General features: G+C 66.1%; 120 protein-coding genes and 1 tRNA gene (1 of these 121 cut by a window edge). 43 read left to right on the top strand and 78 right to left on the bottom strand.

Annotated elements, in window-relative coordinates; all coding sequences use genetic code 11:
• Positions 1-77 precede the first annotated feature (77 nt).
• Positions 78-530: a peptidylprolyl isomerase gene (locus tag TZ53_RS11900; RefSeq protein ID WP_044661399.1), complete on the top strand. Its 453-nt coding sequence runs from the start codon at positions 78-80 to the stop codon at positions 528-530.
• On the opposite strand, the gene TZ53_RS11895 is transcribed toward TZ53_RS11900, so the two are convergent.
• The 3 genes from TZ53_RS11895 to TZ53_RS11885 form a co-directional block, all read right to left on the bottom strand.
• A complete protein-coding gene (locus TZ53_RS11895; protein WP_044661398.1) occupies positions 520-1,191 on the bottom strand; it encodes a hypothetical protein in 672 nt (223 codons plus the stop codon). The two genes, TZ53_RS11900 and TZ53_RS11895, sit on opposite strands and share 11 nt — an antisense overlap.
• Positions 1,191-1,796: a hypothetical protein gene (locus TZ53_RS11890; protein ID WP_044661397.1), complete on the bottom strand. Its 606-nt coding sequence runs from the start codon at positions 1,794-1,796 to the stop codon at positions 1,191-1,193. Before TZ53_RS11890 ends, TZ53_RS11895 begins: the two co-directional genes overlap by 1 nt.
• A gap of 124 nt (positions 1,797-1,920) precedes the next feature.
• Positions 1,921-2,385, bottom strand: a complete 465-nt coding sequence (locus tag TZ53_RS11885) for a DUF6456 domain-containing protein (RefSeq protein ID WP_025549859.1) — start codon at positions 2,383-2,385, stop codon at positions 1,921-1,923.
• Positions 2,386-2,482: 97 nt separating this feature from the next.
• Here TZ53_RS11885 and TZ53_RS11880 point away from each other — a divergent pair, with 97 nt between their 5' ends.
• Entirely contained in the window at positions 2,483-3,046 is a 564-nt protein-coding gene (locus tag TZ53_RS11880) for a helix-turn-helix domain-containing protein (RefSeq protein ID WP_044661396.1), read from the top strand.
• A gap of 130 nt (positions 3,047-3,176) precedes the next feature.
• Entirely contained in the window at positions 3,177-4,352 is a 1,176-nt protein-coding gene (locus TZ53_RS11875; RefSeq protein ID WP_044663001.1) for a glycosyltransferase, read from the top strand.
• A 185-nt stretch (positions 4,353-4,537) separates the two neighbouring features.
• Here TZ53_RS11875 and TZ53_RS11870 read toward each other — a convergent pair whose 3' ends face one another.
• Positions 4,538-6,217, bottom strand: a complete 1,680-nt coding sequence (locus TZ53_RS11870; protein WP_044661395.1) for a molybdopterin oxidoreductase family protein — start codon at positions 6,215-6,217, stop codon at positions 4,538-4,540.
• A 106-nt stretch (positions 6,218-6,323) separates the two neighbouring features.
• Between TZ53_RS11870 and modA the strand changes: the two genes are divergently transcribed.
• Complete coding sequence (gene modA, locus TZ53_RS11865; protein WP_044661394.1) at positions 6,324-7,097, top strand: molybdate ABC transporter substrate-binding protein; 774 nt, start codon at positions 6,324-6,326, stop codon at positions 7,095-7,097.
• Between the two features lie 33 nt (positions 7,098-7,130).
• Here the strand turns inward: modA and TZ53_RS11860 are convergent, their stop codons facing one another.
• Complete coding sequence (locus tag TZ53_RS11860; RefSeq protein ID WP_044661393.1) at positions 7,131-7,877, bottom strand: HAD-IIB family hydrolase; 747 nt, start codon at positions 7,875-7,877, stop codon at positions 7,131-7,133.
• Positions 7,878-7,999: 122 nt separating this feature from the next.
• Between TZ53_RS11860 and modB the strand changes: the two genes are divergently transcribed.
• Both modB and TZ53_RS11850 read left to right on the top strand, forming a co-directional pair.
• A complete protein-coding gene (modB, locus tag TZ53_RS11855; RefSeq protein WP_044661392.1) occupies positions 8,000-8,698 on the top strand; it encodes a molybdate ABC transporter permease subunit in 699 nt (232 codons plus the stop codon).
• A complete protein-coding gene (locus TZ53_RS11850; RefSeq protein ID WP_025549854.1) occupies positions 8,688-9,296 on the top strand; it encodes an ATP-binding cassette domain-containing protein in 609 nt (202 codons plus the stop codon). Before modB ends, TZ53_RS11850 begins: the two co-directional genes overlap by 11 nt.
• Here TZ53_RS11850 and TZ53_RS11845 read toward each other — a convergent pair.
• The 9 genes from TZ53_RS11845 to thiS form a co-directional block, all read right to left on the bottom strand.
• On the bottom strand, positions 9,278-10,105 hold the full coding sequence (locus TZ53_RS11845) for a phosphotransferase (RefSeq protein WP_044661391.1): 828 nt from the start codon (positions 10,103-10,105) through the stop codon (positions 9,278-9,280). The genes TZ53_RS11850 and TZ53_RS11845 overlap by 19 nt on opposite strands.
• Before the next feature lie 6 nt (positions 10,106-10,111).
• On the bottom strand, positions 10,112-11,386 hold the full coding sequence (locus tag TZ53_RS11840) for a capsule biosynthesis protein (RefSeq protein ID WP_025549852.1): 1,275 nt from the start codon (positions 11,384-11,386) through the stop codon (positions 10,112-10,114).
• Positions 11,379-13,016 (bottom strand): capsular polysaccharide export protein, LipB/KpsS family, encoded by a 1,638-nt coding sequence (locus TZ53_RS11835; RefSeq protein WP_044661390.1) that lies wholly within the window; start codon positions 13,014-13,016, stop codon positions 11,379-11,381. Before TZ53_RS11835 ends, TZ53_RS11840 begins: the two co-directional genes overlap by 8 nt.
• Positions 13,017-13,127: 111 nt before the next feature.
• On the bottom strand, positions 13,128-14,426 hold the full coding sequence (locus TZ53_RS11830) for a glycosyltransferase family 4 protein (protein ID WP_044661389.1): 1,299 nt from the start codon (positions 14,424-14,426) through the stop codon (positions 13,128-13,130).
• Positions 14,427-14,456: 30 nt separating this feature from the next.
• A complete protein-coding gene (locus TZ53_RS11825) occupies positions 14,457-14,897 on the bottom strand; it encodes an HIT family protein (protein WP_044661388.1) in 441 nt (146 codons plus the stop codon).
• A gap of 108 nt (positions 14,898-15,005) precedes the next feature.
• Complete coding sequence (locus TZ53_RS11820) at positions 15,006-15,641, bottom strand: CoA transferase subunit B (protein ID WP_044661387.1); 636 nt, start codon at positions 15,639-15,641, stop codon at positions 15,006-15,008.
• A 1-nt stretch (position 15,642) separates the two neighbouring features.
• Positions 15,643-16,476: a 5'-nucleotidase, lipoprotein e(P4) family gene (locus TZ53_RS11815; protein ID WP_044661386.1), complete on the bottom strand. Its 834-nt coding sequence runs from the start codon at positions 16,474-16,476 to the stop codon at positions 15,643-15,645.
• A 64-nt stretch (positions 16,477-16,540) separates the two neighbouring features.
• A complete protein-coding gene (locus tag TZ53_RS11810) occupies positions 16,541-17,251 on the bottom strand; it encodes a CoA transferase subunit A (RefSeq protein WP_044661385.1) in 711 nt (236 codons plus the stop codon).
• Between the two features lie 225 nt (positions 17,252-17,476).
• Complete coding sequence (thiS, locus tag TZ53_RS11805; protein ID WP_082166098.1) at positions 17,477-18,502, bottom strand: sulfur carrier protein ThiS; 1,026 nt, start codon at positions 18,500-18,502, stop codon at positions 17,477-17,479.
• A 110-nt stretch (positions 18,503-18,612) separates the two neighbouring features.
• On the opposite strand from thiS, the gene aroQ reads away from it, so the two are divergent.
• From aroQ to arsC, 4 genes are all read left to right on the top strand, one after another.
• Entirely contained in the window at positions 18,613-19,053 is a 441-nt protein-coding gene (gene aroQ, locus TZ53_RS11800; protein ID WP_044661384.1) for a type II 3-dehydroquinate dehydratase, read from the top strand.
• 84 nt (positions 19,054-19,137) lie between these two features.
• Positions 19,138-19,623, top strand: coding sequence for an acetyl-CoA carboxylase biotin carboxyl carrier protein (gene accB, locus TZ53_RS11795; RefSeq protein ID WP_025772776.1), 486 nt, complete (start codon positions 19,138-19,140; stop codon positions 19,621-19,623).
• Between the two features lie 14 nt (positions 19,624-19,637).
• Positions 19,638-20,984, top strand: a complete 1,347-nt coding sequence (accC, locus tag TZ53_RS11790; protein WP_044661383.1) for an acetyl-CoA carboxylase biotin carboxylase subunit — start codon at positions 19,638-19,640, stop codon at positions 20,982-20,984.
• Positions 20,985-20,990: 6 nt separating this feature from the next.
• Positions 20,991-21,335 carry an arsenate reductase (glutaredoxin) gene (gene arsC / locus TZ53_RS11785; RefSeq protein WP_044661382.1) on the top strand — a complete coding sequence of 115 codons (345 nt, stop codon included), beginning with the start codon at positions 20,991-20,993 and terminating at the stop codon, positions 21,333-21,335.
• A 522-nt stretch (positions 21,336-21,857) separates the two neighbouring features.
• On the opposite strand, the gene TZ53_RS11780 is transcribed toward arsC, so the two are convergent.
• From TZ53_RS11780 to TZ53_RS11750, 7 genes are all read right to left on the bottom strand, one after another.
• A complete protein-coding gene (locus tag TZ53_RS11780; protein ID WP_044661381.1) occupies positions 21,858-23,213 on the bottom strand; it encodes a sensor histidine kinase in 1,356 nt (451 codons plus the stop codon).
• Positions 23,210-23,929, bottom strand: a complete 720-nt coding sequence (locus TZ53_RS11775) for a response regulator (RefSeq protein ID WP_025551099.1) — start codon at positions 23,927-23,929, stop codon at positions 23,210-23,212. Before TZ53_RS11775 ends, TZ53_RS11780 begins: the two co-directional genes overlap by 4 nt.
• A 73-nt stretch (positions 23,930-24,002) precedes the next feature.
• Positions 24,003-24,653, bottom strand: coding sequence for an EF-hand domain-containing protein (locus TZ53_RS11770; protein WP_044661380.1), 651 nt, complete (start codon positions 24,651-24,653; stop codon positions 24,003-24,005).
• Positions 24,654-24,827: 174 nt separating this feature from the next.
• Complete coding sequence (locus tag TZ53_RS11765) at positions 24,828-26,045, bottom strand: argininosuccinate synthase (RefSeq protein ID WP_025551103.1); 1,218 nt, start codon at positions 26,043-26,045, stop codon at positions 24,828-24,830.
• A gap of 160 nt (positions 26,046-26,205) precedes the next feature.
• Entirely contained in the window at positions 26,206-27,144 is a 939-nt protein-coding gene (locus tag TZ53_RS11760) for a hypothetical protein (RefSeq protein WP_157009847.1), read from the bottom strand.
• A gap of 179 nt (positions 27,145-27,323) precedes the next feature.
• A complete protein-coding gene (locus TZ53_RS11755) occupies positions 27,324-27,518 on the bottom strand; it encodes a DUF4169 family protein (RefSeq protein WP_044661379.1) in 195 nt (64 codons plus the stop codon).
• A 27-nt stretch (positions 27,519-27,545) separates the two neighbouring features.
• Positions 27,546-27,619 (bottom strand) — tRNA-Gly (locus tag TZ53_RS11750).
• A 110-nt stretch (positions 27,620-27,729) separates the two neighbouring features.
• Here TZ53_RS11750 and TZ53_RS11745 point away from each other — a divergent pair.
• The 4 genes from TZ53_RS11745 (at position 27,730) to TZ53_RS11730 (ending at position 33,128) form a co-directional block, all read left to right on the top strand.
• Positions 27,730-28,644, top strand: a complete 915-nt coding sequence (locus TZ53_RS11745) for a LysR family transcriptional regulator (RefSeq protein ID WP_044661378.1) — start codon at positions 27,730-27,732, stop codon at positions 28,642-28,644.
• A gap of 127 nt (positions 28,645-28,771) precedes the next feature.
• Entirely contained in the window at positions 28,772-30,886 is a 2,115-nt protein-coding gene (locus tag TZ53_RS11740) for a TonB-dependent receptor domain-containing protein (protein WP_044661377.1), read from the top strand.
• 106 nt (positions 30,887-30,992) lie between these two features.
• The gene (locus TZ53_RS11735; RefSeq protein WP_044661376.1) at positions 30,993-32,108 is read left to right on the top strand and encodes a DUF47 family protein; all 1,116 of its coding nucleotides are present in this window, start codon (positions 30,993-30,995) and stop codon (positions 32,106-32,108) included.
• Between the two features lie 18 nt (positions 32,109-32,126).
• Positions 32,127-33,128: an inorganic phosphate transporter gene (locus TZ53_RS11730; protein ID WP_044661375.1), complete on the top strand. Its 1,002-nt coding sequence runs from the start codon at positions 32,127-32,129 to the stop codon at positions 33,126-33,128.
• A gap of 61 nt (positions 33,129-33,189) precedes the next feature.
• On the opposite strand, the gene TZ53_RS27145 is transcribed toward TZ53_RS11730, so the two are convergent.
• A complete protein-coding gene (locus TZ53_RS27145; protein ID WP_007682549.1) occupies positions 33,190-33,357 on the bottom strand; it encodes a hypothetical protein in 168 nt (55 codons plus the stop codon).
• A gap of 123 nt (positions 33,358-33,480) precedes the next feature.
• On the opposite strand from TZ53_RS27145, the gene TZ53_RS11725 reads away from it, so the two are divergent.
• Positions 33,481-34,896: a helix-turn-helix domain-containing protein gene (locus TZ53_RS11725; RefSeq protein ID WP_044661374.1), complete on the top strand. Its 1,416-nt coding sequence runs from the start codon at positions 33,481-33,483 to the stop codon at positions 34,894-34,896.
• Between the two features lie 76 nt (positions 34,897-34,972).
• Here TZ53_RS11725 and TZ53_RS11720 read toward each other — a convergent pair whose 3' ends face one another.
• Positions 34,973-36,811 carry an AAA family ATPase gene (locus tag TZ53_RS11720; RefSeq protein ID WP_044661373.1) on the bottom strand — a complete coding sequence of 613 codons (1,839 nt, stop codon included), beginning with the start codon at positions 36,809-36,811 and terminating at the stop codon, positions 34,973-34,975.
• A 238-nt stretch (positions 36,812-37,049) separates the two neighbouring features.
• Entirely contained in the window at positions 37,050-37,883 is an 834-nt protein-coding gene (locus TZ53_RS27765) for a cold-shock protein (RefSeq protein WP_044661372.1), read from the bottom strand.
• Positions 37,884-38,130: 247 nt separating this feature from the next.
• On the opposite strand from TZ53_RS27765, the gene TZ53_RS11710 reads away from it, so the two are divergent.
• The 3 genes from TZ53_RS11710 to TZ53_RS11700 are packed head-to-tail and all read left to right on the top strand — an operon-like array spanning position 38,131 to position 39,970.
• Positions 38,131-38,748: a ribonuclease D gene (locus tag TZ53_RS11710; RefSeq protein ID WP_025552208.1), complete on the top strand. Its 618-nt coding sequence runs from the start codon at positions 38,131-38,133 to the stop codon at positions 38,746-38,748.
• A gap of 11 nt (positions 38,749-38,759) precedes the next feature.
• A complete protein-coding gene (locus TZ53_RS11705; protein ID WP_044661371.1) occupies positions 38,760-39,407 on the top strand; it encodes an LPS export ABC transporter periplasmic protein LptC in 648 nt (215 codons plus the stop codon).
• On the top strand, positions 39,407-39,970 hold the full coding sequence (locus tag TZ53_RS11700) for an LptA/OstA family protein (protein ID WP_044661370.1): 564 nt from the start codon (positions 39,407-39,409) through the stop codon (positions 39,968-39,970). The genes TZ53_RS11705 and TZ53_RS11700 overlap by 1 nt, the downstream gene beginning before the upstream one ends.
• Positions 39,971-40,209: 239 nt before the next feature.
• On the opposite strand, the gene TZ53_RS11695 is transcribed toward TZ53_RS11700, so the two are convergent.
• The 4 genes from TZ53_RS11695 to TZ53_RS11680 all read right to left on the bottom strand — a co-directional run bounded on the left by TZ53_RS11695 (position 40,210) and on the right by TZ53_RS11680 (position 44,421).
• The gene (locus tag TZ53_RS11695; RefSeq protein WP_025552212.1) at positions 40,210-40,800 is read right to left on the bottom strand and encodes a histidine phosphatase family protein; all 591 of its coding nucleotides are present in this window, start codon (positions 40,798-40,800) and stop codon (positions 40,210-40,212) included.
• Between the two features lie 52 nt (positions 40,801-40,852).
• Positions 40,853-41,662, bottom strand: a complete 810-nt coding sequence (locus TZ53_RS11690; RefSeq protein ID WP_044661369.1) for a 3-deoxy-manno-octulosonate cytidylyltransferase — start codon at positions 41,660-41,662, stop codon at positions 40,853-40,855.
• 397 nt (positions 41,663-42,059) lie between these two features.
• Positions 42,060-43,067, bottom strand: coding sequence for a KpsF/GutQ family sugar-phosphate isomerase (locus TZ53_RS11685; protein ID WP_044661368.1), 1,008 nt, complete (start codon positions 43,065-43,067; stop codon positions 42,060-42,062).
• 343 nt (positions 43,068-43,410) lie between these two features.
• Positions 43,411-44,421: an NAD-dependent epimerase/dehydratase family protein gene (locus tag TZ53_RS11680; RefSeq protein WP_044661367.1), complete on the bottom strand. Its 1,011-nt coding sequence runs from the start codon at positions 44,419-44,421 to the stop codon at positions 43,411-43,413.
• A gap of 475 nt (positions 44,422-44,896) precedes the next feature.
• On the opposite strand from TZ53_RS11680, the gene TZ53_RS11675 reads away from it, so the two are divergent.
• Together TZ53_RS11675 and TZ53_RS11670 are read left to right on the top strand one after the other, a co-directional pair.
• On the top strand, positions 44,897-45,136 hold the full coding sequence (locus TZ53_RS11675; RefSeq protein ID WP_044661366.1) for a CBU_0592 family membrane protein: 240 nt from the start codon (positions 44,897-44,899) through the stop codon (positions 45,134-45,136).
• A 71-nt stretch (positions 45,137-45,207) separates the two neighbouring features.
• On the top strand, positions 45,208-45,933 hold the full coding sequence (locus tag TZ53_RS11670) for a glutamine amidotransferase (RefSeq protein ID WP_044662998.1): 726 nt from the start codon (positions 45,208-45,210) through the stop codon (positions 45,931-45,933).
• Between the two features lie 149 nt (positions 45,934-46,082).
• On the opposite strand, the gene TZ53_RS11665 is transcribed toward TZ53_RS11670, so the two are convergent.
• On the bottom strand, positions 46,083-46,739 hold the full coding sequence (locus tag TZ53_RS11665; RefSeq protein WP_044661365.1) for a glutathione S-transferase: 657 nt from the start codon (positions 46,737-46,739) through the stop codon (positions 46,083-46,085).
• Positions 46,740-46,864: 125 nt separating this feature from the next.
• Here TZ53_RS11665 and TZ53_RS11660 point away from each other — a divergent pair, with 125 nt between their 5' ends.
• From TZ53_RS11660 to TZ53_RS11650, 3 genes are read left to right on the top strand one after another with little or no spacing between them, the layout of a single operon-like run.
• Positions 46,865-48,094: a polyhydroxyalkanoate depolymerase gene (locus TZ53_RS11660; RefSeq protein WP_044662997.1), complete on the top strand. Its 1,230-nt coding sequence runs from the start codon at positions 46,865-46,867 to the stop codon at positions 48,092-48,094.
• A 35-nt stretch (positions 48,095-48,129) separates the two neighbouring features.
• Complete coding sequence (locus TZ53_RS11655) at positions 48,130-49,245, top strand: GNAT family N-acetyltransferase (protein WP_044662996.1); 1,116 nt, start codon at positions 48,130-48,132, stop codon at positions 49,243-49,245.
• The gene (locus TZ53_RS11650) at positions 49,242-50,102 is read left to right on the top strand and encodes a cupin-like domain-containing protein (protein ID WP_044661364.1); all 861 of its coding nucleotides are present in this window, start codon (positions 49,242-49,244) and stop codon (positions 50,100-50,102) included. Before TZ53_RS11655 ends, TZ53_RS11650 begins: the two co-directional genes overlap by 4 nt.
• On the opposite strand, the gene TZ53_RS11645 is transcribed toward TZ53_RS11650, so the two are convergent.
• The 3 genes from TZ53_RS11645 to TZ53_RS11635 all read right to left on the bottom strand — a co-directional run bounded on the left by TZ53_RS11645 (position 50,080) and on the right by TZ53_RS11635 (position 52,804).
• On the bottom strand, positions 50,080-51,135 hold the full coding sequence (locus TZ53_RS11645; RefSeq protein ID WP_044661363.1) for a GNAT family N-acetyltransferase: 1,056 nt from the start codon (positions 51,133-51,135) through the stop codon (positions 50,080-50,082). The two genes, TZ53_RS11650 and TZ53_RS11645, sit on opposite strands and share 23 nt — an antisense overlap.
• A 263-nt stretch (positions 51,136-51,398) precedes the next feature.
• Complete coding sequence (locus TZ53_RS11640) at positions 51,399-51,767, bottom strand: DUF962 domain-containing protein (RefSeq protein ID WP_044661362.1); 369 nt, start codon at positions 51,765-51,767, stop codon at positions 51,399-51,401.
• 65 nt (positions 51,768-51,832) lie between these two features.
• Positions 51,833-52,804 (bottom strand): serine hydrolase, encoded by a 972-nt coding sequence (locus TZ53_RS11635; RefSeq protein ID WP_044662995.1) that lies wholly within the window; start codon positions 52,802-52,804, stop codon positions 51,833-51,835.
• A gap of 79 nt (positions 52,805-52,883) precedes the next feature.
• On the opposite strand from TZ53_RS11635, the gene ung reads away from it, so the two are divergent.
• The 6 genes from ung to TZ53_RS11605 all read left to right on the top strand — a co-directional run bounded on the left by ung (position 52,884) and on the right by TZ53_RS11605 (position 61,193).
• The gene (gene ung, locus TZ53_RS11630) at positions 52,884-53,579 is read left to right on the top strand and encodes a uracil-DNA glycosylase (RefSeq protein WP_044661361.1); all 696 of its coding nucleotides are present in this window, start codon (positions 52,884-52,886) and stop codon (positions 53,577-53,579) included.
• Positions 53,576-53,839, top strand: coding sequence for a hypothetical protein (locus TZ53_RS11625; RefSeq protein WP_025552251.1), 264 nt, complete (start codon positions 53,576-53,578; stop codon positions 53,837-53,839). The genes ung and TZ53_RS11625 overlap by 4 nt, the downstream gene beginning before the upstream one ends.
• A gap of 39 nt (positions 53,840-53,878) precedes the next feature.
• On the top strand, positions 53,879-54,310 hold the full coding sequence (locus TZ53_RS11620) for a DUF488 domain-containing protein (RefSeq protein WP_025552249.1): 432 nt from the start codon (positions 53,879-53,881) through the stop codon (positions 54,308-54,310).
• Positions 54,311-54,508: 198 nt separating this feature from the next.
• Entirely contained in the window at positions 54,509-57,838 is a 3,330-nt protein-coding gene (locus TZ53_RS11615) for a transglutaminase family protein (RefSeq protein ID WP_044661360.1), read from the top strand.
• The gene (locus TZ53_RS11610; RefSeq protein WP_044661359.1) at positions 57,835-60,306 is read left to right on the top strand and encodes a circularly permuted type 2 ATP-grasp protein; all 2,472 of its coding nucleotides are present in this window, start codon (positions 57,835-57,837) and stop codon (positions 60,304-60,306) included. The genes TZ53_RS11615 and TZ53_RS11610 overlap by 4 nt, the downstream gene beginning before the upstream one ends.
• Complete coding sequence (locus tag TZ53_RS11605; RefSeq protein ID WP_044661358.1) at positions 60,303-61,193, top strand: transglutaminase family protein; 891 nt, start codon at positions 60,303-60,305, stop codon at positions 61,191-61,193. The genes TZ53_RS11610 and TZ53_RS11605 overlap by 4 nt, the downstream gene beginning before the upstream one ends.
• A gap of 146 nt (positions 61,194-61,339) precedes the next feature.
• Here TZ53_RS11605 and TZ53_RS11600 read toward each other — a convergent pair whose 3' ends face one another.
• The 4 genes from TZ53_RS11600 to TZ53_RS11585 all read right to left on the bottom strand — a co-directional run bounded on the left by TZ53_RS11600 (position 61,340) and on the right by TZ53_RS11585 (position 65,870).
• Positions 61,340-61,705, bottom strand: a complete 366-nt coding sequence (locus tag TZ53_RS11600) for a hypothetical protein (RefSeq protein WP_025547345.1) — start codon at positions 61,703-61,705, stop codon at positions 61,340-61,342.
• 209 nt (positions 61,706-61,914) lie between these two features.
• The gene (locus tag TZ53_RS11595) at positions 61,915-62,745 is read right to left on the bottom strand and encodes a sulfite exporter TauE/SafE family protein (protein ID WP_025547343.1); all 831 of its coding nucleotides are present in this window, start codon (positions 62,743-62,745) and stop codon (positions 61,915-61,917) included.
• Between the two features lie 329 nt (positions 62,746-63,074).
• A complete protein-coding gene (locus TZ53_RS11590) occupies positions 63,075-63,977 on the bottom strand; it encodes a phasin family protein (RefSeq protein ID WP_044661357.1) in 903 nt (300 codons plus the stop codon).
• A 153-nt stretch (positions 63,978-64,130) separates the two neighbouring features.
• Entirely contained in the window at positions 64,131-65,870 is a 1,740-nt protein-coding gene (locus TZ53_RS11585; protein WP_044661356.1) for a PHA/PHB synthase family protein, read from the bottom strand.
• Between the two features lie 139 nt (positions 65,871-66,009).
• On the opposite strand from TZ53_RS11585, the gene TZ53_RS11580 reads away from it, so the two are divergent.
• The 4 genes from TZ53_RS11580 to TZ53_RS11570 all read left to right on the top strand — a co-directional run bounded on the left by TZ53_RS11580 (position 66,010) and on the right by TZ53_RS11570 (position 68,510).
• Positions 66,010-67,218, top strand: coding sequence for an LL-diaminopimelate aminotransferase (locus TZ53_RS11580; RefSeq protein ID WP_025547340.1), 1,209 nt, complete (start codon positions 66,010-66,012; stop codon positions 67,216-67,218).
• Complete coding sequence (locus TZ53_RS27920) at positions 67,215-67,370, top strand: hypothetical protein (RefSeq protein ID WP_084694405.1); 156 nt, start codon at positions 67,215-67,217, stop codon at positions 67,368-67,370. The genes TZ53_RS11580 and TZ53_RS27920 overlap by 4 nt, the downstream gene beginning before the upstream one ends.
• A gap of 130 nt (positions 67,371-67,500) precedes the next feature.
• A complete protein-coding gene (locus tag TZ53_RS11575) occupies positions 67,501-67,977 on the top strand; it encodes a DUF2721 domain-containing protein (RefSeq protein ID WP_025547338.1) in 477 nt (158 codons plus the stop codon).
• A complete protein-coding gene (locus TZ53_RS11570) occupies positions 67,974-68,510 on the top strand; it encodes a (2Fe-2S)-binding protein (RefSeq protein WP_044661355.1) in 537 nt (178 codons plus the stop codon). Before TZ53_RS11575 ends, TZ53_RS11570 begins: the two co-directional genes overlap by 4 nt.
• A 21-nt stretch (positions 68,511-68,531) precedes the next feature.
• On the opposite strand, the gene TZ53_RS11565 is transcribed toward TZ53_RS11570, so the two are convergent.
• From TZ53_RS11565 to TZ53_RS11555, 3 genes are all read right to left on the bottom strand, one after another.
• Positions 68,532-69,341 carry a DODA-type extradiol aromatic ring-opening family dioxygenase gene (locus TZ53_RS11565; protein ID WP_044661354.1) on the bottom strand — a complete coding sequence of 270 codons (810 nt, stop codon included), beginning with the start codon at positions 69,339-69,341 and terminating at the stop codon, positions 68,532-68,534.
• 94 nt (positions 69,342-69,435) lie between these two features.
• The gene (locus TZ53_RS11560; protein ID WP_044661353.1) at positions 69,436-72,003 is read right to left on the bottom strand and encodes an HWE histidine kinase domain-containing protein; all 2,568 of its coding nucleotides are present in this window, start codon (positions 72,001-72,003) and stop codon (positions 69,436-69,438) included.
• A complete protein-coding gene (locus tag TZ53_RS11555) occupies positions 71,996-72,529 on the bottom strand; it encodes a biliverdin-producing heme oxygenase (RefSeq protein WP_037481584.1) in 534 nt (177 codons plus the stop codon). The genes TZ53_RS11560 and TZ53_RS11555 overlap by 8 nt, the downstream gene beginning before the upstream one ends.
• A 226-nt stretch (positions 72,530-72,755) precedes the next feature.
• Here TZ53_RS11555 and TZ53_RS11550 point away from each other — a divergent pair, with 226 nt between their 5' ends.
• The 3 genes from TZ53_RS11550 (at position 72,756) to TZ53_RS11540 (ending at position 75,144) form a co-directional block, all read left to right on the top strand.
• Positions 72,756-73,688 carry an RcnB family protein gene (locus TZ53_RS11550; RefSeq protein ID WP_037481581.1) on the top strand — a complete coding sequence of 311 codons (933 nt, stop codon included), beginning with the start codon at positions 72,756-72,758 and terminating at the stop codon, positions 73,686-73,688.
• Positions 73,689-73,802: 114 nt separating this feature from the next.
• Positions 73,803-74,480, top strand: coding sequence for a prolyl hydroxylase family protein (locus TZ53_RS11545; protein WP_044661351.1), 678 nt, complete (start codon positions 73,803-73,805; stop codon positions 74,478-74,480).
• A gap of 193 nt (positions 74,481-74,673) precedes the next feature.
• Positions 74,674-75,144: an RcnB family protein gene (locus tag TZ53_RS11540; protein ID WP_025547327.1), complete on the top strand. Its 471-nt coding sequence runs from the start codon at positions 74,674-74,676 to the stop codon at positions 75,142-75,144.
• Between the two features lie 218 nt (positions 75,145-75,362).
• Here TZ53_RS11540 and TZ53_RS11535 read toward each other — a convergent pair whose 3' ends face one another.
• Entirely contained in the window at positions 75,363-76,943 is a 1,581-nt protein-coding gene (locus TZ53_RS11535; protein WP_044661350.1) for a lysine--tRNA ligase, read from the bottom strand.
• Between the two features lie 241 nt (positions 76,944-77,184).
• Between TZ53_RS11535 and TZ53_RS11530 the strand changes: the two genes are divergently transcribed.
• The 3 genes from TZ53_RS11530 to TZ53_RS11520 all read left to right on the top strand — a co-directional run bounded on the left by TZ53_RS11530 (position 77,185) and on the right by TZ53_RS11520 (position 80,945).
• Complete coding sequence (locus TZ53_RS11530; protein ID WP_044661349.1) at positions 77,185-77,541, top strand: PilZ domain-containing protein; 357 nt, start codon at positions 77,185-77,187, stop codon at positions 77,539-77,541.
• Between the two features lie 53 nt (positions 77,542-77,594).
• Positions 77,595-80,330 carry an ATP-dependent DNA helicase gene (locus TZ53_RS11525; protein WP_044661348.1) on the top strand — a complete coding sequence of 912 codons (2,736 nt, stop codon included), beginning with the start codon at positions 77,595-77,597 and terminating at the stop codon, positions 80,328-80,330.
• Between the two features lie 72 nt (positions 80,331-80,402).
• Positions 80,403-80,945: a SixA phosphatase family protein gene (locus TZ53_RS11520; RefSeq protein WP_044661347.1), complete on the top strand. Its 543-nt coding sequence runs from the start codon at positions 80,403-80,405 to the stop codon at positions 80,943-80,945.
• A 121-nt stretch (positions 80,946-81,066) separates the two neighbouring features.
• On the opposite strand, the gene TZ53_RS11515 is transcribed toward TZ53_RS11520, so the two are convergent.
• The 5 genes from TZ53_RS11515 to rpmF form a co-directional block, all read right to left on the bottom strand.
• The gene (locus TZ53_RS11515; RefSeq protein ID WP_044661346.1) at positions 81,067-81,420 is read right to left on the bottom strand and encodes a MerR family transcriptional regulator; all 354 of its coding nucleotides are present in this window, start codon (positions 81,418-81,420) and stop codon (positions 81,067-81,069) included.
• 72 nt (positions 81,421-81,492) lie between these two features.
• On the bottom strand, positions 81,493-81,789 hold the full coding sequence (gene ihfA / locus TZ53_RS11510) for an integration host factor subunit alpha (protein ID WP_007687990.1): 297 nt from the start codon (positions 81,787-81,789) through the stop codon (positions 81,493-81,495).
• A 568-nt stretch (positions 81,790-82,357) separates the two neighbouring features.
• The gene (locus tag TZ53_RS11505; protein ID WP_044661345.1) at positions 82,358-83,326 is read right to left on the bottom strand and encodes a beta-ketoacyl-ACP synthase III; all 969 of its coding nucleotides are present in this window, start codon (positions 83,324-83,326) and stop codon (positions 82,358-82,360) included.
• Positions 83,323-84,348, bottom strand: coding sequence for a phosphate acyltransferase PlsX (plsX, locus tag TZ53_RS11500; protein WP_037481578.1), 1,026 nt, complete (start codon positions 84,346-84,348; stop codon positions 83,323-83,325). Before plsX ends, TZ53_RS11505 begins: the two co-directional genes overlap by 4 nt.
• A 68-nt stretch (positions 84,349-84,416) precedes the next feature.
• Positions 84,417-84,596: a 50S ribosomal protein L32 gene (rpmF, locus tag TZ53_RS11495; protein ID WP_013848214.1), complete on the bottom strand. Its 180-nt coding sequence runs from the start codon at positions 84,594-84,596 to the stop codon at positions 84,417-84,419.
• Between the two features lie 207 nt (positions 84,597-84,803).
• Here rpmF and TZ53_RS11490 point away from each other — a divergent pair, with 207 nt between their 5' ends.
• On the top strand, positions 84,804-85,235 hold the full coding sequence (locus TZ53_RS11490) for an MAPEG family protein (protein WP_025547313.1): 432 nt from the start codon (positions 84,804-84,806) through the stop codon (positions 85,233-85,235).
• Positions 85,236-85,237: 2 nt separating this feature from the next.
• Here the strand turns inward: TZ53_RS11490 and TZ53_RS11485 are convergent, their stop codons facing one another.
• The 5 genes from TZ53_RS11485 to TZ53_RS11465 all read right to left on the bottom strand — a co-directional run bounded on the left by TZ53_RS11485 (position 85,238) and on the right by TZ53_RS11465 (position 88,315).
• Positions 85,238-85,894, bottom strand: coding sequence for an MBL fold metallo-hydrolase (locus tag TZ53_RS11485; RefSeq protein WP_025547311.1), 657 nt, complete (start codon positions 85,892-85,894; stop codon positions 85,238-85,240).
• A gap of 164 nt (positions 85,895-86,058) precedes the next feature.
• Positions 86,059-86,484, bottom strand: a complete 426-nt coding sequence (locus TZ53_RS11480; RefSeq protein ID WP_013848211.1) for an RrF2 family transcriptional regulator — start codon at positions 86,482-86,484, stop codon at positions 86,059-86,061.
• A gap of 39 nt (positions 86,485-86,523) precedes the next feature.
• Positions 86,524-87,561 (bottom strand): glycerophosphodiester phosphodiesterase, encoded by a 1,038-nt coding sequence (locus TZ53_RS11475; RefSeq protein WP_165363350.1) that lies wholly within the window; start codon positions 87,559-87,561, stop codon positions 86,524-86,526.
• Between the two features lie 11 nt (positions 87,562-87,572).
• Positions 87,573-87,929 (bottom strand): ArsC family reductase, encoded by a 357-nt coding sequence (locus TZ53_RS11470; RefSeq protein ID WP_025547306.1) that lies wholly within the window; start codon positions 87,927-87,929, stop codon positions 87,573-87,575.
• Between the two features lie 5 nt (positions 87,930-87,934).
• The gene (locus tag TZ53_RS11465; RefSeq protein ID WP_025547304.1) at positions 87,935-88,315 is read right to left on the bottom strand and encodes a RidA family protein; all 381 of its coding nucleotides are present in this window, start codon (positions 88,313-88,315) and stop codon (positions 87,935-87,937) included.
• 135 nt (positions 88,316-88,450) lie between these two features.
• Here TZ53_RS11465 and TZ53_RS11460 point away from each other — a divergent pair, with 135 nt between their 5' ends.
• Positions 88,451-88,756, top strand: coding sequence for a hypothetical protein (locus TZ53_RS11460; RefSeq protein ID WP_044661343.1), 306 nt, complete (start codon positions 88,451-88,453; stop codon positions 88,754-88,756).
• Positions 88,757-88,783: 27 nt separating this feature from the next.
• Here TZ53_RS11460 and TZ53_RS11455 read toward each other — a convergent pair whose 3' ends face one another.
• Positions 88,784-89,176: a globin domain-containing protein gene (locus TZ53_RS11455; RefSeq protein ID WP_044661342.1), complete on the bottom strand. Its 393-nt coding sequence runs from the start codon at positions 89,174-89,176 to the stop codon at positions 88,784-88,786.
• Positions 89,177-89,292: 116 nt separating this feature from the next.
• On the opposite strand from TZ53_RS11455, the gene TZ53_RS11450 reads away from it, so the two are divergent.
• Entirely contained in the window at positions 89,293-89,868 is a 576-nt protein-coding gene (locus tag TZ53_RS11450) for a thermonuclease family protein (protein WP_044661341.1), read from the top strand.
• Between the two features lie 68 nt (positions 89,869-89,936).
• Here TZ53_RS11450 and TZ53_RS11445 read toward each other — a convergent pair whose 3' ends face one another.
• The 4 genes from TZ53_RS11445 to TZ53_RS11430 form a co-directional block, all read right to left on the bottom strand.
• Positions 89,937-90,437: a glycine zipper 2TM domain-containing protein gene (locus tag TZ53_RS11445; protein WP_044661340.1), complete on the bottom strand. Its 501-nt coding sequence runs from the start codon at positions 90,435-90,437 to the stop codon at positions 89,937-89,939.
• A 189-nt stretch (positions 90,438-90,626) separates the two neighbouring features.
• Positions 90,627-91,682 carry a ribonucleotide-diphosphate reductase subunit beta gene (locus TZ53_RS11440; protein ID WP_044661339.1) on the bottom strand — a complete coding sequence of 352 codons (1,056 nt, stop codon included), beginning with the start codon at positions 91,680-91,682 and terminating at the stop codon, positions 90,627-90,629.
• Positions 91,683-91,688: 6 nt separating this feature from the next.
• Positions 91,689-92,075: an endonuclease domain-containing protein gene (locus TZ53_RS11435; RefSeq protein ID WP_044661338.1), complete on the bottom strand. Its 387-nt coding sequence runs from the start codon at positions 92,073-92,075 to the stop codon at positions 91,689-91,691.
• A gap of 90 nt (positions 92,076-92,165) precedes the next feature.
• Complete coding sequence (locus TZ53_RS11430) at positions 92,166-94,121, bottom strand: ribonucleoside-diphosphate reductase subunit alpha (RefSeq protein WP_025547294.1); 1,956 nt, start codon at positions 94,119-94,121, stop codon at positions 92,166-92,168.
• Between the two features lie 498 nt (positions 94,122-94,619).
• Between TZ53_RS11430 and TZ53_RS11425 the strand changes: the two genes are divergently transcribed.
• Complete coding sequence (locus TZ53_RS11425; RefSeq protein WP_025547292.1) at positions 94,620-95,264, top strand: glutathione S-transferase family protein; 645 nt, start codon at positions 94,620-94,622, stop codon at positions 95,262-95,264.
• Positions 95,265-95,297: 33 nt separating this feature from the next.
• On the opposite strand, the gene TZ53_RS11420 is transcribed toward TZ53_RS11425, so the two are convergent.
• The 23 genes from TZ53_RS11420 to rplD form a co-directional block, all read right to left on the bottom strand.
• Positions 95,298-96,338, bottom strand: a complete 1,041-nt coding sequence (locus TZ53_RS11420; protein WP_044661337.1) for an acyltransferase family protein — start codon at positions 96,336-96,338, stop codon at positions 95,298-95,300.
• A gap of 171 nt (positions 96,339-96,509) precedes the next feature.
• Positions 96,510-97,049: an SRPBCC family protein gene (locus tag TZ53_RS11415; protein ID WP_044661336.1), complete on the bottom strand. Its 540-nt coding sequence runs from the start codon at positions 97,047-97,049 to the stop codon at positions 96,510-96,512.
• A 96-nt stretch (positions 97,050-97,145) separates the two neighbouring features.
• Positions 97,146-97,802 carry an adenylate kinase gene (locus TZ53_RS11410; RefSeq protein ID WP_025547288.1) on the bottom strand — a complete coding sequence of 219 codons (657 nt, stop codon included), beginning with the start codon at positions 97,800-97,802 and terminating at the stop codon, positions 97,146-97,148.
• A gap of 48 nt (positions 97,803-97,850) precedes the next feature.
• A complete protein-coding gene (secY, locus tag TZ53_RS11405; protein WP_013847751.1) occupies positions 97,851-99,215 on the bottom strand; it encodes a preprotein translocase subunit SecY in 1,365 nt (454 codons plus the stop codon).
• Positions 99,216-99,465: 250 nt separating this feature from the next.
• Positions 99,466-99,990 (bottom strand): 50S ribosomal protein L15, encoded by a 525-nt coding sequence (gene rplO / locus TZ53_RS11400; RefSeq protein ID WP_025547286.1) that lies wholly within the window; start codon positions 99,988-99,990, stop codon positions 99,466-99,468.
• 155 nt (positions 99,991-100,145) lie between these two features.
• Complete coding sequence (rpmD, locus tag TZ53_RS11395; protein ID WP_013847753.1) at positions 100,146-100,322, bottom strand: 50S ribosomal protein L30; 177 nt, start codon at positions 100,320-100,322, stop codon at positions 100,146-100,148.
• A gap of 6 nt (positions 100,323-100,328) precedes the next feature.
• Positions 100,329-101,045, bottom strand: coding sequence for a 30S ribosomal protein S5 (rpsE, locus tag TZ53_RS11390; RefSeq protein WP_044661335.1), 717 nt, complete (start codon positions 101,043-101,045; stop codon positions 100,329-100,331).
• A 2-nt stretch (positions 101,046-101,047) separates the two neighbouring features.
• Positions 101,048-101,401 (bottom strand): 50S ribosomal protein L18, encoded by a 354-nt coding sequence (rplR, locus tag TZ53_RS11385; protein WP_025547282.1) that lies wholly within the window; start codon positions 101,399-101,401, stop codon positions 101,048-101,050.
• A 1-nt stretch (position 101,402) separates the two neighbouring features.
• Positions 101,403-101,936 (bottom strand): 50S ribosomal protein L6, encoded by a 534-nt coding sequence (gene rplF, locus TZ53_RS11380; RefSeq protein ID WP_025547280.1) that lies wholly within the window; start codon positions 101,934-101,936, stop codon positions 101,403-101,405.
• Positions 101,936-102,331 (bottom strand): 30S ribosomal protein S8, encoded by a 396-nt coding sequence (rpsH, locus tag TZ53_RS11375; RefSeq protein WP_025547278.1) that lies wholly within the window; start codon positions 102,329-102,331, stop codon positions 101,936-101,938. Before rpsH ends, rplF begins: the two co-directional genes overlap by 1 nt.
• A gap of 12 nt (positions 102,332-102,343) precedes the next feature.
• Positions 102,344-102,649 carry a 30S ribosomal protein S14 gene (gene rpsN / locus TZ53_RS11370; RefSeq protein ID WP_025547277.1) on the bottom strand — a complete coding sequence of 102 codons (306 nt, stop codon included), beginning with the start codon at positions 102,647-102,649 and terminating at the stop codon, positions 102,344-102,346.
• Between the two features lie 52 nt (positions 102,650-102,701).
• Complete coding sequence (rplE, locus tag TZ53_RS11365) at positions 102,702-103,274, bottom strand: 50S ribosomal protein L5 (protein WP_037481563.1); 573 nt, start codon at positions 103,272-103,274, stop codon at positions 102,702-102,704.
• Positions 103,274-103,585 carry a 50S ribosomal protein L24 gene (gene rplX / locus TZ53_RS11360; protein ID WP_025547274.1) on the bottom strand — a complete coding sequence of 104 codons (312 nt, stop codon included), beginning with the start codon at positions 103,583-103,585 and terminating at the stop codon, positions 103,274-103,276. The genes rplE and rplX overlap by 1 nt, the downstream gene beginning before the upstream one ends.
• A complete protein-coding gene (rplN, locus tag TZ53_RS11355; RefSeq protein ID WP_007686569.1) occupies positions 103,585-103,953 on the bottom strand; it encodes a 50S ribosomal protein L14 in 369 nt (122 codons plus the stop codon). The genes rplX and rplN overlap by 1 nt, the downstream gene beginning before the upstream one ends.
• A 200-nt stretch (positions 103,954-104,153) precedes the next feature.
• On the bottom strand, positions 104,154-104,417 hold the full coding sequence (rpsQ, locus tag TZ53_RS11350) for a 30S ribosomal protein S17 (RefSeq protein ID WP_006960320.1): 264 nt from the start codon (positions 104,415-104,417) through the stop codon (positions 104,154-104,156).
• Between the two features lie 15 nt (positions 104,418-104,432).
• Complete coding sequence (gene rpmC / locus TZ53_RS11345; protein ID WP_013847759.1) at positions 104,433-104,636, bottom strand: 50S ribosomal protein L29; 204 nt, start codon at positions 104,634-104,636, stop codon at positions 104,433-104,435.
• Positions 104,637-104,639: 3 nt separating this feature from the next.
• The gene (rplP, locus tag TZ53_RS11340) at positions 104,640-105,071 is read right to left on the bottom strand and encodes a 50S ribosomal protein L16 (RefSeq protein ID WP_007686573.1); all 432 of its coding nucleotides are present in this window, start codon (positions 105,069-105,071) and stop codon (positions 104,640-104,642) included.
• Positions 105,072-105,092: 21 nt separating this feature from the next.
• Positions 105,093-105,788, bottom strand: coding sequence for a 30S ribosomal protein S3 (gene rpsC / locus TZ53_RS11335; protein WP_021239758.1), 696 nt, complete (start codon positions 105,786-105,788; stop codon positions 105,093-105,095).
• A gap of 5 nt (positions 105,789-105,793) precedes the next feature.
• On the bottom strand, positions 105,794-106,180 hold the full coding sequence (rplV, locus tag TZ53_RS11330) for a 50S ribosomal protein L22 (RefSeq protein ID WP_025547267.1): 387 nt from the start codon (positions 106,178-106,180) through the stop codon (positions 105,794-105,796).
• Positions 106,180-106,458: a 30S ribosomal protein S19 gene (gene rpsS / locus TZ53_RS11325; protein WP_007686576.1), complete on the bottom strand. Its 279-nt coding sequence runs from the start codon at positions 106,456-106,458 to the stop codon at positions 106,180-106,182. The genes rplV and rpsS overlap by 1 nt, the downstream gene beginning before the upstream one ends.
• A gap of 5 nt (positions 106,459-106,463) precedes the next feature.
• Entirely contained in the window at positions 106,464-107,300 is an 837-nt protein-coding gene (gene rplB, locus TZ53_RS11320) for a 50S ribosomal protein L2 (RefSeq protein ID WP_007686579.1), read from the bottom strand.
• A gap of 2 nt (positions 107,301-107,302) precedes the next feature.
• On the bottom strand, positions 107,303-107,620 hold the full coding sequence (locus TZ53_RS11315) for a 50S ribosomal protein L23 (protein ID WP_007686581.1): 318 nt from the start codon (positions 107,618-107,620) through the stop codon (positions 107,303-107,305).
• Positions 107,613-107,957, bottom strand: partial view of a 50S ribosomal protein L4 gene (gene rplD, locus TZ53_RS11310; protein WP_025547264.1) — the 3' portion only. The gene runs 279 nt beyond the window's last position; only the last 345 of its 624 coding nucleotides appear in the window; its start codon lies off the right edge, out of view — the gene reads right to left on this strand; its stop codon occupies positions 107,613-107,615. Before rplD ends, TZ53_RS11315 begins: the two co-directional genes overlap by 8 nt.

The following is a 107,957-nucleotide window of genomic DNA, read 5'->3' as shown; positions in this document are numbered from 1 at the left end:
ATTGCAATGGCTTCCATCCCCGTCTTAACGCTCTATATGGTCCATCTCCCCAATTTTCCCCGAAGAGAGGATTTTTCATGGCCGACGACACCCTGACCCTCACCCTCGACAGCGGCGGCGACGTCGTCATCAAGCTGCGTCCTGACCTCGCCCCCGGCCATGTGGAGCGCATCACGCAGCTCGCCCAGGACGGCTTCTACGACGGCGTGGTCTTCCACCGCGTCATCCCCGGCTTCATGGCGCAGGGCGGCGATCCGACCGGCACCGGCATGGGCGGGTCGAAGCTGCCCGACCTCAAGGCCGAATTCAGCCGCGAACCGCATGTCCGGGGCGTCTGCTCCATGGCCCGCGCGATGAACCCGAACAGCGCCAACAGCCAGTTCTTCATCTGCTTCGACGACGCCACCTTCCTCGACGGCCAGTACACCGTCTGGGGCGAAGTCACTTCCGGCATGGAGCATGTCGACGCCCTGCCCAAGGGCGAGCCGCCCAAGACCCCCGGCAAGATCCTGAAGGCGACTATTTCCTGATCGGATTGTCCGTGGCGGAGATGGCGTTGCCCGCCGTCTCCGTCGCTTCGCCGGCAGGCGGTTCATAGGGGCCGATGCTCTCTATATGCCAGCGGCGGTCCGCCTCGCTGGAGCCGGGCACGTCATTGGCCCGCCGCAGCGTCACCTGCCGCAGCCGATACCAGGGCTTGCCGTTCGCGGCCAGACGGCCATAGACCTGCACCGGCACCGTCACGAACAGCGATCCCGCCGCCCCCTCGATCGCGCCGGGCGCGCCCACCTGGGCATGGATTTCGCTGAACCCGCGAAAACGGGCGGCGAAGCGCGCATCGTCTGCCGCCCCCATGGCGCTGTTGTCGTTCCACAGGTCCTGCGCGTCATTATAGCGCTTTTCCTCCAGCAGGCCGTAATAGCCCTGCACCACCTGGGCGGCGCCCTGCGCACCCTTGGGATCGATGGAGTCTTCCTCCACCACCGGCCGCGGGTCGACCGGCAGGCCGCCGGGCATGCCCGGCGCGGGAGGATTCAGCGGCTCCAGAACCGCCTGCGCCTCCGCCCGGACATTATTTTCGACCTGCGCCGCATTGGCGCCATTGGCCAGATTGTCGATCGCGCTCTCCTCCCGGCCATCGCAGGCCGCGAGCAGGAGCAGGGCGATAACCGCGCCGGACCCAGGCCGCATCAGTCGCGCCGACCCCGCCAGCCCTCACGGCCGGAGCGGCCGCCGCCACCGGAACGCGCGCCGCCGTCGGACCGCGTGCGCGGCGTCCCCCAATTGCGTTCGGTCCGTGGCGTCGTCATATCCCCTTGTCCCCTTCCTGGCCCGGGCGCCTGCGCGCCCGCAGCGGGATTGCCCTGTCGGGCGTTCCGCCAATTTCCATTCCACCGCCCATTTCCATTCCACCGATTGCCATCGCCGCCGGAACGCTCCCGCCAGCCCTGACGCGGTGCGCCATTGTTCCAGTTGCCGCGCCGGCCGTCATCGCGGCGGGCCTCCCGGCGTCCTTCCCAATAGCGGCGCTGGCCGTCGTTCCAACGCTGGCGATGGCCGCTGCGGTTGTACACATAATAGCCGCTGCCCGGATAGTAATAGCCGTCATACCAGCCCCCATAATAGCCCGGGCGATAATAGCCCGGACCCCAATAGTCATCATAATAGCCGCCGCCATAATAGCCGCTGCCCACGCTCACGCCGCCATAATAGCCATCGTCATAAGCACAGCCGCCCAGGGCCAGCGCACCGGCAAGGCCGATCGCCGCGAGGAACCTCCGTCCGGTCCAGGCCATTGCCTTTCTCCTTCATCCTGCATCCATGCCATGCATAACGCCGGCTGCTTGAATTGGTTGTGAATGGCCGGGATCGAAGAGAGGATCGGGCCGGCGGCGGGAAAGCGCGCGGCGGTCCCGGCCGTCACCCCGCCTCCCCCACCCGATACCAGGCGGCGACGCGGTCCAGCGCCAGCGTCAGCACCAGCTTGCCCGCCCGGGTCGGCCAGCCCAGCGCCTTTTCCGCCGCGCTCAACCCCTCGCCCGCGCAGGCCACCCGCCACAGCACATCGGCCAAGCCCGGCCCTGCGGCGCGGATCGCGCCGTCGAACCGCTCCCGCGCGGACAGTTGCGCCAGGCCCGGCTCCGCTCCCGCCGCGCCGCCAGCCCGCTGCCGCCCCGGCGCCGCATCCCAGCGCATCGTGATCCGCGGGCCCAGACCCGCCTTCTCCCAATCGGCGCGCAGCCTGTCGCCGGCAAGATAATGCCGCTCGCTCAAATGCCCCCGCGCATGCAGCCAGGCGAGGGGCGATTCGTGCAGGTTGACCGCGACCTTCTGCGCCCGGCCGAAGGGGTCCTCTATGATCTGTTCGACATATTGCGTGGCCATGGCGCTTCTCCTTGCAGCAATCCGATGCAGGGGGACTTGCCATGCCGGCCTGTTTGTAGGAAAGCGTTAAAACCAAATAGGTGAAACAGGACAAGATATGATCACCCGCATCCGGGAGGTACGCAAGGCCAAGGGGCTCACATTGGAACAGGTCGGCGCCTTATGCGTCCCGCCCACCACGGCCCAGACGATCGGCCGCCTGGAAACGGGCACCCGAACCGTATCGGTCAACTGGCTGAACCGCATCGCAAAGGCATTGGGCGTCGCCTCTTCCGAACTGGTCGCGCTGCCGGGCCAGAATGTCGTGCCCGTGGCCGCCCTGCTGGGGCCGGAGGGCGCCCGCGCGCCCACCCGCCCGCTCTCGCTCGCCCCGCCGGCCCCCGCGGACGCGATGGTGGGGGTGCAGGTATCGGGCAGCATCGGCGATTACCGCAGCGGTGACGAGATATGGTGCCGCCGCATCATGCCGGAGGAGTTTTCCAGCGTGCTCAACCGCGACCTGCTCTTGCCGCGCCACGCCGGGCGCTTCCTGTTCGGGCGGCTGATCGGGCGCGAGGACGACCGGCTGCACATCCTTCCCCTGGGCAGCGGCACGCGCCAGCAGGTGATAAGTGACCCACCCTGGGGCGCCGTGGCGGTCCAACTGGTCAGACGACTGTAGACAAAGGCGCTTTCATCCTTAACCCTGTCCTGACCATGTCTGCCGGAAAGAGACCCGCCCCAGCATTGTCCCGTCGGACGGCATCGCCGGACGCCCGGGGCAATGCGGGAACAAGAGATAGTTGGATGCGATGACGCTGAACGTCCTGATGCTCTCGACCCTGTTCCCGGACATGAGCCGCCCCAATTTCGGCGTCTTCGTGGAACGGCAGGCGCGCGAGCTGGCCAGCCGGGACGGCGTCAGGGTCACGGTGGTCGCGCCGCTCGGCATTCCGCCCTGGCCGCTGTCCAGCGCCGGGCGCTACGCCGCCCTGCGCGCCCTGCCCGCCAAGGAACGGTGGAAGGACCTGACCGTCCACCGCCCGGTCTTCCCCATCATTCCCAAATTCGGCGGCCGCTTCAACGTCCACAGCATGACCCGCGCCATCCTGCCGCTGGTCAGGCGCCTCCATGCGCAGCAGCCTTTCGACGTCATCGACGCCAGCTTCTTCTTCCCCGACGGCCCGGTGGCGCAGCGCCTTTCCCGCGCGCTCGGCATTCCCTATTCGGTGAAGGCGCGCGGCGCCGACATCCATTATTGGGGCACGCGCAAGGGCACGCGGAAGATGGTGAAGCGCGCCGCCGACGATGCCGCCGGCCTGCTTGCCGTGTCGGACGCGATGCGCCGGTCGATGGCGCGCATGGGCATCGACGGGGACAAGATCCGCGTCCATTATACCGGCGTCGACCTCGACCGTTTCGAAATAAGCGACCGCGCCGCCGCGAAGGAAAGCCTGGGTTTCGAAGGCCCGGTGGTGCTGTGCGTCGGCGCGCTCATCCCGCGCAAGGGGCAGGAACTGCTGGTCCAGGCGCTGCCGCAACTGCCCGGCGTCACGCTGCTGTTCGCCGGACAGGGGCAATATCGCCGCGCCCTGGAAAAACAGGCCGAGGAACTGGGCGTCGACCGGCGCATCGGCTTCCTGGGCTCGGTGCCGCACGATCGCCTGCCGCGCATCTATGCCGCCGCCGACGTCATGGCGCTCCCCTCCTCGTCCGAGGGTCTGGCCAATGCCTGGGTGGAGGCGCTGGCCTGCGGCACGCCGGTCGTGATCAGTGATGTCGGGGGAGCACGCGAACTGCTCGACCGGCCGGAGGCGGGCCGGATCGTCGCCCGCGAACCCGAAGCGCTGGCCGCCGCCATCAGCGATATATTGGTGAACCCGCCCGAACGGGAAGCCGTCCGCGAAGCGGCGCTACGCTTCACCTGGGCCGCCAATGGCGACGCGCTGCTGGAGCATCTCCGCGCCATCGCAGCTCAGCCGGCCTAAAGCGCTTCCCAGGCAGATGGAATCATCCACCGACCCGGAAAACGCAGTAAAACAAGCAGTAAAACAAAAGGCCTGGGACAGATCCCGGGATCGCCGGATCGATTGGTCGGGACGGCTCGAACTGGCCAAATCCTGCCGCTCCGGACGCACCCACATCCGGAATCCGAAGTTCGCCACCTTGCCGGTCAGCGGGCCCGAAAGGCGGCCTGATCCCAAAAGGCGATCAACCGCGCCTTGCCATCCGCCGTCGGGAAAAGCCCCTCGTCGAACGGCACCTCCCCCCAGCGCCACGGCGTCAGCTCATCATAAGCCGGGTTGGAGATCGGCGCATGCCGCTTGAGATTGAGCAACCGCCTGCCCTCGTTGCGATAGGCGGTCAGCCGCACATGCTCGCGATAGATTTCCGCGGGGCGCTCATAATGGAAGGCGTCGCGCCAACCCATGGCCTGCGCGATCCGGGTGAGTATCCACCAGTCGGGCTTGGTCTCTCCGGGCAGCGGGAACAACCAGCGCTGGCGGCTGATCAGCCGGTCGGCGCCGGTCAGCGTCCCATCCTTCTCGATCCATAGCGGGGACGGCAAGGCGACCATGCGCAGCGCGTCCATTTCCGGCTCGCTCCACGGCGTCATCAACAGGACCAGCGGCACCTGCTCCAGCAAGCTGCGGATCGGATGGGATGCCGTAGGCAGGCCGCCGGGCATCAGCAGCGCCTTGATGCGCCCCGCCTCTATCGCCCGGGCCAGCGCCTCGCCGGCCAGCCCCGGCCGGTCAGCCAGCCTCGTCGCGCCCCAGAAACGGCCGACCTGCGCCAGGGCATCCTCCGAAAAATCCCGGTGCGCGGCCAGTTCCCCGGCCCGGCAGCCGACTTCCCGCACGCCCATGCCGTTGGCGGCGTCCGTGACGGCGAAGGGCGCGGCGCCCGCCTTGCCGATGCGTCCGGTCGCCAGATGGAAATTGAGGATGGCGGCCGACAGGCGATGCGCTTCCTCGCCCTGCCCATGCGGGCTGAACAGCGTCACCAGCCGGGGCGCCGCCGCGACCTGCTCGTAGAAGGCACGCACCTCGCCCGGCGCCAGGCCGCAGGCGCGCGCCACCGACCAAAGGTCATGACCCCGGCTCAATCCCGCCCAGAAACCGGCCGGCACCGACAGCCTCCGTTCCAGAAATTCCCGGTCCAGCAAGCCATTGTCATGGCAATGCAGCAGCAGCCCGCTCAACAGCGCCGCCTCGCTGCCCGGCGCGACGGTCAGGCGCTCATCCGCCTCGACCTCCGGCCCGTCGCCCGCATGCGCGATCAGGATCAGGCGCGCGCCCTGCTCCGCCCGCGCCTCGGCCATCCTCTCGTGCAGCACCGGATGGCGGCGGGCCGTCGGCATGCCCACCAGCAGCAGCATGTCCGCCTGCGCCAGATCCTCATAGGCGGCGGGCATCACATCCTCGCCAAAGGCCGCGCGCTGCGCCGCCGCCATGCCGCCCGCCTCGCTGCAGGGCGCCTCGACATGCGCGGAGCCGATGAACCCCTTCATCAGCTTGTTGGCGACATAATAGTCTTCGGTCAGCAGGCCACCCGGCACATGCATCGCCACGCTGCCCGGACCATGACGGTCGATGACGGCGGACAGGCGGCGCGCGGCCTGGTCGATGGCGCGGTCCCAGCCGACGGCGCGGCCATCCACCACCGGCCGCAACAGCCGCCCCTCCAGCGCGAACATGTCCTTCAGCGCTTCGCTGCGGGTGCAGAGCAGGCCGCCATTGGCAGGATGCACGGGATCGCCCTCGATCGACGCCTCGCGCCCCTCGCCGGTGACGGCGCGGATGCCGCATCCCACGCCGCATTGACCGCAAAGCGAACGAACGACCGCCACGGTGCGATCAGGCCGGGACCGGCGGGGTCGGAAACATGGTCATACGCTCCCGCTTAACCGATGCAGGACGAAGACAAAAGGGTGCGCAACTGGCAGGACAAGGGTCATGCCGAAACCGATTCTCCGCGCGCTCGCGTCCATCGCCCTGTTCCTCCATATGGTGCCGGTTCCGGCCATGGCGCAGCAGCGCGGCCCGCTGGTGCTCGCCGCCGCCAGCATGCAGGAGGCGATGGGCGCCGCCGCCGATGCCTGGGCGGCGCAGCGCCATGCTCGGCCGGTCTTGTCCTTCGCCGCCTCCTCCGCCCTCGCCCGGCAGATCAGGGGCGGCGCCCCGGCCGACCTGTTCGTGTCGGCCGACGAAGACTGGATGGACGATGTCGAAAGGGCGGGCTTCGTGCAGCGCGGCAGCAGGGCCGACATGGCGGGCAACCGGCTGGTGCTGATCGCCCCGGCGCGCGCCCCGCTGAAGCTCCGCATCGCACGCGGCATGCCGATCGCTAGGGCGCTGGGCGACTCCCGGCTGGCCATGGCCAATCCGGACAGCGTGCCCGCGGGCAAATATGGCAAGGCGGCGCTGGGCGCGCTGGGCGTCTGGCCCGGCGTCGCCAACCGGCTGGCGCTGGGCGACAATGTGCGATCCGCCCTGACCCTGGTGGAACGGGGCGAGGCGCGGCTGGGCATCGTCTATGCGACCGACGCCCGCGCATCGAAGGCTGTCCTGGTGGTCGGCGCCTTCCCGGCGGGAAGCCATGCGCCGATCCGCTATCCCCTCGCCCGCCTGCGCGCGAGCCGGAACCCGGACGCGGAAGGCTTTCGTCGTTTCCTGCTGTCGCGGGCCGGCCAGAACATCCTCGCCCGCTACGGCTTCAGCCGCCCGTGACCCTGTTCCTCCCCTCCCGCAGGAAGGGGAAAGTCACCTCTGACAGGCCACGATCGCGTCGATCACCGCCAGCGTCTCCTGCGGATCGCGCACCCGCACCGTGTCCAGCCCCAGTTGCTTGGCCGGATAGTCGTTGCCGCCGGGGAAGATCGCATCGCCGATGAACATCATCGCCTCCAGCGCGATCCCGCTCGCGTCGCGCAGCTTCTTCAGGCCATAGGCCTTGTCCACCCCCTCCCGCGTGATGTCGATGGAGGTCGCCCCGCCCATGTTGATCGACAGCCCCGGCAGGCGCTGGCGCAGGTCCGCCTGGATCACCTTGCGCTTGGCGAAGTCGGGGTCCCACCCATCCTTGGCATGGATCGGCGCCTGCTGGCCCAGCGCGGAAAAGGTGATCTGGCTGCCCCGATCCTCGATCCGCTCGCCCCACACCTCTTCCGGCACGAAGCCCGTCGCCTCCAGCGAGGCGTCGAACGCCGCCAGGATCGCCTGCTTCTGCGCCTCCTCGAACAGTTCGGCATAGACCGGCGTCCACTGCCCGTCGCGATGGGTGTAGAGCTTGGTCCCCGTCGTCGGCATCAGCCACAGGCGCGAGCGGTCGGCGCGTTCCGGCAGGCGGCTCGCCACCTGCTTGTCGAATTGCGGCCAATCCCCGCCGGAGATCACCGCGACATGCGCCACCTGCAACAGCCGGGCCAGGGCGTCGCCCATCGCCTCGCGCAGCGGCTGCTTGCTCTCCGCCAGCGTTCCGTCGAGGTCGAAGGCAATCAGGTCTTTCATGCACATGCTCCAGTTTGAAGGGCTGTCCGGCTTTGCCCCCTGGCCTCGACCGATGCAATGCCGATGAGCGGGACATGACGGGGGGCTGGTGTTTTCCCCTATCCTGACCGAAAGAGGGCGGCATGATCCTCTCTGCCGATGAATGGGGCATCGTTGCGCTGTCGCTCCGGGTCAGTCTGGTGGCGGTCGGGCTGATGCTGCCGGTCGCCTTCACCTTCGCCTGGCTGCTCGCCCGCTCGCGCTTCCCCGGCAAGCTGCTCGTGGATGCGCTGATCCACCTGCCGCTGGTGGTGCCGCCGGTCGTCACCGGATGGCTGCTTCTGCTCCTGTTCGGCGCGAACGGCCCGCTCGGCAGGCTGTTCGAACAGATGCTGGGCGTCAGCTTCATGTTCCGCTGGACCGGCGCGGCGCTTGCCTCCGCGATCATGGCGATGCCCCTCATGGTGCGCGCGATGCGGCTGTCGATCGAGGGCATCGACCACCGGCTGGAACAGGCCGCGCAGACGCTGGGCGCGGGCCGGTGGCGCGTCTTCCTCACCATTTCGCTGCCGCTGTCGCTGCCGGGCATAGTGGCGGGACTGGTGCTCGGCTTCGCCCGCTCCATCGGGGAGTTCGGCGCGACCATCACCTTCGTTTCCGACGTTCCGGGCGAAACCCGCACCCTGCCCATCGCCATCTATTCCGCGCTGCAGATGCCGGGCGCCGAATCGGCGGTGACCCGGCTCGCCATCATCTCGATCCTGCTGTCGCTGGCCGCGCTGGTCGCATCGGAGGCATTGGCCCGCCGGGCGAGCGGCGGAAGGACCAACCATGTCCTTTGACATCGCCGTCGACCATCGCATCGGCGACCGCCTCATCCACCTGCGGGCGCAGGCAGGCGCCGGCCTTGTCGCCCTTTTCGGCCCCTCCGGCGCGGGCAAGACCAGCATCCTCAACATGGTCGCCGGCATATTGACGCCGGACAGCGGCCGGATCGCCGTGGCCGGCGAGACGCTGTTCGACAGCGGCGCGGGCATCGACATTCCCGCCGCCCGGCGGCGCGCCGGCTATGTCTTCCAGGACGGGCGGCTGTTCCCGCAGATGCGCGTGCGCGCCAATCTGCTCTACGGCCGCCATGGCGACGCGCCGCTGCCGTTCGACGCGGTCATGGACTTTCTGGGCATCGGCCATCTGCTCGACCGCTGGCCCGCCACCCTGTCCGGCGGCGAAGCGCAGCGCGTCGCGATCGGACGGGCGCTGCTGTCCGGCCCCCGATTCCTGCTGCTGGACGAGCCGCTGTCCTCGCTCGACCCCGCCCGGCGCGAGGAAATCCTGACCGTGATAGAACGGATGAAGCGCGATCTCGCCATGCCGATGCTCTATGTCAGCCACGACCGGGCGGAGGTCGAACGGCTGGCCGATCAGGTCATCGCGCTGTAGGGGGGCAGGCCCGCCCTAGCCAGGGCCCGGTTCAAATAGGCCAGGAAAGCCGCCTGCCTGACCGGCGCCCGCGCCCGCAACCAGGCCAGCGCAACGACGGCCCGCCATTCCGCGCCATGCTCCAGCGCCGGGGCGAGCCGCCTGTAGCTGGCGACATAATGGCGCGCCGCCCAGTCCCGCGCCATGTTGGTCAACCGATCCTGCGGCCCCTCGCCGAAGCGCAGCAGCATCTCCGTCCGCAACAGGTCGGGCACGAAGTCGCCACGCGCCGCCTTCGACCAGTCGATCGCCACCATGCCCGAAGGCGACAGCAAAATATTGCCGATGTGGAAATCGCCGTGCAGCAGCCGGTCGCCGTCCGGCAGTCCGTCCAGCAGCGCCACCGCCCCCTCCTGCAAGCCGCGATCCGCCGGGCCGTAAAGGATGTCCGTGCGCAACACCTGCCGCAGGGAGCGCAGGCCCGGCGCCGCCTCCCCGTGAATCCGCCGGTGCAGCGCCGCCATGTCGCGCAGGCACGATCCCGATTGCAAAGGCCGCAGCCGCATGCGCCGCATCAGCGTCGGCCCGGTCACTTCGGGATAGAGGATCGCCCGCCCCTCCGCCATGTCCAGCCGTCGCAGGGGCCGGGCGACCGGCAGGCCCGCCTCCGCCGCCAGCGTCGCCGCATCAACCTCGCGGGCGATCATCTCCTCCGACACGGCGGCGTGGAATATCTTGGCCACGCGCCCCTCGCCCACGCGGCAGACGCGCGAACTCGCGCCAGCGGCCAACGGCACCAGCGGGCCGGGCGGATCGTCCTGCTGCGGCACGCGCCCCTATCGCAAGGCCGCCCGGGCAGGCTGGCGGTCATGCACCAGCCGCGGCTCGGCCCGCGAAGGGGCGGGACGGGTCAGCCGCTCCACGGCATTGTCCACCAGCATCCGCAGCCCTTCCTCGCTCAGCAGGCCGCCCCGGATCAGGCAACGGTCGATCAGCACCCGGCGGAAAGCCGAATAGAGCGCCATGTCGGGCGCCCCCGGCGCGGACCAGAATTCGTCGAGCGAACGCCTGTGCACCACGCCCGGCACCTTGTAGACCGCATGGCCCAGCACGACCACCGGCTTGCCGGCGTTAAGCGCCAGCGTGCCCACCGTGCTGTTGACCGTCACCACGCCCAGCGACCTGTCGACCACTTCGGCAATGTCCCAGTCCGCCAGGTAGAAGACCCTGTCCCCGACGCCATATTGCGCCGCCAGCCGCCGCGTCAGCCGTCCCCAGGCGACCAGTCCCGGATCGAGCGGATGGCGCTTCACCACCAGGGCGGTGTTGGCGGGCGCATGGGCGGCGAAGCTCTTGATGACGAAGCGCAAGGCCGCGCGCATCGTGCCGAAGGGCGAATGGACGCGGATCTGATAGTCGGAATCGAGCTGGAGCGGCAAAGTGAAATAGGGCCGGTCGCACACCGCCCCCCATTGCTCGCGCGACCTGCGGCGCTCCGCCTTGCGCAGGTTCAGCTTCTTGAACCAGCCCGCCGTCTCCCACAGGAAGCTGTTGGGCCGGTGCGTGCGATAGAAGGGAAAGGCGGGCCGCATCAGCGCCGACGCCATGCCGTTGCGCCCGGTGTTGAAGGCGCGCTGCCGGAAGGTGGAGGGGATTTGCGGCTGCCGCCCATTCTCCTCGGGCGGCAGCGCCCTCGCCTGCTCCAGATACCATTCGGGGTCGAGCGGCAGGGTCGAATTGCCGTTCACGCCATCTTCCTGAAGCGTCAGGAAATCGGGGCGGATATACCCCTCCTCCACCACATGGACGCGCAGGTTGCGCAGCCGCGCCATCTTGTGGGCGGAGGCATGATAGGGGCGGCAATCGCCATAGAGGATCAGGTCCGTCACGCCATGATGGACGATATGGTCGTCGAAGAAGATCGGCCAGTTGCGGAACGTCCCGCGATAATCGGTCGCCCCCTCCCCCGGCCAGTCGACCTTGTCGCCGCCATTGATGTTGATGCGCAGCGCCCGATGCCCCCGCGCCCTCAGCGCCTCCGCCAGCATGGCGAAAAAGGGCCCATGCGGCCCCTGGAGGAACAGGAAGGTTCTGGCCTTGGCATCAACCATGGAAATACTCGGCGGACAAAGTCATAAATCTCTGCAACTTCCCCTGTAAAGTCCGCAGCCGGATCAACCATGAAACCGGGGCCGGCGCCCCGCTTGCCAAACGCTCGACCATGATTTCAGGTCCGCATGGCAAGCGCGTCACCGGGTCCAGATAGCGTGGATAGAGAATCAAGGCCCCGGCCACAAGCTGGTCCAGGGTGAGTTGACGCCCGCGCCGTCCGTTGGGGGCCGCCAGATCGCGGGTCAGCCCCCAGCCGGCATAGAAGGGCATGCCATGGACCGTCACCGGCCGCCCGCGCATCAGCGCCTCGAACCCGGTGAGGGAGGAGAGGACATGAACCTCGTCCACCGCCTGCACCAGCTCCATCAGCGGCGACCCGGTATCGATGGCGTCGGCCTGCTCCAGCACCGCCGCATCGCTCAGATGCCCCTTGCGCAGACCCGCCTGCACATCGGGGTGCGGGCGATAGACGATATGGGCGTCGGGCTCGGCCGCGCGCACCCGCTTCAGCAGGTCGAGATTGCCCGCCACCCCCGCGCCGCCATATTCGACCGACAGATCGTCCTCGACCTGCCCGACCGCCAGCACCGTGCGGCGACCCTGGGGCAGGCCGATCATCCGCCCCCCGCCCTTGCCATATTTGGTGACGCCGGAAGCCCGGATCTGCGTCAGCAGCCGCGCCGCCCGCCGTTCCAGCGCGGGCGTGAAGACGCAGGTCGCCAGCAGCAGCTCCATGTCGCTGGCGGAGCGCGCGTCATAATAGATGCCCGTCCGGTCGATCACCACCGATCCGGGCGGATGCAGCGCCGCGCCCAGCCCCTTCGACCGCAGGAAGCCGTCCTCCACCCGGGCGATGGTCACGCCCTGCCGGCGCGCATCCTCCATGGCGCCGGGCGTCACGCGCGACGGCCAGACCGCAAGCGCGCCTCCCCGCCGGGCGGCACGCCGCAGGCCCCTGCGCTCCGGCAGGAAGGGCGGCGACGCGACGCCGTCCCACAGGAACCGCCGGATCGCCTCCCGCTTCCACAAGGCCATGCCGCTCGCCGCCGCGATGCCATGATTGCCGTCCAGATGCCGCCGCCAGTCGGCCAGTTGCGCCACGGCCTGCACGGCATCGGCGTCCTCGCCGCTGAAACAGTCGCGATAGGTCGCCGCCGCCAGCGCGGCACGGGCGCTGTCACGCAGGACCGCCGGCTCGATGGCCGCGCCGTCCGCGCCGAAGACCGGCACATGCAGCAGCCCGGCGATGATCGCCAGTTCGTCGTCCGCCCCGGCATGAACGGAGGCCGCGCCCGCGATCAGCGCCCAGAGGTCGGTCGGTTCCGGCAGGACATGACCGGGGCCGGAGTCCGCGCCCCGCCCCGCCTTCCCCACAATGCCGATTTCCTGCCGCGCAAGGCCGTCCATCATGGCCTGCGGGACGGCCACGCCGGCCCGCGCGACCCGCCTGATGCCGACGGGCCGATGGCCCCAGAATGTGCCGCCGACCCGCGCCTCGGCGACGGCGTCCAGCAAGGCGTCGGAAACAGGCGCAGCCGCTTCGCCATCGCGCCGCATGCGACTGATCGCCGCCGTCGCGGGGTCAATGCCCGGAAAGGGGGGCGAGCGCAGAAACGGAGTCGCGTTCACGTTGAAAAGCCGCCCCCAGCCACAGATAGATCAGCGCGAATGGAGCGACGCTTCAGCCATTCGAAAACGCAATCCATACAACAGCTTCTGTGATCGCCCGGCACAGGGACGTCAAGCGGAAGCGCGAACCGTCATTTCGTCCAGCATGCCGGCGACGATGTCGAAATAATCCCCCCATGTCGGCGCCCGCCACGCCGCGATCCGCGCGATCTGCGCCGCCCGTTCGGGCGCATCGGCCTTGCTGTACGCCTCTATGGCCCTCAGCCAGCCGAGGCCGTCCAGCGGGTCGAGATAATCCGGCGCCTCGCCGCCCACCTCCCGATGCGCGACGATGTCGCTGCAGATCACCGGCACGCCCGCCGACAGGGTTTCGATCACCGGCATGCCATAGCCTTCCTCGAAGGAGGGCATCAGCATCGCCCGCGCCCCGGCGACCAGCGCGTTCATCTCATTGTCCGGCACGCTGCCCGCCTCGATCACATGGCCGCGCAGGATTTCCGCCCGCTCCAGCATGTCGACGACATTTTCATTTTCCCAGCCGCGCCGCCCGATCAGCACCAGCACCGGCGCCTTGTCGCCCCATCTCTCCACCAGCCGCCGCCAGATGTTGAGCAGCAGAAGATGGTTCTTCCGCGGCTCGATGGTCGAAATATAGACGAAATAGGGCCGATCCGGCACTTCATGGCTGCCCTCCACCACCATGTCCGGCGCGTCCGCGCCGAAATGGGCGACGCGGATCACCCGCCCCTCCAGGCCGCGCGTCAGGCGCGGCGCCAGCGCATCGATCGTCGCCTGGCTGTTGCCGATGATCCCGTCGGCATAGCGGTCGATCGTGCGCACCCGCTTCAGATGCTCCTCCGCGCCCTGCGGCCGGGCGAATTCGGGATGGGTCAGCGGAATGACATCATGCACCAGCGTCACGAAGCGCGCGCCCTCCGCCCGCAGGATCGCGCCGACCTGATCGGCGTCGTCCAGATGATGGGGCGACACCTGCAGATAGATGCGCGGCCCATGCGCCACCGGCACCGGGCGCGGGCGCAGCGCGATCAGGTGGCGGATCACCGCCGCCTTGCTCTCGCGCTCGTCCACCTGCTCCGTGTTGCGCCAGCGCGCCGCGGTGAAGGCCAGGAACTGGCGCACCGCCGCATCCTTCAGCCGCCCATAATAGCCGCCCGCCGGATGAACGGCGGCGAAGGCCAGCCGGTCCGGCATCCGCTCCAGCAATTCGCGGGCATAGGTGAACTCGACCCGGTCGATCCCGGTCGGCGCGGCATGGAAACTGCGGGACAGCAGCCGGGAAATGTCCAGGACGATCTCCGCCGGCCGGCTGCCGCCGGCGAAGCGCCGGCTCTCCCGCTTGGCGCGCAGCGCCAGCCGCGCGCCGGGGGCCTTGAAGGGCTTGAGCGCCACCTCAGGGCGCTTTCACGAAGGTCTGGCGCATCAGAACTGGGCGCGAATCTCTTCGGCCAGCTTCTGCAGTTCCGCCGGATCGGCAAAGTCGCCCTGCGCATGGGCGACGAAGCCGCGCGGCTGGCCTTCCCAGCGCGGCACGATGTGGAAATGCAGGTGGAACACGGTCTGCCCGGCAGGCGCGCCGTTGAACTGCGCGACATGGATGCCGTCGGGGTCCAGCGCCCTGCGGGTGGCGTTGGCGACCTTCTTCACCGTCGCCATCACCTGCGCCAGCGCCTCGTCCTCGACGTCCAATATGTTCCGCGCCTTCGACCATTTGGAAATGACCAGGCTGTGCCCCTTGGACTGCGGCTGGATGTCGAGGAAGGCATATGTATGCTCGTCCTCATAAAGCCTGGTCGAAGGAATCTTCCCAGCCAGGATCAGGGCAAAGACATTGCCATCGTCATAGGTGCCGTCGAGGCTCATCGTGCTTCCTCAGAGCGATTTGCAGGTGATCCGACTGGATCGCCGGTTAAGAAATCGCGGTAAACAAAAAACTTCGGAGCGGCGATCCGATTCGATCGGATCGAAGCTCTAGGACTGATAATGCGCACTGGTCTTGGCGGCGACTTCCTCCGCTGTCACGCCCGGCGCGCATTCGATGAGGCGGAACGGGCTGTCATGGTCGGGCCGCTGGAACACGCAGAGGTCGGTGACGATCATGTCGACCACATTCCTGCCCGTCAGCGGCAGGGTGCAGGCCGGGATGAACTTGGGACTGCCGTCCTTGGACGTGTGCTCCATGACGACGATGATCTTCTTGACGCCCGCGACCAGGTCCATCGCGCCGCCCATGCCCTTGATCATCTTGCCCGGGATCATCCAGTTGGCGATGTCGCCATGTTCCGAAACCTCCATCGCGCCCAGCACGGTCAGGTCGATATGCCCGCCCCGGATCATCGCGAAACTGTCGGCGCTGGAAAAATAGCAGCTGTGCGGCAATTCGCTGATCGTCTGCTTGCCCGCATTGATCAGGTCGGCATCCTCCTCCCCCTCATAGGGGAAGGGGCCGATGCCCAGCATGCCATTCTCCGACTGCAGCGTCACTTCCACGCCGTCGGGAATATGGTTCGCCACCAGCGTCGGGATGCCGATGCCCAGGTTCACGTAGAAACCGTCCTGCAATTCCTTCGCCGCCCGCGCGGCCATTTCGTCACGAGTCCAGGGCATGTTATTTCTCCCCATCGGCAGGCGCGGCCCACCTCTTGTCCAGCGGAAAAACCTCGTCGAAGCCGCCCTTGAGGCCGCTTCCATAAACCGGATTGGGCAGGACGAACCAGCCATTGCCCCACATCTGCGCGATCGCCGGCCGCATGGTCGCGGCACGCCGCGCCGTCACCGGCGGTCCGCCATTGAACAGGTCCGAAAAGTCGCCCAACTGGTCGCCGCCCATGGCGATGACGCAATATCGCGCCGCGATCGTCGCCCGCCGCCCGTCCTTGCGCGATCCCATGGCGTCGTCGCCGCTCAGGAACAGCGTCTGCCCATGCACGGCATCGCCCAGACCGGCCGCCTTTATGGCGCGGACGGTCGGCTCGACATTCCCGGCGGTGCGATTGGTGTTGAACACCACCGTCACGCCCATCTGCCGCAGCGCGCGCACCATCCGGTCCGCGCCCGGAACCGGCGCGACCGCAGCTTCGCCCGTCCTTTCCCACGCATCCCAGGCGGCCGTGTCGAATCCCCTGCCCGTCCGCGCTGCATGATATTCATAGCCGATGTTGAGCATCACCGTCTCATCGACATCGAAGACGGCGGCAAGGGGCTTTGCGCCGCAGGGCACGAAGCGCGGATCGTCGAGGCCTGCGCCTTCGGCCAGGATCACGCTGTCGGCCGGGCGCGCCTTCACCTTCGCCGCGACATGCGCCAGCAAAGCCCGATAGGCCTGGAGCGAAAGCGCCGAAGCCTCCCCCGACCCATAAAGATACTGCATCCCGGCCGGGGGCGTTTCGGGCGCGACCGGAACCGCCGCCGGCCGATCGGCCGAACAGCCCGCCAACATCATCGAAACCGCCAGGCCGACAGCCCCCCTCCCACTCGCGGGAGGGGTCGGGGAAGGGCATGTCACGTCAAACCGCCTCCCTCTGGCGGACGGTGCGGAATTCGATTTTCTTGTCGTAAGGCGCTCCGACGATCATGCGCTTGACGTAGATGCCGGGCAGATGGATCGCATCGGGGTCGAGGCTGCCGGTGGGCACCACCTCCTCCACTTCCGCGACGCAGATCTTCGCCGCCGTCGCCATGGGCTGGTTGAAGTTGCGCGCCGTCTTGCGGAAGATGAGGTTGCCGCTCTCATCGGCCTTCCAGCCCTTGATGACCGCCACATCGGCGAAGATGCCGCGCTCCAATATATAATCCTGCCCGTCGAAGCTCTTCACTTCCTTGCCCTCGGCCACCGCCGTGCCGACGCCCGTCCTGGTGTAGAAGCCCGGAATGCCCGCGCCGCCCGCCCGGCAGCGTTCGGCCAGCGTGCCCTGCGGGCAGAACTCCACCTCCAGCTCCCCGGCCAGATATTGCCGCTCGAACTCCTTGTTCTCGCCCACATAGCTGGAGATCATCTTCCTGACCTGCCGCGTGCGCAGCAGCTTGCCCAGCCCCTCGCCATCTACCCCCGCATTGTTGGAGGCGATGGTCAGATCCCTGACGCCCGAATCCCGGATCGCATCGATCAGCCGCTCGGGTATCCCGCACAGACCGAACCCGCCAGCGCACAGATGCATGCCGTCGAACAGCAAACCCTCCAACGCACTCGCCGCATCGGGGTAGAGCTTGTTCACCATCGCCTGTCCTCCTGCCGGGAATCCGCCCAAGGAGATAGAAGCAACCCGACGAAGGGTCAATTTGCTGCAACGGCGAAAGTCGCAACCCCACCGATACCGCAATAACTCCCGCGCAGGCGCTCCAATGAGGCAGGCGGCTCATGACCGCCCCGTCCTGCCCCGTTCAGACACCATCCTACAGGCTCCTGCCTCCGCGGGAGCATGGCGCACCCTCTTGCCAGCGCCTCAGATCAGCCCAGCCAATGGACTTGAAGGATCGGCATACATGCGCTTCGCCATCCGTCCGGCCCGATAGGCCATCCGGCCCGCCTCGACCCCGGCCTTCATCGCGGCGGCCATCAGCACCGGGTCCTTCGCCTCGGCAATGGCCGTGTTCATCAGCACGCCGGTGCAGCCCAGTTCCATCGCCTCGGCCGCTTCGGAAGCCGTCCCCACGCCCGCATCGACCAGCACCGGCAGCCGGGTCCCTTCCACGATCAGCCTTATCGTCACGCGATTCTGGATGCCCAGCCCCGACCCGATCGGTGCGCCCAGCGGCATGATCGCCACCGCGCCCGCATCCTCCAGCCGCTTCGCCGCAATGGGATCGTCCACGCAATAGACCATCGGCTTGAAGCCTTCCCTGGCCAGTATCTCCGTCGCACGCAACGTTTCCACCATGTCGGGATAGAGCGTCCGCGCCTCGCCCAGCACTTCCAGCTTCACCAGATCCCAACCGCCCGCCTCGCGCGCCAGGCGCAAGGTGCGGATCGCCTCCTCCCCCGTGTAGCAGCCCGCCGTATTGGGCAGATAGGTGATCTTCCGGGGATCGATGAAATCCGTCAGCATCGGCGCCTTGGGGTCCGACACATTGACCCGCCGCACCGCCACGGTGACGATCTCCGCCCCCGAAGCCGCGACGGCCGCCGCATTCTGCTCGAAATCCCTGTACTTGCCCGTGCCGACGATCAGCCGCGAACGGAAGGTCCGGCCCGCCACGGTCCAGCCATCCTCATCCACCGCCGGGACATCGCCGCCGCCCGCGACCGGATGGTCGCCACCGCCAACGAAATGCACGATCTCCAGTTCGTCGCCATCGTCGACGCACACCTGCGCCAGCGTCGATCGCGGCACCACCTCCAGATTGCGCTCCACCGCCACCTTCTCCGGCACGAAACCCAGTTCGCTCGCCAGCTCCGCCAGCGTCATGCCCGCACGCACGCGGCGATGCTCGCCATTGATATGGATGGACACGGTTCCGTCGACGCTCAATGCTCTGTCCTGTCAAACAAGGTGTCTCGACTTGGCGCGACACGAAGGGCTAAAGATCAGCGCGCATATAGGGGCGTCGACGCCCCACCCGCAACCATAAGGGGACCGCCATGGCCGAAACGCGCAAAATCTATGTCCTGAACGGTCCCAACATCAACATGCTCGGCACGCGGGAGCCTGAAATCTACGGCTATGACACGCTGGACGACATTGCCGAGCGGATGGAGGACGCCGCCAACCGCGCCCATGTCGAGATCGATTTCCGCCAGTCCAACCATGAAGGCCATCTGGTCGACTGGCTGCAGGAGGCGCATGCGGAGGGCGCGCACGCCGTCATCCTCAACGCCGCCGGCCTTACCCACAGCTCCGTCGCGCTGCACGACGCGATCAAGGCCATCACGGTCCCGGTGATAGAGGTGCACCTCTCCAACCCCCACCGGCGCGAGGAATTCCGCCACAAAAGCTATGTCGGCATGGCGGCGAAGGGGACCATCGCGGGCTTCGGCGCCCTGTCCTACATGCTCGCGCTGGAGGCGGCGCTCGAACTGTAGCTCGACGCACATAAGTTGCGCTCCGGCGCAAATGCGCATAGGCGCGGGCATCGGAACACGAAATTCACCGTCCAGGGACTGAAAATGAACGACAAGGCTGAAAAGGGCGCAATGCAGGTGGACGTACAATTGGTGCGCGATCTCGCCGCGCTGCTCGACGACACCAACCTGACGGAAATCGAGGTGGAGGACGGCGACCGCAAGATCCGCGTCGCGCGCAAGGTGGGCGGCGGCGCCGTCACCTATGCGCCCCCGCCCGTCGCCGCCGCTCCGGTCGCCACGGCCGCGCCGGCCGCCGCCCCCGCTCCGGCCGAAGCCGCCGCCCCGGCCGTGGCCGCCAACGCCATCCGCTCGCCCATCGTCGGCACCGCCTATCTCGCCGCCGAACCGGGCGCTGCGCCCTATGCCGCCGTCGGTTCGACCGTAAAGGCGGGCGACACCGTGCTGATCGTCGAAGCCATGAAGGTCATGAACGCCATCACCGCGCCCCATGCCGGCACGGTCAAGGCCGTGCTGGTCGATAACGGCCAGCCGGTCGAATATGACCAGCCGCTGATCGTCATCGAATAAGGGCCGCTTCACACATGGCCATCGAAAAGCTGCTGATCGCGAACCGGGGCGAAATCGCGCTCCGCATCCATCGCGCCTGCCATGAAATGGGCATCAAGACGGTGGCGGTGCATTCGACCGCCGACGCCGACGCCATGCATGTGCGCCTCGCCGACGAAGCGATCTGCATCGGCCCGCCCGCGGCGAAGGACAGCTATCTCAACATCGCCGCGATCATCTCCGCCGCCGAAATCTCCGGCGCGGACGCGATCCATCCCGGCTATGGCTTCCTGTCGGAAAACGCCCAGTTCGCGGAGATCGTGGAGGCGCACAACATCGCCTTCGTCGGTCCCAAGCCCGAACATATCCGCATCATGGGCGACAAGGTGGAGGCAAAGCGCACCGCCGGCGCGCTCGGCCTGCCGCTGGTTCCCGGCTCCGACGGCGCGATCTCCGACATCGCGGAAGCGAAGGAAATCGCCGCGAAGATCGGCTACCCCGTTCTCATCAAGGCGGCCTCTGGCGGCGGCGGACGCGGCATGAAGGTGGTGCCTTCCGAAGACCAGCTCGAAACGCTGATGAAGCAGGCCGGCTCGGAAGCCAAGGCCGCCTTCGGCGACGACACCGTCTATATGGAAAAATATCTGGGCAATCCCCGGCATATCGAATTCCAGGTCTTCGGCGACGGCGACGGCAACGCCATTCACCTGGGCGAGCGCGACTGCTCGCTCCAGCGCCGCCACCAGAAGGTGCTGGAGGAAGCGCCCTCCCCCGTCCTCTCCACCGCCGAGCGCGACCGGATGGGCGAAGTCGTGCGCAAGGCGATGGCCGACATGGCCTATCGCGGCGCGGGCACCATCGAATTCCTCTGGGAAGACGGCGAATTCTACTTCATCGAGATGAACACCCGCCTGCAGGTGGAGCATCCGGTGACGGAGATGATCACGGGCGTCGATCTGGTGCGCGAACAGATCCGCGTGGCGGAGGGCAAGCCCCTCTCGGTCGAGCAGAAGGACCTGGTCTTCACCGGCCACGCCATCGAATGCCGCATCAACGCCGAAGACCCGCGCACCTTCGCGCCCTCGCCGGGCACCGTCACCAGCTATCATGTGCCGGGCGGCATGCATGTCCGCGTCGATAGCGGCCTGTATCAGGGCTATAAGGTGCCGCCCTATTATGACAGCATGATCGGCAAGCTGATCGTCTATGGCCGCACCCGCGAAGGCGCGATCATGCGCCTTCGCCGCGCGCTGGAGGAATATGTGATCGAGGGGATGAAGACCACGATCCCGCTCCACCAGAAGCTGCTGACCGACCCGGACTTCCTCAACGGCGACTACACGATCAAGTGGCTGGAAGAGTGGCTGGAACGTGAGGGATAAGAAGGCATGAGGGCGACCATCTGGCACAACCCCCGCTGCTCCAAGTCGCGCGCGGCGCTCGCGATCCTGGAAAATGCACCGGGGGTCGACATAGAGGTCGTCGAATATCTCAAGACTCCGCCCAGCCGCGCCGAAATCGAGGCGGTCCTGAAGAGGGCGGGCGTCCGCCCATCGGAAGCCGTCCGCAAGGGCGAGGGCATAGCGAAGGAAATCGGCCTGGACGTGTCGGACGACAAGGCCGTCCTCGACGCGATGGCCGCGCACCCGATCCTGATCGAACGCGCCATCGTGATCACGGACAAGGGCGCGCTGATCGCCCGGCCGCCAGAACGGGTGAGCGAAGTCCTCTAGCCTGCGTCATTCTGCGCTCGACCCAGGGCCAAGGCCGAAATGGAAGACGAAAAAGGGTGGAGAGCGGACACCCGCTTTATCCCTCTCCCTTGAGGGAGAGGGCTGCGCAGACTTGGCAGCTTGCTGCTTAGTCGTAGCTGGGTGAGGGGGTTGCGATCCAGGGGATCGCGCGGGCCGCAGGCCCGCTCCTCCCTCATCCAAATCAGCCTGGGCTCCTTCGCCGCCAAGACTTCCTATTCTTCTCTCTCAAGGAAGAAGGAAGGTCTCGAATTGGCCAATTTACAGCCATTCTGCTCCCGACCTTGCGCCAAGCCCCCCGCAGGAGCATGTGACCCAAGCGCAACAGGCTCCTGACAAAATATCCTATTTCCCCGACATGACCCAATTCGGCCTGTCCTATTGTCCGCCGGCCGGCCTATCGCCCACCCCTCTTTGAAACGTCCGACGCATTGCGCGACGCGCCTACGCGCGCCCGGGCACGCGCGCGCATACACTGTGAACTTCGGCTGAAAATCGCCGTTTTCAGGCCGGCAGAACCAGACTCGCTTCCAATCCGCCCTGCGCCCGGTTGGCGAGCTTCAGCGCGCCGCCATGTTCGGTCATGATCGCCCGAACCAGCGCCAGCCCCAGGCCGGCCCCGCCAGTGTCCCGATTGCGCGAGCCCTCCAGCCGGGTGAAGGGCTCCATCATCTCTTCCATCCGGTCTTCCGATATGCCGGGTCCATCGTCCGCCACGATCAGCCGGATGGTGCCATCCCCTCTTTCGACCGAGACATGAGCCCGCTCGCCATAGACGATGGCATTCTCGATCAGGTTGCGCAGCGCGCGGCGAATCTGTTGCGGGCGCACATTGGCGACCGCGCGATCGCTGTCGGCCAGATCGACCGGAGATCCGAGTTCCAGAAAATCCTCGACCACGGCGTCCGCCAGCGCCGACATATCGACCTTCTGCCGGGCTTCGCTGCTGCGACCCGCGCGGGCGAGCGAGAGAATATCCTCCAGCATCCGGTTCATCTCGTCGATCGTCTCGGACATGCGGGCGCGCTCGCCCTCGTCCTCCACCGATTCGGCGCGCACGCGCAGCGAGGCCAGGGGCGTGCGCAGGTCATGGCCGATGGCGCCCAGCATCCGGTCCTTCTCGTTCAACATCGCAAAGATGCGGCTGCGCATCGCGTTGAAGGCTATGGTGAGCTGCCGCACGTCGCCGGGGCCGCTTTCCTCTACCGGGTCGGCCGATCCGGTGCGGGCGAACTGCTCCGCCGAAAGGGTCAACTGCTTCAATGGCCGCGCCAGCCTGCGCCCGACCCAGAGCAGCGGCAGCAGCACGATCGCGTAGAGGATCAGCGTCTGCCCCACCAGCCATCCGCCGAAGCGCGGCGGCCGGTCCCCGATGCGCGTCTGCGTCAGCGCCCATTTGCCCGGCTGATATTCGACCGCCATCGCCAGACGCGTCATATGCACATGATCATGCCTGCCGCCGGCCGCGCGCATGCGGAAATTGTCCCAGCGCCGCAGCGGCAGCAGCTGCGGCTGTTCGGCCGCACGGATGGAGCGGACCGAAAGGCCGACATCGTCGAACATCGCCCTCGCGCGGCGCTCGACGTCCGGCCGGGCTTGCCCCGGCAAGGGCGGGGCAGCATCCAGGAAGCGCACCCTTCCCCGCCGATCCGCCTCGTCGCCGCCGCGCCGGTCCGGCCGGTTGTCGAGCGCGTCGACGATGCGATAGACGCCCGGCGCGGTCTGCGCGGTCAGCTCGATCCGTTGGCGCTCGCGCAGCAACAGGGTGAAATTGATCGCCTGCGCCACGAACAGCGCCAGCGCGACGAGGATGATGATCTGGCCGACGACGCTCTGCGGCCAGAGGCGCAGCCGCCTCACAGCTTCCGCACGTCCGCGGACAGGGTGTAGCCGCCGCCCCAGACCGTCTTGATGAGGGTCGGGTTCTTCGGGTCCGGTTCTATCTTCTTGCGCAGGCGGCTGATCTGGTTGTCGATCGCCCGGTCGAAGGCATTGGCCTCCCGCCCCTGGGTGATGTCCAGCAACTGGTCGCGGCTCAACACCTGATTGGGCCGGGTGGCGAAGGCCAGCATCAGATTATATTCCGCCGTGGAAAGGGGCAACGCCACCCCCTCGCCGTCGACCAGCGTGCGTTCCTGCGTCTTGAGCAGCCAGTTGGCGAAGGCATAGGTTGCGCCATCGGGGGCCGTGACCCGCTGCCCGCCGGTCGCGACGCGGCGGAAGATCACCTTGATGCGGGCGACCAGCTCGCGCGGGGAAAAGGGCTTCAGCACATAATCGTCCGCGCCCATTTCCAGCCCGACGATACGGTCCGTCTCCTCCGATTTCGCGGTCAGCAGGATCACCGGAATCTCGCTGGTCTCACGGATGTGGCGGCAGAGCGACAACCCGTCCTCGCCCGGCATCATGATGTCCAGGATCACTAGGTCGATGGCGTTGGCGTTAAGGCGCATCCGCGCTTCCGACGCATTTTCGACGGCCGTCACGCGAAAGCCGTTGCGGCCGAGATATTGCGCCAGCGGCTCGCGGATCGAGCGCTCGTCGTCGACGAGCAGCAGATGGGGTCGTTCGCTCATGGTCCGGTTCTTGTCATGGCTGGATGCGGGTGGGAAGGGCGAAGGCGCGCAATCGACGCCTTCACCCCTGCCCTCAATTGGCGGGCGGCGGCCCCTTGCGGTCGCGCCACCCGTCGCGGAAGGCCTGCCGCGCCGCCTTCATCTCATCGGCGGTCACCTTGCCGTCATGATTGGCGTCGGCCTTGTCGAACATGGCGAGCGGGCGGGCCATGAATTCGGCCTTGGTGACGGTGCCGTCCTTCTTCATTTCATCGCCCGGACCGCCGCGCATGCCCTGTGCCCCACCATATTGTCCGCCACCATGCTTTCCCCAACCGCGATGGCCCCAGCCATGGCCGTCCGGCCCGCCGGGCTTGCCCATGCGGTCGTGCATGCCGTCCCGGCCCCGATGCCCGGCGGCAAATTCCGCCTTGCTGATCTGACCATTCCTGTCGGTGTCCAGCGCGGCGAAGCGTTCATCGAGCCGCTGCTGACGGAGGACTTCGCGATCCGCCTGGTCGAGCTTGCCGTCCTTGTTGGCGTCCAGCCTGGCGAAGCGGGCTTCGAGGGCGGCGGTCAGTTCCACCTTTGTGACGGCGCCGTCCTTGTTGGCGTCGGCCATCATCAGCATGCCGCCGCCGCGCGGTCCGGCGCTGTCGTCCTGAGCGAAAGCAAGGTGCGAAGCAGCGAGCCCGCCGACGAACAGCGAGCCCAGCGCCACCGTGGTCATGAATTTGCGGATCATGGAAATCTTCCTTCAAAGCGTCTGTCACGAACGGCGCGCTGCCGTCCTTGCAGATGCTTATCGGGGAGTTTTGTCCCGCAATTTTGTCACGTCACCCGATAAAATGTCGCAATTTGTATCGGGCGGAGGCTTGGCTTCGGTTCCAAACCTCCTTCGCGGGGATGACAATCAAATTCAACGATCGCGGCGTCCCAGCAGACGCAGGCGAAGCGCGTTCAGCTTGATGAAGCCCGCCGCGTCGCGCTGGTCATAGGCGCCCGCATCGTCCTCGAAGGTCACGACCTTCTCGCTGTAGAGCGAATAGGGCGACTTGCGGCCGACGACATAGACGCCGCCCTTGTAGAGCTTCAGGCGAACCGTGCCGGTCACCTTCTCCTGGCTGAAGTCGATCGCCGCCTGCAGCATCTCGCGCTCGGGCGAGAACCAGAAGCCGTTATAGATGAGTTCGGCATAGCGCGGCGCCAGTTCATCCTTCAGGTGCGCGGCCCCCCGGTCGAGCGTCAGTTGCTCGATCCCGCGATGGGCGAGGTGGTAGATGGTGCCGCCCGGCGTCTCATACATGCCGCGCGACTTCATGCCGACGAACCGGTTCTCGACCAGATCGAGGCGGCCGATGCCATGCTTGCGGCCATAGTCGTTGAGCGTTTCCAGCAAGGTCGCGGGCGACATGCCGACGCCATTGATCGCCACGCCGTCGCCGCGCTCGAAATCGATGGTGATATATTCGGGCGCGTCGGGCGCATCCTCCGGATTCACCGTGCGCGAATAGACATAGTCCGGGGTTTCTTCCCACGGATCTTCCAGCACCTTGCCCTCCGAAGAGGTGTGCAGCATGTTCGCGTCCGTCGAGAATGGGCTTTCGCCGCGCTTGTCGCGGGGGATCGGAATCTGGTGCTTCTCAGCGAATTCGATCAGCCTGGTGCGGCTGGTGAGGTCCCATTCGCGCCAGGGCGCGATCACCTTGATGTCAGGCGCGAGACCGTAATAGCCAAGTTCGAAGCGCACCTGGTCATTGCCCTTGCCGGTCGCGCCGTGGCTGACGGCATCCGCCCCGACCTGCTTCGCGATCTCGATCTGCCGCTTGGCGATCAGCGGCCGGGCGATGGACGTGCCGAGCAGGTAAAGTCCTTCATAAAGCGCGTTGGAGCGCATCATCGGGAAGACATAGTCCTTCACGAATTCCTCGCGCAGGTCATCGATGAAGATATGCTCTTCCTTGACGCCCATCAGACGCGCCTTGGCGCGGGCGGGCTCCAGTTCCTCGCCCTGTCCCAGATCGGCGGTGAAGGTCACCACCTCGCACTGGTAGGTCTGTTGCAGCCATTTCAGGATCACGCTGGTATCCAGCCCACCTGAGAAGGCAAGAACGATGCGGTTGATCTGGTCGGACATGGGCAACTTTCCTTGAAGCGGGCCTGGGCGGCCATGCAATTACCGGCGGGCCGGTATCAGGCCGGGCGATCCAACGCAACCGCAACGGCGGAACTATCGCATGACGAAGGGGATGCCGATCGGAACCGGCATCCCCTTCCCTCAAGGAATCGAATCGGGCTCAGCTCGTCCGCGGCTTGAAGACGCTGTCGCGGCGCCGGTCGGAACCGAAACGATAGACCGTCTGCGTGGCCGCAGGCGCGGGCCTGGCTGATACTGGCGGCGCTGCCATGGTTTCCTCCGCCGCCGGGGTCGCCGCCTGCTTCTGCCGCTGCGCGAGGAGGAATTTTGCGCGGGTCATGCGCTTGGCGTGGGTTCGGAACAGGTTTTCCGGGCTGGGCGGCGCAGCCACCATCGCTTCCAAGCTGCTTTCCTCCTCGCTCCGCGCAGGAGCAATCGCGGGCGGCGGCGTCATCAGCGGCATGGCGGGAGCAGGTTCCGCAGGCATGGGCTGGATCACCTCGCCCTCCCAATGCTCCTCGCCTTCCCACTGCTCCTCACGACGCTTGCGCCTGCGCAACAGGGCAGCGCCCGCGAGGCCCGCCATCAGCAGCGAGCCGCCGCCCAGCGCCCAAAGCAGCGCGGGATCGATCCCGGCTTGCGACGGAGGAACCGGCGCCGGCCTGACAGGAGCGGCGGCTGCTGGCGGAGCGGCCGCCTGTACAGGCGCCGGGACAGGCGCTTCGCTTTGTACCGGGGCCGTAGCGCGTTGCGGGGACGCGACAGGCTCGGTCCGCGCTGCCGTTCGGGTCGCTGGCCTTGGTGCGCGCCGCTCCACCGGAGCCGCTACCGCAGTCTGCGCCTTCTCCTCCGCCTGCGATGCCGCGATGGCGGCATCCAGCCGCTGTTCGACCGAAGGCGTCGATTGAACCACAGGCTGCGCGGGCGCAAATGCCGGAGCGGACGAAGCTGGCGGTTGCTCCGGTTCCGCGGCTGGATTGACAATCACCGGCTGGCTCGGCGGCACGATGGTCTGCGCGAGCAGCGGAGGCGAACTGAAAGCCAGAACAGCGGCAATCGCGGCCCTGGCGGGGCGAAGTGAGCGAATGTTTCCAGTCATAGCCATGATCAAACCCGCGAGCCTCACGATTCAGCGCAAAGCCTGAAGGCTATTCCCGATCAATCGAGCCAAAGGGCCGACGAAATGATCAGAACAGGGCCAATATGAACATTCGTTCATTTTGATGGATGATGTTTTAGACTTTATATTCTTGCCTGTGGTTCAGAATCAGCGATCTATTATTTGGGACTATCATCCCTATTGTCACGGCGCGCGCCTTCGATCAGCCGCCTGTTCCGTTCTTCTTCCGCTGACTGCGCCAGACGTTCCGCCTTGGTGCGGCCGAATTTGACGCGATTGCCCTGCGCCTGGCGTTCCTTATCCGCCCGAGCCTTCGCCTTGCGCGCCTGTCGTAGATTGACGATGTCGCCCATGGGCGTGGACGGGCCTCCATGAGGGGATGGAGCGGGTAGCGGGGATCGAACCCGCATCACAAGCTTGGAAGGCTAGTGCTCTACCATTGAGCTATACCCGCCCGTCAGGCTGAGCGCCCTGCCATCTTTGGGCGGCCTTCGTCAATATGCCAAAGCGATATTCACCCAATATCGGCCTTAACCCCGCGCGATATTTGCACTATCAGGGGCCATGGCCACGCCTTCCCTGCGCCAGTTGGATATATTCGCGCAGATGGTGGCATCGGGCAGCCTCTCGCGCTGCGCCAGCGATCTGGGGATCACGCCCGATGATGTCGCGCGCGATCTGGCCTCGCTGGAGCTGCGTCTGGGCTACCGCCTCTTCGACGATCTTGCCGGCGCCCCGCGCCTGACCGCTGCGGGCCGGAAAACGGCGGAGGCCATGACCCTGTTGTCGCAGGATCAGCCGGAAAACTGGGGGGTCGATCAGGCGGACGGCATGATCCCCGCCACCCCTCCGTCGGAATCGGCGCCATCGCGGCAAAGCATCGTCCTGGCCGCGCCCGCCCCGGTCTTCGGCCATTTCCAGGAAGCGCTGGCCGCGTTCGAGGCCGCGAATGACGACATCGCCATCACGCTCGACCTGACGATCCACCTGGCCGACGAAGCTGCCTGGGCGCTCCGCCGGGGAAAGGCCGACATCGCCTATTTCTATGCGTTGGGCGAGACGAATGAGCCATCCTCCCGCTATGGCTGGTCGGAGCAGATCAACCTCTATGCGGGCGCGGAGCATCCGCTCGCCCGCCGCGACAGCGTTGCGACCGGAGAGCTTGCCGCCATGCCGACATTGGCGATGGAGCCGCGCAACGGCCTGCGGCGGATCATCGACGAGGCGCTGCTGCGCGGCGGCGTCCGGCTGGGCGATCCGGTGCTGGAAACCGACAATCTGTTCGACATCATGACCATATTGCGCGAAGGGGCGGGCTGCTTCGCCGCCTTCGGCCCCCTCGCCCGCGACCTGGGCCGGATGACCGGGATCAGGCGGGTCGCGCTCGAACGTCCGCTCCCGGCCATCGAAGTGCGGCAGGCTCTCCGCCCGGAAAGCCCGGCTGCGGTTGCCGCACTGGCGGAATTCCTCTTTCTCTGATCGTCCGCTGCGACTGGCTGAGCCGATTTCGCGGGCAAGCGATCGATCCCGCGCCGAGCAGTATTGATATGCTATATCATTTCAGATAGGAGAGCACATCTCCTCCCATTCAAGGATGACGAACCGAATGTATCGTTCCGCACTGTTGCGTGCCGGTTGCGCCTTTTCCGCATTGTCTGCCGCCCTTCCCGTCTTCGCTCAGGACGCACCCGCCGACGCGGCGCCCCAAGCCTATCATGATCAACGAGCGGACATCGTCGTCACCGCCATCATTCCACGCCGGCAGGGCGATATTCTTTCAGGAACGTCGGTCGTATCCGGCGAAGAACTCACCCGGGCGCTGCGCCCCACCATCGGCGACACTCTGGCGCACCAGCCCGGCGTCTCGGCAACCTCCTTCGGCCCCAATGCTTCCCGCCCCGTGCTGCGCGGCTTCCAGGGCGAGCGCGTGCGCATCCTGACCGACGGCATCGGCAGCTTCGACGTGTCGAACACCTCCGTCGACCATGCCGTGGCGATCAATCCCCTCACCGCCGACCGGATCGAGGTGCTGCGCGGCCCTGCGGCGCTGCTCTACGGCTCCTCCGCCATTGGCGGCGTGGTCAATGTGATCGACAGCCGCATCCCCCGCCGCGTGCCGGACGAACCGATCCACGTCGACGGCATCGCCACCTATGGCAGCGCAGCCAATGAACGCACTGGGTCGGGCGAGATCGAGGCCCCCATCGGTGACAAGTTCGTTGTCCATTTCGACGGCAGCTATTCCAAGAGCGGCGATCTGGACACCGGCAGCTATATCCTGACCCCCGCCCTGCGGGCCCAGGCGAACGCCAGCAGCGATCCGGAAATCCGCGACCTTGCCACCCTGCGCGACAAGTTGCCCAACAGCGCGGCGCGGACATGGGAGGTGGCGGGCGGCGCGGCGCTCATCACCGATGGCGGCAATCTGGGCTTTTCGGTGGCGCATACCGACAATTTCTACGGCGTGCCGGTCCGCTATTCGCTCGATCCCGATGGCGAAGCGGAAAAGGTGCGGCTGCACATGAAGCAGGATCGGGCCGACCTGCGCGCCGAACTGCCCGTCAATGGCGGCTTCCTGGAATCGATCCGCCTGCGCGCGGGCTTCGCCGATTATCAGCATCAGGAGATAGAGGAGACGGGCGAGGTCGGCACGACATTCTACAACCAGTCGATCGAATCCCGGCTGGAACTGGTTCAGGCCAGGCGCGGCGGCTGGGACGGCGCGATCGGCGCGCAGTTCTTTGCACGCAACTTCCACGTGGTGGGGGAAGAAAAATTCCTGCCGCGCAACGAGACGGAGCAACTGGGCTTCTTCACGCTGCAATCCTTCGACCTCGGCACCACCCGGGTCGAGCTGGGCGGGCGTTATGAACATACGCGGGTCGGGGCCGATGCGGACGAGACGCTGCTCAATCCCGCCTATCATCGCAGCTTCAATGCACTTTCCGGTTCGCTGGGGATCAGCCAGGAACTCGCTCCGGGCTGGCGGGTCGGGTTGAACCTGTCCCGCACGGAGCGCGCTCCTTCGGCCGAGGAGCTGTTCGCCCGCGGCAACCATGCGGGAACGCAGGCCTTTGAACTCGGCAATCCCGATTTCGGGCTGGAAAAGAGCTGGGGCATCGAAGGCACGCTGCGCGGCCAGGGCAATGGCTATACCCTCTCGCTTTCCGCCTATCACAACTGGTTCGACGGCTATATCTACGATACGCTGGCCGACGACAGCGTCTGCATGGCCGCCAATGGCGGAGAACCGCTGGATTTCCCCTGCTACCAGAATCTGCAGGCGAATGCTCGCTATCTCGGCTTTGAGGCGGAAGGCACGGTGAAGCTGGGGCAGATCGGCGGCTATGCCCTCAACCTGGATGGCGTGGCCGACTATGTGCGCGCCACCATCGTCGGATCGGGTCCGGCGCCGCGCATACCCCCGCTTCGCCTGCTGGGCGGCGTGGAATTGCAGGGCGACCGGCTGAGCCTGCGGGGCGAGGTCGAGCGCAGCTTCGCCCAGAACCGCATCGCGGACACCGAAACGCCGACCGACGGTTTCACGCTGGTCAACGCCTCGCTCTCCTTCAAGCCGCTCAAGGGCAATGACCGGACCACCATCACCCTTTCCGCCAACAACATCTTCGATGTGGAGGCGCGGCGGGCGGCCAGTTTCCTGAAGGATTACGCCCCCCTGGCGGGACGGGACATCCGCCTGACGGCCCGCCTGTCGATCTGATAACCTGGTTGATTGCGCAATGTGACGATTTCGTTACAAGGCGCGGATGGACCAGGGGTGGGCGAAACTCGATCGGATGCGCCGGCGGGCGTATAAGGGCGGCTGAATGCGTCAGATCGCCGCCCTTCCCTATTCGACCGGCCCCGACGGGTCGATGCGTATCCTGCTGATCACCTCTCGCGATACGCGGCGCTGGGTGATTCCCAAGGGCAATCGCATCAAGGGCATGGCCGGCCACCGCGCCGCAGAGCTGGAGGCTTATGAAGAGGCGGGCATTCACGGCATTGCCTGCCCCGCGCCGCTCGGCCGCTATCGCTATGACAAGAAACGGCGGCGGGGCGACACGAAAGAGGCGACGGTCGAGGTTTTCCCGCTTGCGGTGACGGGCCAGTTGTCGCAATGGCCCGAACAAGGGCAGCGGGAACTGCGTTGGTTCCCCGTTGCCGAAGCTGCAAAGGCTGTCGACGAACCCGATCTGCAATCCATCATCGCCGCTTTCCGCGAACCGCCCCGGGACCCGGGCCTGTTCGTGCGGACGTTGCTGCGGGTCAAGGAATGGCAAAGCGAAAGGACTGGAATGCTGCGCTGGTTTCACGCGCTGATGCCCAAGCAAGGGCGCTTTTTCGAGCAGTTCGAGGATCATGCCGCGACTTTGGTCGCCGGCGCCGATGCGCTCGCCAAGCTGCTGAAGGGCGGGCCGGACATCGACGCCCACATCAAGGAGATTTCGGACCGGGAGCATGAGGCGGACGACATCATCCGCGAAGTGCTGCAGGATGTGCGCCGCATCTTCGTGACGCCGTTCGACCGCAGCGCCATTACGGGGCTGATCGGGGTGATGGACGACGCCATCGACCAGATGAACCAGACGGCGAAAGCCATCGCGCTGTTCGAGGTGAAGGAATTTCCGTCGCAGATGCAGGACATGAGCGCCCTGATCGTCGAATGCGCGCGGATCACGGCGGAGGCGATGCCGCTGCTGCGGTCGCTGAACCTGAATTCGGCGCGGCTGCATGACCTGACCGAACGGCTGGTGAAGCTGGAGGGGCATGCCGACATCCTGCATGAGGCGGGGCTGAAAGCGCTCTACAATCAGGCGCGGCAGGGCAATCCGATGGATTTCGTCGTCGGCAACGAAATCTACAGCCATCTGGAGAAGGTGACGGACCGGTTCGAGGATGTCGCCAACGAGATTTCCGGCCTGGTCATCGACCACGCCTGATCCGGCCAGAGCAGATAGATGGAAGCCCATATCGCCTTTCCGCTGCTGATCGCGCTGATCGGGGTCGCGCTGCTGTTCGATTTCCTGAACGGGCTGCACGACGCCGCCAATTCGATCGCGACCATCGTGTCGACGCGGGTGTTGAAGCCGCAATATGCGGTCGCCTGGGCGGCGTTCTTCAACTTCATCGCCTTCCTCTTCTTCGGGCTGCATGTGGCGGAGACCGTGGGCAAGGGCATTGTCGACGCCAGCATCATCGATCCGGCGGTGATTTTCGGCGCGCTGATGGGGGCCATCGCCTGGAACCTCATCACATGGGGGCTGGGCATCCCCTCCTCCAGCAGCCATGCGCTGATCGGCGGGTTGCTGGGCGCGGGGACGGCCAAGGCGGGACTTTCCGCGGTGGTGTGGAGCGGGGTGTTCAAGACCAGCGCCGCCATCGTGCTGTCGCCCGCCATCGGGCTGGTGCTGGCATTGCTGCTGGTGCTGGTCGTGAGCTGGATTTTCCGGCGCTTCACGCCGCAGGGGGCGGACCGGGTGTTCCGCAAGATGCAGCTTGTGTCGGCGTCGCTCTATTCGCTGGGGCATGGCGGCAATGATGCGCAGAAGACGATGGGGATCATCGCGGTGCTGCTCTATTCGCAGGGCATGCTGACGGGCGGGTTCCATGTGCCCTTCTGGGTGGTGCTGAGCTGTCAGGCGGCGATGGGCCTTGGGACGCTGCTGGGCGGGTGGAAGATCGTCCACACCATGGGGTCGAAGATCACGCGGCTGACGCCCGGACAGGGATTTTGCGCGGAGACCGGCGGGGCGCTGACGCTGTTCCTGGCGACGCATCTGGGCGTGCCGGTGTCGACGACCCACACCATTACCGGCGCGATCGTGGGCGTCGGGGCTTCGCGGCGGCTGTCGGCGGTGCGGTGGAACGTGGCGTCGAGCATCATCGTCGCCTGGGTGGTGACGCTGCCGGCGGCGGCGGTGATCGGCGCGGCCTTTTACGGGCTGACGCGGCTGTTCTGACGGGAAAAGGGCGCGGTCGGTTTTTCCGCCGCGCCCTTCCCTCTCCTGAACCCTGAAACGCTCAGCTCACCCGGCCGAGGCGGTGGTAGAGATTGGCGTATTTGACAGATTCCGGCTTGTCCTGAACCTCGCGCAGATAATGGGCGATGGCGGTTCGGATCAGGCCGAAATCCTCCTGGGAGAAAACCGCGCGGGAGCGGGCGGGCTGGGGTGCTTCGGTCGTTTCCATGGGTCTTCCTTTCCGTTGGGATGACGCATCAAACCATGAACGAGTCGGTCAATGAAGGCCGATTAGTGAAGCGGTGTCATGCGGTGACTTGTTCATGTTGTCATTTTTTGACATAGTGACAGTATGGCGGATGATCGGAAACTCTATTTGGGGCCGAAGCTGCGGGTTTTGCGGCGGGAGCTGGGGCTGAACCAGACGCGGATGGCGGAGGAACTGGGGGTGTCGCCCAGTTACCTCAACCATCTGGAGCGCAATCAGCGGCCATTGACGGCGCAGATGCTGCTGCGGCTGGCCAATGTCTATGACATCGACATTCGCGATTTCGTCGCCAGCACGCAGGAAGGGGCCGCCAGCGCGCTGGGGGAGATATTGTCCGACGCGCTGGTGCGCGACATCGGCATCGCCCGCGACGAAGTGCTGGAGGTCGCGGAAAATTATCCGGGGGTGAGCGAGGCGATCAGGCGATTTTACCGGGCGCTCAGCGATTTGCGGCGCCTGCCGGAGCAGGTGGCGTCCGGACTGGCGGGGGCGCCGGGGAGCGTGGCGCCGCTGCATGCGCCGCTCGACTGGCTGCGCGAGACGATCGCGCGGGCGGGCAATCATTTCGCGGAGCTGGATGCGGCGGCGGAGTCGCTGGCGGGGGAACTGGGCGACGATCCATCGGCCTTGCAGGCGGGCATCCGGGCGCGGCTGAAGGAGCGGCATGGCATGGCCGTGCAGATCGTGCGGGAGGATGTACTGGCGGGAACGCTGCGCCATTATGACATGCACCGGCGGCGGCTGTTGCTGAGCGAGCGGCTGGCCTCTTCGGGGCGGCTGTTCGCGGTGGCCTATCAGCTTTGCGCGCAGGAACTGGCGGACGCCATAAGCGGGCAGGTGACGCGGGCGGGGCCGCCGGACGAGGACAGCCGCCGCCTCGCCGGAATCGCGCTCACCAACTATGCGGCGGCGGCGCTGATCATGCCCTATGACCGTTTCGCCAAGGCGGCGGAGCAGAGCCGGCACGACCTGCCGCTGCTGCGGGCGCGCTTCGGCGTGTCGATGGAGCAATTGGCGCATCGGCTGACCAGCCTGGGGCGGACGGGGGCGCGGGGCGTGCCCTTCTTCATGGCGAAGGTGGACCGGGCGGGCATCGTGTCGAAGCGCTTCGACGGGGAGGCGTGGCCCTTTGCGCGGCTGGGGGGCACCTGCCCGCGCTGGGACGCGCATGAGGGGCAGGCGCCGGATGCGGTGCATACGCAACTGATCGAGACGGTGGACGGGCGGCGCTTCGTCAGCCTGACGGTGGGGTTGCCCAAGGAGGGCGGCGCGCGGGGGCGGTCGGTGATCGCGCTGGGCTGCGAGGCGAAGCATGGGGCGCGGATCGTGCATGCCGACGGGATCGATCTGGAGAAGGGCGCGGCGACCGGGGTGGGGCCGACCTGCCATCTGTGCGAGCGGCGGGGGTGTCCGGATCGCGCTTTGCCGCCGGTGACGCGGGCGCTGGATCTGCATGGCTATGAGCGGACGGTGGCGCCGTTTCCGTTTCGGCGGGTTTGAGGGGATTTTGGCCGGAACCGGAAAGGCAGCTTCCCCAGCATGGACGCAAAAATCGGTGTTCGGAGTCTACCGCAAGTTAAGCCTCTGCCGGTGCTGGCCCTACTTCATCACCCGCTTGCGGCGCTACCTTGTTGAGATACGCCTCGATTTTGTCGAGTGCGGGACCGAACGCTACAAAGTCGTCGCCCGTCCCATGCTCGCACATCCTCTGGCATAGTTCAGCCTTGCGAAGAGTTTTTCGAGTGAGAACATCCCCATTCGGCTTCCGGCTTTCAATCGCCTCATAATCAGCCTCGGTAATGGATGCTTCCGCCAGGAGATTTTCGATTCCTGCCCGCACTTTCGAGTTTCCGTCATTCGTCGGCATGCTTATTACTGAAACAATGCCATGGTCCGCATCGGCCTTATTCACATCGTTATCGTATAAAAGAAGGATCGGTCTATTCGAGAGCTTAGGATTTGCGCGAAGCACCGCGAGGGTATGGTCAAGTGCCGCCTTGCCGGTATGAAACCCTTGACCGCTTTCGTCCTTAGCGCCGATCCACTGAACATCACAGCGTTCAAGCAGTTCATTGCGACCGAGCAATTGAGCAGCGCGACGAATGTAAGGTGTGTCGGTTTCCCCTTCGACGAATATGATCGGAAGGCCTGTCTGTGCTGTCTCTGAAAGCAGCTTCTCATTGAATGCTTCGGTCGCCGTCAGAGCCTGCATCGCTTTGCCAAACTTAGAGTAGGTTTCAGCAGTGACGGAATGCCCGCCGGGCATTTCGACGAGCTGGAAACCGTCGGTACCGAACTCCTTCTCCATTCCCAGCACGAACAACGGTGAATGGCTTGAAATTATGAATTGAACGCGAGGAAATAGCTTAATCAGCGAGGGTAAAATTCGATGTTGAAGATCGACATGTATGTGCGAGTCGATCTCATCGACAATGCAGATTCCTTCAATCGACGCGAGATCGAGCGCATGACCACTGCTTGATTGATCCCCATACCGCAGAAGCGTGCCAAAAAGACCCAACAGAATCGACTGTCCTCCCGAAAGGGCATCGAGGTTGGGCAGGAAAAGCTCATCTCCTCGCGCGACTGCGAGCTTATCGGGCGACTTTCTCCCCAACCAAACAAATCTGACATCTTCGTCGTCAAGTACGCGACGTAGAACCAAGTTGCATTGGGCGAGTACCAATTCCGACATCAGTGTTGCGTTCACGTCGCCCCTGACTTGAAGCTGCAAGGCTTGTTCCGGGCCGACTGCCAAACCGATGTGCGCTCTGGATTCAAGGATAACGGAAATCAGCCATTGCTTTATTTGGTCAAGGCTCCGCTCAACGAAAATAGGTTTCCGCAAACGTTTAGCGAATGCGGCAAACACATCGAACTCAGTCTCCGGCAACGATTCCCTGTTGAGCCAGTACGGTATTTCGGACCGGCTGGACGGGAAGTAGGCATAAACCCCGTCCCCAAAGATGCGGCGTGATACTTCGTCCCCGACAGGAAACTCCTTCACTGAGCCTTCCGTCGGCCAGTTGACAGCCCCAGCGAGATCAGCGGACACCCTTTCCCTCGCTTGAACTGGATCGACGGTGCCAGCCTTCTCTTTGTAAATAAGGCTTTCACCGCCATGCTCGAACCGCAAAAGCGTGAATCCGCCAAGTGTGCCCACTGTGGTCGTTCGACCGCCGACCACCCTGAACCAAGCTCGGCCAGCACCTCTGGCAGGAAGCACGTTCTCATAGTGCACAGCAGCGGCCTCAAAGAGCGCATCAGTGATGAGAGACAAGATATTCGTCTTTCCGCCACCATTAGCTCCAACGAGCACAATAGGTCTCGGGGCGCCCTCGCTGCTGAACGCAAGATCTAGGTCGATCCGCCGGAGCGGACCACTGTTCTCGATGACTGCCTGTTTCAGATACATACTGCAATTAAAGCTACTATTTAGGATGGGGCAAGAGCGACAGTAGATATCGTCCTCTGGAGGGGCCATTTTGCGCCGCGAGCAAACACTCGGGACGCTGCTGATAGAGGGTGCATCTCGAAACGCTGAATGACCGGATTAGGCGCAAAGCTGCCTATCAAACCTAGCATGAAACAAAAAAGGGGCCGCCGGGCAGGCGACCCCTTTTATCCTCTCCCTAAAGCGGGCAGGCTGTTCTTTAGTCGGCCTTCGTCTGAAGGTTGACGGCCGCATATTTGCCGCGGCGGTCTACTTCCAGTTCGAAGTCGAGGCGGTCGCCTTCATTGAGGGCGCTCATGCCGGCGCGTTCTACGGCGCTGATGTGCACGAATGCGTCGGGCTGGCCGTCGTCGCGCTGGATGAAGCCGAAGCCCTTCATGGCGTTGAAGAACTTGACCGTGCCGCTGGCGCGTTCGCCGGTGAGCTGGCGCTGCGGGCCGCGGTCGCCGCCGCCCGGACGATCGCCGAAGCCGCCGGCGCGGGGTTCGCGGGGGGCGCGTTCGGTGACGGGGAGCGGTTCGCCCTCGATCTTGAGATCGGTGGCCGACACCTTGCCGCCGCGATCCACCAGGGTGAAGCCGAGCGGCTGGCCTTCGGCGAGGCCCGTCAGGCCCGCCTGCTCGACGGCGCTGATGTGGACGAACACGTCTTCGCCGCCATCGTCGCGGACGATGAAGCCGAAGCCCTTCTGCCCGTTGAAGAATTTGACCACGCCGGTGCCTTCACCGACGACCTGCGCGGGCATGCCGCGGCCACCGCCGCCGAAACCGCCGCCGCCGCCGCCGCCGCGACCACCGCCAAAGCCGCCGCCACCGCCGCCGCCGCCGAAACCGCCACGGTCGCCGCCGAAGCCACCACCGCCGCCGCCACCGAAGCGGTCGCCGCCGCCGAAGCCACCACGATCACCACCGAAACCGCCGCGGTCGAACCCACCGCCGAAGCCGCCACGGCCGCCTTCATAGAAACTGTCGTCGCCGAAACTGTCGCGCTTGTCCTTGCCGCGCCCGCCGCGGCGACCTCTATCAAAACTCATGCCCTGTTGGTCACTTTCGCTTCGCCCCAGACTAAACCAGACAAGCATGTCGGGCGAATGACATGCAGAATCCACCGCTCACGCGCGGTTTGGGAATCACTATATCAACTTTTCCGGGACAGGCGAATGATTTTTGAGGCGGGTAAAAGGCCTGAAAATGGCGGCTTTGCGACCGCCCCGGTCGCCTTTCGTTCCCGGTCGCCAAGGGGCGATTGCGAACCGGCGGCTTTGGCCATAGAGGGGAATCATGACCGTCCATTTCCATGAAGAGGATTTGCCCGAGGGCGTCCTTGCCCCCGGCCCGATCGCCGTCGACACCGAAACCATGGGGCTGATCACGCCCCGCGACCGCCTGTGCGTCGTGCAGATCAGCGACGGCGGGGGGGACGAGCATCTGGTCCGCTTCAACCCCGGCAGCGATTATGCCGCGCCGAACCTGCGCGCGGCGCTGGCCGATCCGGAGCGGCTGAAGCTCTATCATTTCGGGCGTTTCGACATTGCGGCGATCCGCCATTATCTGGGCGTGGTGGCGGCGCCCGTCTATTGCACCAAGATCGCGTCGCGGCTGGTGCGGACCTATACCGACCGGCATGGCCTTAAAGAACTGGTGCGCGAGCTGCTGGGGCAGGAGATCAGCAAGCAGCAGCAGTCGAGCGACTGGGGCGCGCCCGTGCTGTCCGACGCGCAGAAGGATTATGCGGCGTCGGACGTCCGGTACCTGCATGCGTTGAAGGCGGAGCTGGACAAGCGGCTGGTGCGCGAGGGGCGGATGGAACTGGCGCAGGCCTGTTTCGATTTCCTGCCGCACCGGGCGGAGCTGGACCTGGCGGGTTGGCCGGAGATCGACATCTTCGCGCATATGTGAGGGCTGAACCCATGTCGATACAGGCCGATCAGCAACGCAATGTGCGCCGTCACTGGGCGCGGCCGGGGGGGAGCCACGACCGGCTGGTCGGGCTGCTCAAGAACTGGTTGCCGGTGTCGGTGGGCGTGCTGGCGGCGTTGCTGGCGACGGCGCCCTTCACCGGGGGGGACAAGGTGAGCTTCGTGCTCGACAAGAACAAGGTCGAGGTGGCGAAGGAGCGGATGCGCGTGACCGAGGCGCTCTATCGCGGGGAGGACAGCAAGGGGCAGCCCTTTTCCCTGCGGGCGGGTTCTGCCGTGCAGAAGAGTTCGCGCGAGCCGATCGTCGACCTTAACGACATGTCGGCGCGGATCCTGCTGTCCGACGGGCAGGCGCTGCTGCGGGCGCAGAAGGGGCGGTACGACATGGATACGGAGCGGGTCGCGATCGACGGGCCGGTGCAGTTCCAGTCGGAGGGCGGATACCGGATGACCACGCGGGACGTGGGCGTGGACCTCAAGACGCGGCGGATGCAGAGCGCGGGGCGGGTCGACGGGCGGATACCCATCGGGACGTTCAGCGGCGATCATCTGGAGGCTGACCTGAGCGCGCGGACGGTGACGCTGAACGGGCGGGCGAGCTTGCGTATCGAACAAAATGGTCTCAAAGGGCAAAGGTGATGAGAAAGCCCCTTCTTTTGCTGTCGCTGGGCGCGTTGGGCGCGGCGGGCCTCCTTTATGCGGGGGCGGACGCGCAGGTGCTGAAGAATCATGACAGCAATGCGCCGGTCAACTTCACCGCCGACCGGATCGAGGTGCAGGACCGCGCCGACCGCGTCGTGGTGTCGGGCAATGTCGAGGTGACGCAGGCGGGCATGACGCTGAATGCGGCGCGGATGACGGTGGCTTACCGGAACCAGCCGGGGGGCGGGACCGGGCCGGGCGGCGTGGAGATCGACCGGATCGATGCGTCGGGCAATGTCGTGGTGCGCAAGGCGGACCAGACGGCGAAGGGCAATGTCGCGATCTACGACCTCAACAGCAGGCTGATCACCATGCTGGGCAATGTGTCGCTGACGCAGGGGTCGAACCGGCTGACCGGGGGGCGGCTGGTGATCGACCTGACCAGCGGGCGCTCGACCGTGGACGGGCGGGCTGCCGGGGGCGGCGGTCCGGGGGTTTCCGGGAGCGGCTCGGGCGGGCGCGTGTCGGGGACGTTCACGGTGCCGCAGCGGAAGGATTGAGCCGGGGGCGACGTAAGGAGCTTGGGCGACGTAAGGAGCCTGGGCGACGTAAGGAGTCTGGGCGGAGTTGGATGAAGGGGGCGGGCCTGTGGCCCGCGCGATCCCCGGGATCGCAACCCCCTCACCCAGCTACGACTAGGCAGCAAGCTGCCAAGTCTGCGCAGCCCTCTCCCTTGAGGGAGAGGGATAATGGGGTTTGCTGACTGCTCTTGGTTGTCGTTTTGGGCTTTCGGCGGCGGTTATGGGCGGACGTCCCACCGGATGAGATCGACCTCGCCCCCTCCCCCCACCGTCAGTTCGCCGAAGGCGCCGGTGCGGAGTTTGAGGTCGGCGAGCGGCAGGCCTAGCGCAAGGAGCGCGAAGCGGGCGGCGCCGTTGCTGGTGATGAGGAGGTCGGCGCCCTCCCCTGCTTGCGCGAACCATTGCCTCCAGGCGGCGATGCGCGGTTCGGCGTCGACTTTCCAGTCCTTGGGCGGGATGCCCTGTTCGTCCCAGGCGGCTAGGGCCTGGGGGCCGAGGCGGGTCAGGACCTGCGCTTCGGGTTGGCCTTCGTCGGGGCCGTGGTCGATCTCGTTGAGCCAGGGAAGGGAGCCGTCGCTGGCGTGGCCGGTGGCGGCGGCGATGCTGGCGGCGGTCTGCCGGGCGCGGAGGAGCGGGCTGCTGTGGAGGCGGCGGATCGGCAAGTTCTGCGCCGCGAACCAGACGCCGAGGCGGTCGGCCTGGGCATGGCCGCTTTCCACCAGCGGAATATCGGTGCGCGCGCCGATGCGGCGGGCCTGCGCGCTGCTTTCGAAGGTGTTGCCGTGGCGGATGATGAAGATGCGGCGCATGGACTGATGATGTTTCCCGACTTCGCTCGAAACGAACGGAAGATGTTGAGGATCAGGGGGTGGGATCGCCATGGGCGGCGATCAGCGCCTCGACACGGGCGATGTCGGCTTCGGTGTCGATGCCGGAGCTGTCGAAGACCGGCGGGGATACCGGGACGGTGGTGACGGGGATGCCGAGTTCGAGCAGGCGGAGCTGTTCGAGGCCTTCGAGATTTTCGAGCGCCGTGGGGGGCGTGGCTTCGAAGCGGGTAAGGGCTTCGAGCGTGTAGCCGTAGAGGCCGACATGGCGCCAGACTGGGGAGAGCGGCTGGCTTTGGCGCAGGGCGTCCTCATTGCGGATGGCGGGGATGATGGTCTTCGAGAACCAGAGGGCGCGGCCGTCGGGCGCGCGGGCGCAGGTGGTGCCGCTGAAGGGCGAGCGGGTCTTGTGGTCGCGCAGGGCGTCGAGCGCGGGCCAGTCGAGGGCGATGACGGGGGTGGCGACCTGTGCGCCGGATTCCAGCGCGGCGATGACGGCGCGGAGGGCGTCCTGGGGCTGGAAGGGGCTGTCGCCCTGGAGGTTGACGATGAAGCGGGGTTGGCTGTCGCACTGGCGGGCGGCGGCGAGGGCGCGGCCGGAACCGGTGGCGATGGCGCTGTCGGTCAGGGCGGCGTCGCAGCCCGCGGCGCGGGCGTGGGCGGCGATTTCCTCGTCGTCGGTGGCGACGAGCAGCTGGATGTCGGAGAGGCCGGTCGTGGCGGCGCGGGCCATGGCGATGGTCCGGTGCAGCAGCGTGCGGCCCGCGATCGGGCGCAGCGGCTTGCGCGGGAGGCGGGAGGAGCCGGCGCGGGCGGGGATGACGATGAGGGTGGGCGGGGTCATTTCAGGAGCAATGCCGTTGAGGAGCTGCGTGAAGGGGCATGTGCGGAAAGGCGGTCAGGGGCTGGGTGGACGGATCGGGATGGGGGACATGGCCATTTTACGACCTTCCTTATCCATGGAGGGAGAAGGATGGGAAGCCTTGGCGACGAAGGAGCCTGGGCTGATCTGGATAAGGGGGAGCGGGCCTGCGGCCCGCGCGATCCGTTGGATCGCAACCCCCTCACCCAGCTACGACTAGGCAGCAAGCTGCCAAGTCTGCGCAGCCCTCTCCCTCGAGGGAGAGGGATAATGGGGGTGTCCGCTTTCCACCCAAATCGATCAGGCTGAAGAACCCCGAATTTGCCCGCCCCGGCTTCCGCCTTTGCGGGAGTGCGGTCGTCCCTGGGGCGAATGGCGCTCAGGCGACGCCCGCGTGGAGGAGGTCGTGCATGTGGAGCGCGCCGACCAGGCGGTCCTTTTCGCAGACGAAAAGGAGCGTGATATTATGGTCGTGCATCAGGCGGAGCGCTTCGGAAGCAAGTTCTTCCGGGCCGACCGACACGGGCCTGACCGTCATGTAGCGGCCGACCGGCTCGTTCATGTGGCGGGTGCCGGTGACGGTGCGGCGCAGGTCGCCGTCGGTGAAGGCGCCGATCAGTTCGCCCTTGCCGTTGACCACCGCCGTGCCGCCAAGCCGGGCGCGGGTCATTTCGATGGTGGCGTCGAGCAGCGAGGCGTCCTCCTCCACGCGGGGCACGTCGCCGCCCGAGGCCATGAGTTCGCGCACCTTGACGAGCTGCGCGCCGAGCCGGCCATTGGGATGGAATTTATGGAAGTCGTCCGCCGAGAAGCCGCGCATTTCCATGAGCGCGATGGCGAGCGCGTCCCCGAAGGCCATCTGGATCGTGGTGGAGGTGGTGGGCGCGAGCGAATTGGGGCACGCTTCCTTCACGTCGGGCATCAGGATGCAGATGTCGGACGCCGCCGCGACCGTGCTGCGCTTGCGCGCGGTCATGCCCAGCAGGGGGATGGCGAAGCGCTTGCAATATTGGATGATCGGGCCGAGTTCGTTGGATTCGCCCGAATGGGACAGCATCAGCACGACGTCGTCCGGCGTGACCATGCCCAGGTCGCCATGGCCCGCGTCGGCGGGGTGCAGGAAGATGGCGGGCGTGCCGGTCGAGGTGAGCGTCGCCGTCATCTTGCGCGCGACGATGCCGCTCTTGCCCATGCCGGTGACGATCAGGCGGCCGCGCACATTCATGATGATGCCGACCAGCCGCAGGAAGGTCGCCGAAAATTCCCGGTCGTTGAACTGGTTTTCGAGAGCGCTGAGCCCTTCGGCCGCGATGGACAATGTCCGGCGCGCGGTTTCCGCAATGCGCCCGCCTGAGCCGAATGGCACGATCTTCGTTACTGTCGACACGCGTAAGCCCTTTTTTCCACCGCCGCCGCCGGCTTTTTCCGACTGACGACAGCGGCGACGATCCACCGTCCCAGGGTGTTCCGTCCTTACCTCGTTCCGCGACCCGACCGGTCGAAACGACCGGCACCCGGCTGCCGGGGATAAGCGTCTTCCCCTAGTATTGGCAATCGATTTCGCAAGCGCGAATGATGATTTCCGCGCCATTAACGCCACAATGGATGAAAAAGCGATGAGCCGCCGAATAATATCGGCGGATGGCGGAACCTTTTACGAGGGAAGCGGTTATGGGGCGCCGTGCTGCATTGCGCCACGGTCAGGGGAATAAACCTGTAAAGGACGCCGTTTATGCGCCTGCCGTTCCACCATGATAGGCGCGGTACCAGTCGACGAAGCGGGGCACCCCCAGTTCGATCCCGGTGGTCGGCGCGAAGCCGATGTCCTGCGCGATGGCGCTGATGTCCGCGAAGGTCGCCGGCACGTCGCCCGGCTGCATCGGCTGGAAGTCGATCTCCGCCTTGCGGCCGCAGGCTTCCTCCAGGACGGAGATGAGGTGCATCAACTCCTCGGGGCGGTTGTTGCCGATATTGTAGAGCCGGTGGGGCGAGCGGCTGCCCCCCGCCTTGGGCGCGCCGTCATCTTCCGGCGCATGGTCGAGGCAGCCGATCACGCCGCTGACGATGTCGTCTATATAGGTGAAGTCGCGCTGCATCCGGCCGTGGTTGAAGACGGGGATCGGCTGGCCCGAGAGGATTTTCGAGGTGAAGATCCACATCGCCATGTCGGGGCGGCCCCAGGGGCCGTAGACGGTGAAGAATCGCAGGCCCGTCATGGGAATGCGGAAGAGATGGGCGTAGGTCTCGCTCATCAGCTCGTCTGCGCGCTTGGTCGCGGCATAGAGCGAGACGGGGTGGTCGGCGCGGTCCTCGACCCGGAAGGGCAGCGTGTCGTTGCCGCCATAGACCGAGGAGGAGGAGGCGTAGACGAGGTGCCGCACCCGCCTTTCCCGCGCCACTTCCAGCATGTTGACATGGCCCGCGAGGTTGGAGCGGACATAGGCGTGCGGGTTGATCAGCGAATAGCGCACGCCCGCCTGCGCGCCCAGATGGACGATCGCGTCGACGGGATGGTCGTGCAGCGCCGCCTGGAGCGCGTCCATGTCGGCGAAGTCCAGCTCCGCGAAGGTGAACAGGCCGCCATGGCGATCGTGCAGGGCGGCGATCCGGTCCCGCTTCAGCGAGACGGGGTAATAGTCGTTCATATTGTCGATGCCGAAGACGGCCCGGCCTTCGGACAGAAGACGGTCCGCGACGGCCATGCCGATGAAGCCGGCGGCGCCGGTCACGAGGATTGTCATGGGTTGCGGGTTCCTGTCCTTGCCTTGGCGCTGGAGTCTTTCACAGACAATCCGGGAGGCGATGTAAAGGGCTTTCCCCAGAAGCTCCGTGTTAGTCCCTAAAAATTGCCGGGTTAGGATGCGGATGGGCTGGCGGAAATGGGTGGTTTCCTGCCATCAAGCCCCTCCCCTTCAGGGTCAAACGAGGCACGTGACTCGTTTGAAGGGTTGGGGTGGGGGAGTGCCTCTACAGGCTGAGTTTGCGCATGGGGCACGCCCCCACCCCTCGGTCCCCTCCCCTGAAGGGGAGGGGAAGCATTGTCGTCCGGTAGCCCCGGCCAGATGGAATATTGGATGAGGGTGGGACTGCATGAGGGTGGGACTGGGACCGGCCCTTGCAGACGCACGACTTGCCTGGATCGAGCCCAGATGATCCAGAACCACTATTCAGGTCCGCCTTCGGCAAGCTAGACCATCCCTTTTCCCGGGGGATGGATTGCCGATCCTTGTCGAAATCGCCGGATGGCTGGGCGCGTTGCTGGTGTTGGGCGCCTATCTGCTCGTGTCGAGCGGGCATGTGTCCGGCAAGTCGGCCCTGTTCCAAGGGATGAACGCTCTGGGTTCGACGCTGTTCATCCTCAACACATGGTGGCACGGCGCCATCCCCTCCATGGTGCTCAACATCATCTGGCTCGGCATAGGCGCGGTCGCGTTGATGCGCATCGCCCGCCAATAGCCCTCATTTCAAAAACCCAAGAAAGGCTGGGGTGGCAGGCCATGTTCTCTTTGGCTACCAGCATGGTGGAGATGAAGAAAGCGCTGATCGTCCGACATGTGCCGCGGGAGGGAGCGGCAGGCTATCTCCAACCGATCGAGGCCGCGGGCTATGCGATCGAACGGATCGACGTCGCCAGCCCCGACTTTGCCGATGTCGACCTCTGCACCCCGGACCTGTTGATCATGATGGGCGGCCCGATGGGCGTCTATGAGCAGGACCTGCACCCCTGGATTCCGCTCCAGATCGAAAAGCTGTCCGCCCGGCTGGAGCAGGACCTGCCGACCCTGGGCGTCTGCCTGGGCAGCCAGATGATCGCCGCCGCGCTCGGCGCGCCCGTCTATCCCGGCGGGCGGATGGAGTTGGGATTCGCGCCGGTCATGCTGAACGAGGCGGGCGCGGAATCCCCGCTGCGCCATCTGGACGGCGTGCCCGTCCTCCACTGGCACAGCGACACTTTCGACATGCCGACCGGGGTCGAGCTGCTGGCGTCGACCGAAAACTATGCTCATCAGGCCTTTCGCCGCGGTCCCAACCTGCTGGCGTTGCAGTTCCACGCGGAAATGGGCGAAGACCCGCGTTTCGAGGATTGGCTCACGCATTTCTGGGCCGATCTCGACATAGCGAAGCAATGCGGCACTGCCCTTCGGCAGGATCATGCCGACCATGGCCCCGCAGCCGTCGCTGCCGGACGCGCGATGATCGGCGAGTGGTTGAGCGGAATCGGGAACAAGGACCGATCGGCATTCAGGCCATGACGGCCTGCAAATGAGAGCGCGCGGCCTGCGTCCGATTGAACGCAGCGCGCCCCAGAGCATCGTGCGCAAAAGTGGGAACCGGTTTTGCGCTTAAAACGATGCGGCAACAAAAGCTTGCGCGACCTGCGTGCGATTGAACGCAGCGCGCCCTAAAATTCGACTTCCAGTTCCTCGACCTCATCCTTCTCCCCGCGGGCGGCGTCGATCCACTCGCGCATCAGGTCCCAGTCGTTGCTCCAGTTGCAATAGGCGGCCGACCGCTCCGACAGCGCCACGGCATAGGTCAGGAAACGCTGCGCCACGGGGGCGAACATCGCATCGGCCACGGTCGGCCTTTCCCCGAACAGCCAGGGTCCGCCATAGGCGCCGAGGCATTCGGTCCAGATTTCCTCGATCCGCTCGATGTCCTGCTTGGCCCCGGAAAAGACCGGGAACTTTTCGTGCCGCACCTTCAGGTTCATGGGCAGGGCAGAGCGCAGGTTGATGAAGCCGGAGTGGATTTCGCCCGAAACCGAACGGCAGTGCGCCCGCGCGATCCGCTCCGCGGGATAAAGGCCGGCGTGCGGATAGAGTTCATGCAGATATTCCGCAATGGCGAGCGTATCCCACACGCCCGCCCCCTCATGGGTCAGGCGGGGCACCAGCACGGACGGCGACAGAAGCAGCAATTCCGCCCGGTTTTCGGGATCGTCGAGCGCAATCGTCTTTTCCACGACCTTCAGCCCGGCCATGCGGCACAACAGCCATCCGCGCAGGGACCAGGACGAATAAGTCTTGCTGGAAATGGTGAGTTCGGCGTCGGCCATGGCGTTCCTCCCGCTTCATTCCTATGTTTCATCAATCATGATGCGGTGCAATATGCAAAACCTGTATAACGGTCCGGCATGGGACCGAATCGGCACCGAAAGAGCTTAGGACGCGTTTGAGCAAGATGATGATGCTATATAGCGGCTATCAGGCCTGGAACGACATGATGGCCCCTGCGCGCTTCGGTGCTCAGATCGCTCTCTCCTTCAAGGACAAGATGGGACCGGTGGCGGATTGGGCCATGCCCCGCCGCATGTTCGCCCTGATGGACGTGTTCCAGGGCGCGAAGCTGACGCATCGCCGGCCGGCCTATGGCATAACGGAGGTGCATAGCGGCAATGCGGTGGTCGCCGTGCGGGAAGAGGTGGCGCTGGACCTGCCGTTCGGCAACCTGCTGCACTTCGCGAAGGACGATGTCGAAACGCCGCAGCCCAGGGTGCTGGTGGTTGCCCCCATGTCGGGCCATTTCTCGACCCTGCTGCGCAACACCGTCCAGACGCTGCTGCGCGACCATGACGTGTACATCACCGACTGGAAGAACGCCCGGGACGTGCCGCTGAGCGCCGGGCGCTTCGGATTCGACGATTATGTCGACTACATCATGACCTTCATGCAGGAAATCGGGCCGGGATCGCATCTGGTTTCGGTGTGCCAGCCCTGCGTGCCCGCCATGGCGGCGGTGTCGATCATGTCGGAGGACAAGGACCCGGCGACGCCGCGCTCCATGACGCTGATGGGCGGACCGATCGACACGCGCGCCGCGCCCACGGTCGTCAACGAACTGGCCAATGAGCAGTCGATCAAATGGTTCGAGGAAAATCTGATCAGCCTGGTGCCGATGCGCTATGCCGGGCGCGGCCGGCGGGTCTATCCCGGCTTCCTCCAGCTTTCCGCCTTCATGTCGATGAACATGGACCGGCATGGCGCCGCGCACCGCGAGCTTTACCAGCTGCTGGCCGACGGCAGGCAGGTCGAGGCGGACAAGATCAAGACCTTTTACGAGGAATATTTCGCCGTGCTCGACATGACGGCGGAATTTTATCTGGAAACGGTGGACAAGGTGTTCCAGCGGACGCTGCTGGCCAAGGGCGAACTCACCTATCGCGGGCGGAAGGTCAATCCGGGCGCCATCCACAAGACGGCGCTGCTGACGGTCGAAGGGGAAAAGGACGACGTGTGCGCCGTGGGCCAGACCGCGGCCGCCCATGCGCTCTGCACGGGCCTGCGCCCGCATCTGAAACGCCATCACCTGCAGCCGGGCGTCGGCCATTATGGCGTCTTTTCCGGCAGCAAATGGGAAAAGCAGGTCTATCCGCAGGTGCGGAACATGATCCTGGCGATGAACGCGGGTTAGCCTTTCCCTAATCATTGGCGGATATGGCCGGGGGCATGGACATGGCTTCCCATCCCGCAATGGCGCATGCGCGCGCCTATGCGCCGGTGCAGCGGGCGCGCTGGGCCGCGCTGGCGGACGCGGCGGCGGAGGCCAATGCCTTCTACATGCCCGACATGCTGTGTGCGGCGCTGGACCATCTGGCGGTCGGCACCGCCGTGCGCATGCTGGAGGCGCAGCGGGACGGGGAACTGATCGGGCTGATGCCTGTGACGGTTTCGGCGCGGCATGGGCGGTTGCCGCTGCGCTGCGTCACCAACTGGATGCACGATCATTGCTTCTTCGGCGCGCCGCTGATCCGGCGGGGCGAGGAAGTGGCGGCGTGGCGGGGACTGCTGGAGCAGCTGGACGAGGCGGACTGGGCGCCGGGCTTCCTGCATCTGCGGGGGCTGGACGCGGCGGGGGCGAATGCGGCGGCGCTGGAGGCGCTGTGCGTCGAGCAGCGGCGCGGGCGGCGGGAGGTGCATCGGTACGACCGGGCGATGCTGCGGTCGGAACTGGACGCGGACGCCTATTGGGAAACCAATGTGCGGGCCAAGAAGCGCAAGGAATTGCGGCGCCTGCAGAAGCGGCTGGCCGAACTGGGCACGGTCGGGAGCCGGCTGCTGGGCGACGGGGCGGAGCTGGCCGCGTGGTGCGGGGAATTTCTGGCGCTGGAGGCCGCGGGCTGGAAGGGGGCGGAAGGATCGGCGCTGGCCTGCAGGGATGAGGATGCGGCTTTCTTCCGGGGGGCCTGCGCGGCGGCTTTCGAGAACGGGCGGCTGCATTTCCTGCGCATGGACCTGGATGGGCGGGCGATCGCGATGCTGGTCAATTTCCGGCATGGCGAAGGAGCCTTTTCCTTCAAGATCGCCTTTGACGAGGCGCTGGGGCGCTTTTCGCCGGGTGTGCTGATCGAGATCGCCAATCTGCAGGCGGTGCTGGGCGATCCCGCCATCGGCTGGATGGATAGCTGCGCGGCGGCGGACCATCCGATGATCGACAGCCTGTGGGGCGAGCGGCGGACGATCACGCAATATCGCATCGCCCTGCGAGGCGCGGGGCGAAGCGTCGCCTTTGCGCTGGCCAATGGCGTCGAGGCGCTGGGGCAGAGGTTGAAGGGGCAGATATGAACGCGGTGAGCGCCATCGAGGCGGCGGTGTTTCCGGAAGAGGCGCGGGCAGCCTTCGCGGCGGCTTATCCGGACAGGGCGGCGAAATTGAGCCATGGGCTGGCGGGGCATGCGCTGCTGACGCTGGAGGCTCTGGCCGGGCTGGCGGAGCGGATGCCCGCTGCTTCGGTCGAGTATAATCTGGGGAAGCTGCCTTTGGGGGTGCGGGCGGAGGATACGCCGTCCAACGGGCTGACGCTGGGCGAGACGATCCGGACCATCGAGACCAACGGCAGTTGGGCGGTGCTGAAGAATGTCGAGCGGGACGCGGATTATGGCGCGCTGCTGGACCGGGCGCTGGCGGAACTGGCGCCGCTGGTGGAGCGGGAGACCGGGCCGATGCTGCATCGGGAGGCGTTCATCTTCCTGTCCTCGCCGGGGAGCGTGACGCCGTTCCACATGGACCCGGAGCATAATATCCTGCTCCAGATCCGGGGCGAGAAGACGATGACGGTCTTTCCGGCGGGCGACGAGGAACTGGTGCCCGCAGTGCAGAGCGAGGCCTTCCATGCGGGCGGGCATCGCAATCTGGACTGGCGGGACGGTTTTCGCGAGCGGGGCATGGCGGTGACGCTGTTGCCGGGCGATGCGATCCATGTGCCGGTCAAGGCGCCGCATTTCGTGGAGAATGGCCCTGTCGTGTCGGTCAGCCTGTCGGTGACGTGGCGGTCGGAGCGGAGCGTGGCGGAGGGCGAGTTGCACAGCCTGAATGCGCTGCTGCGGCGGCGCGGGCTGCCGGTCGGGCGGATCGGGGCGCGGCCGGAGGCGCAGGGCGCGCGGCGGATCGCCTATCGCATCATGCGGAAGCTGGGCGTCTGAGCAGCTTGCGCAGCCACGCTTCGGCTTCGAGGCGGGGGCTGAAGCGGTCGACCTGCCACCATTCAAGGGCTTCCTCGCGGGTGGCGAGGCTCTGCTTGTAGCGGTCCTTGCCCGCGAGCAGCGAGTAGAGCGCGAGGCCGCGTTCCGCATAATGGGCGACGGCGGCGGCGTGGCAGAGCAGGCCGGGCTTGTCCTTCGGCGCGCGGGGGGCGGCGAAGGCGGACTGGTAGTTCATCGCTATGCCGTCGTGGAGGACGTTGAGGAGCAGGCCGACGGTTCCGCCGCCATCGGTGAAGCGCAGCAGTTCGACCTTTTCGTCGCGGCTTGCGAGGGCGGCGGCGAAGCGGCGGAAGGCGGGGTCGTCCCAGGCATTGTCGGCGTGGCGGCCGGTGTTGAGGGACCGCATTTCCTCCAGCCATGGGGCAATGTCGGCTGGGGCGGCTTTAGCGATGGCCGGGAGCGCGCCGCCATGGTCCTTGAGGGCGCGGCGGATCTGGGCGCGGCTGTTGGAGCTGAGCAGCGACAGATAGTCGGCGGCGCGGACGGCGGCGAGGTCGACCTGATAGACCGGGGAGCGGTCGAGGCGGGTCTTGCGGCGGGCGGGGATTGTCAGGAGCGGCGAGTCGGGGGCGATGCCGTCGAGGCGGAGGGTGCGCCAGTCGTTGCGGTTTTGCAGGGCCTGGAGGGCGGCCCGTGTCGCCTCCCCTTCCCTGCCCTTTGCGGCGAGCAGGCCGTTATATTCGATGAAGGGGCGGTCGGCGCCGGGGTCGCCGGACTGGTTGAGCGACAGGGTGGCGCTGCGGCCCAGCAGGCGGGGTTGCAGGGCATGGCCGAAGAGGGCTAGCGCGACGTCCCGGCCCTGCGCGTCGGTGACGGCGAGCAGTTCGGGGCGGACGGCGTAGCTTTCCAGCCAGGCGCCGGTCCAGGTCCAGCCGAGGAAGAAGCTGGCGGCGGCGCGGGACTCCAGCGCCTGCCAGCGGGGGGCTAGGCTCGCGAGGTCGGGCAGGCGGGTGAAGTGGGCGGTGAGGGCCATTGCGGGCCCCCTTTTGGCAGAGCGGGGGCGGGGGTCAAGCTTGCAGCACCTCAAGCTGTATGGGCAGGTGGGGAAGGTGGGGAATGGCCAATCCAAGACATTCCCCTCTCGCAGGCGGGAGGGGTTAGGGGTGGGCGCGAGCGTAGCGAGCTTCTGACTTAGCCGTTGCAAAACAACGCAGATGTCGCGCCAGCCCACCCCCTAGCCCCCTCCCGCCTGCGGGAGGGGGAATGTCCTGATTCCACCCAAACCGGTCGGGACCATCACAATTCGCGGCGCAATGCGGGGTCGACCGAGCCATCGGGGCGGACGCCCGCGCGTTTGAGGTCGCGGGCCATTCTTCCGGTCAGGAAGCGGAACCACATCACGAAATCGGCCCGCAGCGACCAGAAGGGATAGCGGAAGGTCGCGGGGCGGTTATGTTCGATCAGGCTGTGGCCGATCCAGGCGAAGCCATAGCCGGCGAGGGGCACGGCGGGGATCATCCACCAGCTTCCCGCGACCGGCAGCGCGGCGATCAGCAGCACGACCAGGCTGGTGCCGGCATAGTGCATCGCCCGCGTGCCCGCATGGGCATGTTCCTGGAGATAATAGGGCCAAAAGTCGCGGAACGCCGCCGTCTTGTCGTCCATCGCATCCCCTCCTGCCTGTGTCCGCAAGCCTATCGGGAAACGGGATGGAAGTTAAGATGGATGCGTCAGGCCGTGTGCCGATCGGGGGCGAACAGGAAATAATCATAAGCGGCCCGCGCCGCTTCGGCCATGATGCGGTCGCGCAGCTCATGGCCCATATGGTCCTTCATCACGAAGACCGAGATGACGAACATGCGGCCATCGGGCAGCGTGACGATGCCCGCGTCGTTGCCGAGGCCGTTCAGCGTCCCGGTCTTGTGCGCGATGCGCGTGCCCGGCGGCAGCATGGCGCGCAGCCGGGCCTTGCCGGTCTTGCAGCGTTCCATGACCGACAGCATCAGCGCGGTCGTCTGGGGCCGCAGCACCCTGCCCAGGCGGATCGCGGCGAGCAGGTCGTCCATCGCCCGCGGCGTGGCGGTGTCGCGCGGGTCGGCGGCGAAGCCCAGATTGGGCATGTCGCGGGCGTCGCGCTGGCTGGCGGAGAGGCCGGATTCCATCGCGGCTTCATCGCCGAAGCCAATGCCCGTCACCTTGGCGCGGGCGAGCAGGTCGCGGGTGTTGCTGTCGACGCGCAGCCCCCTGATCCCGGCGGCGCGGACCCAGTCGTTGACCGCCTGCGGCCCGCCGGCGCGGGCGACGAGGGCGTCGGTCGCCTCATTGTCGCTGAGCGTCAGGCTCATGTCGATCAGGGTGCGCACCGGCAGCGGGCGGCCGAGGCGCATGAGCGGTTCGTCGAGGCTGAGGCTGCCCGCGTCCAGCAACGAGAGGATCTTGGCCGTGACCGCCACCTTGTAGGTGCTGGCCATGGGGAACAGCGTGTCGCCATTATAGGCGAGCGTCTCGCCCGTGCCGAGATCACGCACCGCGATGCCGACCGTGCCGTCGGTCAGCGTGGCGAAACGGGCGAATTCGGCCATCAGGCGGGATTCGGCGCTGTGCTGGACCGGATTGGGGGTCGGGCCGAAGGCGTCGGCGGTGGGCAGCGGGGCCAGGAACAGGGCCAGAAAGGCGATCAGCTTGGTACGAAGGCGCGGCATGCCGCCTGTTTCCCCGATTTGCCGGAGAAGGGCAAGCACTGTTGACAGCGGATCGGCGCGGGGTTCATCACGCCGGGCCATGAGCGATACGATCAAGCTGGACGAGAGCTGGCGCGCGCCGCTGCTGCGGGAATTCGAGAGCCCCTATATGCAGGGGCTGAAGCGCTTCCTTCAGGAGGAGAAGGCGCAGGGCAAGCGCATCTTCCCCAAGGGCAGCGAATATTTCCGGGCGCTGGACCTGACGCCGCTGGACAGGGTGAAGGTGGTGGTGCTGGGGCAGGACCCCTATCATGGCGAGGGGCAGGCGCATGGCCTGTGCTTTTCGGTGAAGCCGGGGGTGCGGACGCCGCCGTCGCTGGTCAATATCTACAAGGAATTGCAGAGCGACCTGGGGCTGCCGCCGCCGCGCCACGGTTTCCTGGAGCATTGGGCGCGGCAGGGCGTGCTGCTGCTGAACAGCGTGCTGACGGTGGAGATGGGCAAGGCGGCGTCGCACCAGAAGCGCGGCTGGGAACAGTTTACCGATGCGATCATCCGGCTGGTCAACCAGCAGCGCGAGCCGGTGGTGTTCCTGCTGTGGGGCAGCTATGCCCAGCGCAAGGCGGAGTTTGTCGACCGGAGCCGGCATCTGGTGCTGAAGGCGGCGCACCCCTCCCCCCTTTCGGCGCATAACGGGTTCCTGGGGTGCCGGCATTTTTCGCAGGCCAACGCCTTTCTGGAGGAGAAGGGGCGCGGGGCGATCGACTGGGGGTTGCCGGAGACGGTGGCGGCATGAATTTCGACGACCAGTTGCACCGCTATTTCGGGGTGCGGGATGTGGACGCGCTGACGCCCGATGCCCTGGAAGCGGGGCTGGAGCGCATGCGGGTGGATTTCGGGCTGGAGACGGACGGGCGGCGGCGCTTTGCGCTGTGGTCGCTGATGTTCCTGCTGGGGGCGGCGCCCGATCTGGACGAGGCGTTCGAGGACCCGGCGGACCGGGACGCGGCGCGCGACTTCATGGAGATGATGGAGCGGGCCGAGGGGAACGAGTAGCGTTTTGCCGCCGCGCAGGAACAGGCTAGTCTGTCGGGCATGCGAATCTTCACCATCGGCTATGAGGGCGCGACGCAGGACGAGGTGATCGCCGCCCTGCGCGCGGCGGGCGTGACGATGCTGGCCGATGTGCGGGCGGTGCCGCTGTCGCGGCGGCCGGGCTTTTCCAAGAATATCCTCGCCGCCGGGCTGCGCGAGGCGGGGATCGATTATGTCGGGTTGAAGGCGCTGGGCACGCCCGCCGCCGGGCGGGAGGCGGCGCGCAAGGGGCAGCACCAGCGGCTGGCGGAGATTTATGCGGGGCAGTTGGAGCTGCCCGAGGCGATGGTGCAAGCGGCGCAACTGGTGGAGATGGCGGAGGAGCAGGCCGTGGCGCTGCTGTGCTTCGAGCGGGATGCGGCGGCCTGCCACCGGTCGTTGCTGATCGATGCGGTCATGCCGGATGCGGAGCGGGTGGATCTGGTGCCTTGAGGAGCGCGCTTCCCCTCCCCTTCAGGGGAGGGGATTGAGGGGTGGGGGCGTGCCCTAAGGGAAAGCTGGGAGTAACGGCCTGCCCCCACCCCAACCCCTCCCCTGAAGGGGAGGGGCTTCTATATATAAATTCAGTTTCTTTGCCGCCGAAGCGATTCCATATTGCATTGCAGCAGGGGGTGGCGTTTCATCGCTTTCATGCTGAAGGCCGCGCTCCACCACCTGACGTCCTATCGCTACAGTCGCCCGATCACGCTTGGGCCGCAGGTGATCCGGTTGCGGCCCGCGCCGCACAGCCGGACGAAAATCCCCAATTATGCGTTGAAGATCGATCCGCCGGGGCATTTCCTGAACTGGCAGCAGGACCCGCACGGCAACTGGCTGGCGCGGATCGTCTTTCCCGAGCCGGTCGACCGTTTCTCCGTCGAGGTCGACCTGCTGGCCGATCTCGACATCATCAATCCATTCGATTTCTTCGTGGAGCCTTATGCGGAGGAGTATCCCTTCGCCTATGACGAGCAGTTGAAGACCGACCTTGCCGCCTATTTCGACCTGGAGGATCAGGGGCCGCTGTTCGAGGCTCTGGTGGAGAGCCACAAGGGGTTTGAGGGGCGGACGATCGACTTTCTGGTCGAGGTGAACCGGCAGCTTCAGCAACGGGTCGGCTATGTGATCCGGATGGAGGCCGGTGTGCAGTCGCCGGAGGAGACGCTGGAGATCGGCACCGGGTCGTGCCGGGATTCGGCGTGGCTGCTGGTGCAGTTGCTGCGGCGGCTGGGCTTTGCGGCGCGCTTCGTATCGGGATACTCGATCCAGCTTGTGGCCGATGTCGAGCCGCTGGAGGGGCCGAAGGGGGTTTCGCAGGACGTGGTCGATCTCCACGCCTGGGCGGAGGCCTATGTGCCGGGCGCGGGTTGGGTGGCGCTCGATGCGACTTCGGGGATGTTCGCCGGAGAGGGGCATATCCCGCTCTGCGCGACGCCGCATTATCGTTCCGCCGCGCCGATCAGCGGGATGGCGGAACCGGCGGAGGTCGACTTTCACTTTTCCATGGGCGTCAGCCGCATTGCCGAGGCGGTGCGGATCACCAAGCCCTTCACCGATGCGCGCTGGGATGCGGTGATGGCCTTGGGCGCGCAGGTGGATGCCGACTTGCAGGCGCAGGACGTGCGGCTGACGACCGGGGGCGAGCCGACCTTCGTGGCGGAGAATGGCGGCGATGCGGGCGAGTGGAACGGCGATGCCGTGGGACCGACCAAGGCGGGTTATGCCGACCGGCTGATCCGGGGGCTGCGGGAGGCCTTCGCGCCGGGCGGGATGCTGCATCATGGGCAGGGCAAATGGTATCCGGGCGAGAGCCTGCCGCGCTGGGCCTATGCGGTCTACTGGCGGCAGGACGGGGTGCCGATCTGGCGCGATGCGGCGCTGATCGCGGATGAGGTCGCGCCGGAGGACGCGCGGGCGGTGACGGCGGAGGATGCGCAGGCCTTCATCGCGCATATGGCGGGGGCGATGGGCTTTTCCGCCGATCATATCCAGCCGGTTTTCGAAGACCCGGCGGTATGGGCGGTCAAGGAGGCGGACCTGCCGGTCAACACCTCGCCCGACGATCCCAAGATCGCCGATCCGGAGGCGCGGGCGCGGATGGTGCGGGCGTTCGAGCGGGGGCTGGACCAGCCGGTCGGCTATGTGCTGCCGGTGCAGCGGTGGCAGGCTCAGGCCGCGACGCCGCGCTGGCAGAGCGAGATTTGGCAATTGCGGCGCGGGCGGCTGTTCGCGGTGCCGGGGGATTCGGCCCTGGGCTATCGCCTGCCCCTGGGGTCGTTGCCGCATGTGCCGGAGGCGGCCTTTCCCTATATCCATCCCCGCGATCCGAGCGAGCCGCGCGGGCCGTTGCCGGATTTCCGGGCGACGGTGGACGAGGTTCACGCCCAGCCGGTGCAGCGGGTGCCCGACGCGCCGGGCGGGGCCGTGGCGCAGGAGCGGGTCGAGCAGTTCCATATCGAGGGGGCGGTGCGCACCGCCGTGACGGTGGAGCCGAGGGGGCATTTCCTGTCCATCTTCCTGCCGCCGGTGGAGGCGCTGGAGGATTATCTGGAACTGATCGCGCAGGTCGAGGGCGCGGCGGAGGCGATGCGGATTCCGGTGCGGATAGAGGGCTATGCGCCGCCGCCCGACCCGCGCCTGCAGGTGCTGAAGGCCACGCCCGATCCCGGCGTGATCGAGGTGAATATCCAGCCTTCTTCAAGCTGGGACGAGACGGTGGAGATCACCGAGCGGCTCTATGCGCTGGCGCGGACCTGCGACCTTACCGCCGACAAGTTCATGGTCGACGGGCGTTCGGTGGGGACCGGGGGCGGCAATCATATCGTGCTGGGGGGGCCGAGTTTGAACGACTCGCCCTTCATCCGGCGGCCCGACCTGCTGAAGAGTTTTGTGCTCTATTGGCAGCGGCATCCTTCGCTGTCCTACCTGTTTTCGGGGCTGTGCATCGGGCCGACCAGCCAGGCTCCGCGCATCGACGAGGCGCGGCATGACGGGCTGTACGAGCTGGAGATCGCGCTGGCGCAGGTGCCTGCTCCCGGTGATGGCGATGCGCCGCCGCCATGGCTGGTGGACCGGCTGTTCCGCAACCTGCTGGTCGATGTGACGGGCAATACCCATCGCACCGAAATCTGCATCGACAAGATGTTCTCCCCCGACGGGCCGACCGGGCGGCTTGGGCTGCTGGAGTTTCGGGGCTTCGAGATGCCGCCGGAGCCGAGGATGAGCCTTGCCCAGCAATTGCTGTTGCGGGCGCTGACGGCGTGGTTCTGGCGGCAGCCGCAGCAGGGCGGTCTGGTGCGCTGGGGAACGGCGCTGCACGACCGTTTCATGCTGCCGCATTTCGTCTGGGCGGATTTTCTGGAGGTGCTGGGCGACCTGCGCGGGGCGGGTTACGCGTTCGATCCCAACTGGTTCGAGGCGCAGCGGCAGTTCCGTTTTCCGGTGCATGGCGCGGTGGATGCGGGCGGCGTGGGGCTGGAGATTGCCCATGCGCTGGAGCCGTGGAACGTGCTGGGCGAGACCGGGGCGATTGGGGGGACCGTGCGCTATGTCGACAGTTCGACCGAGCGGTTGCAGGTGCGGGCGACGGGGCTGGTCGCGGGGCGGCATGTCGTCGCCTGCAACGGGCGGCGCGTGCCGATGACGCCGACCGCCGTGCCGGGCGAGGCGGTGGGCGGCGTGCGGTACAAGGCCTGGGCGCCGGCCGCCTGCCTGCACCCTGCCCTGCCGGTCAACGCGCCGCTGACCTTCGACGTGCTGGATAGCTGGAGCGGTCGGTCGCTGGGCGGCTGCGTCTATCATGTCGCGCATCCGGGCGGGCGCAATTACGACACGCTGCCGATCAACGCCTATGAGGCGGAGGCGCGGCGCAAGGCGCGGTTTCAGGACCATGGCCATACGCCGGGGCCGGTCGACATGCCGCCCGCCGAGGCCCCGGGCGAATTTCCGATGACGCTGGACCTGCGTTTCCGGCATCCATGACCGTGGCGAGCGCCCCTGTCGTGGAAGCGGCCGGTTGGGCCGACGCCTATCTGGCGCGGGCGCCGGAGGGCGACCTGTTCGCCGGAGCGAGCGCGGAGATGGCCGGGCACTGGCGGACGATGCTGGAGCGGCTGTCGGCGCAGGCGCAGGGCGATCCGGCGGTGCTGGCGGGCAATGTCGAGCGGCAGGCGGTCGACCTGGGGCTGGCGTTCCGGCTGACCGGGGACCAGCAGGAAAGGCCCTGGCCGCTCAGCCCCATTCCGCTGCTGATCGGGGCGCGGGAATGGACGCATATCGAGCAGGGGCTGATCCAGCGGGCGCAGTTGCTGGAGCGGGTGATCAGCGACATCTATTCCACCCAATCGCTGGTCCGCGATGGGAAGCTGCCCGCGAGCGTGATCACCGGCAGCCCGCATCACTGGAGGGTGATGACCGGCGCGCCGCCGCCGCATGGGCATTTCGTCCATTTTTACGCCGCCGATCTGGCGCGGGGGCCGCAGGGCGATTGGCGGGTGCTGGCGGACCGGGTGCGGACGCCCGTGGGCGTCGGTTATGCGCTGGAGAACCGGCTGGCCCTGTCGCGGGCGACCGGGGACCTGCTGGGCGCGCTCAATGTGCGGCGGCTGGCGCCGTTCCTGAGCGACCTGCGGCGCGGGCTGGCGGCGGATTGCGAGCGGAGCGATCCGCGCATCGGGCTGCTGTCGCCGGGGCGGTTCAACCAGAGCTATGCCGAGCAAGCGCATCTGGCGCGCTATCTGGGCCTGTTGCTGGTCGAGGGCGACGACCTGATCGTGTCGGACGGGCAATTGTTCGTGCGGACGATCCAGGGATTGAAGCGGGTCGATGGCCTCTGGCGCTGGATGGACAGCCGCTTCCTCGATCCGCTGGCGTTCGACGCGGAATCGCGGATCGGCGTGCCGGACCTGTTCGACGCCTGCGTCAAGGGCGGGCTGATGCTGGCCAACTGGCCGGGCGTGGGCGTGATCGAATCGCGGGCGATGGCGGCCTTCCTGCCGGGGCTGGCGCGGGAGGTGCTGGGGGCGGACCTCATCCTGCCCAATATCGCGACATGGTGGTGCGGACAGGCGGCCGAGCGGGCGCATGTGGCGGGGGCGATGGACGAGCTGGTGGTGGGGTCCGCCTTCGACCGGGACGTGGCGGGGCTGACGGGCACGCGGTTCCTGCCCGGATCGGGGATGGATGCGGCGCAGCGGGCGGCCCTGCTGGGGGCGATGGCGCGGCGGCCGATGGATTATGTCGGGCAGGAAGTGGTGCGGCTGTCGACCACGCCCGCGATCGTCGGGGGCAGGCTGACCGCCCTGCCCTTCACCCTGCGGGTGTTCGTGGCGCGGGACGAGCTGGGGCAATGGCGGATCATGCCGGGCGCCTTTGCGCGGCTGGCGGCGCATGGCGACATTCGCGCCGCGCTGATGGGCGAAGGCGACCTGTCGGCGGACATGTGCGTGCTGGACGGCAAGCCGGTGCCGCAGGACGGGCTGTCGGCGGCGGCTCCGGCGATCCGGCGGGTGGGCGGCATGCTGCCCGCCAAGGCGGCGGACAATCTTTATTGGCTGGGCCGCTATATCGAGCGGATGGAGATGACGGCGCGGGTGATCCGGGCGATCGTCGGCGGGTCCATCGAAGCCGATCTGGGGCCGGCGGTGGGATCGCCCGCCATGGACCGGCTGATGGGACAGCTTGCGTCCTGGGGCGCGATCCCGGCTGTTGCGGGGGCGGTCGGGCCGCTCTGCGCGCAGGCGTTGGGCGATGGCGCGCAGCCGGGCAGCGTGCGGGCCCTGCTGGCGGCGGTGGCGGGCATAGGGGAAGGGCTGCGCGACCGGCTGGCGGTGGATTATTGGCGGCTGGTGCGGCTGCCCCTGCCCGATTTCGACGGCGGGGTGACGGAGACCCTGCTGAAGGCGTCATCCCGGATGATCGAGCGGATTTCGGCGCTGTCCGGGCTGGCGGCGGAGAATATGGGGCGGACCGAGGGGTGGCGCTTCCACGACATGGGGCGGCGGATGGAGCGGGCGATCAATGGCTGCCGTCTGGCCATGCTGTTCGGGGGCGATGGGGCTTCGGCGGACGACCTGACCGTGCTGCTGGACCTCAACGACAGCCAGATCAGCTATCGCAACCGCTATCTGGCCGGGCCCGCCCTGGCGCCGGTGCGCGATCTGGTGGCGCTGGAGCCGCATAATCCGCGCTCCATCGTCTATCAGGCGGAGAGGCTGGCGGAGCATGTCGGGGCGCTGCCGACGCTGCATGGCGATGGCATGCCCGAGGAGCCCCAACGGCTGGCGGCGATGCTGGCGGCGCGGCTGGCGCCGCTGACGGGGGATGTGCTCGGCATGGCGGACTTGAGCGATGCGGAGGGCCGGTTGCTGGAACTGTCGGACGCCATCGGCCAGCGCTATTTCCTGCAGCGGCGCAAGGAAAAGAGCGAGGGCGCCAGCCTGCTGTCATGATCTACCGCATCCGGCATCAGACCATCGTGCATTATGATGCGCCGGTGCAACTGGCGCGCCTGAACCTGCGGCTGCGGCCCGCGCCCTGGCCGGGGCAGTGGACGTCGGACTATCATCTGGCGGTCGATCCGGCGCCTTCCTCCATCGAATCGCGGCCGGGGGCATGGCCCGTGCATGTCGCCCGGCTGGAGATCGACAGCCCGCTGCGCCGGATCAGCATCGACAGCAGCTTTCGCGCCGGGGTGCAGGGCGGGCCGGCGGCGGAAGCGCGGGACGATGATCCCACCGTCGGCGCGGTGGCGGAGGCGGCGCTGGTGGCGCGGGACATGGGACCGGCGGGGCCGGCGCATTATCTCCACGCCTCGCAGCGCGTGCCGCTGGTGGCGGAGATCGGGGCTTGGGCGGCGGATTTGCTTGTCCCGGAGCGACCGATTGTCGGGGCCGCGCTGGCGCTGGCGCAGCGGATCAAGGGCGAATTCGCTTATGTGAGCGGGGCGACGGACGCGGCGACGCCAGTGGCGGAGGCCTTTGCGGCGCGCCATGGGGTGTGCCAGGACTTTGCCCATGTGATGGTGGCGGCCTTGCGCTGGTTCGGGCTGCCCGCCGCCTATGTCAGCGGCTATCTGCGCACCGATCCGCCGCCGGGCATGGCGCGGCTGGTGGGCGCGGACGCGATGCATGCCTGGGCGATGCTGTGGTGCGGGCCGGCGCGGGGGTGGATCGGCCTTGATCCGACCAACGGCGTGATCGCCGGGGACGGGCATCTGTTCGTCGCCATGGGGCGGGACTATGCCGATGTCGCGCCGATGGACGGGCTGTTCGTCGGCGGCGCGGGCCAGAGCGTGCAGGTGATGGTGGACGTCATGCCGGAGGATGAAGCGGCGTAAGGCGCGCCCGGAGCGCGCTGCGCCAATCGCACGCAGCGCGCTCCGGCTTTCTGCCGCATCCTTTCCAGAGCATCGTGCGCAAAAGTGGGAACCGGTTTTGCGCACGATGCTCCGGCGGCTCTACCACCCTCCAGCCCATGTCATGGTCAGCGACCGGAACCGTGGACCCGCACCTGCCCGGTGCGATAGCCCTTCTCGCGCATTTCCTTCGCATAGTCGCGGCGGGCGTCGGCCAGTTCCGCGCGATATTCGTCCCAGGCGTCGCGCTCATCCTCCGCATCGGTGGCGTGGCGCAGGTCGTGGGCCAGTTCCTTGCGGGCCTCCGCAACATCGGTGCGATAGTTGAACCAATATTTATTCTGCACGCCCGCAATCGGCGCGGGCAGGGTCATGTCGTCCTCCATCGCGGCGAGCCTTTCCTCATAGCTCATCGCGCCATGGGGCATGGCCGTTGCGGAAAGCGGCGCCATGGCGAGCATGGCAAGGGCGCTGGCGACAGTCGAGCGTTTCATGTCTCTTCTCCTCTTCCTCGTCCCGATGGGGGGTCAACGTGCGAGGAAAGGGATTTTGCGCATGAACGGTTGTGCAGAATGGATGAAGCGCATCCCTGCGGCGACCGGCGGAAAAGAGAAACCGGCCGGAAATAACCTTATTTCAATAGGTTATGGCAAAATCCCGCCCATGGCCCTTGCAGCGGCCATGGGCGGGAAGGGGAAGCGGGTCACATGCGGATCGCGTTGCGGAACATGACGAAGGCGATGATCACCAGATAGACGCCGAAGATCTTCTTGAGCGGGGCGGCGGGCATGGCGTGCGCGACGGCGACGCCCAGCGGCGCGGTGAGCACGGACATGGAGGCGATGGCGAGCGTCGCGGGGATGTTGACATAGCCCAGCGATCCCCAGGGCAGGCCGCCTTCCTTGAGGCCGATCAGCGCGAAGCCGATGGCGCTGGGAATGGCGATGAGCGTGCCGATGCCCGACGCGGTGGCGATGGCGCGGTGGATCGAGCGGCCGCACAGCGTCATCACCATGATGGCGATGGTGCCGCCGCCGATGCCGAGCAGGGCGGAGAAGGTGCCCAGGCCCCCGGCGATGCCGACGCGGGCGATGCCCGAGGGCATGGTGTCGCTGATCACCTTGCCGCCGACCTTGGGCAGCAGGAAGTTGAGCGACATCAGGAACACGCCGATCGCGAAGATCATGGTCAGGATGCGTCCGTCGACATGGCCGGCCAGCAGCACGCCCGCGCCGTCGCCCAGGATGATCCACGGCGCCCAGGTCTTGAGCACCTCGAACTCCACCGCGCCGCGCTTGGCATGGGCGAGGAGGGAACGGATCGACGTCACGATGATCGTCGCCGCCGACGTGCCGATGGCGACATGGGCGATGGCGTCATGCGTGCCGCCCAGCAGCGGCAGCACCACGAACAGCGCAGGCACCACCACGAAGCCGCCGCCGATCCCGAAAATCCCCGCCGCGAAACCGGCGAACAGTCCCGCCCCCAGCATCGCGACCAGCGGCAGGAGCCAGGTCATCACGTCACCGTGCATCAGCGCTGCTCCCCTGCCGGTGCCGTGCGGGCGGCGTTATGGGGAAGATGCCCTGGTGGATCAAGGCGGCGGAAGCTGTGCAATCGACCATGATGGAAACCCATGCCTCTCTTCGGCGGAATGTAAGTGGCGGGGACGATCAACTGCCCCACATCTTCCCAAGACGAACGACGTTGGGGAACCCGCAAAGGAGAGGCGCAATATTGTGGGGGAGCGGGAGAGGATGCGGGTGGATTCCAGCGCCCGGACCGGGCATCTGCGCGCTGCGCAAAAAAGAAAACGGCCCCGATCACGGAGCCGTTTCCCTGTTTCAGAAAACCGAGGGGGGATCAGGCGGCGAGCGCCTTCACCTTGTCGGTCACCACGGTCACGCGGGCGGTCAGCGGCGAGGCCACGTCGCCGGCCAGCTTCATCAGCGCTTCGCTGCTCTTGGCCGCTTCCTTGGTGAATTCGTCGAAGCTGCTGGAGAGCAGCTGGCTCTGGAGCTGGAAGAATTCGGTCGGCGTCTTCACGGTCGAGAAGCTCTTGAACGAGGCAGTCGCCTTTTCGAAGCTCTTGCGGCTGTAGTCCACGGCTTCCTGGCCCAGGGTCTCAAAGCCCTTGGCCGCGATCTTGCCGGATTCGACCAGCGCTTCGACATTGCCCTTGGCGATGTCGCTGAACTCCTCGATCGCCTTGGTCGACTTCTCGACGCTCACCTTCGCCTTCTCGTTCAGGTCGGCATAGACCGTTTCGAGCTTGGCCTTGGTTTCTTCAGCGAATTTCTTTCCGGTCTCGATCACGTCGTTCATCATCTTCGTTCCTTCTGTGGCGGGCAGCAACATGGGCTCTAGCGGCCCGGCCTTGGACGACAGGCTCTTCCATAGCTCCGGTTCGGTCGGCGTCGGTTCCGCAACCGGCTCAAACTTCGGCGTCTTCACCGCCGGCGCCGCGGCGACGGGGGTGGGTTCGGGCGTCGCATCCTTCACCAGCTCGGGCTCAGGCGCGGCGTCGACCGCCGTGGTCGCCGCGATCACCGCCACCGGATCGGCCTTCGCCACGGGCGCCGGCCTGGCGGCCGGAGCGACGGGCTTGGGCGGCGCCGGTTTCCTGACGGCGGGCTTCGCCTTCGTCGGGGCCGGGGCCTTGATCGCAGCTTCGGCGGCCTTGAGCGCCTCACTGGCGGACAGGGTCGACGACGACGCCTTCTTGGCGGCAGGCTTCTTACGCACTGGCTTTGGGGTAACGGCCATGGACCAACCTCCATTTGTTGCAGTGCACAATATAGGGATCGAAATGCGGTTGCAAGTGTTTTTGTGCAGTGCAACAAAATTGCCTCATACGGCCCGTCGCTGCAACGAGGCGGGCTGCCGCAAACCCTGTCCCCCCTGTCCCATGTGAAGGAACTAACGGGTTTTCACATAGCGGCCGGGCGCATCCTCAATGGCCTTGAGTCGGCCCCTGCCCGGGCGGCGGGCGCCCTTCACCGGGACCGTGGCGGGGGTCTGCCCGCGAATCCACTCGATCCAGTCGGGCCACCAGCTCCCCTTCGTCTCCTTCGCCTGTGCAAGGAAGGCCTCCAGGGTGGGCTGCGATTCGGTGCAGGTCCAATATTGATATTTGCCGGCGGCGGGCGGGTTCACCACGCCCGCTATATGCCCCGACCCCGCCAGCAGGAAACGGATCGGGCCGGAGAAATGTTCGGTCAGTTTCCACACGCTTTCCAGCGGGGCGATATGATCTTCCCGTCCTGCCTGCACATAGGCGGGTGTCCTGACCCGGCGCAGGTCGATGGGCGTGCCCGCGACGCTGATCGCGCCCGGCCGGACCAGCAGGTTGTCGCGATAGAGCTGGGTCAGATAATCCCTGTGCCAGCGCGCCGGCAGGTTGGTGGTGTCGCCATTCCAGTAGAGCAGGTCGAAGGGCGGATAATCCTGCCCCAGCAGGTAATTGTTGACCACATAGTTCCAGATGAGGTCGCGCCCGCGCAGCAGGTTGAAGGTCGCGGCCATGTAGCGCCCGTCGAGGAAGCCGCCGGAGGAAAGCTGCTCCACCATCTTCATCTGCTCGTCATCGACGAACAGGCTGAGGTCCCCTGCCTTGCTGAAATCGACCTGGGCGGTGAAGAAGGTGGCGCTGGCGACCTTTTCTCCCTCCCCCCGCGCCGCCAGCAGCGCCAGTGTGGCGGCAAGGGTGGTGCCCGCGACGCAATAGCCGATGGCGTGGGCGCCGGGCACGCCCAGCAGGTCGCGCACCGTGTCGATCGCGTCGATCTGGCCGTTCAGTATATAATCGTCCCAGACCAGGTCCTTCATCGAGGCGTCGGCCGATTTCCACGACACCAGGAAGACGCTGATCCCCTGGTCCACGGCCCATTTGACGAAGCTTTTTTCCGGCGACAGGTCGAGAATGTAGAAGCGGTTGATCCATGGCGGGAAGATGATCAGCGGCGTTTCCAGCACCTTGTCCGTCGTCGGGGCATAGTGGATCAACTGGTAGAGCGGCGTTTCCCTGATCACCTTGCCCGGCGTGGAGGCGATGTTGCGGCCAAGCTCGAACGCCGTGCCGTCCGTGTGGGTGAGCTGGCCCTTTTCCAGATCGGCCAGCATGTGCTGGAGGCCCTTGACCAGATTCTCGCCGCCGCTCTGGATCGTCTTCTGCACGACCAGCGGGTTGGTCAGCGGGAAATTGCTGGGGGCGATGGCGTCGAGCAGGCCGGTGGTGGCAAAGCGCAGCTTTGCCTTCTGCTTCGGATCGACGCCGTCCACCGCGTCGGCCAGCTTCATCAGATAATCCGAGAGCAGCAGGTAACTTTGCCGGATCAGGTCGTAGAAGGGATGCTCGGTCCAGGCCGGGTCGGCGAAGCGGCGGTCGCGCGCGGCGGCGGGGCTGCCCGAGGGCGGCGGCTCCGGCTGGTCGCGCAGCAGGCCGCCGGAATCCAGGAAACGCTGCCACAGCGCCAAGCCTTCGTCGGCGAAGCCGGTCTGGATGCGCGCCACGGCTTCGGGATCGAAGGGCAGCGTGCGCCCGGTCGCGCCCGCCGCCTGTTCCAGCAGCAACTGCTGCGCCCGGCCCAGCACCTGCGTCCATTGCTGCATGTCCTCCAGCGTGGGGAGATGGGGTTCCATGACGTCCTGTGCTTTCATGGCCACCTTCCTTCGCCTGGCATGGTCCGGTCCGCCGCTTTCTCTGGCGTGTCGCGGGCTGGCGGGTTATAGCCGGATCGTGACAAGCCGAATGCGCGTCACGCACTATTCCTTACAGCGAGCTTTCAGGAAAGCCCCAATGTCCGAAGAATTCTACCGCATGAAGCGTCTGCCGCCCTATGTCATCGCCGAAGTGAACGCGATGCGGGCCGCCGCACGCGCCGCGGGGGAGGACATTATCGACTTAGGCATGGGCAATCCCGACCTGCCGCCGCCCGACCATGTCATCGCCAAGCTGTGCGAGGTCGCGCAGAAGCCGAGCGCGCACGGCTATTCCCAGTCGATGGGGATTCCGGGGCTGCGCCGGGCGCAGGCCAATTATTATGGCCGCCGCTTCGGCGTCGATCTGGACCCGGAGACCGAGGTGGTCGTGACCATGGGGTCGAAAGAGGGCCTCGCCAGCCTGGCCACCGCGATCACCGCGCCGGGCGACGTCGTGCTGGCGCCCAATCCCAGCTATCCGATCCACATGTTCGGCTTCATCATCGCGGGCGCGACCATCCGATCCGTGCCGACCACGCCGGACGAACATTATTGGCAGTCGCTGGAACGGGCCATGGCCTTCACCGTGCCGCGTCCGTCGATCCTCGTGGTGGGCTATCCCAGCAATCCGACGGCGGAGACGGTCGACCTCGCCTTCTACGAGCGGCTGGTCGCCTGGGCGAAGGAGAACAAGGTCTGGGTGCTGAGCGACCTTGCCTATTCCGAGCTTTATTATGACGGCAATCCGACGCCCTCCATCCTGCAGGTGCCGGGCGCCAAGGATGTCGCGGTCGAGTTCACCTCGCTCAGCAAGACCTATTCCATGGCGGGCTGGCGCATCGGCTTCGCCGTGGGCAACCGGCAACTGATCGCGGCGTTGAAGCGGGTGAAGTCCTATCTGGACTATGGCGCGTTCACGCCGATCCAGGCGGCGGCCTGCGCGGCATTGAACGGGCCGCAGGACATCGTGCAGAAGAACCGCGAACTCTACCACAAGCGCCGCGACGTGATGGTGGAGGCCTTTGGCCGGGCGGGCTGGGACATTCCCGCGCCCAAGGCGTCGATGTTCGCCTGGGCGCCGCTGCCCCCTGCCCTCAAGGACATGGGGAGCCTGGAATTTTCCAAGCAGCTCCTTACCCATGCCAAGGTCGCGGTCGCGCCGGGGGTCGGCTATGGCGAGGATGGCGAGGGTTATGTCCGCATCGCCATGGTGGAGAATGAGCAGCGGCTGCGGCAGGCCGCGCGCAATATCCGGCACTATCTGAAGTCCATGGGCGTCAACACGCCGGCCAAGGGCGCTGCCTGAGGAATATAGGCCTGAGGAATATAGGCCTGAGGAATATAGGCCTGAGGAATATAGGCCTGAGGAATATAGGCCTGAGGAATATAGGATTGCGCTCCTGCGGAGGCGCTGAAGCGGGACAGGCGGCTCGCATTCAGCCCGGTTCGGAGGGTTGAGTGATGCCCGGACGGCGGAACTGGGCTCCTGCCTTCGCAGGCGCGCGTTTCCTTCAAGTCATGATGGCGTGAGTCCCATGCCATCATTTCAACCCTTGCCATTTCCTTCGCGCTGCGCTGCTGTGAAACGATGATCGCACTCCCCCAGGTTTCCCAGGTCGCACAGACTATTCAGCTCGCTTTGGCTCCTGTCTTCCTGCTTGCGGGTATCGGGGCGTTCCTGAACGTCTGCGTCGGGCGGCTGGCGCGGATCATCGACCGGGCGCGGAAGGTGGAGGAGAAGATCCTCGCGTCCCGCGGCAAGGAACATGACCGGATGGTCAGCGAAATCCGCGTGCTGGACCGGCGGATGAGCGTGGTCAATGGCGCGATCTTCCTGTCGGTGGCGTCGGCCTGCGCCGTCTGTCTGGTGGTCATCCTGCTGTTCGCGGCCAATCTGTTCGGGGTGCATCTGGGCACGCCGATCGCGATCCTCTTCATCCTGGCCATGGTGTTGCAGGCGGCGGCCTTCGGCACCTTCATCCAGGAAATCCGGCTCGCCTCGCGCACCATCCACATCCGCAACGAGGTGCTCTACCACAAGGTCGAGGAAGAGGGCGCGGGATGACGAAGTTCACGGTCAACGACCGGCCCGTCCAATATCGCATGGACCCGGCGACGCCGCTGCTGTGGGCGCTGCGCGACGCATCGAACCTGACCGGGACGAAATATGCCTGCGGCACGGGCGATTGCGGCGCCTGCACGGTCGACATAGACGGGGAAGCCGTACGCTCCTGCCAGGTGACGATCGCCGCCACGGAGGGCAAGTTCGTCACCACCATAGAGGGATTGTCGCCCGACCGCGGCCATCCGCTGCAACAGGTGTTCGCGGCGGACAATGTCTCGCAATGCGGTTACTGCATCCCCGGCGTCATCATGGCGGCGTCGGTGCTGCTGCGGCGGACCAGCGATCCGGGCGACGAGGAGATCGACGCGGCGATCACCAATATCTGCCGGTGCGGCATCTATCCCCGGTTGCGGGGTGCGATCCAGCGGGCGGGACGGGTGATGCGGGGCGAGGAAGTGGTGGACGCCGTGCCGCCATCCGGCATCACGCCGGACGAAGCGGCGAAGGCGGTTCCGGCGCTGCGGAAGCCCTGAGGCCATCCGCGTTCCTGCGGTTCAGCCGAAGCGGTAGCCCGACACGGCCCAGCCCAGCACATTGCTGGCGTGGTCGCGCACGGCCGCATCCTCCCCGCCCGCGCCCAGGGCGACCATCAGCGGCAGGAGATGTTCCTCGCGCGGATGGGCGAAGCGGGCATGGGGCAGGTCGGCCCAGGCGGCGACGCGCTGCGCCCGGCTGGCCGGATCGGGGTCGGTGACGGCGGCGGTCAGGGCTTCGTCCCAGAGCATCGAAGGCTGGGTCGCCTGTGCGCCGCGCACGCGCAGATTGTGGAAGCTCATTCCCGATCCGATGATGAGGACGCCCTCGTCGCGCAGCGGCGCGAGCGCCCGGCCTGCGGCGAGATGCGCGTCGGGATCGAGATCGCCGCGGAGCGAGAGCTGGGCGACGGGGATGTCGGCCTGCGGCAGGGCGACCTTCATCGGGATGAAGACGCCATGGTCCCAGCCGCGCTCATCCTCCCTGCCGGTGGGGAAGCCCGCCTGTTCCAGCAGGCCGGCGGCGCGGCGGGCGAGCGCGGGCGCGCCGGGCGCATCCCAGCGGAGCGCATATGTGTGCGGGGGAAAGCCGTAATAGTCGAACAGCAGGCCGGGCCTTTCGCCGTCATGGACGGTGAACCGGCTTTCCTCCCAATGGCCGGAGACCAGCAGGATCGCACGGGGGCGTTCGGGCAGGGTCGCGACGATGCCCGCCAGATAGTCCTGCATCGGCTGCCACATCGGGTCGCAATGCGGGCGATCGGGGTCGCTGGGGTCCATGAAGAAGCAGGGGCCGCCGCCATGGGGGATGAAGAGAGTCGGTTGTCTCATGCCCAGGAGATCGGATGGATTTGAGCGCGGCGCAAGCGGGGCGCTGGAAACGGACTGTTTCGGGTGGGGCGTGAAAGGCGGCGGCGGGCGGCCCTCAAGCTCCGTTTTCTTCCAGCACGGGGGCGATGGCCTGGGCCAGAGTGGCGCCGGAATAGGGCTTTTTGAGCAGGGTCACGTCGCCGAAGCGTTCGGGCAGGTCCAGCCCGTCGCCATAGCCGGTGGCGAAGAGGAAGGAGACGCCCTTTTCCGCCAGCAGTTCCGCCACGGGAAGGCTGGTTTCATTGCCGAGGTTGAAGTCCAGGACCGCCAGATCGACGTCATGGTTCGCGATCGCATCCCGCGCGCGGCTGACGCTGGCGGCGGTGATCACTTCGGCGCCGAGGTCGCGCAGCGCGTCCTCGCCATCCATGGCGATGATCATATTGTCTTCGACCAGCAGGACGTTGCGCCCCTTGAGCAGCGTCGGCGTGGGCGCCGGGGCGGGGCTGGCGCGTTCGATGCCGACGACGTCGGGCAGGACGGAGGCGACATGGGCGGAGGGGATGCAGAATCGCGCCTCCAGACCGGAAAGGCGGTAATGCACCTCCGCCCGGCCATCGAGATCATAGGGGATGGACCGTTCGATCACGGTCGATCCGAAGCCCCGGCGGGTGGGCGCGACCACGGCCGGCCCGCCGCTTTCCCGCCAGTCGAGCAGCAGGCTACCGTCGGCATCGACCCTCCAGCCGATGGCCACGCTGCCATTGTCGGACAGAGCGCCATATTTGGCGGCGTTGGTCAGCATCTCATGGATCACCAGCGCCAGCACCGTGAAGGCGGCCGGGGTGAGCAGCACATTGGGACCGGTCAGCTTCACCCGGTCGCGCCGTTCGGCCAGATAGGCGGCCGATTCCACCTCGATCAGGTCGTAGAGCCGGGCGGGCGCCCAGCGGTCGGCGGTGATCTGGTCATGGGCGCGGGCCAGGGCGTGGACGCGGCTTTCCAGCGTGTCGATGAACTGGTCGACCGATTCGGCGCTGTCGCGGGTCTGGGACAGCAGCCCCCGGATCAGCGAGAGGATGTTGCGGACGCGATGATTGAGTTCCGCGATCAGCAATTCCTGCTTCTCATGCGCCTTCTGCCGTTCATCATGGGCGGAATCGGACAGGCGCAATATGACTTCCAGCAGGGCGGTGCGCAGCGCCTCCGCCACGCGCAGTTCGGCGGCGGTGAAGGGCACGGCGGCGCCGCGCACCAGTTCCGACCATTGTTCGAAGCTCTTGCGCGGGGTCAGGCGGGGGCCGTTGGGGCCATATTCGATATGCTTTTCCGGGCTTCCCGCCCAGCGCACCGAGCGGAGCTGTTCCGCCCGGAACAGCACCACATAGTCGCGCGGGCGGCGCGAGAGCGGGATGGCGAGCAGCCCCGCCGCCCGGTCGGCATGGGCGGACGATTCGGGCAGCAGGCGCGCCATATGATCGGTGGTGAAGACCTGGCCGGCGGCGGCCCGGTTCAGCATGGCGACGATGGCGGCGAAGCTTCGCTCGTCCGGGGCGAGGCCGGAAAAGGTCATCTGGCCGTCGATATAGACGCCGACGCCGTCGGCCGGGATGGTGTCGAAGATCACCTCGCCCAGCCAGCGGGCGTTGGACAGCAGGTCATGGTCCTGCGCCACCGCCGACATCAGCCGGTCGGCCACCTGCCGCGCCTTGCCCTCATAGGCGGAGGTTTCGCTGCGCTCCCGGTTTTCGAGCATCATCGAGAAGATCTGGCCGAACAGTTCGGCGGCGCTGCGCTGCGCGAAGCTGGGCAGGCGGGGGCCATAATGGTGGCAGGCGAACAGGCCCCAGAGCCGCCCTTCGACGACGATCGAGATGGAGAGCGAGGCCCCTACCCCCATATTGCCGAGATATTCGATATGGATGGGCGACACCGCCCGCGTCAGGCAGAGCGACATGTCGAGCGCGGCGCCAGAGGGGTCGAGCTGCGGCACGATGGGAACCGGCTGCGCCTGCACGTCCGCGATCACGCGGAAGATGTTGCGCAGGTAGAGCGCCCGCGCCTGCGCCGGAATGTCGGACGCGGGATAATGCAGGCCGAAGAAGCTGTCGATGCCGGGACGCAGCGCTTCGGCCACGACTTCGCCGTCGCCGCCCTCCGCAAAGCGATAGACCATCACCCGGTCGAAGCCCGTCAGCGCCCGCACCTGCCGCGCGCCGTCCCGCAGGAAGGCGGCCATGCCCTGCGTCTGGCCGAGCCGCGACACCATGGAGCGGACCATGCTGCTGGCCTCCATCTCGTCATGGGACGCCGGTTCGGCCTCGATCACGACCAGCGATCCGGAGAAGTGGACGGCGACGTCGAACGGCGCGATCCCGTCGACCAGGGTGAGGGAGAAGATGCGCTCCACCGCGTCGGGGCCGCGCAGCAGGGTGATGCGGTTGCGCAGGGAATGGACCGCCTCCCCGCTGAAGATGCCGCTGATCGGCCGGCCCAGCATCTGTTCGGGCGAAAGACCGATATGATCGGCGCTGTTGGCCGACACGCGCGACACCAGCCAGTCGGCGGTCAGCGCGATCAGGAAACCGAAGGGCTGGACCGTGCCCAGCACATGGATCGGCTCCCGGTCGCAATTGCTGAGGTCGACGGCGAAATCCTGGGCCGGGATATTGCCGTCAGCCATGGACGGGCGCCACTTCGCCCCTGGCGGCGGCGGCGAACAGATCGAATGCGGCCTCCGCGCCGCGAATCGCGTCGCCGATCCATGGCTGGCCCCCATCGGCCGCGGCTTCATCCAGTCGTCGCTGGAAATCCGCCCAGCCGCCCTTTTCATGCACGGCGGACAGATAGGCGCGCGGCAGGCCGGGGCCGACGCGGCGGGCGAGCATGGCGCCGCCCAGGCGCGATCCTTCCAGCGTGTAGCGCAGACCCCAGCGATAGGCATCGGACGGGGGCGCCGGCGCGGCGAGCGGCGCGGGCTGCGGTTCGCCCAGGGCCGCAAGGTCCCGGGTCAGCAGCGGCAGCCGCGGCGCATCGGGGCGGGTCATCCGCTCCAGCGGGGCGAGCGCCCGGGCATGGGCCTTCAGGAAGGCGGCATAGCCGGGGCGATCGTTCAGCGAAAAATGCGAGAACAGGTCGTCGACACGCTGATGGCTTTCCATCGTCGCTTGGCGCAGGGCCTGTCGGGCGCTGCCGGCAGTGGGCGTTATCGTCACCCCGCATTCCTAAGGGGCTTTGCAGGGGCGCGCACTGATCTGGATCAGCTTTTGCCTTCCTTCGGTCACATTTCCGGGGATTTCGGCGCAAAGCAGCCTTTGAGGCGCCGCCGGGGATTCTTTCAAATCGCTGACAGACAAGTTCAGCATCGTGACATCGCACAAGTCCTAAAAGCGACATATGAGGGGCGAATGGCCCCGTGAAACAAAGGCGAACGGCATGTTGAGGAAAATGATGCTGGCGGGCTTGATGACCGCGACGGTACTGGGCGGGATCGCCCCGGCCTATGCCCAGCGGGGCGACGATGGCGGCTGGCGCGGCCGTGGCGGCGAACGGGCCGGCCGGCCCGAAGGCGGCCGTGGCGGCCAGGGCAACGGACAGCCGCAGCGCCAGTGGCAGGGCGGCGAAATGCGGCAGCAGCGGCCGGAACGGCCGGCGCAGGTCGCCCAGCCGCAATGGCGCGGCAATGAGGCGCGGCCCGACCAGCGCGGCCCCGCGACGGTCACCCGCTGGAACCGCGACCAGCAGCGCTTCGAGACCACACCCCGTGGTGGCGAAAGAGGTGGCGGTAATTGGGGTGGCGGCGACAGGGGCGGCGGCAACTGGGGCGGAAACGACCGCGATCGGCAGAACTGGCAGGACAATCGGCGCGACAATGACGGCCGGGACTGGAACCGGAACGACCGGAACCGCAACGACCGGGATCGGGGCGGCTGGGATCGGCGCGACGACCGCAACGACCGCCGCTGGAACGATGACGACCGGCGGTGGAATGGCGGCAATCCGGGCTGGAACAACGGACGGCGCTTCGACGACCGCACCCGGTGGCAAGGACAGAGGCGGTGGGACAATGGCTGGCGCAACGACCGGCGCTATGACTGGTACAGCTATCGTTCCCGCTATGGCGACCGCTACCGGATCGGCCGCTATTATGCGCCGCGCGGCTGGAACTATGGCTATTCGCGCTTTTCCATCGGGATCTTCCTGAACAGCCTGCTCTATTCGAACAGCTACTGGATCGACGATCCCTATTCCTACCGCCTGCCGCCGGCCTACGGCTCGCTGCGCTGGATTCGCTATTATGACGACGCGCTGCTGGTCGACATACGCGACGGCTATGTGGTCGACGTGATCCACGATTTCTTCTGGTGATGCCGGAAGACATGCGCTCCTGAACTGGCCTTCAGGACATACTGGACCTGGGACGGCGACGTTCCAGGTCCTTTTCATTTGCGCAGGGGCGCGGGCCGGTGGCAGGAGAGCGGCATGAGCGAGATTGTTGACGATGGCGGGGTCGCCTCCGCGGCGCGGGCGCGGATCGGGGAGACGGTGCGGGCGCGGCTGGAGCGCAATCCGATGGTCAGCCGGATCGATACGCCGCAGCTTGAAATCTATGGCCGGCACGAATTTCTGAGCGCGGAGGAATGTGCGGGCCTGCGGGAGCTGATCGATGCGGGGGCGCAGCCCTCCACCCTGTTTTCCGGCAGCGCCAATGCCGATTACCGCACCAGCGCGAGCTGCAACCTCAGCCCCTGGAGCCCGCTGGTCGGGGGGATCAGCGACCGCATCTGCGCGCTGATGGGCCTGGCGGCGGAGCATGGCGAGACGCTGCAGGGGCAGCGATACCAGCCGGGCCAGGAATATAAGGCGCATTGCGACTATTTTCCGGTGACGGCCAGTTACTGGCCGGCCATGCTGAAGACCGGGGGACAGCGGAGCTGGACGGCGATGATCTATCTCTCCCCGGTGGAAGCGGGCGGGGAGACGCATTTCCCGCATTGCGGGTTCATGGTCCCGCCCGTCGAGGGCATGCTGCTGATGTGGAACAATATGGAGCGGGACGGATCGCCCAACCGATCCAGCCTGCACGCCGCGCGCCCGGTGGAGCGGGGCACCAAATATGTCGTCACCAAATGGTTTCGCGAGCGGCCCTGGACGCCCTGATCCCCGGACCGCCGGCCCCGGCGGCCCCTGATACAAAGTGCGACATAAATGACTGATTCCTGACCGTTTCATTCCCGGCGTGTTCAGGTGGCGGGGTGCATATCCGTCTTCGTGGTCGGCGGAACCGGTCGGGCCGGGGAAAGTTCTCCCCTCCCCCACCGCACTTCAGCCGCCAGGCAATGGGAGAAGACCTATGCGTAAATTGATCATCTTGGGCCTGATGGCCGCTACCGTCATGCCGGGGGCCGCCATGGCCCAGTCCCGCGCGGAGGTGCGCGACAGCGCCCGTGAGCTGCGCCACGAACAGCGCGACCTGCGCGATGCGCAGCGCTACGGCAACCGGCGCGACGTCCGCGAGGAGCGTCGGGACGTGCGCGAAGCCCGGCAGGAATTGCGCGAGGACTGGCGCGATTACCGCAGGTCGCACCGCGACGTCTATCGCGGCGGCAACTGGCGGGCCCCCTTCCGCTACAATCGCTGGGAAGTCGGCGCGCGGCTTCAGCCCAACTATTATAATTCGCGCTACTATATTTCCGACCCCTATCGCTATCGCCTGCCCCGCGCCGGCGCGAACCTGCGGTGGGTGAGGCATTATAACGACGTGCTGCTGGTCAATGTGCGGACCGGCCGGGTGATGGAAGTGCATCGCGGCTTCTTCTGGTAAGAGCCGCCAGGCGTGAAAAACGAAACGGCCCCCGGAAGATCCGAGGGGCCGTTTCCTTTTGCGCTATGGCGCTTCCGGTCCGTTTACCCCCCTTGGCCGCGCCGCTCGTTTCCGGGCGGGCGCGGCCGATGGCGCGCGCTGGGCGCACCATCAGTCCGAAAGGGGGTGGACCATATGCCGAAACGCCCCGCGCCCCGTTATGTTCCGCCGTGCGCCGCTCAGGCGGCCAGGGCCTCCGCGATCAGGTGGCGGCTGTTTTCGATGCCGTAGAGCGCGATGAAGCTGCCCATCCGGGGCCCCTGGTCGGCCCCCAGCAGGGTCTGGTAGAGCGCCTTGAACCAGTCGCGCAGTTCGGCAAAGCCATAGGCTTCATCCTTGCCGATGGCATAGACGATATTCTGGATGTCCTCCGCCGAGGCGCCTGCGGGCAGGGCGGCGAGTTCGGCGTCCAACCTGCGCAGGGCGGCGGCTTCGCCTTCGGTCGGCGCGCGGCGCTGGAGCGTCGGGGCGACGAAATCGCGGTGATAGGCGAGCGCATGGCCGATCAGCGCGTCCAGTTCCGGATAGCTTTCCGCATTGGCGTCGGCGACATAGTTCTGGAGATAGCCCCAGACCTGTTCGCGGCTGGCGTCGCCCATCACGCCGACCAGATTGAGCAGCAGGCCGAATGTCACCGGCAGGCGGCCCTGCGGCAGCTTGCCGTCATGGATATGGTGCACCGGATTGCCGAGTTGCTGTTCGACCGGCTGGTTCGGATAATTGCCGCGGAACTGCCAATATTCGTCCACGGCGCGGGGGATCACGCCCATGTGGAGCTGCTTCGCCTTCTTCGGTTCGCGATAGGCGTAGAAGGCGAGGCTCTCCTGCGGGCCATAGGTCAGCCATTGTTCCAGACTGAGGCCGTTGCCCTTGGACTTGGAGATCTTTTCGCCCTTCTCGTCGAGGAACATTTCGTAATTGAAGCCCTCGGGCGGGCGGGCGCCGAGCGCGCGGCAGATCTTCGAGGATTGGGTGACGGAATCGATCAGGTCCTTGCCCGCCATCTCATAATCGACGCCCAGCGCGACCCAGCGCATCGCCCAGTCGACCTTCCATTGCAGCTTCGCGCCGCCGGACAGGATCGACCGTTCGATCAGCTCGCCCTCATCCTCGAAGCGGACGAGGCCGGCGTCGGCGTCGATCACCTCGACCGGGACCTGAAGCACGATGCCGCTTTTGGGCGAGATCGGCAGGACCGGCGAATAGGTCGCCTGCCGTTCCTTGCGCAGCGTCGGCAGCATGATGTCCATGATGTCCCGATAGTGGCGCAGGACATTCTTCAGCGCGTCGTCAAAGGCGCCGGACCTGTAGCGCTCCGTGGCGGAGACGAATTCATAGTCGAAGCCGAAGCGGTCGAGAAATTCCCGCAGCATGGCGTTGTTGTGATGGGCGAAGCTTTCGAACTTCCCGAAGGGATCGGGCACCTGCGTCAGCGGCTTGCCCAGATGCTGCGCCAGCATCGCCTGGTTGGGCACATTGTCCGGCACCTTGCGCAGCCCGTCCATGTCGTCGCTGAACGCGATCAGGCGCGTGGGGATGTCCGACAGCGCATGATAGGCGTTGCGGACCATGGTGGTGCGCAGCACTTCGTTGAACGTGCCGATATGCGGCAGGCCGGAGGGGCCATAGCCCGTCTCGAACAGCACATAGCCCTTTTCGGGCGCGCCGTTCTGATAGCGCTTCAGGAGCTTGCGCGCTTCCTCATAGGGCCAGGCCTTGGACGCCTGCGCGGCGGTGCGGATGAGTTCGGACACGGTCATGATGCATGCCCCCCTAAGCATTTTCGCGGCCGTTGAAAACATCTGACGACTCGGAAAACATCATGCGGCGGAAGGAACGGCAAAGGCTTCATTAATATAGATCAAGCTTCATTTTGGACCCGACGCGGCGATTCCAGGTGCCGAAATGGAGACGAATGGCGGCTTTTCCCGCCAGCTCTTTAACTTTGATTAACCCTGTTCAGGCATATTTATCGGGAGCTTAGGGGGCTCAGGAGGGACTATGCAGCCGCGCAGCCGTCACAGAATAACGGTCGATATACCCGTCGTCGTGACGACGGTGCTCGACAGCGTGGAAGGAATGATCGTCGACCTGAGCGAGGGCGGCGCGCAGATTGCGGGCTGCGGCCTGCCGGTGCGCAGCCAGTGCCAGATCGACTATGAGGGCCATGTCGTGTTCGGCACGGTGCAATGGTCCGAAGAGGACCGCATGGGCATCCGCTTCCCCTATGAACTGACCGACGGACCGCTGTTCGACCGGCTGGAGATCGCACGGGCCGCGCGGCTGACGCCGACGGCCTTTCAGCCGCGCATGCCCGGCGGGCGTCCGGGGAGCGGTTTCGGGCGTCGGTTCGGCTGAATCGGGCGCTTTTTCAGGTTTCCCTTTTGTTCCCGTTCGCCTAAGCGGGAGAGGTGATCGACCCCGCTGCCCTGCCCGCCCTTCACGCCAGCCATGGCGGTATATGGCTTCGGGAAGGGGATCGGACCGCAGCGGTCGCCAAGGGCACCGCCATCGCGCGGACGGCGGAAACGCCGACGCTGCTGCTGAACGCGCCGCTGACCGGGCAGCGGCTGGGCTATCCCGATTTGAATGGCCTGGACCTGCTGGAATTGTGGGCCTTCATCCATCCCGAGCGCTTTCTGGTGCCGACGCCCAAGGGGCTGGCCGAAGCGCTGGACCTGCCTCGTCCGGCGAGCGAGGCCGACATTCCCCAATTGTTGCAGGCGGCGACCGGCGCCCTGCTGGCGACGCTGGAAGCCCCCGCATGGACCGAGCGCGAGGGCGGCTGGACGGCGGCGCAGTCGCTGCACCGGTTGCGCTGGCCATGGGCGCCGCTGGTGGCCGGGCGCATCGCCCAGCCGAAGGAGGCGGAGCGTTGGCTCTTCTCCAAATTGCCGGAATGGGAGGAGAGCCCACCCCGCCCTGCCCCCCGTTCGGTATCGCTGCAACCCGACGCGGTGGTGGCGCGGCTGGAGCAGTTGACCGGCGCGGGAGCCGAAGCGCGACCGGGACAGCGCGCCTATGCGGCGGCGGCGGCGGAGGTGTTTCGGCCCAAGGCGCATCGCGACCAGCCCAATATGCTGCTGGCGGAGGCCGGGACCGGGATCGGCAAGACCCTGGGCTATCTCGCCCCCGCATCCCTCTGGGCCGGGGAGGCGCAGGGGACGGTGTGGATTTCCACCTTTACCAAGGCGTTGCAGCGGCAGTTGGACCGGGAGAGTTTGCGCCTGTTCCCCGATCCCGCCGTGGCGGCGAAGCGGGTGGTGGTGCGCAAGGGGCGGGAAAATTATCTCTGCCTGCTGAACCTGGAGGATGCGCTGCAAGGCGGCTTTGCGGGGCGCGCGGCGATCCTGGCGCAACTGGTGGCGCGCTGGGCGGCGTTCACCAAGGATGGCGACATGATCGGCGGCGACCTGCCGGGATGGCTGCCGACCTTGTTCCGGCGCAACGGCTCCACCGCGCTGACCGACCGGCGGGGCGAGTGCATCTATGCGGGCTGTCCGCATTACCGGAAGTGCTTCATCGAGCGATCGGCGCGGGCTTCGGCCGATGCGGACATCGTGATCGCCAATCATGCGCTGGTGATGATCAACGCAGCGCGGGGGCGGGAAACGGGGCAGGCCCCGCAGCGCATCGTGTTCGACGAGGGCCATCATCTGTTCGATGCGGCGGATTCGACCTTTTCCGTCGCCCTGTCGGGGCAGGAAGCCATCGAGCTGCGCCGCTGGGTGATGGGGCCGGAGGGCAATTCGCGGGGGCGTCGTCGGGGTCTGGCGGCGCGGCTGTCGGACCTTGCCAGCTATGACGAGCAGGGCGGCGAGGCGATCCGGGCGGCGGCGGAGGCGGCGAGGGCGCTGCCGGCCGACGAATGGCTGAAGCGGATCGTCGCGGGCGAGCCGTTCGGGCCGGTCGAGGAGCTGCTCGCGGCGGTGCGGGGCACGGTCTATGCGCGGGCCGCCGATGGTGGCGAGGCGGATGCAGGCTATGGGCTGGAGACCGAGCTGGCGGAACCTGACGGCGCGCTGGTCGAGGCGGCGCAGGAGGCGGCGCGGGCGCTGGACGCGCTGCTGCGGCCGCTGACCCATCTTGGCAAGCGGATGGAAGCCGTGATCGAGGAAGCGCCCGACTGGCTGGACGGCGCGGCGCGGGCGCGGGTCGAGGGGGCGATTGCCTCGCTTGGCTGGCGGCGCGATCTGGTGACGGCCTGGCTGGCTCTGCTGGCGCGGATCGGCGGGCCGGCGGACGCGGATTTCGTGGACTGGCTGGCGGTCGAGCGGATCGAGGGGCGGGAGTTCGACATCGGCATCCACCGCCACTGGCTGGACCCGACGCAGCCGCTGGCGCAGGCGGTGCTGAAACCGGCGCAGGGCGTGCTGATCACATCCGCCACGCTGAAGGGCGGCGGCGACTGGGACAATGCGGCGAGCCGGAGCGGGGCGACCCATCTGCCGCGCGGGGCGGAGCAGTTCGAGGCGAGCAGCCCGTTCGACTATCCGGAACGGTCGGAAGTGCTGATCGTCACCGACATCAAGCGCGGCGACATTGCGGCGCTGTCGGGCGCCTATGCCCGGCTGATCGAGGCGGCGGGCGGTGGGACGCTGGGGCTGTTCACCGCGATCCGGCGGCTGCGCGCGGTGCATGCGCGGATCGCCGACCGGCTGGCCCGGGCGGGGCTGCCGCTCTACGCGCAGCATGTCGATCCAATGGATACGGGCACGCTGATCGATATTTTCCGTGACGATCCCCGCGCCTCGCTGCTGGGCACCGATGCCTTGCGCGACGGGGTGGACGTGCCCGGCCATTCGCTGCGGCTGGTGGTGATGGAGGGGGTGCCCTGGTCCAAGCCCACCGTGCTGCACGCGGCGCGCAAGCTGGCGGGCGGCGGAAGCGCCTATGACGACCGGCTGATCCGGGCGCGGATGGCGCAGGCCTTCGGCCGGCTGATCCGACGGGCGGAGGACCGGGGCAGCTTCGTCATCCTGTCCGCCGCCATGCCCAGCCGGTTGTTGAGCGCTTTCCCCGCCGGCACGCCGATCCGCCGCCTGACGCTGGACGAGGCCATCATCTCGGTCAGCGGGCAATCCCGCGCTGGCCTTAACGGTAATGCAACGCTAGGGCTTCAGGGACTCGAATCCGGCACCTGGTGACTGTGTTTTCGTGATTTCCGAGTCAGCAGGCGTTCCACCTGCTTCGAAATCACTCTGGGACCTGGAGAAAAAATGAAGCGGTTGATCCTGTTCCGTCACGCCAAGTCCGATTGGGACGATCCGGTTGCGCGGGACTTCGACCGGCCGCTCAACCGCCGGGGGGAAAAGGCGGCGCTGGTGATGGGGGAATTCGCCAAGGCGCGCGATCTGCATTTCGACATGGTGGTCGCCTCCCCGGCCGTGCGGGTGGTGGAGACGCTGAACGTCTTCTTCACCGGCTATGGCGAGGTGATCGACCCGCATTGGGACCGGCGCATCTATCTCGCCTCCACGCCCACCCTGTTCGACGTGATCCGCGACCTGCCCGACAGCGCCGGCAGCGTGCTGATGTCCGGGCATAATCCGGGTCTGGAGGAACTGGTCCTCGACCTCGTGCCCGACGATGGCGCGAGCCCGTTGCGCGAGGATGTGGAGGTGAAGTTCCCGACCGCTTCGATCGCGGTGATGGACCTGCCCATCGAACATTGGAGCGAGGCGAAGCCCAATATCGCGACCCTGGCCAGCTTCACGCGCCCGCGCGACCTGGACCCGGCGCTGGGGCCGGGATCGCGCTGAACCGGACGGCAACGCCGATCCCCTGACGGTGGGCGGCGGCGATGGGATGACGGCTGTCCGGACGCGACCGGAAAGGCGCATGATGGCGTGCAGCATATATCCAGATCGGAACGTGCGGTCCCTATTCCCCGATCGCCCTGACCAATAGGGCGCGGATGGCTTCCAGGCGCGGCAGCAGATCGGCGTGGGGGGCCGTTTCGCCATTTTTGGGCGCGGGCGCGACCGGCGGCTCGCCACCTCCATCGGCCAGCGCCTTTTGCGCGCCACGGACGGTGAAGCCCTCGACATTCAGCAGATGGTTGATGCGCCGCACCAGCGCCACGTCGGCCGGGCGGTAATAGCGCCGGTTGCCCGATCGCTGGAGCGGACGGAGCTGGGTGAAGCGGGTTTCCCAATAGCGCAATATGTGCTGCGGCAAATCGAGTTCGCTCGCCAGCTCACTGATCGTCAGAAATGCGCCCTCTGCCTTTTCCATGGTCCTGATGTTGCACCTTTAGCGGCGCAAAGGTCAACCTTCGGGAAAATGGCTGTTTTGCCGACGGCCCCCTCAGGCCGAGGCGACGCGGTCCCGCATCGTCTGGCTGGCGCGGAAGGTCAGCACCCGGCGCGGCTCGATCGGCACTTCCACGCCCGTCTTGGGGTTGCGGCCCATGCGCTGCGTCTTGTCGCGCAACACGAAGGTGCCGAAGCTGGAGATCTTCACATTCTCCCCGCGTTCGAGCGCGGCGGACATATGCTCCAAAATGGATTCGATTAAGGTTGCCGCTTCTGCCCGTGAAAGGCCAATATGACGGTTCACGCTCTCCGCGAGATCCGCGCGCGTCAGAGTTCCGTTACCGCTCATCGCATTTCCCCACCTTGACACCCGTCGAGCCTAAATGCGGGTGATCATTTGACAATGTGCGCGATTCTGCATGATTCGGCAAGATGACCACCCGGCGAAATCCTTAAAAAACCGTGAAAAATGGGCGGTGTAGCGGTCCCGCAATGGGACTGGGGAACAATATGGCGCAGGGATGCCATCCATTTTGGGTGACATCGGCCTGGCAAGGGGATGCTGCCGGGGCGCTGGTTGGTTGAGTCGGAAGTGAAGAGGTCTGGAAAGCAGACAGGCCGCTTTTTCTCACCCGTTCGCCCTGTCGAAGGGCTTCGCTTCTTTGGAACCGTGGGCCCGGAAAAAGGCAAGGCGTCGGACGGGCCCGGCGCGAACGGTTCCTTTTTGGCCTGTTCCGGAACGGATTCCGAACGACTGCATCGGATCGGCGGCTCCAGAGCGCGCTGCGTTAAATCCGGCGCAGGTCGCGCGCTCCAGCTTTTTGCTGTCGCATTCTTTCAAGCAGAAAGCCGGTTCCCATTTGTCGACAGGCTCAGGGCCGGCTTTTCCGCACGATGTTCCAGGACCGATCCTGGCCCTACACCCGCAGGACGCAGGCGCCCCAGGTGAAGCCGCCGCCCATCGCCTCCAGCACCAGCAGGTCGCCGGACTGGATGCGCCCGTCGCGCATGGCGAGGTCGAGGGCCAGGGGAACCGATGCGGCGGAGGTGTTCGCATGGCGATCCACCGTCATCACCACCTTTTCCGGCGCGAGCTTCAGCTTGCGCGCGGTCGCATCGAGGATGCGGGCATTGGCCTGGTGCGGGACCAGCCAGTCGATGTCCGCCGCGGTCATGTCGGCAGCGGCCATCACTTCGGTCAGCACCGAGGCCAGATTGGTGACGGCGTGGCGGAAGACTTCCTGTCCCTTCATCCGCAGCTTGCCGACCGTCTGCGTGGTGGAGGGGCCGCCGTCGACATAGAGAAGCTGGTTGTGGCGGCCGTCGGCGTGCAGTTTCGAAGCGAGGATGCCCCGCTTGCCATCGGTGCTTTCCTCCGCGCCCAGCACGACCGCGCCTGCGCCGTCGCCGAAGAGCACGCAGGTGGTGCGGTCTTCCCAGTCGAGGATGCGGCTGAAGGTTTCCGAGCCGATCACGATGGCGTTTCGCGCCGCGCCCGAGCAGATCATGCTGTCGGCCACGGTGATGGCATAGAGGAAGCCGGAGCAGACCGCCGCCACGTCGAAGGCCACGCAATCGTTGATGCCAAGCGCGGCCTGGACGATGGTGGCGGTGGCCGGGAAGGTCTGGTCAGGGGTGGCGGTGGCCAGCACGATCAGGTCGATGTCCTGCGCGGACAGGCTGGCGGCTTCCAGCGCCGCCCTGGCCGCATCGGTGGCGAGCGTCGCTGTGGTTTCACCCTCTCCCGCGATGTAGCGGGTGCGGATGCCGGTGCGCTCGACGATCCATTCGTCGCTCGTGTCCACGGTCTGCGCCAATTCGGCATTGGTGACGGAGCGGACCGGCAGGGCGGAGCCCGTGCCCAGGAGAACGGATCGGCGGATCACTTTGCGGGCAGCTCCATCCTGGATGCCGGGGCGGTCAACCCCTCGATCCCGTGCATGTCGGCGGCGATGCGCCGGGTGATGTCTTCCTCCAGCAGCCGGGCGGCGACATGGACGGCATTGGCGACGCCCTTGTCGTTTGCGCTGCCATGGCTTTTCACGACCACGCCATTGAGGCCGAGGAAAACGGCGCCATTATGGTTGTTGGGGTCGAGATGATGGCGCAGCAGGTGCATCGCGGGCTTGGAGATCAGGAAGCCGAGCTTGGAACGGATCGAGCTGGTGAAGGCGGTGCGCAGCAGGTCGGTGACGAAGCGGGCCGTGCCCTCCGCCGTCTTCAATGCGACATTGCCGGAAAAGCCGTCCGACACGATGACGTCGACATCGCCCCGGCCAATCTTGTCGCCCTCCGTAAAGCCTTCGAAGGACAGCGGCAGGCTGGTCGCGGCGCGCAGGATCGCGGCGGCGTCGCGGATTTCCTCCGTCCCCTTCATTTCTTCCGTGCCGATGTTCATCAGGCGGACGCGGGGCCGCTCCAGATCGAGCGCGATGCGGGCATAGGCGGCGCCCATCACCGCGAACTGGACAAGGTTGCGGGCGTCGCATTCGGTGTTGGCGCCCAGATCCAGCATGACCACGTCATTGTCGCCCAGGGTCGGCAGCATGGCGGCCAGCGCGGGCCGGTCGACGCCCTTCATGGTGCGCAGGGCGAGCTTCGCCATCGCCATCAGCGCGCCGGTATTGCCGGAGGAGACCGCAGCGCCGCAATCGCCCGCCTTCACCGCCGCGATCGCCATGCTCATCGAACTGGTCTTCTTGCGGATGGCGACGCTGGGCTTGTCGCCTGAAGCCACCACATCGGGCGCGTGGACGATTTCCGACGCGGCGCGCAGATTGGGGTGGTTGTCGAGCGCGGACTTGATCCGCGCCTCGTCCCCGAAAAGGGTGAAGCGCAACCCTTCGTGACGGCGACGGGCGAGCGCAACGCCCGCCATCATCACGCGTACGCCTTCATCCCCGCCCATCGCGTCGATTGCGATTCGCGGTTGGCTGGACAAGTTAACGCACCCTTTTCAGGAGAAATGCTTGAGCGTCAGGCCCCGACGGCGACGACTTCACGGCCGTTATAGTGGCCGCAGGCGTCGCAGAGATTGTGCGGGCGCTTCAGTTCGCCGCAGTTCGAGCATTCCTGATAGGCCTCGACACGCAGCGAGTCATGGCTGCGGCGCATGCCGCGGCGGGACGGGGACGTTTTCCTCTTGGGGACAGCCATGTCGGCACCTTATTCCATAAATTGATCTGTTAGTGCGACTGGCCGTATCCGATGGATGACGACGCCAACGGCGCCGCAGACCCATGCGGCCCGGATGATCGCGAAGCCCTGCGCCTATAGCGTTTTTTGGCCCGTGCGCAAGTCCTTCTTGCCCCGCCATGCCGCCGCCCTATTCTGGGGGCGTCGCCATGAAAGGGGGGAAATCCGATGTTGCTGCCGATCACGCTGACGCTGGCCGCCGCCTGCGCGCTGCTCAACATGTGGCTGGGGATTCGATGCGCGCGAATCCGGATTTCGGATCATGTGCTGCACGGCGACGGTGGCAGCGCGCTGTTGGCCAAGCGGATGCGCGCGCATGCCAATTTCATCGAATATGTGCCGGTGACGCTGATTCTCTTCGGACTGGTGGAACTGGCGGTCGGGGCGTCGATCTGGCTCTGGGGCGCGGCGCTGGCGCTGGTGCTGGCGCGAATCGCCCATGGCTTCGGGATGGATGCGGAGAAGCCGACCGTCTGGCGCGGCGCAGGAGCGCTGCTGACCTGGGCGGTGATGGTCGGCATGGCGGTGGCGGCGCTCACTGTCGCCTATGGCGCGACGCGGGAGGTGCCGGCGCCGCCCGCCATGGCGATGGTTCGATAGGGTCAGGCGAGGACGGCATCCCCCACGAAGGGATTGGTGCGGCGTTCATGGGCGAAGTTGCTCATCGGGCCGTGGCCGGGGACGAAGGCCGTGTCGCCGCCCAACGGCCAGAGCTTGCCGGTGATCGCATCGACCAACTGCTGATGATTGCCCATGGGGAAGTCGGTGCGGCCGATCGACCCCTGGAACAGCACGTCCCCGACGATGGCGAGCTTGCTGGGCGCATGGTGGAAGACGACGTGGCCGGGCGTGTGGCCGGGGCAGTGATAGACGTCGAGCGTGAGGTCGCCGACCGTGACCTGATCGCCGTCCTCCAGCCAGCGGTCGGGTTCGAAGCTTTCGCCGTCGATGCCGTATCGGGCGCCGTCCTCGCCCAGCCGGTCGATCCAGAAGCGGTCGGCTTCATGCGGCCCCTCGATCGGAACGCCCAGATCGCGGGCGAGGATGCCCGCCTGACCGCAATGGTCGATATGACCGTGGGTGACGAGGATCTTCTCTATGGTGACGCCATGCTGCTCGGCCGCCCTTTTCAGAATGGGCAGGTCCGCGCCCGGATCGACGAAGGCGCCGCGATGGGTCGCCGTGCACCAGAAGAGCGTGCAATTCTGCTGGAGCGGCGTGACGGGGATCAGGGCGGCTTTGAGGGGCGGAGTCGTCATGGCGCTGATGTGGCGAAGCTGCGCGCCGGGTGCAAGGCCTTGGGGAGCGAGGGGCATTCGAGGGGGCTGGGGCGGCTTGCTGCTTTTCCGCTTTCCCCGATGCACAAGCTGCTCCCGCGAAGGCAGGAGCACGGCGCGCCTGATGGCTCAACCGGCCAAGGTTCCTAACCCATTTCCTCCGTCGCGAAGGGTTCCGCCAGGCTGATGCTGTCGAGCACCTTGGCGGTTTCGTCGCGCACGCGGAGCATCACCCGGTGCAGGCGGCATTCCGATTCGGGCAGGCAGTTGGTGCAGGTCTCATGCGCGAAGCGGCTGGCGCAGGGGGTGAGCGCAAGCGAGCCGCGCGTCAGCCGGACGATGTCGCCATAGCTGATGTCGACCGGGGCCAGCGCCAGCCAATAGCCGCCATCCCGCCCACGCTGCGTCGCGACCAACCCTTCGCGCGCCAGTTCCGACAGGATCACCGTCAGGAATTTGGACGGGATATTCTGGCGCGTGGCGATCTCGTTCAGGGGCACCGGGCCTTGCCGGTAGCGGTCTGCGAGATGCTGGAGGGCGCGGATGGCGTAACGGGTCTTCTGCGAAAGCATAGGGCTGTTATTCGCTCCCGCCGGAGATTTGACAAGACATCAGGGCGCGGGATTCAGCGCCTGCCGCGCCTGTTTCGGAAAATCGCTGAACATCGCGTCGACGCCCGTGCCGGCGACCGCCCGGACATAGCCGGCAAAGTCCCCCCTGCCCTGCGGATCGTCCGGGCGCTGGAAGGCGGCGGGCAGGAAGCCGTTTTCCATGCGCAGCGTCCAGACATGGACCTGCAACCCGGCCTGATGGGCGCGGTCGACAAGGCCCGTCGACCCGTCGGGGGCAAGCACCATGGCGGTCGCAGGGCCGACGCCGTCCGCATAGTCAGCGATCTGTTGCAGCCCCTGGGTCGTCATCATGTCGGCATAGGTCGTGCCGGGTTCATCGGCCGGTCCGCCCTCGCCGTCCACCAGTTGGATCAGGCGCAGGCGGGTCGCCGCGCGCAGGGCCTTGAGGTTGCCGACCTCGAAGGACTGGATGAAGACCGGATCGGCCTCCGTCTGATAGCCATATCGGCTGAGCAGCGCGAGCAAGGGCTGCTGATGCGGCAGGCCGATGCCCGCGAAATAGCCGGGATGCTTGGTTTCGGGATAGAGGCCGATGCGGCGGCCAAGCTCCGCCTCCTTGGCGCGGACCAGCTTCAATATCTCCTCGAAGGTCGGAATGAGGTACAGGTCGTTGAAGCGGCTGTTGGCGGGGCGAAGCTGCGGCAGCCGTTCGCGGGCGCGCAGCGTGCGCAGTTCCGCGAGCGTGAAATCCTCCGTGAACCAGCCGGAGACGGGCTGGCCGTCGATGGTCTTGCTGGTTCTGCGGGTAGCGAATTCGGGATGATCCGCGACATCGGTGGTGCCGCCAATCTCATTTTCATGCCGGGCGACGAGGACGCCGTCGCGGGTCAGCACCAGGTCCGGCTCGATATAGTCGGCGCCCTGGTCGATCGCGCGCTCATAGGCGGCGAGCGTATGTTCGGGCCGCTCGCCGCTGGCGCCGCGATGGGCGATGATGAAGGGTTCGGCCATCGCAGGCGCCGCCATCAACAGGGTGAGGAGGAGGATGGCGGCCCGATACATGCCCGGCCGGAGCATCCTCCCCACGGTCATGCCTTCACGCCCTCCAGAGCGTCCTCATAGGTGGTCGCCTTGAAGCCGACGATGGTGCGGTCGCCCAGGTCCAGGATCGGGCGCTTGATCATTGAGGGGTTGCTCATCATCAGCAGAATCGCCTTTTCCGAGTCGATATGCGCCTTGTCGCCCGCGTCCAGCGCCTTGAAGGTGGTGCCGGAACGGTTGAGGATGGTTTCCCACCCATGTTCCATCACCCATTCCTCCAGCTTCGCCTTGTCGACGCCCGACACCTTATAGTCGTGGAAGCTGTAGGCCTTGCCGCTATTGTCGAGGAAATTGCGCGCCTTCTTGATCGTGTCGCAATTCTTGATGCCGTACATGGTCAGCATGGCTGTTATCCCTTGAACGCGGTGACTTCGATCTCGATCTTCATCTCCGGCTTGATGAGGCCGGTGACGATGCAGCTCGCGGCGGGGCGGATGTCGCCGAAGACCGGTGCGGTCGCCTCCCCCAGCACATCCCAATAGGCCGGGTCCGTGATGTAATAGGTGACGCGCACCACGTCCGCGAAGGAGAAGCCCGCCTCCTCCAGCGCCCGGCCGATGACCTTCAGCGCGTTCCTGCCCTGATCGACGACGGATTCGGGCATGGCCCTGGTTTCGGGATCGGTGCCGGTGGTGCCGGCGACGAAGCACCAGTCGCCCTGGACGACGGCGCGCGAATAGCCGACCTGCGCCTCGAAGGGCGAGCCGGAGGAAATAAGCTGGCGGGGCATGGAAGTTCCTTGTGCAGAACGAAGCGAAAAGGATCGCCGCGGCTCTTGCCCCGTTCGCGGGATGCTGTCCAGCGCCTTTTGCCCGGCGGGAACGGCGCGGGCCGCCGGCCGTTGGAGCGGGAAAGGAGACAGAGCATGAACCGACCCGACAACAGTCCCTTTCCCGACACGGGCGAGGAGAATGACGAACAGGCCGAAGCGGGTTCGCAGGCGCAGGACGTGGCCGATGAGGCGCGGGTGCGGTCGACGGACCTGGCCGAGGACAGCGAGCGCGGCGGGCGGCCCAACCCGGCGCAGATCATTCCCGACGACACGCCCGATCTGGTCGAGCGGATGGAGGAGATGAACCGATCCGGCCGGATCGACAATGACGCCTTCGCCGGCGAACCGCAGATGGACGATGAGGAGGATATATTGGGGCCGACCGAGGACGAGGAATAAGGTCCGGCCCGCCGGCCTGCTATCCGGCTAAGCCGCGTTCTGGTCCAGCGACAGGTTGATCATCCCCCGCGCCATATGGCCGAGCGCATCGGCCATGGCGGCGGCGAGTTGCGGGTCGATGCCCGGTTGCGCCTTTATGGCGCGGGTCATGGCGGCGGACCATCGATCCGCCAGCGCCGAGGTGATCGGGAAGGCGCGGTGCAGCGACATGATGCACTGGCCGCGTTCGAACCAGTCGCGCGGGCCGCCGGACCATCCCGCCAGAAAGCGGGTGAGACCATGGCGCACGGCGCTGAGGTCGGCCGCATGGATGGCGCGCAGATCGGCATAGGCGGGGTTCCGGTCGATCAGGTCGTAGAAACGGTTGGCGATGGCGGCGACGGTCGCTTCGCCGCCGATGCGGGCATAGGGGGTGGTCATGGAGCCTCCTGCGGATGGGCACAGCGTGGCGGCTTGCGGGCGGCGATCATTGATCAGGGTCAAATCGGACGCTTTTGGCGCGAGACGGCAGGAGCGGCTTTCGTTATGGCCGCGTCATGAGCCGAGGGTCGAGGAAGAAGCGCAGCGAAACGGTCTGGTTGGCGGAGGCGCGTCGGGCTGGGCGCGGGCGCCTGCAACCCAGGAAGTCCCGTGGGCCCTCCATCGCCGTCCTGGTGATCGGCGGGGTGCTGATCGGCGCGGCGCTTGGCTGGTTCGGGCCGGACCTGGCGCAGCGCTTCCAGAGGAGTGGGCGGGAGGCCGCCTTTCCCGTCGCAGGGGACAGCCTGTCGGCGCAATTCGGCTTCTGCCATGTCGGCGGGGGCGTCAATTGCGTGGTCGACGGAGACACCTTCTGGTTCCATGGCGAGAAGGTGCGGGTGATGGACATCGACGCGCCGGAAACGCACGGGCCGCGCTGTGCCGAGGAAGCCGCTCTGGGAGCGCGCGCGACGCAGCGATTGCAGCAGTTGATGAATGCCGGCCCTTTCTCGCTGGAGAGCGGGGATCGGGAGACGGACCGCTATGGGCGGGCGCTGCGGGTGGTGACGCGCGGCGGGCAGTCGATCGGCGAGATGCTGGTGACCGAAGGGCTGGCGCGGGAATGGGACGGGGCGCGGCATCCATGGTGTTGATGGCCCGCTATTGATGGCCCGGTGTTGAGCGGGTCGGGAGGGGAAGGCCTTCGCCCTCCCCTCACGGCTTAGCGGCAACTCAGATTGCCGCGGTCGATCTCCTGGCCCAGCAGCGCGCCCGCGCCTGCGCCGATGAGGATGCCCGCCGTGTTCGAATAGCCGCGGTCGAGCTGGCCGCCGAGCAGGCCGCCCAGCGCCGCGCCGACGATGAGGCCGGTGGTCCCGTCCGAACGGCGGCAATAATAGCGGTCGTCATAGCCGCGATAGATGCGGGTGGAGCGGGTGACGCGGATCGGCTCATAGCCGCCGCGATAATAGCGGTCGGGCCGATAGTAGCGGCCATAGCGCGGGTCCGGCCGGTTCCAGTCATAGCTGTAGATCACGCCGCCGGGACGGCGCCAGCCTTCGTGACGGCCATTGTCGTGGCGGCCGCCATGCTTCCAGTCGTCGCGGCCATGGCCCTTGCCATGTCCGGCCCATGGCGGCGGATCGGCGGCTGCGGGGGCGGCGCTCAGCGTCACGGCGCCAAGCGACAGGGCGGCGAAAGCGGTTTTCAGGGTGGATTTCATCTCTGGCTCCCTTGGTCGACTTTTCGATGGGAGCACAACAAACCAAAGCAGATAAACGTTGCATGAACGGAACAAAACAGGGCGTTCATGCGGGGGTCAGCTTGCCGGCCGGCGGGACTGCCGGGGAAGCATTGCCTTGGACCGAAGCGCGGCACCGTGGGAGCGGTGCCGCCTTTTCGCCTGTCATGATTATTCCGCCGCGATCCCGGCCGCCTTGAACATATCCGGATCGCCCGCTTCATCCGCATTGGCGGCGGTGCTGCCCTTGAGCTTGGAGCGGCGGTCGAACGCATCCCACACGTCGTTCCATTGGCCGCGGGTCGCCGCCTTCGAATATTCGGTGGCGCGGGTTTCGAAGAAATTGGCGTGCTCCACGCCGTTCAGCAGCGGGGTCAGCCAGGGGAGCGGGTGCTCGTCGATCATGTAGATGGGCTTCAGGCCCAATTGCCCCAGGCGCCAGTCGGCGATGTAGCGGACATATTTCTTGATGTCCTTGGGCGTCATGCCGGGCACCGGGCCCATTTCGAAGACGAGGTCGACGAAGGCGTCCTCGATGCGGACGGTCTTCTGGCACATGTCCATGATGTCGTCCTTGACCGCCGGGGTCAGGCAGTCGCGTTCCTTCACGAAGGCGTGGAACAGGCGGACGATGCCCTCGCAGTGCAGCGTCTCGTCGCGGACCGACCAGCTCACGATCTGGCCCATGCCCTTCATCTTGTTGAAGCGCGGGAAGTTCATCAGCATCGCGAAGCTGGCGAAAAGCTGCAGCCCCTCGGTGAAGCCGCCGAACATGGCCAGCGTCTTGGCGATGTCCTCGTCCGTGTCGACGCCGAACTGCTGGAGATAGTCGTGTTTGTCCTTCATCTCCTTATACTGCATGAAGGCGCTATATTCGCTTTCCGGCATGCCGATCGTGTCGAGCAGGTGCGAATAGGCCGCGATGTGGACCGTTTCCATGTTGCTGAAGGCGGTCAGCATCATCTTGATTTCGGTCGGCTTGAACACGCGGCCGTATTTTTCGTGGTAGCAGTCCTGCACCTCCACGTCCGCCTGGGTGAAGAAGCGGAAGATCTGCGTCAGCAGGTTGCGTTCATGGTCGCTGAGCTTCTGCGCCCAATCGCGGCAATCCTCGCCCAGCGGCACTTCCTCCGGCAGCCAGTGGAGCTGCTGCTGGCGCTTCCAGAACTCATAGGCCCAGGGATATTCGAAGGGCTTGTAGACCTTGCTGGCTTGAAGAAGGGGCATGGGTTTTTACTCCGCGAAACTTATACCAGACCCTCTCCCCTTGTGGGAGAGGGAGGGGCCCATCGCGTCAGCGATGGGAGGGTGAGGGGTGAAGGCGGCGATGGTTGCCAGCACGCCTTCCAGATTCTGCATCACGTCATGGTTCCAGAAGCGGATCACGCGATAGCCTTCCCGTTCGAGGAAGGCCGTGCGGGGCGCATCTGCCGCTTCTTCATGTTGGCCGCCATCCAGTTCGACGACCAGGCGGGCGGCATGAGAGGCGAAGTCCGCGAAATAGGGGCCGATGGGAACCTGGCGGCGGAACTTGGCGCTCGGCAACTTTTCGCGGAGGAGAGTCCAGAGGCGTTTCTCGGCGTCGGTTGCGTTGCGGCGGAGTTCTCTCGCACGGGCGATCCTCGGGTTTGGGCCTTACCCCTCACCTTCCCACGCGGCTTTGCCGCGCGGGCCCCTTCCTCTCCCACAAGGGGAGAGGAAATTATCGGGTCACTGGCAGGCGAGGCACTCGTCATAGTCGGTGGTCTCGCCGATTTCGAATTTGGGGGCGTCGATGGTGTTGTCCGCTTCCACCCCGCCCGCGAAGCCGGCGCGTTGGACCGACTTGGAGCGGAGATAATAGAGCGACTTGATGCCCAGCTCCCATGCCCGGTAGTGGAGCATCAGCAGGTCCCATTTCTCCACATCGGCCGGGATGAACAGGTTCAGCGACTGCGCCTGGTCGATATAGGGCGTGCGGTCGGCGGCCAGTTCGAGCAGCCAGCGCTGGTCGATCTCGAAGCTGGTCTTGAACACATCCTTTTCTTCCTGGGTCAGGAAGTCGAGATGCTGGACGCTGCCGCCCTTTTCCAGGATCGAATTCCACACGGCCGTCGAGTCCTTCGCCTTTTCGACCAGCAGCTTTTCGAGATAGGGGTTCTTGACCGCGAAGCTGCCCGACAGCGTCTTGTGGGTGTAGATGTTCGCCGGGATCGGTTCGATGCAGGCCGACGCGCCGCCGCAGATGATGCTGATCGACGCGGTGGGCGCGATCGCCATCTTGCAGGAGAAGCGCTCCATCACGCCCATGTCGGCGGCGTCCGGGCACGGGCCGCGCTCGACCGCGAGCTGCATCGAGGCTTCGTTCACCTTCTCGTTGATGTGCTTGAAGATGCGCAGGTTCCAGCTTTTCGCCATCGCGCCTTCGAAGGGAAGTCCCCGGGCCTGGAGGAAGGAGTGGAACCCCATCACCCCCAGGCCCACCGACCGTTCACGGCTCGCACTATATTTCGCCCGCGCCATTTCCGGCGGCGCGCGGTCGATATAGTCCTGCAGCACATTGTCGAGGAAGCGCATGACATCCTCGACAAACTGCCTGTCGTCCTTCCACTCATCCCAGGTTTCGAGATTGAGGGAGGAAAGACAGCAGACGGCCGTGCGGTCATTGCCGATATGGTCGCGACCCGTCGGCAAAGTGATTTCGGAGCAGAGGTTGGAGGTCGACACCTTGAGCCCCAGATCGCGGTGATGCTTGGGCATCGTGCGGTTCACGGTGTCGTTGAAGACGATATAAGGTTCGCCGGTGGCGAGGCGGACCTCCACCAGTTTCTGGAACAGGGCGCGGGCGTTGACGCTGCCGCGCACCGACTGGTCCTTCGGGCTGCGCAGGGCGAAGTCCTTGCCGTCGCGCACCGCCTCCATGAACTCGTCGGTCAGCAGGACGCCATGGTGCAGGTTCAGCGCCTTGCGGTTGAAGTCGCCCGACGTCTTGCGGATTTCCAGGAATTCCTCGATCTCCGGATGGGAGATGTCGAGATAGCAGGCAGCCGAGCCGCGGCGCAGGCTGCCCTGGCTGATCGCGAGGGTCAGCGAGTCCATCACGCGGACGAAGGGGATGATGCCGCTGGTCTTGCCGTTGAGGCCCACCGGCTCCCCGATGCCGCGCACATTGCCCCAATAGGTGCCGATGCCGCCGCCCCGGCTGGCGAGCCAGACATTCTCGTTCCAGGTGTTGACGATGCCTTCCAGACTGTCGTCGACCGAGTTCAGATAGCAGCTGATGGGCAGGCCGCGTCCGGTGCCGCCGTTCGACAGCACAGGCGTCGCGGGCATGAACCAGAGGCGCGAGATATAGTCGTAGACGCGCTGGGCATGGTCGGCGTCGTCGGCATAGGCGGCGGCGACGCGGGCGAACAGGTCCTGATAGCTCTCGCCGGGCAGCAGATAGCGGTCCTGCAGCGTGTCCTTGCCGAAATCGGTCAGCAGCGCGTCGCGGCTGGCGTCGGTCACGACATGGAAACGGCGTTCCAGCACGGTTGACGAGCCCGGCGTGGGATCGGCCTTGGGGGCCGGCGCCTGGTCCGAAGGAGCGGGAGCCTTCTTCTTGTCCGCCACGGTTTCGACCACTTCGTCAATCACGGTTGCCACGTCGCTTGCACTCACCTGTTCGCTGTCTCGAAAATCCATGACCAGCTCCCCGAATGTTCCTGTTTCGTTCGATTCGGTCAAGCCGCTGCCGGCCGGGCCGAACGAATGTAGCATTATCGACCCGGTCAGGCACGGAGATGGGGCCAGCAGACGCGATCGCAAGGGCAAAAACAGCCTTCCTCCGGGAACCGGCCCGGTTGGTGCGATCACAATCTGTTGGGTAACCCCCGTTAACCCGATACAAGGGATAGTGCCACAGCTTCATTTCCTTTCAAGGGGGTAAATGACAGTTCGGGGACTCGGTTCATCGACGCGGAGACTCATTTCATCGACGGTCCGGCACGGCGCAGCGCAGCGACGCACGGACTTTCCTTGGCTTTGCAAAAGGCAAGAGGGACAATTTGGCGCGGAAAATAAATTTGGCTTGCCACGCAATTCCCCGGGCCGGGCGATTCCGCGCTTGGCGCTTCGTGACGGATGGATGACAAGACAGGGGAACGGAATGGCACGAACCCATGGCCGACGAGAGGAGCCGACATGATTCTCTATTACCACCCCCTCTCCTCCTGCAGCTGGAAGGTGCTGATCGCCCTTTACGAGAACGGCACGGCTTTCGAAGCGCGCATGCTGGACGATCCGGCCGTGGCGGAGGCGTGGCTGACGCTGTGGCCGCTGGGGAAGTTCCCCGTGCTGCGGGACGAGGCGCGGGACAGGACGGTCGCGGAAACGAGCATCATCGTCGAATATCTGGGACGGCATCATCCCGGACCCTTCCGGCCGATTCCCGAGGATGCCGACGCGGCGCTGGAGGTGCGGCTGATGGACCGGCTGTTCGACCTCTATGTGATGACGCCGATGCAGGCGATCGTCGCGGACAAGATCCGGCCCGAGGGCGTCGCCCGCGATTCCCATGGCGTGGGAGAGGCGCGGCGAATGCTGGGCAAGGCCTATGCGTTGCTGGAGGCGCGGATGGCGGGGCGGCGCTGGGCGGCGGGCGACGATTTCACCTTGGCCGATTGCGCGGCGGCCCCGGCGCTGTTCTATGCCGACAAGATCGAGCCGATGCGCGGGGGTTTTCCGGGGCTGCGCGCCTATCTGGAACGGTTGGAGGCGCGGGAAAGCTTTGCCCGAGTGCTGCGGGAGAAGCAGCCCTGGTGGTCCATGTTTCCCTTTGCGGATTAGGCCTTAGGGATCGAGCAGCGCTTCCGAATCGCCTCAGGCCCGGCTCGGGGCCGTCTCGCGCGGCGCGGCGCGTTCCCGGCGACGGCGCCACCAGCCCAATATCGCCTCGCCAGCCGGCCGTTCGACCAGCCGGTTGATCAGCGTGCCCAGCGCCAGCGCCACGGCGAACGCCGCCGCAAATCCCGCCCAGGGGCTATATCCCGCCTCCGCCATCTTGAGCATCACGACGAAACCGACATGCTGGTGGATGAGGTAGAAGGAATAGCTGATACCGCCCATCCAGACGAGCGGACGAAGGCTGAGGAAGTGCAGCCGCCCGGCGGTCAGCGCTGCGAAGGCGGCGAGCAGCAGGAGGCCGGCCAGCATGATGTCCGGGCTGTCGATCGTCGCGATCGACAGCAGCGCAAGCGCCGCATAGGGCGCCTGTTGCCGCCAGCTCCGCTGCCCTGCCCAGACGCGATAGGACAATATGCCGATGATGAAGAAGGGCACGTAGCGCAGCACCAGCAGCATCACGATCCGCTCCGGCATGCCCGGCCACAGCGCATAGAGCCAGCGCAGGGCCAGCCAGGCGAGCAGTACGGGTTCCAGCCGCCTGAGGCCCGTCCACTTCCAGATCGACAGCATGCAGACATAGAAGGCGATCTCTACCGTCAGCGTCCAATAGGCGCCGTCGACCTCCGGCAGGAAGGCGAAGCCCTGCAGCATGGTGACATTGGCCAGGATCGCTCCCGGCCCGATCAGCAGTTGCGAGACATGGGCCAGATATTCGATGCCCAGCGTCAGCAGCATGGCGACCAGATAGGCGGGATAGAGCCGGGCGAAGCGGTTGATCAGGAAATCGGCGGTGGTGCGGATGCGATCGAGCGTGAAGAAGATCGCGAAACCGGAGATGGCGAAGAACAGCAGCACCCGGTAATTGCCGCCCAGAAAGCGGAAGGGCACATGGGCCGCCTGGGGGAACAGCTCATGGAAGCGCGTCGAATAGTGGAAGACGAGCACGCACAGCGCGCCCAGCCCCCGCAAGGCGTCCAATTCCGTCAGGCGGCGGGTGGAAGGGCGCGGCCCCGTCATGAGTCCGCCATAGCAACAGAACAGCAATCATACCGTTAATATCGTGGTTAACGCGCAGCCCGGCGGCATTTCCGGAAAAAAGCGGCGGTGGCGCGACGAGGCCGGTTGCGCGCCCGTCGGCCTATCGGCTGGCATGGCATTGCACGTCAGCGGCGCAACCGGGGTGGAAAGCTATTGCCCGCCTGCTTCCGCGGCGCGTTTCAGCCCCTGCAACTGTTCGGCCAGCACCCTGTCGACGATCGGAGCGATGCCCGCCGCACCGGTGCGGAGATAGCCGCCGACGACATAGCTCATCCCGACGCGCGCGCCCTCGCCGTCGGGCGCAATGTCGAAGGTGAGCGTGCCGGTCACCGCCTCCGCCTGCAACGGGCCCAGCGCTCCGGACAGGCGCAACTGCCTGTCGGGCTGCGCCTGGATCACGCGGCCATGCTCGACGCTGCCCGGCCTGCCGTCCTTCCCCGGCACCTTCTCGCAAAAGCAGCCGCCGGCTACGGGATCGAGGCTGAGATTGGCGGCGTCGCCGCTATATGTATGCTGCCCGTTCCACCAGCGCCCCGGCTGCCCCAACAGCCGATAGACGGTGGCCGCGTCGGCGGAGATGTGGATGCTGTTCTCCACGGCGAAGCCATGATCGCTGCTGCCGGTGACGGCAGAATGGGCCGGCGCAGCCATCGCCACGCCAGCCCATATCCATATCCGATGCTTTCCCATCGCGCCTTCCCTTCCCTGATCAGGAGGGTAGCCTAATGCCGATTGCCGCATTTGCCGAGCGGCCGAATGCGACAATCCGGCGCGAACGGAGAGGTGTCAGGCGCCTTTGCCGTCCAATATGGCGGCAATCGCGACCGTCACATCGTCCATATCGGCCATGCCGTCGACCCGCGAGACGATGCCGCGCGCTTCGTAGATCGGCAGGATCGGCGCGGTCTTGGCGCGATATTCGGCCATGCGGGTGCGGACGGTCTCCTCATTGTCGTCGGGACGGCGCTTGAACTCGTGCCCATGGCACTTGTCGCACTCGCCCTCGACCTTGGGCTGCTTGAAGCTGTCGTGATAGCCCTCGCCACAGGTCGCGCAGGTGAAGCGGCCGGTGATGCGCTCTACCAGGGCATCCTCGTTCACTTCCAGTTCGATCACATGGTCTAGGGTGCGGTTGCGGTCGGCCAATATGCCGTCCAGCGAATGGGCCTGCGCCTCGGTCCGCGGATAGCCGTCGAAGATCACGCCGGTTTCGGGCGCCAGGGCATCCAGCGCCTCCCCGATGATGCCGGAGACGATCTCGTCCGACACCAGTTCGCCGGCCTCCATCACCGCCTTGGCCTTGAGGCCGATGGGCGTCCCGGCCTTCACCGCCGCGCGCAGCATGTCGCCGGTCGAGAGTTGCACCATGGCCCGGCTGTCCACCAGGCGCGTCGCCTGCGTTCCCTTGCCGGCGCCCGGAGGGCCGAGCAGAATGATATTCATGTCGCGCATTCTCCCCTGTTCTTCGCGCTTTTTACCGTTCCGCGCCGCTTAGCGCAGACGCCCTTTCAGCTTCGCCTTCTTGATCAGATCCCCATATTGATGGGCGAGCAGGTGGCTCTGGATCTGCGTCACGGTGTCGACCGTAACATTGACGACGATCAACAGGCTAGTCCCACCAAGGTAGAAGGGAATGCCCGCCCGGGCGATCACGAATTCCGGCACCAGGCAGATGAAGGCCAGATAGGCCGCACCGATCACCGTGATCCGGGTGAGCACATAGTCGAGATAATTTTCGGTGTTCTTGCCCGGACGGATGCCGGGAATGAAGCCGCCATTGCGCTTCAGATTGTCGGCCGTCTCTTCCGGATTGAACACCACGGCGGTGTAGAAGAAGCAGAAGAAGACGATGCCGAGACCATAGAGCGCCATATAGACCGGGCTGCCGTGCGACAGATACTGGTTCAGCGTCAGCACGAAATCGCCCAGCCTGCTCTCGCCCGCCACGGTCTGGCCGGCGAACTGAGAGACGGTGAGCGGCATCAGCAGCAGCGAGCTGGCGAAGATCGGCGGGATCACGCCCGCCGTGTTGACCTTCAGCGGCAGATGGCTGCGGTCGGCCTGCATCAAGCCCTGGCGCGTCTGGCGCTTGGGATATTGGATCAGCACCCGGCGCTGCGCCCGCTCCATGAAGCAGATGAAGGCGATGAGGCCGAAGCCCAGAACGATCACCAGGAAGATGACCAGGCCGGAAATCGCGCCCGTGCTGCTCGACTTGAACAGGTTGCTGAGCGTCACCGGCAATTGCGCGACGATGCCCGCCATGATGATGAGCGAGACGCCGTTGCCGATGCCGCGCGAGGTGATCTGCTCACCCAGCCACATCAGGAACATGGTGCCGCCGATCAGCGAGATCACCGCCGCGACGCGGAACAGATAGCCCGGATCGACCACCGCCTGCACGCCCGACTGGGCGCCGAAGCTTTCCAGCCCCACGGCGATGAAATAGCCCTGGACGGCGGTCAGGCCCACCGTGCCGTAGCGGGTATATTGGTTCAGCTTCTTGCGGCCGCTTTCGCCTTCCTTCTTGATCGCCGCGAGTTGCGGCGAGAGCGAGGCGGCGAGCTGCACCACGATCGACGCCGTGATATAAGGCATCACGCCCAGCGCGATCAGGCTCATGCGCGAGAGCGACCCGCCCGAGAAGGTGTTGAAGATGTCGAGGATGCCGCCATTGGTCTGCTTGTAAAGCTGCGACAACGCGGTCGGATCGACGCCCGGCAGCGGCACGAAGCTCAGGAAGCGGAAAACGATCAGCGCGCCCAGGGTGAACCACAGGCGCTTCTTGAGGTCGGTCGCCTGGCTGAACTTCGCCAGGCTGAGATTGGATGCGAGCTGGTCGGCTCTCGATGCCATCTTGGCTGCCCTTCAAAACATCTTGCCGGGATTTGGAAAGCCCGGAGCGGAATCGCTAACCCCTTAGCGGGGCGATGGGGCGCTGTCGAACCGGGAATTGCACCCCGTCCATTCCGAATGGCCTTGCGCCTGTCGACAGGCTCAGCCTCCACTCGATACGGACGTCGAGGGTTCCGGAGTCCCCAAAACACGTGGCCCCGCTCACCCATATCGGGCAGCGGGGCCATGCTTGCAAGCCTTACGGCTTAATTCACGCCTTCTTCGCGGCCTTGGCGCTGCCCTTCTTGGCGGCGGCCTTTTCAGCGGCGGGAACGACGGCGATCACTTCGACCTTGCCGCCAGCCTTTTCGACGGCTTCGACAGCGCCCTTCGACGCGCCGGCGACGAGCAGGTTGACCTTGGCCGTCAGCTCGCCCTTGCCGAGCAGACGCACGCCATCCTTGCCGCCACGGGCCAGGGCGGCCGCCTTCAGCGCCGCGTGGTCGATGGTGGCATTGGCGTCCAGCTTGCCGGCGTCGATCGCCTTTTGCACCGCGCCGAGGTTCACGATCGCGTAATCCTTGGCGAAGATGTTGTTGAAGCCGCGCTTCGGCAGACGCATGTGGAGCGGCATCTGGCCGCCTTCGAAGCCGTTGATGCTGACGCCCGAACGCGCCTTCGCGCCCTTCTGGCCGCGACCGGCGGTCTTGCCCTTGCCCGAGCCGATACCACGGCCGACGCGCATCCGGCCCTTGCGGGCGCCGGCATTGTCATTGAGTTCGTTAAGCTTGGTCATAATCTGCACTCGCTTTCGCTATGTTCGCGCGAAGGCCCGATCCACCAGGACCGGGCCGGAGCCCCGGCGAATGCCGGGGCCTCGTGAGGCTGGGCACATCCCGTTGGAAGAAGCGCCCAGCGGTTTGAGATCCCGGCTTGCGCCGGGATGACGGTTTAGTCGACCACCGCCACCATATGGGGCAGCTTCGCGATGGCGCCGCGGACTTCCGCAGTGTCTTCCAGCTCCACCACGCGGTGCATCTTGCCAAGGCCGAGGCCGATCAGAATCTTCTTCTGAGCTTCGGGACGGCGGATCGGTGAGCCGATCTGCTTGATCTTGATCTTCGCCATGATGTCTTACTCCGCAATCGCTTCGGCATCCGCCTGGGCGACTTCGGCCGAGGCGCCGCCGCGACGGAGCAGGTCGGCAACCTTCTTGCCGCGACGCTGCGCCACCGCCTTGGGGCTGACCTGTTCACCCAGCGCCTCGAAGGTCGCCCGGATCATGTTGTAGGGGTTCGACGTGCCGTTCGACTTGGTCACGACGTCAGCGACGCCGAGGCTTTCGAACACGGCGCGCATCGGACCGCCCGCGATGATGCCCGTACCGGCAGGCGCCGAACGCACGGTCACCTTGCCGGCGCCGAAATGGCCCTTGCCGTCATGGTGCAGGGTGCGGCCTTCCTTCAGCGGAACGCGGACCATCGCCTTCTTCGCCGAAGCGGTCGCCTTGCTGATGGCTTCGGGCACTTCGCGCGCCTTGCCATGGCCGAAGCCCGCACGGCCCTTGCCGTCACCAACGACGACCAGAGCGGCGAAACCGAAGCGCTTGCCGCCCTTCACCGTCTTCGAGACGCGGTTGATGTGAACCAGCTTCTCGATCAGCTCCTCACCCTGTTCCTCGTCACGATTGCCGCGACGGTCGTCGCGACGGCCACGGCCGCCACGCTCGCCACGGTTGCGGTCGCCACCACGGCCACGGCCCCGACCGGGACCCCGGCCTTCGGTCTGCTCGCCGCCTTCAACGGCCGCGGGTGCGCCCGGCTGGGCCTGGATATCGTTTTCGTCAGCCATGATCAGAACTCCAGCCCGGCTTCACGGGCCGCATCGGCCAGCGCCTTGACGCGGCCATGGAACAGGAAGCCACCACGGTCGAAGACGACCCGGGTGACGCCGGCGGCGGTCGCCGCAGCGGCAACGCGCTTGCCGACATCCGCAGCGGCATCGGCGGTGGCGCCGGTATTGCCGCGAACATCCTTGTCCAGGGTCGACGCGGCGGCCAGGGTCTTGCCCTGCGCATCGTCGATGATCTGGGCATAGATGTGACGGCCCGAACGGTGGACGCTGAGGCGCGGACGGGTGCCCGAAACAGCCTTGAGCGCGGTGCGGACGCGGCGGCGACGCCGCGCGAAGAGGGAAAGCTTTGCCATCTTACTTCTTCTTCCCTTCCTTGCGGAAGATGAACTCGCCGGCGTACTTGATGCCCTTGCCCTTATAGGGTTCGGGCTTGCGCCAGCGGCGGATCTCGGCGGCAACCTGACCCACCTGCTGCTTGTCGATGCCGCTGATCTCGACCGTGGTGTTGTCCGGGGTCTTGATCTCGATGCCTTCGGGCACCGCGAAGTCGACGTCATGCGAATAGCCGAGCTGCAGCTTCAGGGTCTTGCCCTGGGCATTGGCGCGGTAGCCGACACCGGTGATCAGCAGCTTCTTCGAGAAGCCCTCGGTCACGCCGGTGATCAGGTTCTGGATCAGCGTGCGCTGCATGCCCCAGAAAGCGCGGGCGCGCTTGCTGTCATTGGCAGGCTTCACCGCGATCGAGCCTTCCTCGATGCTGTAGGTGACTTCGTCGGCCAGCGGCAGCGACAGGGTGCCCTTGGGGCCCTTCACCGAAAGCTGGCCGTCGGCGATAGCGGCGGTGACGCCCGCGGGGACGGCAACCGGCTTCTTACCAGTACGGCTCATCAGAACACCTCCGCCAGCACTTCGCCGCCGACATTCTGCTCGCGCGCTTCGGCGTCGGACAGAACGCCCTTGGGCGTCGAGACAATGGTGATGCCAAGGCCGTTGCGCACGACGGGAAGTTCCTTGGAACCCGAATAGACGCGGCGGCCGGGCTTGGACACGCGGGCGACATGCTTGATCGCCGGCTGGCCCTCGAAATATTTCAGCTCGATGCGCAGGCCGGCATGCTTGCCGAGCAGTTCCTCGGAATAGCCGCGGATATAGCCTTCGCGCTGCAGCACGTCGAGCACGCGGGCGCGGAGCTTCGAAGCGGGGGACACAACGCTGTCCTTCTTCGCCTGCTGCCCGTTGCGGATGCGGGTGAGCATATCACCCAGGGGATCGGTCAATGCCATCTCAAATGATCCTTACCAGCTCGACTTGGTGACGCCGGGGATCAGGCCCTTGTTGGCCAGATCACGCAACTGCACGCGGCAGAGACGGAATTTGCGGTAATAGGCCCGGGGACGGCCCGTCAGCTCGCAGCGATTGCGCACGCGGGTCGGGTTGCCGTTGCGGGGGATTTCCGCCATCTTCAGACGCGCGATCAGACGCTCCGTGTCGTCGAGCGCGGTATCGGCTGCGATCGCCTTGAGCTTCGCATAGCGGCCGGCATATTTCTTCACCAGCTTCTTGCGGCGCTCATTCTTGTTGATCGAACTCAGTTTCGCCATGACTTAAGTTCTCTTTCTTAGCCTAACGGTTGGAAAGAGAAGCGGGACCTTTTCAGGCCGCCTGCTTCTCTTCGAGCGGGAAGGGGAAGCCGAAGAGACGCAGCAGTTCGCGCGCTTCCTCGTCCGTCTTCGCCGTGGTGGTCACGATGATGTCCATGCCGCGCACCTTGTCGATGCGGTCATAGTTGATCTCGGGGAAGATGATCTGCTCCTTGATGCCGAAGGCATAGTTGCCGCGGCCGTCGAAGCTCTTCGGGTTGAGACCGCGGAAGTCGCGCACGCGGGGCAGAGCGATGTTGATCAGGCGATCAAGGAACTCATACATGCGCTCGCGGCGCAGCGTGACCTTGGCGCCGATCGGCATGCCTTCACGCAGCTTGAACTGCGCGATCGACTTGCGGGCCTTGGTGATGACCGGCTTCTGGCCGGCGATCAGTTCCATTTCCTCGGCGGCCGAAGTGACCTTCTTCTTGTCCTGCGTGGCTTCGCCAACGCCCATGTTGAGCGTGATCTTCTCGATCTTCGGCACTTCCATGACGTTCTTGTAACCGAACTTCTCGGTCATCGCCTTGGCGATTTCGGCGTCATAGAGCGCCTTCGAGCGCGGGATGTACTTGTCGCTCATTACAGCACCTCACCGGACTTGACGGCGACACGGACCTTCTTGCCGTCGCGATCCTCGAAGCGGACGCGGGTCGGCTTGCCATCCTTGTCGGCGACAGCGACGTTCGAAATGTGGAGCGGCGCGGGCTTGCGCTCGATGCCGCCCTGCGGGTTCGCCTGGTCGGGCTTGCGGTGACGCGCATGCACGTTGATGCCTTCGACGAGGACCTTGTCCTCCTTCGGCAGCACCTGCAGGACGGCGCCGGTGCGGCCCTTGTCCTTGCCGGCCAGGATGACGACCTTGTCGCCCTTCTTGATCTTGGCAGCGCTCATTACAGCACCTCGGGGGCGAGCGAGATGATCTTCATGTGCTTCTTGGCGCGCAGTTCGCGAACGACCGGGCCAAAGATACGGGTGCCGATCGGCTCCTCGTTCTTGTTGATCAGCACGGCGGCATTGCCGTCGAAGCGAATCACGCTACCGTCAGCGCGACGCACGTCCTTGGCGGTGCGCACGATGACGGCGCGGTGCACGTCACCCTTCTTCACCTTGCCACGAGGCGCAGCTTCCTTGATCGAGACGACGATGATGTCGCCCACGCTCGCGAAGCGACGCTTCGAGCCGCCCAGCACCTTGATGCACTGGACGCGCTTGGCGCCGCTGTTGTCAGCGACGTCAAGATTGGATTGCATCTGGATCATGGATCCGGTTCCTTCTTATTTGGCCTACCGGGACAATTCCCGGCGGTTCCGAATTTCACTGCACTAGAGCCCTTGGCGAACCATCTGACTCTCCTTTGAGGAGCCATCTGACTCTACGCGAAGCGCGGGCCTGTACCCTTTCCAGGCGGAAAAGGCCAGCCCCGCGCGACACTTTTCTTCAAAGGCTCAGCGAGCCTCCCTCAGGCCGCCGTTTCCGGCGACTTGTGGGTGTCCACGCGCTCGATGACCTTCCAGGTCTTGAGCTTGGAAATCGGAGCGGTCTCCTCTATGCGGACCGTTTCGCCTTCCTTGTAGACATTGCCCTCGTCATGGGCATGGTACTTCTTCGAACGGCGGATGATCTTGCCGTAGAGCGCATGCTTAACCTTGCGCTCCACGCGAACCACCACCGTCTTGTCGGTCTTGTCGGAAACCACCGTTCCCGTCAGCACGCGCTTGGGCATCGTGTGATTTCCTTCTTACTTCGCAGCCGAGCGCGAACGCTCGGACTGAAGGGTCTTGATCTGCGCGATCGACCGGCGGACTTCACGCACGCGGCTGGGCTTTTCCAGCTGGTTGGTGGCCGCCTGGAAGCGCAGGTTGAACTGCTCGCGCTTCAGGTTGTTGAGTTCGGTCGACAGTTCGTCGTCCGTCTTGGTCTTGAGGTCGGCAACGTTCGCCACGGCTTAGCCCTCCAGGTGCGAGGTGTCGCCGAGGCGGGCAACGACCTTGGTCTTGATGGGCAGCTTCATCGCGGCGCGCGAGAAGGCCTCTGCTGCGAGCGGGCCGGGAACGCCGTCCAGTTCGAACAGGATGCGGCCGGGCTTGACGCGGGCCGCCCAATATTCGACCGAACCCTTGCCCTTGCCCTGCCGGACTTCGGCGGGCTTCTTCGACACCGGCACGTCAGGGAACACGCGGATCCACAGACGGCCCTGACGGCGAAGGTGACGCTGGATCGCGCGGCGGGCCGCCTCGATCTGGCGGGCGGTGACGCGCTCGGGTTCCAGAGCCTTCAGACCGTAAGCGCCGAAGTTCAGGGCCGAACCGCCCTTGGCGTCGCCCTTGATCCGGCCCTTGAAGGTCTTGCGGAACTTCATTTTCTTCGGTTGCAGCATGACGCTATACCTACCTTATTCTCAGCGCGCCGGGCGCACGCCGGAGGTCTGAGCCTCCAGCATCAGCCGGTCGGTAGCCATCGGATCGTGACCAAGGATTTCGCCCTTGAAGATCCAGACCTTGATGCCGCAGACGCCATAAGCGGTGTGCGCTTCGGCTTCGGCATAGTCGACATTCGCGCGCAGCGTGTGCAGCGGAACGCGGCCTTCGCGATACCATTCCACGCGGGCGATCTCCGCGCCGCCCAGACGGCCGCCGCAGGTGATCTTGATGCCTTCGGCGCCGAGACGCAGGGCGCTCTGCACCGCGCGCTTCATTGCACGGCGGAACGCCACGCGGCGCTCCAGCTGGTCGGCAATGCCCTGCGCGACGAGCTTGGAGTCGATTTCCGGCTTGCGGATCTCGACGATGTTCAGGCTGACGTCCGAAGAGGTCAGGCTGCCCAGCTTCTTGCGCAGCTTCTCAATGTCCGCGCCCTTCTTGCCGATGATGACACCGGGGCGGGCAGCGTAGATCGACACGCGGCACAGCTTGGCGGGACGCTCTATCACCACCTTGGAGATCGCGGCCTGCGGCAGGTTCTTCATGATATACTGGCGGATCTTCAGATCCTCCAGAAGCAGGCGGCCATAGTCGGCGCCTTCCGCGAACCAGCGGCTGTCCCAGGTACGGTTGATCTGCAGACGCAGACCGATCGGATTGCTCTTGTGACCCATGTCTCTTACGCCTCCGCTTCTTCAGCTGCTTCGCGAACGACGATGCGCACGCGGCTGAAGGGCTTCAGGATCCGGGTCGACTTGCCGCGGCCGCGAGCGTGGAAGCGCTTCATGGTGAAGCTCTTGCCCACCGATGCTTCCGCGACGACCAGCGAGTCGACGTCCAGATTATGATTGTTTTCCGCATTGGCGATGGCCGAAGCCAGCACCTTGCGCACGTCGACGGCCATCGCCTTCTTCGAGAAGGCGAGGATGTTCAGCGCGTCCTCGACCTTGCGGCCGCGGATGAGCGTGGCGACCAGGTTCAGCTTCTGGGCCGAACCACGGATCTGCGTGCCGACGGCCAGCGCCTCATTGTCGGCGACGCGACGGGGAGCCTTTTCCTTGCTCATTAGCGCTTGCCCTTCTTGTCGGCGGCGTGGCCGGGGAAGTAGCGGGTCGGGGCGAATTCGCCCAGCTTGTGACCCACCATGTCCTCGTTCACCGAGACCGGCACATGCTTGCGGCCGTTATAGACGTTGAACGTCAGGCCGACGAACTGCGGCAGGATGGTGGAACGGCGCGACCAGGTCTTGATCGGACCCGAACGGCCACCGGCGTCCTGCGCCACTTCCGCCTTCTTCAGAAGGCTGAGGTCCACGAACGGACCTTTCCAGACGGAACGAGCCATCTCGCTTACCTCTTCTTCTTCGCGTGGCGGCTACGGATGATGAACTTGTCCGTCGCCTTGTTGTGGCGGGTGCGCGCACCCTTGGTCGGCTTGCCCCAGGGCGTGACCGGATGACGGCCGCCCGAGGTCCGGCCTTCACCACCGCCATGCGGGTGGTCGACCGGGTTCTTCGCCACACCGCGCGTCAGCGGACGCTTGCCGAGCCAGCGATTGCGACCGGCCTTGGCGAGATTGGTGTTGGCGTTGTCCGGGTTCGACACGGCACCGACGGTGCCCATGCAGTCCGAACGGATGTAGCGCTGCTCGCCCGAGGACAGGCGGACCATCACCATGCCACGATCGCGGCCGACGAGCTGGGCATAGGTGCCCGCCGAACGGCAGAGCTGACCGCCCTTGCCGGGCTTCATCTCGATATTGTGGATGATGGTGCCGACCGGCATCTGGCCGAGTTCCATCGCATTGCCCGGCTTCACGTCGGTCTTCTTGCCCGCGACGACCTTGTCGCCGGGAGCCAGACGCTGCGGCGCCAGGATATAGGCCTGGGTGCCGTCGGGATAGTTGACCAGCGCGATGAAGGCGGTGCGGTTGGGGTCATATTCCAGACGCTCGACCGTGCCCTCGACGTCCCACAGGCGACGCTTGAAGTCGATGATGCGGTAGCGCTGCTTGTGACCGCCGGCGATGCCGCGCGAGGTCACATGACCCTTGTTGTTGCGGCCGCCGGTCTTGCGCTTGCCTTCGGTCAGCGCCTTGACGGGCTTGCCCTTGTGCAGCGCGCTGCGGTCGACGAGGATCAGGCCGCGCTGGGCGGGGCTGGTCGGGTTGTAGCTCTTAAGCGCCATGGTCAGCGCACTCCTTCGGTGATGTCGATCGACTGGCCATCGGCCAGGCGAACGATCGCCTTCTTGACGTCCGAGCGCGTATAGGGCTTGCCCTTCCACTTCTTGGTCTTGCCCTTGGCGACCAGCGTGTTCACGCTCTTGACCGTCACGCCCCAAATGGCTTCGACGGCGGCCTTGATCTCCGGCTTCGACGCATCGTTGGCGACCTTGAAGACCACGGCGTTGTTCTCGGAGAGAAGGGTCGACTTCTCGGTGATGACCGGCGCGACAACGACGTCATAATGACGGTTGTCGACGGTCGCGGCTTCTTTCTTAGCCATTGAAACGCGCCTCCAGCTTTTCGACCGCGGCGCGCGTCAGCACCAGCGAATCCGCCTTAAGGATGTCGTAGACATTGGCGCCGACGGCCGGCAGCAGGTCCACGCCGACGATGTTCGCCGAAGCCTTCGCGAAGCTGACGTTCACCGCGTCGCCGTCGATGAACAGAGCCTTGTTGAGGTTCAGCTTGGCGAGGTGCGCGACCAGAGCCTTGGTCTTGCCTTCCGCCACGTCGAGATTGTCGAGAACGATCAGCGATCCGTCCTTGGCCTTCGACGACAGGGCCATTTTCAGGCCGAGCGCACGAACCTTCTTGTTGAGGTCGTGGCCGAAGGTGCG

The organism is Sphingobium sp. YBL2 (genome assembly GCF_000943805.1).
GTDB lineage: Bacteria > Pseudomonadota > Alphaproteobacteria > Sphingomonadales > Sphingomonadaceae > Sphingobium > Sphingobium fuliginis.
This window is presented reverse-complemented; position numbering and strand designations above follow the sequence as displayed.

What these genes read in the sequence shown, in the direction of transcription:
- TZ53_RS11900 (WP_044661399.1), top strand. Translation starts at nt 78, where the DNA reads ATGGCCGACGACACCCTGACCCTCACCCTCGACAGCGGCGGCGACGTC.
- TZ53_RS11895 (WP_044661398.1), bottom strand. Translation starts at nt 1,191, where the DNA reads ATGCGGCCTGGGTCCGGCGCGGTTATCGCCCTGCTCCTGCTCGCGGCC.
- TZ53_RS11890 (WP_044661397.1), bottom strand. Translation starts at nt 1,796, where the DNA reads ATGGCCTGGACCGGACGGAGGTTCCTCGCGGCGATCGGCCTTGCCGGT.
- TZ53_RS11885 (WP_025549859.1), bottom strand. Translation starts at nt 2,385, where the DNA reads ATGGCCACGCAATATGTCGAACAGATCATAGAGGACCCCTTCGGCCGG.
- TZ53_RS11880 (WP_044661396.1), top strand. Translation starts at nt 2,483, where the DNA reads ATGATCACCCGCATCCGGGAGGTACGCAAGGCCAAGGGGCTCACATTG.
- TZ53_RS11875 (WP_044663001.1), top strand. Translation starts at nt 3,177, where the DNA reads ATGACGCTGAACGTCCTGATGCTCTCGACCCTGTTCCCGGACATGAGC.
- modA (WP_044661394.1), top strand. Translation starts at nt 6,324, where the DNA reads ATGCCGAAACCGATTCTCCGCGCGCTCGCGTCCATCGCCCTGTTCCTC.
- TZ53_RS11860 (WP_044661393.1), bottom strand. Translation starts at nt 7,877, where the DNA reads ATGAAAGACCTGATTGCCTTCGACCTCGACGGAACGCTGGCGGAGAGC.
- modB (WP_044661392.1), top strand. Translation starts at nt 8,000, where the DNA reads ATGATCCTCTCTGCCGATGAATGGGGCATCGTTGCGCTGTCGCTCCGG.
- TZ53_RS11850 (WP_025549854.1), top strand. Translation starts at nt 8,688, where the DNA reads ATGTCCTTTGACATCGCCGTCGACCATCGCATCGGCGACCGCCTCATC.
- TZ53_RS11840 (WP_025549852.1), bottom strand. Translation starts at nt 11,386, where the DNA reads ATGGTTGATGCCAAGGCCAGAACCTTCCTGTTCCTCCAGGGGCCGCAT.
- TZ53_RS11825 (WP_044661388.1), bottom strand. Translation starts at nt 14,897, where the DNA reads ATGAGCCTCGACGGCACCTATGACGATGGCAATGTCTTTGCCCTGATC.
- TZ53_RS11820 (WP_044661387.1), bottom strand. Translation starts at nt 15,641, where the DNA reads ATGCCCTGGACTCGTGACGAAATGGCCGCGCGGGCGGCGAAGGAATTG.
- TZ53_RS11815 (WP_044661386.1), bottom strand. Translation starts at nt 16,476, where the DNA reads ATGATGTTGGCGGGCTGTTCGGCCGATCGGCCGGCGGCGGTTCCGGTC.
- TZ53_RS11810 (WP_044661385.1), bottom strand. Translation starts at nt 17,251, where the DNA reads ATGGTGAACAAGCTCTACCCCGATGCGGCGAGTGCGTTGGAGGGTTTG.
- aroQ (WP_044661384.1), top strand. Translation starts at nt 18,613, where the DNA reads ATGGCCGAAACGCGCAAAATCTATGTCCTGAACGGTCCCAACATCAAC.
- accB (WP_025772776.1), top strand. Translation starts at nt 19,138, where the DNA reads ATGAACGACAAGGCTGAAAAGGGCGCAATGCAGGTGGACGTACAATTG.
- accC (WP_044661383.1), top strand. Translation starts at nt 19,638, where the DNA reads ATGGCCATCGAAAAGCTGCTGATCGCGAACCGGGGCGAAATCGCGCTC.
- arsC (WP_044661382.1), top strand. Translation starts at nt 20,991, where the DNA reads ATGAGGGCGACCATCTGGCACAACCCCCGCTGCTCCAAGTCGCGCGCG.
- TZ53_RS11775 (WP_025551099.1), bottom strand. Translation starts at nt 23,929, where the DNA reads ATGAGCGAACGACCCCATCTGCTGCTCGTCGACGACGAGCGCTCGATC.
- TZ53_RS11770 (WP_044661380.1), bottom strand. Translation starts at nt 24,653, where the DNA reads ATGATCCGCAAATTCATGACCACGGTGGCGCTGGGCTCGCTGTTCGTC.
- TZ53_RS11765 (WP_025551103.1), bottom strand. Translation starts at nt 26,045, where the DNA reads ATGTCCGACCAGATCAACCGCATCGTTCTTGCCTTCTCAGGTGGGCTG.
- TZ53_RS11760 (WP_157009847.1), bottom strand. Translation starts at nt 27,144, where the DNA reads ATGACTGGAAACATTCGCTCACTTCGCCCCGCCAGGGCCGCGATTGCC.
- TZ53_RS11755 (WP_044661379.1), bottom strand. Translation starts at nt 27,518, where the DNA reads ATGGGCGACATCGTCAATCTACGACAGGCGCGCAAGGCGAAGGCTCGG.
- TZ53_RS11745 (WP_044661378.1), top strand. Translation starts at nt 27,730, where the DNA reads ATGGCCACGCCTTCCCTGCGCCAGTTGGATATATTCGCGCAGATGGTG.
- TZ53_RS11740 (WP_044661377.1), top strand. Translation starts at nt 28,772, where the DNA reads ATGTATCGTTCCGCACTGTTGCGTGCCGGTTGCGCCTTTTCCGCATTG.
- TZ53_RS11735 (WP_044661376.1), top strand. Translation starts at nt 30,993, where the DNA reads ATGCGTCAGATCGCCGCCCTTCCCTATTCGACCGGCCCCGACGGGTCG.
- TZ53_RS11730 (WP_044661375.1), top strand. Translation starts at nt 32,127, where the DNA reads ATGGAAGCCCATATCGCCTTTCCGCTGCTGATCGCGCTGATCGGGGTC.
- TZ53_RS27145 (WP_007682549.1), bottom strand. Translation starts at nt 33,357, where the DNA reads ATGGAAACGACCGAAGCACCCCAGCCCGCCCGCTCCCGCGCGGTTTTC.
- TZ53_RS11725 (WP_044661374.1), top strand. Translation starts at nt 33,481, where the DNA reads ATGGCGGATGATCGGAAACTCTATTTGGGGCCGAAGCTGCGGGTTTTG.
- TZ53_RS11720 (WP_044661373.1), bottom strand. Translation starts at nt 36,811, where the DNA reads ATGTATCTGAAACAGGCAGTCATCGAGAACAGTGGTCCGCTCCGGCGG.
- TZ53_RS27765 (WP_044661372.1), bottom strand. Translation starts at nt 37,883, where the DNA reads ATGAGTTTTGATAGAGGTCGCCGCGGCGGGCGCGGCAAGGACAAGCGC.
- TZ53_RS11710 (WP_025552208.1), top strand. Translation starts at nt 38,131, where the DNA reads ATGACCGTCCATTTCCATGAAGAGGATTTGCCCGAGGGCGTCCTTGCC.
- TZ53_RS11705 (WP_044661371.1), top strand. Translation starts at nt 38,760, where the DNA reads ATGTCGATACAGGCCGATCAGCAACGCAATGTGCGCCGTCACTGGGCG.
- TZ53_RS11700 (WP_044661370.1), top strand. Translation starts at nt 39,407, where the DNA reads ATGAGAAAGCCCCTTCTTTTGCTGTCGCTGGGCGCGTTGGGCGCGGCG.
- TZ53_RS11695 (WP_025552212.1), bottom strand. Translation starts at nt 40,800, where the DNA reads ATGCGCCGCATCTTCATCATCCGCCACGGCAACACCTTCGAAAGCAGC.
- TZ53_RS11690 (WP_044661369.1), bottom strand. Translation starts at nt 41,662, where the DNA reads ATGACCCCGCCCACCCTCATCGTCATCCCCGCCCGCGCCGGCTCCTCC.
- TZ53_RS11680 (WP_044661367.1), bottom strand. Translation starts at nt 44,421, where the DNA reads ATGACAATCCTCGTGACCGGCGCCGCCGGCTTCATCGGCATGGCCGTC.
- TZ53_RS11670 (WP_044662998.1), top strand. Translation starts at nt 45,208, where the DNA reads ATGAAGAAAGCGCTGATCGTCCGACATGTGCCGCGGGAGGGAGCGGCA.
- TZ53_RS11665 (WP_044661365.1), bottom strand. Translation starts at nt 46,739, where the DNA reads ATGGCCGACGCCGAACTCACCATTTCCAGCAAGACTTATTCGTCCTGG.
- TZ53_RS11660 (WP_044662997.1), top strand. Translation starts at nt 46,865, where the DNA reads ATGATGATGCTATATAGCGGCTATCAGGCCTGGAACGACATGATGGCC.
- TZ53_RS11655 (WP_044662996.1), top strand. Translation starts at nt 48,130, where the DNA reads ATGGACATGGCTTCCCATCCCGCAATGGCGCATGCGCGCGCCTATGCG.
- TZ53_RS11650 (WP_044661364.1), top strand. Translation starts at nt 49,242, where the DNA reads ATGAACGCGGTGAGCGCCATCGAGGCGGCGGTGTTTCCGGAAGAGGCG.
- TZ53_RS11645 (WP_044661363.1), bottom strand. Translation starts at nt 51,135, where the DNA reads ATGGCCCTCACCGCCCACTTCACCCGCCTGCCCGACCTCGCGAGCCTA.
- TZ53_RS11640 (WP_044661362.1), bottom strand. Translation starts at nt 51,767, where the DNA reads ATGGACGACAAGACGGCGGCGTTCCGCGACTTTTGGCCCTATTATCTC.
- TZ53_RS11635 (WP_044662995.1), bottom strand. Translation starts at nt 52,804, where the DNA reads ATGCCGCGCCTTCGTACCAAGCTGATCGCCTTTCTGGCCCTGTTCCTG.
- ung (WP_044661361.1), top strand. Translation starts at nt 52,884, where the DNA reads ATGAGCGATACGATCAAGCTGGACGAGAGCTGGCGCGCGCCGCTGCTG.
- TZ53_RS11625 (WP_025552251.1), top strand. Translation starts at nt 53,576, where the DNA reads ATGAATTTCGACGACCAGTTGCACCGCTATTTCGGGGTGCGGGATGTG.
- TZ53_RS11620 (WP_025552249.1), top strand. Translation starts at nt 53,879, where the DNA reads ATGCGAATCTTCACCATCGGCTATGAGGGCGCGACGCAGGACGAGGTG.
- TZ53_RS11615 (WP_044661360.1), top strand. Translation starts at nt 54,509, where the DNA reads ATGCTGAAGGCCGCGCTCCACCACCTGACGTCCTATCGCTACAGTCGC.
- TZ53_RS11610 (WP_044661359.1), top strand. Translation starts at nt 57,835, where the DNA reads ATGACCGTGGCGAGCGCCCCTGTCGTGGAAGCGGCCGGTTGGGCCGAC.
- TZ53_RS11605 (WP_044661358.1), top strand. Translation starts at nt 60,303, where the DNA reads ATGATCTACCGCATCCGGCATCAGACCATCGTGCATTATGATGCGCCG.
- TZ53_RS11600 (WP_025547345.1), bottom strand. Translation starts at nt 61,705, where the DNA reads ATGAAACGCTCGACTGTCGCCAGCGCCCTTGCCATGCTCGCCATGGCG.
- TZ53_RS11595 (WP_025547343.1), bottom strand. Translation starts at nt 62,745, where the DNA reads ATGCACGGTGACGTGATGACCTGGCTCCTGCCGCTGGTCGCGATGCTG.
- TZ53_RS11590 (WP_044661357.1), bottom strand. Translation starts at nt 63,977, where the DNA reads ATGGCCGTTACCCCAAAGCCAGTGCGTAAGAAGCCTGCCGCCAAGAAG.
- TZ53_RS11585 (WP_044661356.1), bottom strand. Translation starts at nt 65,870, where the DNA reads ATGAAAGCACAGGACGTCATGGAACCCCATCTCCCCACGCTGGAGGAC.
- TZ53_RS11580 (WP_025547340.1), top strand. Translation starts at nt 66,010, where the DNA reads ATGTCCGAAGAATTCTACCGCATGAAGCGTCTGCCGCCCTATGTCATC.
- TZ53_RS11575 (WP_025547338.1), top strand. Translation starts at nt 67,501, where the DNA reads ATGATCGCACTCCCCCAGGTTTCCCAGGTCGCACAGACTATTCAGCTC.
- TZ53_RS11570 (WP_044661355.1), top strand. Translation starts at nt 67,974, where the DNA reads ATGACGAAGTTCACGGTCAACGACCGGCCCGTCCAATATCGCATGGAC.
- TZ53_RS11565 (WP_044661354.1), bottom strand. Translation starts at nt 69,341, where the DNA reads ATGAGACAACCGACTCTCTTCATCCCCCATGGCGGCGGCCCCTGCTTC.
- TZ53_RS11560 (WP_044661353.1), bottom strand. Translation starts at nt 72,003, where the DNA reads ATGGCTGACGGCAATATCCCGGCCCAGGATTTCGCCGTCGACCTCAGC.
- TZ53_RS11550 (WP_037481581.1), top strand. Translation starts at nt 72,756, where the DNA reads ATGTTGAGGAAAATGATGCTGGCGGGCTTGATGACCGCGACGGTACTG.
- TZ53_RS11545 (WP_044661351.1), top strand. Translation starts at nt 73,803, where the DNA reads ATGAGCGAGATTGTTGACGATGGCGGGGTCGCCTCCGCGGCGCGGGCG.
- TZ53_RS11540 (WP_025547327.1), top strand. Translation starts at nt 74,674, where the DNA reads ATGCGTAAATTGATCATCTTGGGCCTGATGGCCGCTACCGTCATGCCG.
- TZ53_RS11535 (WP_044661350.1), bottom strand. Translation starts at nt 76,943, where the DNA reads ATGACCGTGTCCGAACTCATCCGCACCGCCGCGCAGGCGTCCAAGGCC.
- TZ53_RS11530 (WP_044661349.1), top strand. Translation starts at nt 77,185, where the DNA reads ATGCAGCCGCGCAGCCGTCACAGAATAACGGTCGATATACCCGTCGTC.
- TZ53_RS11520 (WP_044661347.1), top strand. Translation starts at nt 80,403, where the DNA reads ATGAAGCGGTTGATCCTGTTCCGTCACGCCAAGTCCGATTGGGACGAT.
- TZ53_RS11515 (WP_044661346.1), bottom strand. Translation starts at nt 81,420, where the DNA reads ATGGAAAAGGCAGAGGGCGCATTTCTGACGATCAGTGAGCTGGCGAGC.
- ihfA (WP_007687990.1), bottom strand. Translation starts at nt 81,789, where the DNA reads ATGAGCGGTAACGGAACTCTGACGCGCGCGGATCTCGCGGAGAGCGTG.
- plsX (WP_037481578.1), bottom strand. Translation starts at nt 84,348, where the DNA reads ATGGGCGGGGATGAAGGCGTACGCGTGATGATGGCGGGCGTTGCGCTC.
- rpmF (WP_013848214.1), bottom strand. Translation starts at nt 84,596, where the DNA reads ATGGCTGTCCCCAAGAGGAAAACGTCCCCGTCCCGCCGCGGCATGCGC.
- TZ53_RS11490 (WP_025547313.1), top strand. Translation starts at nt 84,804, where the DNA reads ATGTTGCTGCCGATCACGCTGACGCTGGCCGCCGCCTGCGCGCTGCTC.
- TZ53_RS11485 (WP_025547311.1), bottom strand. Translation starts at nt 85,894, where the DNA reads ATGACGACTCCGCCCCTCAAAGCCGCCCTGATCCCCGTCACGCCGCTC.
- TZ53_RS11480 (WP_013848211.1), bottom strand. Translation starts at nt 86,484, where the DNA reads ATGCTTTCGCAGAAGACCCGTTACGCCATCCGCGCCCTCCAGCATCTC.
- TZ53_RS11475 (WP_165363350.1), bottom strand. Translation starts at nt 87,561, where the DNA reads ATGCTCCGGCCGGGCATGTATCGGGCCGCCATCCTCCTCCTCACCCTG.
- TZ53_RS11470 (WP_025547306.1), bottom strand. Translation starts at nt 87,929, where the DNA reads ATGCTGACCATGTACGGCATCAAGAATTGCGACACGATCAAGAAGGCG.
- TZ53_RS11465 (WP_025547304.1), bottom strand. Translation starts at nt 88,315, where the DNA reads ATGCCCCGCCAGCTTATTTCCTCCGGCTCGCCCTTCGAGGCGCAGGTC.
- TZ53_RS11460 (WP_044661343.1), top strand. Translation starts at nt 88,451, where the DNA reads ATGAACCGACCCGACAACAGTCCCTTTCCCGACACGGGCGAGGAGAAT.
- TZ53_RS11455 (WP_044661342.1), bottom strand. Translation starts at nt 89,176, where the DNA reads ATGACCACCCCCTATGCCCGCATCGGCGGCGAAGCGACCGTCGCCGCC.
- TZ53_RS11450 (WP_044661341.1), top strand. Translation starts at nt 89,293, where the DNA reads ATGAGCCGAGGGTCGAGGAAGAAGCGCAGCGAAACGGTCTGGTTGGCG.
- TZ53_RS11445 (WP_044661340.1), bottom strand. Translation starts at nt 90,437, where the DNA reads ATGAAATCCACCCTGAAAACCGCTTTCGCCGCCCTGTCGCTTGGCGCC.
- TZ53_RS11440 (WP_044661339.1), bottom strand. Translation starts at nt 91,682, where the DNA reads ATGCCCCTTCTTCAAGCCAGCAAGGTCTACAAGCCCTTCGAATATCCC.
- TZ53_RS11430 (WP_025547294.1), bottom strand. Translation starts at nt 94,121, where the DNA reads ATGGATTTTCGAGACAGCGAACAGGTGAGTGCAAGCGACGTGGCAACC.
- TZ53_RS11425 (WP_025547292.1), top strand. Translation starts at nt 94,620, where the DNA reads ATGATTCTCTATTACCACCCCCTCTCCTCCTGCAGCTGGAAGGTGCTG.
- TZ53_RS11420 (WP_044661337.1), bottom strand. Translation starts at nt 96,338, where the DNA reads ATGACGGGGCCGCGCCCTTCCACCCGCCGCCTGACGGAATTGGACGCC.
- TZ53_RS11415 (WP_044661336.1), bottom strand. Translation starts at nt 97,049, where the DNA reads ATGGGAAAGCATCGGATATGGATATGGGCTGGCGTGGCGATGGCTGCG.
- TZ53_RS11410 (WP_025547288.1), bottom strand. Translation starts at nt 97,802, where the DNA reads ATGAATATCATTCTGCTCGGCCCTCCGGGCGCCGGCAAGGGAACGCAG.
- secY (WP_013847751.1), bottom strand. Translation starts at nt 99,215, where the DNA reads ATGGCATCGAGAGCCGACCAGCTCGCATCCAATCTCAGCCTGGCGAAG.
- rplO (WP_025547286.1), bottom strand. Translation starts at nt 99,990, where the DNA reads ATGACCAAGCTTAACGAACTCAATGACAATGCCGGCGCCCGCAAGGGC.
- rpmD (WP_013847753.1), bottom strand. Translation starts at nt 100,322, where the DNA reads ATGGCGAAGATCAAGATCAAGCAGATCGGCTCACCGATCCGCCGTCCC.
- rpsE (WP_044661335.1), bottom strand. Translation starts at nt 101,045, where the DNA reads ATGGCTGACGAAAACGATATCCAGGCCCAGCCGGGCGCACCCGCGGCC.
- rplR (WP_025547282.1), bottom strand. Translation starts at nt 101,401, where the DNA reads ATGGCAAAGCTTTCCCTCTTCGCGCGGCGTCGCCGCCGCGTCCGCACC.
- rplF (WP_025547280.1), bottom strand. Translation starts at nt 101,936, where the DNA reads ATGAGCCGTACTGGTAAGAAGCCGGTTGCCGTCCCCGCGGGCGTCACC.
- rpsH (WP_025547278.1), bottom strand. Translation starts at nt 102,331, where the DNA reads ATGGCATTGACCGATCCCCTGGGTGATATGCTCACCCGCATCCGCAAC.
- rpsN (WP_025547277.1), bottom strand. Translation starts at nt 102,649, where the DNA reads ATGGCGAAACTGAGTTCGATCAACAAGAATGAGCGCCGCAAGAAGCTG.
- rplE (WP_037481563.1), bottom strand. Translation starts at nt 103,274, where the DNA reads ATGAGCGACAAGTACATCCCGCGCTCGAAGGCGCTCTATGACGCCGAA.
- rplX (WP_025547274.1), bottom strand. Translation starts at nt 103,585, where the DNA reads ATGAGCGCTGCCAAGATCAAGAAGGGCGACAAGGTCGTCATCCTGGCC.
- rplN (WP_007686569.1), bottom strand. Translation starts at nt 103,953, where the DNA reads ATGATCCAGATGCAATCCAATCTTGACGTCGCTGACAACAGCGGCGCC.
- rpsQ (WP_006960320.1), bottom strand. Translation starts at nt 104,417, where the DNA reads ATGCCCAAGCGCGTGCTGACGGGAACGGTGGTTTCCGACAAGACCGAC.
- rplP (WP_007686573.1), bottom strand. Translation starts at nt 105,071, where the DNA reads ATGCTGCAACCGAAGAAAATGAAGTTCCGCAAGACCTTCAAGGGCCGG.
- rpsC (WP_021239758.1), bottom strand. Translation starts at nt 105,788, where the DNA reads ATGGGTCACAAGAGCAATCCGATCGGTCTGCGTCTGCAGATCAACCGT.
- rplV (WP_025547267.1), bottom strand. Translation starts at nt 106,180, where the DNA reads ATGAGCAAGGAAAAGGCTCCCCGTCGCGTCGCCGACAATGAGGCGCTG.
- rpsS (WP_007686576.1), bottom strand. Translation starts at nt 106,458, where the DNA reads ATGGCTCGTTCCGTCTGGAAAGGTCCGTTCGTGGACCTCAGCCTTCTG.
- rplB (WP_007686579.1), bottom strand. Translation starts at nt 107,300, where the DNA reads ATGGCGCTTAAGAGCTACAACCCGACCAGCCCCGCCCAGCGCGGCCTG.
- TZ53_RS11315 (WP_007686581.1), bottom strand. Translation starts at nt 107,620, where the DNA reads ATGGCTAAGAAAGAAGCCGCGACCGTCGACAACCGTCATTATGACGTC.